A 111609-nucleotide genomic window follows, 5' to 3' on the forward strand; every position below is an offset into this window, starting at 1 on the left:
GGAGGCGGCGCTGCCGGACTGCCGGACCGTGGTGCTGCCGGGACACGAGCACTCGGTGCTGGTGGAGGCGGCCCCGGCGGTGGGTGAGCATCTGCTGGCGCTGGTGCGGGCGGCCGGTGCGGCGGGGGCCGGGGTCCGGTGAGCCGGTTCCTGTTCGTCGTACCGCCGTTGACCGGGCACATCAACCCGGTGGTGGGCGTCGCCGCCGAACTCGCCGCGCGCGGCCACCGGGTGGCGTGGGCATGCCCCGATCCGGCGCTGGTGCGCAGGCTCGCGGGCGAGGGCGCCGACGTGTTCGTGTGCGCCGGGGCCCCCGAGGGCGAGCGGCCGCCGGAGCTGCGCGGGCCCGAGGCGCTGCGGTTCCTGTGGGAGTGGTTCCTGCTGCCGCTGGCCGAGGCGATGGCGCCGGGCGTACGGGCGGCGGTCGACGCGTTCCGGCCCGACGTCGTGGTCGCCGACCAGCAGGCGTTCGCGGGCGCGCTGGTCGCGGAGCGGCTGGGGGTGCCGTGGGTGACCTCGGCGAGCACCTCGGCGGAGTTCACCGACCCCCTCTCCGGGCTGCCGAAGGTGCGGGAGTGGGTGGCAGAGCGGCTGCGGGAGCTGCGGGACGCGATCGGGGACCCGGCGGGCACCGCCGACCCCCGGTTCTCGCCGCTGCTCGTCCTCGCCTTCAGCGTCCCCGAGCTGGCGGGCGAGGCGCAGGGCGTGCACTGGGTGGGGCCGTCCGTGGTGTCCCGCCCGGCGGGCTCGGACTTCCCCTGGGAGTGGCTGGACCCGGACCGCGCCACCGTCCTGGTGTCGCTCGGCACCGCCAACACCGATGTGGGCGGCCGGTTCCTCGACGTGTGCGCGCGGGCGCTGCGGGAGCGGGCCGACCGGGTGCAGGGGGTGATCGTCGATCCGGGCGGCATCCTCGGCACCGGGACCGCGCGCCCGACCGGTACCGACGCCGGAACCAACACGGGCACCGGCACCGGCAGCGACGCAAGCCCCGGCGCGGCCCGCCCCGACGCGACGCCCGTCGCACCGGGCGCACCCGCCGTACCCTCCGCACCCTCCACCCCCGCCGTACGGGCCGCCGCCGACAAGGACCTCCTCGTCCTCCCCCACGTCCCCCAACTCGCCCTCCTGGAGCGGGCGTCGGCGGTGGTGTCGCACGCCGGGCACAACACCGTGTGCGAGGCGCTGTGGCACGGCGTCCCGCTGGTGGTGGCGCCGATCCGCGACGACCAGCCCGTGGTGGCGGGGCAGGTCGCGGACTCCGGCGCCGGGATACGGGTGCGGTTCGGCCGCGTGACGGCCGACCGGCTGGGCGCCGCCCTGGACGCCGTACTCGACGATCCCGCCCATCGCGCGGCGGCGGCCCGCATCCGGTCGGCGCTGCGCGCGGCCGGGGGCGCGGTGGCCGCGGCGGACCGACTCGACCTACTGGCCAGGGAGTTGTCATGAGCGACGAGAGCACGTCCCCCGAGCGGATCGCGGCGCTGCGGCCCGGCTACCTCGCCGACCTGGCGGCCGGGACCGACCGCTTCTTCGAGCCCCGGCGCACCGACTGCCCCTGGTGCGGCTCGGACCGGCTCACCACCCGGCTGCGCACCACGGACCTCCTCCAGCACAAGCCGGGCCGGTTCGTCCTCGACGGCTGCCGGGACTGCGGGCACACCTTCCAGAACCCCCGACTCAGCCCGGACGGGCTGGAGTTCTACTACCGGGACTTCTACGACGGGCTCGGCGAGAAGAAGCTCGGGGACACCTTCGGCGGGCGGACCCGGATGTACCGGGGGCGGGCGGAGTCGATGCTGCCGCACGACCCGGGGCCCAAGTCCTGGCTGGACGTGGGCACCGGGCACGGCCACTTCTGCGCCGCCGCCCGCGAGGTGCTGCCGGACACCGAGTTCGACGGCCTGGACTTCACCGACGGCGTCGAACTCGCCGCGCGCGAGGGGCGGGTGGCGCACGGCTACCGGGGCAGCTTCCCCGACCTCGCGCCCGAACTGGCCGCCCGCTACGACGTGGTGAGCATGTTCCACTACCTGGAGCACAGCACCGACCCCGACCGTGAACTGCGGGCCGCGCGCGAGGCGGTGCGCCCCGGCGGGCATCTGCTGATCGAGGTGCCGGACCCGGAGAGCCGGTACGCGCGGCTGCTGGGCCGCTGGTGGCTGCCCTGGCTCCAGCCGCAGCACCTGCACTTCGTACCGGTGGCCAACCTGCGGCGCCGCCTGGCCGACCTGGGCTTCACGGTGGTCGCGGAGCAGCACGCCGAACCGCACGACCCGGTCGACCTGCTGGCCGCCGTATGGCTGGCGCTGGACCATGCGGCGCCCCGCGACGACGCGCCGTGGCTGCCCGGACGGCCGGGCGCGGCCCGGCGCGCGGGCCGGGCGGCCGTGCTGCTCGCGGGGGTGCCGGTGCTGGTCGTGGCGACCCTGCTGGACCGGTTCGCGGTCCGGCCGCTGTCGCACCGCCTCCGGTTGTCGAACGCGTACCGGGTGGTCGCCCGCCGCGACTGACCCCCGACGACCGCCCGGCCGCCCCCCGGCCCCGGACCCGGCCCGGCCCGGCCCGGCCCCGGAGACAGTAGGCGTGGGCGGTCCGCCGGAGGGGGAGACCCGTACCCCGACGGAGTGTCCCCCTCCGCCCCCGGATAGCGCACACAGTGTCGACACCGGCCCCGGCCCCCCGCTCGCTAGGGTCGCCGCATGACCCACAGCTTCGCGCTCCACATCCCCGACGCCGACCTCGTGCCCGAGCCGCTCGACCCGGCGCAGATCGTCTCCGGCACGCCCGAGGTGACCGGGAAGGTGGTGTGGGAGTCGCCGGACGGCAAGCAGATCCGCGGCATCTGGCAGATCACGCCGGGCGTCGTCACCGACACCGAGGCCGACGAACTCTTCGTGGTGATCAGCGGCTCCGCGACCATCGAGGTCGAGGGCGGCGCCACCCTCACCGTCGGCCCCGGCGACCTGGCCGTCCTGCGCGAGGGCGACCGGACGACGTGGACGGTCCACGAGACCCTGCGGAAGGCGTACGCCATCAACCTGTGACGACAGCCCCCGGCACCGTGCGCCCGGCCTCCCCCTCCTTGCCCGTCCCGCCGCCCCGGCACCGCGCCGCCCCGGACCTTGACAGCCGCGCCCTCCGCGCCCAAAGGTGACCTGGACAGAATGACAGGACATGGATCGGGGCCGGAGGGCTGCTGCCGTGAGTGATGCGTCGCTGGGTGTCGCCGTGATCGGGTTCGGCTGGATGGGCCGGGTGCACACCCAGGCGTACGCGCGGGTCCGCCACCACTACCCGCGGCTCGGGCTGCGGCCGGAGCTGGTGACCGTGGTCGAGGAGGTGCCCGGCCGCGCCGAGGAGGCCGCCGCACGGTACGGCTTCGCCTCGGCGGCCCGCGACTGGCGGGAGGTGGCGGCCGATCCCCGGATCGGCGCGGTGAGCGTCACCGCGCCGAACTTCCTGCACCGCGAGATCGGCGTGGCCATGGCCGCGGCGGGCAAGCACCTGTGGATCGAGAAGCCGGTCGGACTGACCGCGCAGGACGCCCGCGCGGTCGCGGACGCGGTCGCCGCGGCGGACGTGCGGAGCGCCGTCGGCTTCAACTACCGCAACGCGCCCGCCGTCGAGGCCGCCCGCGACCTGATCGCCGCCGGGGACCTCGGCACCGTCACCCACGTCCGCGTCCGTCTGTTCAGCGACTACGCGGCCCATCCGGACGGCGCGCTGACCTGGCGGTACGAGCGGGCGCGCGGCGGCAGCGGGGTCCTCGGCGACCTGGCCTCGCACGGCGTGGACCTGGCCCGGTTCCTGCTCGGCGAGATCACCCGGCTCAGCGCCGACACGGCCGTGTTCGTGCCCGAGCGGGCCCGCCCGTCCGGCGCCACGGAAGGCCACACCCTGGCCACCGGCGGTGTCCTCGGCCCGGTCGAGAACGAGGACTACGTCAGCTGCCTCCTGCGTTTCGCCTCCGGCGCGCGCGGCGTCCTGGAGGCGAGCCGTGTCGCGGTCGGCGAGCAGAACAGCTACGGCTTCGAGGTGCACGGCACGCGCGGCGCGGTCTCCTGGGACTTCCGGCGTATGAACGAGCTGGCGGTGAGCCGCGGGACGACGTACCAGGACCAGCCGGTCAGCACGGTCCATGTCGGCCCCGGCGCGGGCGAGTTCGGCGCCTTCCAGCCCGGCGCGGCCAACGCGATGGGCTACGACGACCTCAAGGTCATCGAGGCGTACCGCTTCCTGCGGTCGATCGAGGAGGGGAAGCCGTACGGCGCGACCGTCGCGGACGCGGTCCGGGCCGCCGCCGTCCTGGACGCGATGACCGTCTCCGCCCGCGAGGGCCGCTGGGTCACCCCGGCCGACTGAGACCGGCCGACCGCCGGGCGCCCCGGACGCACGTACCCGCGGCTCAACCCACCACCGCCGTAGGCATGTTGTACGGCGTGACGACCTGGATCGCGGACGGCAGCACCGGTCCGGCGGGCGGCAGCGCGCCGTGCGCCCGCATCACCACGTGGCAGGCCTCGCGCAGATCCTGCCGCAGGTCGTGGTGGAGGACGGCGGAGAGGCGGTGCTCGCGCAGCAGGCGGGTGTTGTCGTGGTCGAGGTCGTGGGCGACGAACACCTCGCAGGGGCGGCCGAGGTCCTCGAAGGCGCGGAGGGTGGCGATGTTGCCGCCGCCGATGGAGTAAACGGCGCGGATCTCCGGGTCGCGGACGAGGGCGGCGCGGACCAGGTCGTACTGGGTGGCGTCGAGGCCCTGGCCCTCGGCGATCTCGACGAGGGCGCGCCCCGGCTGCCGGGCCCGCATGGCGCCCCGGAAGCCCATCTCGCGCTCCTCCTCGTTGCGGAAGAAGCCGCTGCTCAGGCTGGTGAGGACGTTGCCGGGCCGGTCGCCCAGCCACTGGCCCATGAGGTAGGCGGCGGTGGCCCCGGCGGCGCGGTCGTCGATGCCGACGTAGCCGAGGCGGGCGCTGGCGGGGAGGTCGGTGACGAGGGTGACGACCGGGATGCCGGCCGCGACGAGGCGGCCGACGGCCGCGGTGACCTCGGGGACGTCCGGCGCCTTCAGCAGGACGCCCTGGGAGCCGCGCCGGGCGATCCGGTCCAGGACGGCCGTCAGCTCGGCGGCCGGGCCGGTCTCGCGGAAGTGGAACCGGGAGCGCAGCACCGCCGGACGCAGGGAGGGCAGTTCGGCCTCCAGGGCGGCCCGGACGGCGGTGGTGAACCGTTCGGGGGCCTGCGCGACGACGTCGATCATGAAGGTACGGCCGACGAGGCGGACCTGGGTGCGCTGCCGGTCGAGGTCGGCGATGGCCCGCCGCACCTCCTGCTCGGTGGAGGCGCGCACCCCGCCGCGGCCGTTGAGGACACGGTCCACGGTGGCCTCGCTGAGGCCCGCCTGACGTGCGATCTCACGGATCGGGAAGGGGTGGCCCACCGCGCGCTCCTGAAGGGTCGTCCCCGGTCGGGCCGGGGCTGTCGTTGAGGGGTTTTTGATGGATCGCTGCTGGTTGTTCGACGGGTTTGTACTGACAAGAATGGCAGAACCACCGGCCCCGTCGGAGCCGTACGGCCTCAGTCACCGAAGGGACGACGATGTCCTCGACCTCCGCCACCCCCGCGGCCCCCGCCACCCCCACCGCCTCTGCCTCCGCCTCCGCCTCCGCGGTCCCCGCCCCCCTGCCCGCCGCCCGCTACACCGGGCGCGACTGCGATCTCGCCGCCTTCCGGGACCTCGTGGAGCGCCCGGCGGACGGCTCGGGCCTGCCCGGACTTCCGGGTCTCTCCGGCTTCCCGCACGCCACCGCCGTCGAGGCGGGCGTCCTGCTGTACGACGGCGACCGGCTGCGGGCCGCCGACCCGTGGGAGGTCCGCGCCGAGCTGGTCCGCGCCCTGACCGACGGCCCCGGCGTCGTCGTCCTGCGGGGCGCCTACCCGGACCCGGCGGTCGTCGACCGGATGACCGCCGTCTTCGAGGCGCTGATCGCGGAGCAGCGGAGGGCCGGTGCGACGGCGGGCGACCACTTCGCTCCGCCGGGCGCCAACGACCGGGTGTGGAACGCCCTGGAGAAGGCGGCCCTCCACGACCCCGAGGCGTTCGCGGACTACTACGCCAACGATCTGCTCGCCCTGGTGTCGACGGCCTGGCTGGGCCCCGGCTACCAGGTGACCTCGCAGGTGAACGTGGTCAATCCGGGCGGATCCGCGCAGACCGCGCACCGCGACTACCACCTCGGTTTCCTCTCCGACGAGGCCGCGGCCGCCTATCCGGCGCACGTGCACCGCCTCTCCCCCGTGCTCACGCTCCAGGGCGCGGTCGCGCACTGCGACATGCCGGTGGAGTCGGGCCCGACGCTGTACCTGCCGCACTCGCAGAAGTACGGGCCCGGCTACCTCGCCTGGCGGCGGCCGGAGTTCCGGGCGTACTTCGAGGAGCGGCACGTCCAACTCCCCCTGGCCAAGGGCGACGCCGCGTTCTTCAACCCGGCGCTGTTCCACGCGGCGGGCGCCAACCGCTCGGCCGGCGTCCGGCGCACGGCCAATCTGCTCCAGGTGTCCTCCGCGTTCGGGCGGGCGATGGAGACCGTCGACCGGGAGGCGGTGGCGAACGCCGTGTACCCGGTGCTGCTGCGGCGGGCCGCCGACGGCGCGGACCCGGCCTGGCTGGACCGGGTGGTCGCGGCGAGCGCCGAGGGCTACCCGTTCCCCACCAACCTCGACAGCGACCCGCCGGTCGACGGCCTCGCCCCGCCCGCGCAGGCCGACACCGTACGGCGGGCGCTGCGCGAGGCGTGGACGCCGTCGGCGCTGCGCGAGGCCCTGCGGGCGGGCGCCGAACGGCGCGCGAGCTGACCGTCCCGCACCGAGACGGGCGGGCCGGCCGGCGACCGGGCCGACCGGCGCCGGCGGAGAACAGGAAGTCGGCGGAGAACAGGAAGAGGACAGGCGACACATGGGACTTCTCGACGACAAGGTCGTCCTCGTCAACGGCGGCAGCCAGGGCGTCGGCGCGGCCGTCGCGCGGGCCGCGGTCCGCGCGGGCGCGGCCGTGGCGGTGACCGGCCGCCGTGCGGAGCCGGGCGAGGCGCTGGTGGCGGAGCTGACGGCGGCGGGCGGCACGGCCGTGTTCGTCCGGGCCGATCTCGCCGACGCCGAGCAGGCACGGGACTCCGTGGCCCGGACGGTGGCGGTGTACGGCCGGGTGGACTGTCTGGTGAACTCCGCCGGGCTGACCGACCGGGGCACGCTCCTCGACACCACGCCCGAGCTGTTCGACCGGCACATCGCGATCAACCTGAGGGCGCCGTTCTTCGCCATGCAGGCCGCGGTGGCCGACATGACGGGCCGGGGCGCGCCGGGCACGGTCGTCAACGTCATCACCAGTTCGGCCCACGGCGGGCAGCCGTTCCTGGCGCCGTACGTCGCCGCCAAGGCCGGGCTGATCGGCCTGACCCGCAACGCGGCGCACGCCCACCGCTTCGACCGGGTCCGGATCAACGGCCTGAACATCGGCTGGACGGCGACCGAGGGCGAGGACGCCACCCAGCGGGCCTTCCACGGCGCCGGGGACGACTGGCGCGACCAGGCGGCGGCCCGGCTGCCGATGGGGCGGCTCGGGCAGCCGGACGAGATCGCCGACTTCGTGGTGTTCCTGCTGTCCGACCGGTCCGGGGTGGTCACCGGCTCGGTGATCGACTGGGACCAGAACGTCCTCGGCGCCCTCGACTGACCTCCCGTTCTCCGCGCAAGCCCTCCCGCTCATCCCCGTACGACCTCAAGGAGCTGCACCCCATGCGTATCGGCATCCTCGGCCTCGGCCGTATCGGCGCGTTCCACGCCGAGACCCTTTCCGGACTCGACGCCGTCGGGTCGCTCGTCGTCGCCGACCCGTTCGCGGAGGCCGCGAAGGCCGCCGCCGAGCGGTTCGGCGCCGAGGTCGCCGACTCGCCCGAGGCGGTGCTCGCCGCCGGGGTGGACGGGGTGGTGATCGCCGCGGCGACCGACGCCCACCCGGAGCTGATCCGGGCCGCGGTCGCGGCGGGCGTCCCCGTGTTCTGCGAGAAGCCCGTCGCCCGCACCATGCCGGAGGGCCTGGCCGTGCTGGCGGCGGTACGGGACGCGGGGGTGCCGATCCAGATCGGCTACAACCGGCGTTTCGACACCGGGTTCGTCGCCGCGCGGGCGGCGGTCGCCTCGGGCGAGCTGGGCACCCTGCACACCGTACGGTCGACGACGCTGGACCCGGCGCCGCCGCCCGCCGCGTACGTCGCCGCCTCGGGCGGCATCTTCCGGGACTGCTCGGTGCACGACTTCGACATCATCCGCTGGGTGACCGGCCGCGAGGTGGCCGAGGTGTACGCGGCGGGCGGCAACCGGGGGGCCGAGTACATCCGGGAGGCGGGCGACGCCGACACGGTCGGCGCGGTCCTCGTCCTGGACGACGGCACCCTCGCGGTGGTGTCCAACTCCCGCCACAACGGACGCGGTTACGACGTCCGTATGGAGATCCACGGCTTCCGGGACTCCATCGCGGTGGGCCTGGAGGACCAGTTGCCGCTGCGCTCGGTGGAGCCGGGGGTGACGTTCCCGGCGGGCACCCCGCACGACTTCTTCATGGACCGCTTCACCGCCGCCTACCGCGCCGAACTCACCGCGTTCACCGAGGTGGTGGCCGGTACCCGCACCTCGCCCTGCACGGTGGAGGACGCCCTGGAGGCGGGCTGGATCGCGGAGGCCTGCACGCTGTCGCTGCGTGAGCACCGGCCGGTGACGGTCGCGGAGGTCCGCGCCGGGTGACCCGGCCGGGGGCGGCTCCGGCCGCCCCCGGCTCCGTACGCGCACGAAGGAGCGGCCCGCCGGGAGCAGATCCCCGCGGGCCGCGCTCAGGTGTCCGGCCGAGGGCCGAACCCGGTTCCTACGGTGCCTTCTTGACCCCCGTCGTGCCGCCCGCCGTGCCGTCGCCGCCCGGAGCGGACGCCGCACCGAGGTCGGCCTCCTCCGGGAGGCCCCCGGTGTCCACTCCGCGCACCTGCGACAACTCGTGCTTGAGGGCGGCGAGTTCGGCGCCGCCCGCCATGTGGTTGGTGAGTTCCTCCAGGCTGACCCGGCTGCGGTCGGCGGAGAGTTCGAGGGTGCCGAGCCGCAGCACGCTGAAGTGGTCGCCGACCATGTAGGCGTGGTGGGGGTTGTGGGTGATGAAGATGACGCCGAGGCCGCGGTCGCGGGCGGCGGCGATGTACTTCAGCACCACCCCGGACTGCTTGACGCCGAGGGCGGCGGTGGGCTCGTCGAGGATGAGGACGCGGGCGCCGAAGTGCACGGCGCGCGCGATGGCGACACACTGGCGCTGGCCGCCGGAGAGCGTGCCGATGGGCTGTTCGAGGTCGTCGAGGACGATGCCCATGTTGCGGAGTTCCTCGTCGGCGGTCCGCTTCATCCGGTCGATGTCGAGCCGCCGGACGGGCCAGGGGCCCTTGGTGAGTTCGGAGCCGAGGAAGAAGTTCCGCCAGACCGGCATCAGGGGCACCGTGGCGAGGTCCTGGTACACGGTGGCGATGCCTCGGTCGAGGGCCTCGCGCGGGGTGCTGAAGCGGACGGGCTCGCCGTCCACCAGGAACTCGCCCTCGGTGTGCTGGTGCAGCCCGGAGACGATCTTGATGAGGGTGGACTTGCCCGCGCCGTTGTCGCCGAGCACGCAGGTGACCCGGCCGGGCCGGACCGCGAGGTCGACGCCGTGCAGGGCGCGGACGTTGCCGTACGCCTTGCCCGCGCCGCGGAGTTCGACGAGCGGGCGCCCGCCGTCCGCGCCGGGGTCGGCGGGGGTGTCGGGGAGGACGGCGCCATGGGTGCCGTCGGTCGAGTTCGTCACGGGGGTCACCTCCGGGTCGCCGTGCGCTGGACCCACAGATTGATGAGGACGGCGCCGAGGAGCATCACGCCGAGGAAGGCCTTGAACCAGTCGGGGTTCCAGCCCGCGTAGACGATGCCCTGCTGCACCATGCCGAACATGAAGGCGCCGAAGACGGGGCCGATCGCGGAGCCGTAGCCGCCGGTGAGGAGGCAGCCGCCGATGACGGCGGCGGCGATGTAGATCAGTTCCTGGCCGACGCCCTCGCCGGACTGCACGGTGTTGAACGTGAACAGCTGGTGCATGCCGACGAACCAGGCGCCGAAGCCGACCAGCATGAACAGGGAGATCTTGGTGAAGGCGACCGGTACGCCGACCGCCCGCGCGGAGTCCTTGTTGCCGCCGACGGCGAAGATCCAGTTGCCGTACTTGGTGCGCAGCAGCACCCAGGTGGCGAGGGCGGCGAACACCAGCCACCACACGATGGTGATCTTCACCTGGACGCCGCCGACCTCGAAGGAGGACGCGAAGACCTTCTTGGCCTGGGAGAAGCCGTCCATGTCGCTGATGTCGTCGGTGGCGACGTTCCCGGTGACCAGTTTGGTGACCGCCAGGTTGACGCCCTGGAGGATCAGGAAGGTGCCGAGGGTGACCAGGAAGCTGGGCAGCCCGGTCCGCATCAGCATCCAGCCGTTGAACGCGCCGATCGCCAGCGAGGCGATCAGGGCGACGATCACACCGACCCAGACGTTCATGCTGAGTTGGTAGCTGATCATGCTGGCGGTGAGCGCCGAGGTGATGACGGCGACACCGGCCGACAGGTCGAACTCGCCGCCGATCATCAGCAGGGCGACGGGCAGCGCCATGATCCCGATGGTCGAGGACTGGTACAGGATGTTCGCCATCGAGCTGCCGTCGCGCACCGGGGGCGCGGCGATCAGGAAGAACACGTACACGGCGGCGGCGCCGAGGAAGACGCCCACTTCGGGGCGGGCCAGCAGCCTGCGCGCCAGCGGGCGGGCGGTGGTGCGCCCGTCCGCGGGCTGCGGGCCGGGGACCGGCGGCGCGGTGGCCGCCGGTCCGTCCTGCCGGGTGGTACTCATCACCGGGTGCCCTTCGCGGCGTAGGCGGCGACGGCCTCGACGTTGGACTTGTCGACGAAGGCCGGGCCGGTCAGGACGGGCTGTTCGCCGCCGCCCATGTAGTTGCCGTTGTTCTTGTAGAGCCACAGCGAGTCGACCGCGAGGTAGCCCTGGAGGTAGGGCTGCTGGTCGACGGCGAACTGGATGGTGCCCTTCTGGATGGCGCCGGTCAGTTCCTTGTTGAGGTCGAAGGTGGCGATCTTCGCCTTGCTGCCGGTCTCCGACACCGACTGCACCGCGGTCAGCGCGAAGGGGGCGCCGAGGGCGACGACGTAGTCGATGGAGCTGTCCGTCTTGAGCTTGGCGGAGATCGTCGACTTCACGGACGGCATGTCGGTGCCGTTGACGAAGAGGGTCTCGGTGGTGCCGGAGAAGGTCTTCTTGACGCCGTCGCAGCGCTGGGTGAGGCCGATGTTGCCCTGTTCCTGGACGATGCAGACGACCTTCTTGGCGCCCTCGGTGTTGAGGCGGTTGCCGAGGGCCACGCCGGCGACGGTCTCGTCCTGCCCGAAGAACTCCGTGAGGCCGAGCTTCTTCCAGTCGCTGACCCCGGAGTTGAGGCCGACGACGGGGATCTTCGCGGCCGTCGCCTTGGCCACGACCTCCTTGAGGGCGTCGGGCTTGGCGAGGGTGACGGCGATGCCGTCGACCTTCTGGTCGATGGCGTTCTGCACCAGGTTGGCCTGGTTGCCCGCGTTGGGGTCGGCCGAGTAGACGAGCTTGACGTTGTCCTTGGCGGCGGCCGCCTCGGCGCCCTTGCGGACGATGTCCCAGAAGGTGTCGCCGGGCGCCTGGTGGGTGACCAGGGCGACGGTCATCCGGGGCGTGGTGGCCTTGCCCGCGGAGGCCCCGCCCCCTCCTTCCTCGGCCTTCTTGCCGCCGGAGCTGCTGGAGCAGCCCGCGACGGTCAGGGCGACCGCCGCGGCCAGGGCCACGGCCGGGGCGATTCTGCGGGAGCGGGAGGGAGAGCTGTCCATCTTTCCTGCACCTCACTGTGCGACAGGTGAACGACGGCGAGAGGCGTCGATCGGGTGAATCCGGGCCCGGGACCTGCCAGGCGTCGGGGAACTGCGTCAGCGCTGTTGGGACGCGATCCAATCCCGCGCCGCGCCCCCTGTCAATACTTTGTTAAGACATCATTTCACAAGCAGGTCCGAATGTAAGAACAAACCATTGACAGGGCGGTCCCGCGGCTCTACACCTGAGAGGGCCCGTCCACCCCGCGACCTCTACCCCGCGCCCCCGGACGTCACCCGCGGCCCGCGCGTCACGTGCGTCACCCGCCACCCCCAGGAGATGCCGATGCCGAAGACCGGCGACCGCTCCCGCGCCGCGACCGCCTCCCCGCTGGACACGCTGCCCTTCGCCCTCGACCGCGCCAGCCCGGTCCCGCTCTACCACCAGCTGGCGCAGCAGCTGGAGGCGGCGATCGAACAGGGGGCCCTGGCGCCCGGCAACCTGCTGGGCAACGAGATCGACCTGTCGACCCGGCTCGGCCTGTCCCGCCCCACGGTCCGGCAGGCCATCCAGTCCCTGGTCGACAAGGGCCTGCTGGTGCGCCGTCGCGGCGTCGGCACCCAGGTGGTGCACAGCCAGGTCCGGCGACCGCTCGAACTCAGCAGCCTCTACGACGACCTGGAGACCGCGGGGCAGCGCCCCACCACCCAGGTCGTCCGCGACGAGCAGGTCCCCGCGACCGCCGAGATCGCCGCCGCCCTGGGCGTCCCCGAGGGCACCGGGGTGACGCTCCTGGAGCGGCTGCGCCGCACGCACGGCCAGCCGGTGGCGTTCCTGCGCAACTACCTGCCCCCGACCCTGCCGGAACTGGACACCGCGCGACTGGAGTCGACGGGCCTGTACCGGCTGCTGCGCGCGGCGGGCGTCACCCTGCACAGCGCCCACCAGACCGTCGGCGCCCGCTCCGCCACGGCCGACGAGGCGGTCCTGCTGACGGAACGGACGGGGGCGGCCCTGCTGACGATGCGGCGCACGGCGTACGACGACACGGGCCGTCCGGTCGAGTACGGGACGCACATCTACCGCGCGTCCCGCTACTCCTTCGACTTCCAGCTCCTGGTCCGGAGTTGACGGCGCCCCCGCTCGACACACCGGGCGCCGTCCGTCGCTGACGGTCCGTCACTCCCGGTTCAGCGCGGGGCCATCCGCAGCGCGCCGTCCATGCGGATCGTCTCGCCGTTGAGGTAGTCGTGGTCGACGATCGAGAGGACGAGCTTGGCGTACTCCTCGGGCCGGGCGAGGCGGCGCGGGAAGGGGACGCCCGCGGCGAGCCCGGCGCGGAACTCCTCGGACACGGTGGCCAGCATCGGGGTCTCCACGATGCCGGGGGCGATGGTGCACACACGGATGCCGTACTGGGCGAGGTCGCGGGCGGCGGGCAGGGTGAGGCCGACGACGCCGCCCTTGGAGGAGGAGTAGGCGGCCTGCCCGACCTGGCCGTCGTAGGCCGCGATGGAGGCGGTGTTGACGACGACGCCGCGCTGCCCGTTCTCGTCGGCCTCGGTCTCGGCGATGACCTCGGAGGCGAGCGCGAGGACGGTGAAGGTGCCGACCAGGTTGATCTGGATCACCTTGGCGTACAGGGCCAGGTCGTGGACGCCCTTCTTGCCGAGGATCCGCATGGAGGGTCCGATGCCGGCGCAGTTGACGACCGTGCGCAGCGGCACGCCCGATCCGGCGGCGGTGGCGACGGCGGCCCGCACCTGCTCGGGGTCGGTGACGTCGGCGGCGACGTAGGTGACACCGGGCACCTCGGGTGCCTGGTCGACGCCGTCCTTGAGGTCGAGGGCGAAGACCCGGGCGCCGGACTCGGCGAGCGCCTTCGCGGTGGCGGCGCCGAGACCGGACGCACCGCCGGTGACGAGGGCGGCGGTGTGGTCGAGCTGCATCATCACTCCTTGCCGAGGACGGTGAGCGCACCGCCCTCGTTCCGGTCCAGCGCACGGGAGATGATCATGCGCTGGATCTGATTGGTTCCTTCGAAGATCTGCATGACCTTCGCCTCGCGCATGTAGCGCTCGACGGGGAAGTCACGGGTGTATCCGTACCCGCCGAGCACCTGCACGGCGTCGGTCGTCACCTTCATGGCGTTGTCGGTGGCGACCAGTTTGGCGATGGAGGCCTCGCGGGTGAAGGGCAGGTCCAGGTCCTTGAGGCGGGCGGCGGCGAGCGCGGTGGCGCGCGCCGACTCGATCGCCGCGCCCATGTCGGCGAGGACGAACGCCAGCCCCTGGTGCTCGATGATCGGCTTGCCGAAGGTCTCCCGCTCGCGCGCGTAGCGCACCGCGTGGTCGAGGGCGCCCTGGGCGAGGCCGGTGGCGACGGCGGAGATGCCGAGGCGGCCGCAGTCCAGCGAGGCGAGCGCGATCTTCAGGCCCTGCCCCTCCTCTCCGATCCGCCGGTCGGCCGGCACCCGGACGTCGTCCAGGCGCATGGTGGCGGTGGCCGACCCGGTCAGCCCCATCTTGCGCTCCGGCGGGTCGGCGCTGAGACCCGGCGTGTCGGCCGGGACCAGGAAGCAGGAGATGCCGTGGGCGCGGTCGTCGGAGGTGCGGGCCATGACCGTGTAGAAGTCGGCGTACCCGCCGTGCGTGGTCCAGGCCTTCGCGCCGTTGAGGACGTACTCGTCGCCGTCGCGGACCGCGCGGGTGAGCATGGCCGCCGGGTCGGACCCGGCGTGCGGCTCGGAGAGGCAGTACGCGCCGAGCAGTTCCCCGCCCAGCAGGTCGGGGAGCCACCGCGCGCGCTGCTCGTCGGTGCCGAAGCGGGCGAGCGGGAAGCAGGAGAGCGCGTGCACCGAGATCCCGACCGCGACGCTCGACCAGACGGCGGCGACCTCCTCGATGACCTGGAGATACACCTCGTACGGCTGGCCCGCGCCGCCGTACGCCTCGTCGAACGGCAGTCCGAGCAGGCCGCTGCGGCCGAGGGTGCGGAAGACGTCCCGCGGGAACGTCCCGTCGGCCTCCGCGTCGGCGACCCGGGGTGCCAGCTCCTTGGCGGCGAGGGTGCGCGTCAGCTGGATCAGCTCGACGGCCTCCTCGGTCGGCAGCGCGCGTGTGGCGGGCATCGGGACCTCCCCGGAGTGGCACCGGTACGGAATGATACGGAGAACGGTACGAACGTATCATCCAGCGTACGCCTCGGGGGTGCACGCGGACAGGCGCATCGGGGTGCGGAAACGGGTTTCTCCGGGCCTGCGGACCTCCCGGCCTCCCGGCCTGCCGGTCTCCTGGTCTCCTGGTCTCCTGGTCAGGAGGAGACGGCGTGGACGATCAGGGAGGCGAGCTGCTCGTAGGCCTCCGCGTCGGAGAGCCCGGTGCGGGTCTTCAGCTCGCCCTGCTGGATCTGGCGCATGGTGGCCGCGGCGACCTCGCCGACGAAGGCGGTGTGGACCTCGCGGAAGGCGCCGCCGGAGACGCCCTCGGCGATCAGACCGCGCACCCGCTCCGCGGCCATCCGGGTGTTCGCCTCGTACACCTCGCCCGCGGGCGGGAACGCGGCCACGTCGTCGAGGAAGCGGCGGGAGAGCGGGCGCAGCTGTTCGGCCACGGCCGTGAGGTAGACGCGGACGCGGTCGGAGGGGTCGGCGGTCTGCGCCACGCGCTTCTCCACCGCCTCGGTCGCCTGCCGGAAGTAGTGCTTGACCGCCTCCACCACCAGGCCCTGCTTGCTGCGCGCGAGCTGGTAGAGGGTGGTCTTGGAGCAGCGCAGCCGGACGGCGAGGTCGTCCAGGGTCAGCTCCGCGAACCCTTCCGCAGTGAGCAGCGCGACGAGTCGTTCCAGGAGGTCGGCCTGTCGGGCGGTGCGGCGGGGGGACGGCATGATCCCAGCCTAGCGGCGCCGTCGACCGGCCCCGCCGGGCCCTCGGCGGCCTTGACGCACAGGGCGGTCTCCCCCATCGCGTGGGTGCGCCACCTGTCCGGATCGGCGAGGTCGTCGGTGACGGCGCGCTCGGGGCCGAGGATCAGGTTGCCGACGACGAGGGTCCCGCCGGGCCGCAGCAGGGCGTGCAGTCGTCGTACGACGTCGGCGGTGGGCGTGAACCCGTCGAAGAAGGCGAGGTCGTAGGCGCCGGGCGGGAGGGTGCCGAGGACGGTCTCGGCGGTGCCGTGCAGGACCTCGACCCGGTCGGCGAGCCCGTGGTCCGCGATCTGCTGCCGGGCCAGTCCCACGTGGGTGCCGTCCCGCTCGACCGTCTCCACGCGTGCGCCCGGCGCGGCGTGCGCCATGGACAGGGCGGTGTAGCCGAGCGCGGTGCCCACCTCGACGACCCGCCGGGCGCCGACGGCGGCGGCGAGGGTCGCCGGGAGCGTGCCGTCGCCGTAGGCGAAGGCCCCGCACCGGTGCCGCCGCCGGTGCCGCCGGGTCGCGGCCAGCACGTCGGCGAACGGGTCGGCCACGTCGAGGGGGTGCCGCAGCGCGGCGAGGGCCGCCACGGCGACCGGACGGAACCTGCGGATCACGAGCACTCCTCACACCCGGCGACGGCACCGCGTCGGGCCGCCGCGCCCTGCGGCTACGGTGGCACTTGAACCGGACTTCAAGTCAACGCGCCGCCGGGAGGCCCCCGTTGCCGGACCGCCCGCCCGACCTTCTCGACATCGGCGAACTGGCCGCGCGCACCGGAGTCGCCCCCTCGGCGCTGCGCTATTACGAACGCCTGGGCCTGCTCACCCCGTACGGCCGCGACGGACTGCGCCGCACCTACCGCCCCGAGGCCCTCGACCGGGTGGCCCTGATCCTCGGGGCCCGCGCCACCGGCTTCTCCCTCGCCGAGGTGGCCGCGGTCCTCGCCGCCGGACGCGCCGAGGTACGGGACCTGCTGGCCGCCCAGTGCGCCGACCTGGACACCCGCATCGCCGCCCTCACCGCCGCCCGCACCCGCCTCGCCCACGCCCTGACCTGCCGCGCCCCGTCCCTCCTCGACTGCCCGACGTTCCGGGAGGCGGTACGGGAAGGGCTGCCGGGGGGTGGGGGCGGAGGAGGGACAGGGCGGCGCGGGGGGTGACCGTCGGCCGGGGGCCCGGATAGGGGGCCTCCACGCCCGAAAGGGGGCCCTTGCGGGCCCCCTTGTCGTGTACTGCCGGCCGTCAGGCTGGGCGGCCGTTCGTGCGCGCTCCGGTCGCGGCGGCGCCGCTGCCGGTCACCAGCGGTACCAGCGGCCCTTGCGGCCACCGCTTCCGGCGGGCCGGACGACGAAGCCCAGCACCCACAGCACCAGCACGATGACCGCGATCCACCACAGTGCCTTCAGGGCGAAACCCGCACCGAAGAGGACCAGGGCCAGCAGAAGAACGAGCAAAAGGGGAACCATATGTATCAACCTCCTGACCATCGATTGCCCCCGCACTCACCGAACACGCCCTCATATTCGATCGTTTCTCCGAGGAACTGACGGGCATTCGCATTGGTCGCCCGAGGCGGGCGGCGGCGTCCCCGCCCAGGACTCATGCGGGGCCGCGCGGGCACCAGGACCCACGACGACGAAGAAAGGCAGTACGCACCGTGCCCCTCGACGCGACCCCGCCCGCCCCGGCCACCCCACCGGCCCCGGCGGCCCCCGCGGTCCCACCGACCGCGCCCACCCCGCCCCTGCGGCCCGCCCGCTACGACCCCGCCGACTACGCGCCGTGCGTGCGGGAGAGCGCCGCCGAGGCCGGGGTCTCACCGGTGCTGGTGATGGCCGTCCTGCACAACGAGGCCTACAAGCCGCACCACCCGCTGATGGAGCGGCTGTGGCAGTGGTGGAAGCCGGGGGCGTCGTTCGGGGTCGGCAACATGCACCGGGCCGCCTTCGAGGAGGTGCGGCGCGCGCACGGACTGGCGGCGCGCTGGCAGGACCTGCGCGACGACCCCGCGTTCGCGATCCGGGTCGTCGCCCTCCACCTCGCCGACCTCGACCGGCGGCTGCCCGAACGGCACACCCGCCGCTGCACGCGCGACGAACTCCTCGCTCTCGGCTACAACGCGGGCGAGCGCAACATGCGCGCCTTCGCGCGCGGCGTGCCGCCGGGGCCGATGGCGCGCTCGTACCTGCGACGCCTGCGCGCCCACCGGCGGCACGCGGAGGAGGCCCTCGCCGGTGCCCCGTCCGCGCACGCCGATACGTCGTCCCCTCCGTCGGCCGACGCCCCGGCCGCCCCGCACGTCCCACCCGCACCGCACGCCACCTGAGCCCCACCCGGAGCGACGGGATCGCGCCGATCGGGGGTGCGCCCGCGGCCGGAACTCGCCCCCTCCTCCCGCGGCCCGTCCGGCGGCGCGGTGCGGGCCGGTGCGGCGGGCGGGCGCGTCACCAGGGACGACGCGCCGGTTCGCGGGCGGCACACGCCCCCTCGGCGGGGGCGCGCGGGGAGCGGGGGGCGCGCGGGAGAGTCGGGGGCGCGCCACTGCCGGGTGGCGTACGTGGTTCCGCGCCGACCACCTTGGGAAGCCGGATGGGTGACCATACGGATACCCGGCGTGTTCGGTCCGGGGTCCGCCAACGGGAGGGGACGGCCATGACCACGGTGCTCGTGCTGCACAGTGTCAGCCTGATGCGATCGGCGCTGGAGGCGCTGCTGCGGACGGAGACCTCGTTCGACGTGAGAGCGACCGGCTGGCGGTCGGTCCGGGAGCACGCGGAGTACACGGGGCACGCCGGGCACGCGGAGTACGCCGGGTACCCGTGGTATCCGGCGCACACCGGCGGGAGCGGTCCGGACGTCTGTCTGGTGGACCTCGACTGTCCGGACGCGCGGCTGCTGTTAGAGGACGGTGCGGGTGCCGGGAGGGCGCCCGGGGAGGCCGTGGTGCCGGGCGCGGGGCTCGTGGTCCTGGCGTCGGCGCGACGGCCGGGGGCGCTGCGCCGGGCCTTCGAGGCGCGGGCGCTGGGCTTCGTGGACAAGTACGGCTCGGCGCAGCGGCTGATCAAGGGCATCACGGAGGTCGCGGCGGGCGGGCGGTTCGTGGACGACTCGCTCGCCTACGGCTTCCTGGAGGCGTCCCGGATGCCGCTGACGGCACGGGAGCTGAGCGTCCTCTCGCGGGCCGCCGAAGGGGAGTCGGTGGCGGAGATAGCGCGCGGGCTGCACCTGTCCAACGGCACGGTGCGCAACTACATGGCCTCCGCGACGCGGAAGGTCGGGGCCCGCAACCGCATAGACGCGATACGCATCACGCGCGGCGCGGGCTGGGTCTGACGTTCCTTCCCCGGACCGGTCCGCCCTGTAGGCGGATCGTTCCGGCACCGCCCGGGACGGGCCGTCAGGACCGGGCGGCCGGGCGGGTGTCCGCCCCACCCGCATCCGCGCCCGCGTCGGCGGCCTCGGCACCGGCCCCCATGTCCGTCTCCGCGTCCCAGCGGCCGACCAGGTCCCGGTACAGCTCCGACCGCCCCAGCAGGACGTCGTGCGGGGCGCACAGGGCGCGGTCGCCGTCGAGGACGAGGACGCGGTCGGCGCGTACGGCCGAGCTGATGCGGTGGGCGACCAGCACCAGGGTGCCGGGGCGGGCGGCCAGCGCCCGTTCGGCGCGTTCCTCGGTGTCCGGGTCGAGATGGCAGGTGGCCTCGTCCAGGAGGAGGAGGGGCGCGGGAGAGAGGTGGGCGCGGCCGAGGGCCAGGTGCTGGCGCTCCCCCGGTGAGAGACGGCGCGGGTCCACCACGCCGTCCAGGCCGCCGAGGCGCCGTACGAGGCCGTCCAGGTCCAGGGCGCGGACGGTGCGGTCGAGGTCGGCGCGGGTGGCGTCGGGACGGAGGTACGCCAGGTTCTCGGCGACCGTGCCGGTGAGGACGTACGCCTGCTGGGGCAGGAGCGTGCGGCGCAGGAGCCGGTCGGGCGGGCCGCCGGGGCCCACCGGGGCGCCCGCGACCCGGATCGAGCCGGTGGCGGGGGTGAGGGTCCCGGCGAGCAGCGCGGTGAGGGTGGACTTGCCGATGCCGCTCGGTCCGACGACCACCAGGTGCTCGCCCGGCGCCACGGTGAGGTCCAGGTCGCGCAGGACGGGGCGGGCGGCGGGTCCGTACGCGAAGGTGACCCCGCGCAGTTCGGCGGCGGGCGCCCGACGGGGCGGCCGGGACGGGGCGCCGGGCGGCGGGGCCGGTCGCGGGCTCGGTGGGGTGTCGGGGCGGGTGGTGAAGCGGTCGAGGACGATCAGGAGGCGCGTGCCGGCCGTGCCGAAGGCGGTCATCAGCTCGTGCAGCGCGGGCAGCAGGGCCTGCACCAGGTAGGTGAGGGCGCCGAGGAGGGCGCCCGCGGTGAGCCCGCCGTCGAGCAGCCAGGGGGTGGCCGCGAGCAGCGCCACCACGGGCAGGCGGCCCGCCGCGCCGAGGGCGAGCGTCCGTACGGCCGCCCACCGGGCGAGGGCGCGCGCGAGCCGTTCCTGGGCGGCGATCAGGCGGCCGGTGTCGGCGGCCGTGCGGGGCCCGGCGCCGCAGGCCGCGATGTCGCGGAGTCCGGCGCCGATCCGTCCCGCCCGCGCGGCCAGCGCCTCGTCGGCGTCCAGGCAGGCCCGCTGGGCGGCGGCCATGGGGGGAAAGGTGGCGGCGAACAGGAGCAGCCCGGCCAGCAGCGGGGGGACGACGACGAGGAGCAGCGCGGGGGCGAGCGCGGCCAGGCCGAGCAGCGCGCCTGCGGCGGTGAAGACGAACGAGCGGGCGGTCAGGACGAGTCCGGCGAAGCTGTCGCGGGCCATCTCGGTCTGGTGGGTGAGCCGGGACACCGCGGCGGTCGGGTCGGCGCGGGCGGGGTCGGCGAGGGCGGCGCCGAGCGCCTGGTCCACCGCCCGCCGCACCAGGCCGTCCCGGAACGGCTCGACCAGCCCGGCGAGCGCGCCGAAGACGCCCCGGACCGCGAGGCCGCCGAGGAACGTGGCGCCCGCGGCGACGGCGAGCCAGAGCAGGCCGGTGCCGGTGCGTCCGGCGAGGAAGCCGTCGTCGAGGGCGCGGGCGACGCCGTATCCGGAAAGGAAGGTCTGCGCGGCCTCCAGCAGGGACCACCCGGCGAGGGCGAGGAGGACCCGCCCGCGCCCGCGCAGGAACCTCCGCCCCTCGGGCAGTACCCGGCGCAGGGCGCCCCGCTCGCTGTCGCGCCCCCGGCGGACGCGGCGGAGCCCCCTGCGCGGAGCGGCGTCTTCGAGCGTGGTCACCGGGCCTCCTCGGGGGGTGCGGGAGGTGCCGTGGTCGGCGGTCGCCCGCCGGGTGCCGCGTGTCCGGGGTCCGGGCCCGTTGGGTGCCCGCCCGCCGCGAACAGCGCGCGGTAGGCGGGGTTGCGCCACAGGTCGTGGTGGGGGCCGGTGGCGCGGACGCGGCCGGTGTCCAGCCAGACGACCAGGTCGGCGGCGGCCGCGGTCGACAGGCGGTGGGCGACGAGGATGCGGGTGCCGGGGCGGACGTCGCGGGCGAGGGCGCGTTCCACCTCGCGCTGGGTGACCGTGTCGAGGCCGGACATCGCGTCGTCCAGCACGAGCAGCCGCCCGGCGTGCGCGAACGCCCGTGCCAGGCCGAGGCGTTGGCGTTCGCCGCCGGACAGGGGCGCGTCGTCGAGGAGGGTGTCGTAGCCGTGCGGGAGGCGGGTGACGAACGGGTCGGCGCCCGCCGCGCGCGCCGCGGCCCGCACCTCGTCCGGTGTCGGGGTCACGGCGCCGAAGGCGACGGCGTCGGCGACGGTGGCTCCGAGGAGGGCGGGCCGTGCGAAGGCGTGTCCGACCGCGCGGCGCAACTCCCCCTCGTCCAGCCGGTCCAGGGGCACGCCGTCGAGCAGGACGCGGCCCTCGTCGGGGTCGGTGAGCCGCCCCGCGACGGCGGCGAACGCCGACTTGCCCGCTCCGGAGCGGCCGACGACGGCGACGGTTGTCCCGCCGGGCAGGGTGAGGGTGACGTCGTCCAGGACGCGCACCCCGTCCTGCCCGTTACCGACGCCCCGGAGTTCGAGCGTGCCGGGGCCGTCGGCGGGCAGGGTGAGCGGTCCGTGGGCGACCGGGGGCAGCACGGTCGGCGCGGCGCTGCGGCGGGCCGCCGCGCGGCCCCTGACCAGGGTGGCGAGCACCCCGGCCACCGCGCCCGCGCCCGCCGCCAGCGCCGCGTACCGGGAGGCCGCGACCAGGTCGCCGACGTCCAGGTGCCCGGCGGCGAGCCGGACCCCGCCGACGGCCAGGACGAGGCAGACGAGGAGCGGCATCAGCACCCCGCCGCGGGCGACGGCACGGCCGTAGACCCGCCACATCGCGCGGCCCTCGGCGCCGAGGAGGGGCAACCCGGCGAGGACGCGCCGCCGTTCACGGTCGGCGGTGCCCGCGGCGGCGACGGTGTGGGCGCCCGCCAGCACCTCGGCGAGCCGGTCGGCCATGTCGGCCTGGACGCGCTGGTAGCGGCCCACGGCGAGGGACGACGAGCGGGCGAACGCCCGCAGCAGGAGCACCAGCAGCGGGACGCCGAGCAGGAACGCGGCGGCCGTCCACCCGTCGATGAGGGCCAGCGCGGCCAGGGCGCCCAGCGGGGGCAGTACGGCGGCCAGGGCGCCCGCGGCGGCGGCCGGGACGGTGCCCGCCTCGGCGGCGTTGGCGGTGAGCCGGGTGGCGAGGTCGCCAGGGGCGAAGCGGGCCCCGGCCCGGTGGGGGTCGGCCCGCAGCAGCCCGTCGAGCGCGCGCAGGCGCAGCCAGGCAGCGGAGCGGGCGTCGACCGTACCGGCGAGGACGGCGGTCGCGGCGTCGAGGACGATCTCCGCGACGACGAGCCCCGCGCACAGCACGACCCAGGGGCGCGCGCCGGGGTCGTGGGCGAGGAGCAGGTCCAGGGCGTGGCCGAGGACGGCGGGTTCGGCGAGGGTGACCAGCGCCGAGGCGAGGGAGCAGAGGAGGACCGCGAGGGCGTGCCCGCGGCTGTGCCGGAGGGCGCCGCGCAGGGCGCGGTCGCGGGCGGCGAGGGTGGCGGGGGTGTCGTCGGGGTCCGTGGCCGGGGCGGCGTCCGTGGCGGTGGACGGGGTCGCCCGCGGTGCCGTGGCGGAGGGCGCCTCCGGGTCCTCGTCGCGGGCGCCGTCCGGGGCGGGCGGGGCGGGGGCCGGGTCCTGGGCCGGGGCGTCCGGGACGGAGGTCATCGCGGAGGTGTCCTCCCCCTGAGGAGCGGCGGGAGCGGCGGGAGCGCGTCCTTGCGGGCCGCCCGCGGGGGCGGCGGCCGAAGGCCGGCCCGCGCGGCACAGGGCCGCGCGGAACCGGCCGACGGATCTAGTTGCAGGTCGTGATGGAGAGGCTGCTGTCGCCGCAGAGCAGCAGGCTGGCGCGGCTGCCGGTGGCGACGTCGCCGGTGGCCTCTTCCTTCGGGGTGTCCATCGACTGGAGGTCGAGCAGCGTCATGGTCGTTTCCTTTCGGTGATGGGGACGGTGAGCGGTCCGCACGGACGTGTGCGGGGTGGTGCGGGTGGTGCTGTTCACGGTCCCTGGGTGGGACCGGCCTGGGGCCGCCGCCGGAGCGGCGGGAGGAACGGCAGGTGCACGTCTCCGTCGGAGGCGGCGCTGCCGAGGGCGAGGAGGCAGCCGGCGGTGCCGGTCGCGAGGTCCATGGAGAGCCGCATCATCTGCTCGCCGGGGAAGGCGAGTTCACCCCGGTAGGGCACGGCGTGCCGGGCGAGGGCGTCGATCTGGCGGCGTACGTCGTGCGGGGCGGTGCCGGGGCCGGGCGCGGTGGTGCGGCTGAGGTGCAGCACCATGCCGGCGGCGCCCCGGAAGAGTCCGGGCTGGGCGTAGAAGGTGGCCTGCGCGGCCTGGACGATCTCCCGCCGGGACACGTCGAGTTCGGGGCCGGGGCGGTGGGCGGCGTAGTCGTCGAGCACCATGCCGATGCCGACACTGCCCGCGCCGAGGTACGGCATGGTCCGCCAGCCCTCGTCGACCTGGAGGGTGCCGTAGGCGCCGTGCACGCAGTGGGCGAGGTCGCGCCGCAGGGCGTCGCCCGCCAGGTCCAGGAGGGCGGTGTCGCCGGTGCGTTCGTGGAGGCGGAGGAAGAGCAGGGCCGCTCCGGACGCCCCGTACAGCAGTCCGGCGCGGGTGATCCGGGGGACGGCGTCGGCGACCAGCTCGGCGCACCGCAGGGCGGCGTCGTGGAGGGCGGGGGTGCCGGTGGTGGCGGCGAGGGAGTCCAGGGCGAGTCCGATGCCCGCGAGCCCGCCGTGCAGGTCGGGGGCGATGCCCTCCAGGGCCCGGCCCCGCATCAAGTCGGCGAGTTCCAGGGCTTGTTCGGGGTGGCCGAGGCGGTCGAGGGTCCAGGCGATCCCGGCGAGGCCGTCGTAGAAGCCGAAGGGGGTGCCGGACTCCGGTTCCTTGGTGCGGCGCAGCAGCCACTCCTCGGCCTGGGGGTGCGGGGGCGCGCCGGTCTCGGCGAGGACGTGGAGGACGCCCGCGGTGCCGTAGCCGAAGGTGGCGCCGCCGCTCGCGGTGGCGAACTGGGCGATGTCGCCGGGGAAGCAGCGGTCCTCGCGGTCGGGGGTGGCGGAGGAGAGCACGGCGCGGACCAGGGAGTCGCGGCTGCGCGGCCAGTCGCCGGGCGGGACCGGCAGGTACGGTCCGGGCGGCGGGGGCTCGGTGCCGCGGGTGATCTCGGCGACCGCCTCGTCCAGGAACGCCCGGTCGACGGGGAACTGTTCGGCGGCGATGTCGGCGAGGTGGCGGGCCTTGCCGGGGTCGAGCGGGAGGAGGCTGGTCAGCGGCAGGAAGAGGGCGAGGCGCAGACAGGCCAGGGCGTAGGTGTCGACGTCGAAGCCGCGCCGGTCGGCGGGGGCGACGAAGCCGGGGTTGGCGACGGTCTGGCGGCGGCCCTCGTCGATGTGCGCGGCGGCCTCGAAGTCGAGCAGGGCGACGGTCTGTTCGTCCTCGGAGACCATGATGTTGAAGAGGTGGAGGTCGTTGAAGACGACCCCGCGGGCGTGCACGGCGCGCACCGCGTCCTCGACGAGTCCGTGGATGCGCAGCGCCCAGGCGGTGTAGTCGGCGAGGGCCTGCGGGCTCGGGTCGGCGTCGATGAGCGGGTGGCGGCGGGCGAAGAAGGTGTTGAGGGGCTTGCCCTCCAGGAACTCCATCGCCAGGAAGTGGTGGTCGCCGACGGTGAAGGTGCCGAGCGGTTCGGGGGTGCAGCCGAGCCCCGACAGCCGTTCCAGCGCGGCCTGTTCGCGGCGCAGCCGGGTCACCGCGTCGGCGCCGTCGGCGGCGAGCCCGGCGTGCGGGCGGGCCTCCTTGAGGACGACCTTCGCACCGGTGGCCCGGTCGCGGCCGAGGTACACGCCGCCGCCGTTGGAGAAGTGCAGCGCGCTCTCGACGGTGCAGGGCAGCTCGGCCACGGTGACCGCGGCGCGGGCGGCGAGGTGCGGCGCGAGGAAGGCGGGGGGCTCGATCCAGTCGGGCAGTTGGAAGACGGGGCCGCGCACGTCGGGAACGAGCCGCCCGTCGGGGCGGGCGACGGCGGGCCGCAGTTCGCCGTCGGCGTCGTAGCAGTGGCGCAGCGTGAAGCTGCCGTAGCGGACGTGCACGGGGCCGGCGCCCCAGCGCAGGTCGCTGAGGATGTACGGTCCGGGCTCGCCGTCGAGGAGGGCGGCGAGGTCGTCCGCGGTGCGGGCGCAGTGGGCGTCGTCGGACGGGTACACGGTGATGAACTTGCCGCTCGCGGCGCGGTCGGCGTACTTGGCGTTGCGCTGGTGCAGCAGGTAGCGGCTGGGCACGAACTTGTACGCGATGCCGTGCTGTTGGCAGTAGGCGGCGACGCGGTCGAGGACCGGCTCGGCGTTGCCGAGGCAGGCGGAGACGTGGATCTTCCAGCCCTGCGCGGGGAGTTCGTGGTCGACGGGGCGCAACGCCAGCCAGTCGCCGCTGCGGTGGCGCCGCCAGCCGTCGGGGACGGGGGCGAGGGCGGCGGCGTACTGCGCCGACCTGCGGTCGGCCGTGCCGTCCGGGTCCGTGGTGAGCCGGTGGGGCGCGTCGTAGAAGTGGCGGTCGGCGTCGCAGAAGACGGCGTATCCCTTGTTCACGTCCACTCCCTCGCTTCCCCTGCTCGCGGTGGCCGGTACCGGCGTGCTGCCGGACCGACGAGGAAGACGGTGTCATCCGCCGGGGAGGCCCGGACAGTCACACACGTCAGCAACCGGCCGTGCGAAACGCACAAGAAACGGGCCCGCGACGCGAGCGCCATGTTCCGTCCGGCGGACGGCTGTTCGAGATCCGGCCGAGGGCCTGACCGGGGACGTCGCAATTCGGTCGGTGGCCGATCGGCAAGCGTTCAACTTCGGCCAGGACTGGCCTGTATGAGTCCCCGGAAGATCAATAGCCTGACAAGGAAGCAGGACCTCACACCTTTTAGGAGTTCCGTGTCGACCGCGCAGCAGGCACCCGACATCCTCTCGCCCGAGTTCGCCGAAGATCCCTACCCCGCCTATGCGGTGATGCGGGAGAAGAACCCGCTCATCTGGCACGAGGCCATGCAGAGTTGGATCATCTCCCGCTACGAGGACGTGGAGCGGGTCTTCAAGGACAAGAAGTCCGAGTTCACCACCGACAACTACGACTGGCAGATCGAGCCGGTGCACGGCAAGACGATCCTGCAACTGAGCGGGCGGGAGCACGCGGTGCGCCGGGCGCTGGTCGCCCCGGCCTTCCGCGGCAGCGACCTCCAGGAGAAGTTCCTGCCGGTGATCGAGCGCAACTCCCGCGAACTCGTGGACGGTTTCCGGCACACGGGGTCGGCCGACATCGTGGCCGACTACGCGACGCGCTTTCCGGTCAACGTCATCGCCGACATGCTGGGCCTCGACAAGGGCGACCACGACCGGTTCCACGGCTGGTACACCACCGTGATCGCCTTCCTCGGCAACCTCTCCGGCGACCCCGAGGTGGCCGCCGCCGGGGAACGCACCCGGACCGAGTTCGCCGAGTACATGATTCCGGTCATCCGGGAACGGCGCGACAACCTGGGCGACGACCTGCTGTCCACGCTGTGCGCGGCGGAGGTCGACGGCGTCCGGATGAGCGACGAGGACATCAAGGCGTTCTGCAGTCTGCTGCTCGCCGCGGGCGGGGAGACCACCGACAAGGCGATCGCGGGCATCCTCGCCAATCTACTGACGCATCCCGACCAGTTGGCGGCGGTCCGGGCCGACCGGAGCCTGATACCCGCGGCCTTCGCCGAGACCCTGCGCTACACCCCGCCGGTGCACATGATCATGCGGCAGTCGGCGACCGACGTGGAGGTGACCGGCGGCACCATTCCGGCCGGGGCGACGGTGACCTGCCTGATCGGCGCCGCCAACCGGGACGAGCGCCGGTTCCGCGAGCCCGACCGGTTCGACATCTTCCGCGACGACCTCACCACGACGTCCGCGTTCTCGGCCGCCGCCGACCATCTGGCCTTCGCGCTCGGCCGGCACTTCTGCGTCGGCGCGCTCCTCGCGAAGGCGGAGGTGGAGATCGGGGTGAACCAGCTCCTGGACGCCATGCCCGACCTGCGGCTCGCCGACGGCTTCGACCCGGTCGAGCGGGGCGTGTTCACCCGCGGCCCCCAGACCCTCCCGGTCCGCTTCACCCCGGTCGCCCCGGCCCGGCCGTAGCCCGGCAGGACCACGGCGCGGCCCCGACGAAGCCCCGCACGGCCTCGTACGCCCCGCACGGCCCCTGCGCCCCGCACGACCTCGCACCACCCGTACGGCCTACGCCGATGCCACGCGGCGCCGGTACGACCGTACGGCCGACCGCATGTGACGACCGACCGCATGCGGCGACCGACCTGTGACGGCCGAGGGCCGCTCGGACGGGACGGCGGGCCTCCCCCGCCGCACCGCTCCGCGCGGCCTGCGCGTGGCTCAGCGCGGCGTGAACCGCACCGGGAGCGCGCTCAGTCCGCGCATCCAGATGGACGGACGCCACTCCAGCGTGTCCGCGTCGACGGCGAGCACCAGGTCGGGCAGGTTCTCCTGGAGCGTCTCGACGGCCGTGCGCGCCATCACGTCGGCCAGCAGCGGCGCCGGGTAGGGGCAGCGGTGCTCGCCGTTGCTGAAGGACAGGTGCGCGGAGTTCTCCGCGCCGACGTGCCCCTCGGGCCAGATCTGCGGGTCGGTGTTGGCGGCGGCGAGCCCGAGGACGACGCAGTCGCCCTCGCGGATCAGGCGTCCGCCGAGCTGGGTGTCCCGCACGGCCCAGCGGCCGATGAAGTTCTGTGTCGGGGTGTCCAGCCACAGCACCTCGTTGAGCGCGTCGCCGACGCTGACCCGGCCGCCGGAGACGTTGACCGCGAACCGCTCGTCGGTCAGCAGCAGCCGCAGGGTGTTGCAGATCCAGTTCGCGGTGGGCTGCTGGGCGGCGGCGATCACCGAGATCAGGTCCTGCACGATCTCCTCGTCCGCGAGCCGCGCCGGGTGGTGGATCATCCGCGAGGTGACGTCGGGGCCGGGCCGCTCCCGCTTCTCCTTCACCAGCTGCATGATCCGCGCGCCGACCCTGCCGTACGCGGCCACCGGGTCGTCGCCCTCACCGGCGTCCAGGGACATCCGCAGGTCCTCGACGAGGCGGTCGGTGTCCTCGCTGTCCTGCGGCATCCCGCACATCCACAGCACGCCGCGGGCGGGCAGGGCGTGCGCGTACCGGCTCATCAGCTCGGCCTCGCCGCGCCCGGCGAACGCGGCGATCAGCTGCTCGGCGATCCGCTGGCACTCGCGGGCCAGCTCGAACTGGTCGACGCCCTCCAGCGCCTGGGTGATGACCCCGGCCCGCCGCTGGTGCTCGGGCCCCTCGGTGAACAGCACCGACGGCTGGTGGCCGACGTAGGGCAGGAGGGGCCAGTCCTGCGGGATGTGCGGCCACTGGTTCCAGCGGCGGGAGTCCCGGGCGAACAGCTCGTCGTGGCCGGTGACGTAGCAGACCTCGGGGTAGCCGAGCACCAGCCAGGCCGGGATGCCGCCGTCGAGCAGGACGGGCGCGACCGGCCCGTGCCTGCGCTGCATGGACCGGTAGAGCTGGGCGGGCGTCTGCTGGTACTCCGGGCCCGCGAGCGGCGCCGCGTCGGCGAACGCGGACGGGGGCCCGGAGGCGTGGGCGGGACAACCGGGCGGCGGCGTGCTCACGGCGGGGGGTCCGCTGGTCTCGGTCAAGGTGTCCTCTCTTGGGAGAGTGCCATTGCGTAGAGGTGGTCCACCAGACTGATCAGGACCTCCTTGCCCGAGGACCGCACGCGCGCGTCGCAGTTGATCATCGGTACGTGGTCGCCCAGCGCCAGGGCGCGGCGGATCTCGTCGAGGGGGAAACGGCGTTCGTCGTCGTCGAAGCGGTTGACGGCCACCACGAACGGGGTGCGGTGGTGCTCCAGCCGGTCGATCGCGTACCAGCAGTCCTGGAGGCGGCGGGTGTCGACGAGGACGACCGCGCCGAGGGTCCCGGAGAACAGCCGGTCCCACAGGAACCAGAACCGCTCCTGGCCGGGCGCGCCGAACAGGTACAGCACCATGCGCTGGTTGAGGGAGATACGGCCGAAGTCGAAGGCGACGGTGGTGGTGCTCTTGCGCTCCACCCCGGTGGTCTCGTCGATGCCCTCGCCCGCCTGCGTCATCACCTCCTCGGTGTTCAGCGGGCGGATCTCGCTCACCGAACGCACCAGGGTGGTCTTGCCGACGCCGAAGCCGCCCACGACCACGATCTTCAGTCCGGTCTCGGCGGCGTCGGCCAGCGGCGTGCGCGAGCCGGGCAGCTCAGAGGTTGCGGAGCCCAACGAGCACCTCCTGGAGCAGGGCGGTTTCGGGAAGCGAGGCGACGGACGCCGCCGCGCGCGGGTGCCGGGCACTGATCTTGCCCATGGCGTGGAGGTCGCCGAGGAGAATCCGTACGACCGTGATGGGCAGGCGGAGTTCGGCGGAGACCTCGACCACGGCCGTCGGGTGGCGGCACAGGTCGAGGATGCGGCGGTGCTCCGACTGCATTCCGGCGGTCGGCGCGCTCTCGCTGACGATGAGCGTGACGACGTCGAAGGGTTCGTCGGCCTCGCTGCGCCCACCGGTGATCATGTAGAGCCGGTCGGGATCACCGATGTCGACGGGTTCCCGGTTCATGCGGTGGCCCCGCGAGGGGCCGTGGCCCTGGGCTCGGCCCTCAGCCGCTCCCCGATCTGCTCCACCAGTTCGGTCATCTGGTGGCCGACGACGCCGGGGTCGGCGTCCTCCTGCGCGACGACGGCGAGATGGGCGCCCTCGCCCGCCTCGACGATGCAGAGCAGCCCGCCGTGGAACTCGGTCATGGAGTGGCGGACGCCGCCGGTGCCGTCGCCGAACTCGACGGAGGCGCCCTGGGCGAGGGCCTGCATGCCGGAGCAGATCGCCGCCATCTGGTCGGCCTGGTCGAGCGTGAGGTGCTCGGTCCAGCAGAGCTTGAGTCCGTCCCGCGAGAGGACGAGCGCGTGGCGGGTGCCCGGGGTGCGCTCCAGCAGGTTCGCGAGGAGCCAGGTGAGGCTGTTGTCAGTGGTGTCCATGGTGGGTGGGGCGGGTGTGGACCGGTCGGCGGTCACCCGTCCCGTTCCTCCAATTCAGCGAGATGCGGCGATCGGTGGGGGCGGGCCGCGGCACCCTCGGGGTGGGTGCGCGGGCCGGGAGGTGGCGGAGGTCCGGGGTGCGGACGCCCGGCGCTAGGAGGCGTCGCCCGGGTCCCCGGGGGTGTCGTCGCGGCCGGGTGCGCGGGAGGCGCCGCCCAAGGTGCGGCCCCGGTGGAACGCGCCGAAGCTGGCGCCCGCGTCCCGGACGGGCCGCGGCGCGCGGGGGGTGTCCGGGCCGCCCACGGCGTCGGGGGCGCCCGGAGCGGGCTCGGGTGCGGGCCTGCGGCGGCCCTGCTCGGCCTCGGCCATGGTGCGGCCGGGCGCCCGGACCGGCAGTCCGAGGGGTGTGGCCTCCCCGGAGCCCACGGCGGCGGGTTCGCCGTCCGCGGGGACGCCGGGGTCCCGGGGCTCGGGCGTCCGCGCGCCGGGCAGCAGCGGTTGCGGGGCGGGCGGCGCGGTGACGGGCGCGGGGTCGGCCGGGGCGGCGGCCGGGGCGACCCGCCCCTGCTCCGGTACGGCGACCCGCTGCTGGGACACCAGCTGGGGCGGCAGCAGGACGACGACGCCGGTGCCGCCGCGGGAGGAGGGCCGGTAGTTGACGCTGATGCCGTACTTGACGGCGAGGCGTCCCACGACGCTGAGGCCGAGCCGGGTGCCCTGGAGCGAGGCGAGGTCGGTGTGCCGGCCGGAGACGGACTCGGCGGCGCGGCGCATGGCCGCGTCGGACATCTTCAGGCCGCTGTCCTCGATCGTGACGACGAGTCCGGCGCTGCGCTCCTCCACGTACACGTGGACCTCGTCGATGGGCGGCGAGAAGTTGGCCGCGTTGTCGAGGAGTTCGGCCAGCAGGTGCATGACGCCCTCGGCGGCGAAGCCGCTGATCGCGGCCCGGCTGGAGGAGTGCAGCCGCACCCGGCGGTAGGCGGCGATCCGGCCGACGGCGCCGCGCAGGATGCTCTCCACACCGATCGGCTTGTTCCAGACGCGGCTGGAGCGGCCGCCCATCAGCAGGGCGAGCCGGTCGGTCATCAGGCCGAGCTGGGAGGTGCTGTGGTCGAGGCGGAGCAGGTCTCCGAAGACCTCGCCGCTGTGCCGGTCCTGCATGTCCCGCAGGTCGGCGAGCATGCTGACGGACTTGGCCTGGACGCGGCTGAGCGCCTTCGCGGAGGCGGCCTGGGCGGCGGCCGAGCGGCGTTCGCTGTAGGCGAGTTCGCGGACGAACGCCTCGGAGGTGGCGCGCAGCAGCGGGTTCTGCGGCCAGGTGAAGGCGGCGAGGACGGTGTCGGCGGAGCCGCCCTCCCGGAGCAGGGCGACCGCGGCGGGCAGCGTCTCGTTGGAGAGGTGCTCCAGCTCGGCGGTGATCTTGCCGCGGTCGCCGCGCAGCCGTTCCAGCTCGTCCTGGACGACGAGGGTCCGCTGGGCGGCGGCGGCGAACTCGGTGGTGAAGACCTCCAGCAGCCGGCGCAGATGGGGGTCGACGGGGAGCCCGGTCCCGGCGAGCAGCGCCTCGGCGGAGAGTCCGTCCTGGGCGCGCTTGGCGATCTCGGGCAGGGTCACGTTGACCAGGCGGGCGGTCTCGACGCTCTGCTCCATCCGGCCCTTGGCGGCCGTCTGCATCTCCCCGGCGGAGGCGTCGGCCGTCCGCCGGGCCCGTCCGACCAGGGACGAGGCGAGCGCCGAGACGGCCAGGAGACACACCCAGGATCCCGCCGCGGCGCCCAGCACCCAGGTGCGGGCCCCGTCCGGCGCGGCCGCGGTGACGGCACCGGCGCCGACGGCCGCCGCGAGGAGGATCACCGCGAACAACACCCGGGGGGAGCGCGCGCCCTTCCCTGACGGGCGCTGGCGGGGGCGAGCTAGCTGTGGCATTCCGCGTTCCCTCGGTCCATGACGGCGGTGAGGCGCGTGGAGGACGGCTGGTCGCCCACGCACCGGAAGGACGGCTGACCGGAGAGGGACGCCCCCGTCGACCGTCCTTCCGGATCAAGCAGCCCGCTCATGCTAGTCAGGTTGCCGACGCTTGGTGTGCCGCCAACGGACCGGACGCCCACACGAGTTCACTTCGTCGCAAAAGGGCCGCCGTACCTTTCCCGTGTGGTAAATCAGTTCGACCTGTTCGAGCCGGTAGCCGAAGGCTGCGCACTCCCCGGCCGGGGCGACATGCCATGTCCGGGGGGCTTTCTGATCTCATATCAGGAGAGGGGACGGATCAATTCCGGCCACAGGGCGGCTGCGCGGCGGACGTGGACGACCGCGGCGGGCGTCAGCATCGCATTGACCTCCGGTCAACTCCACAGCACATAAACATGGTTCACAAAATTCTGACGATCAATCATCCGAACATCACAAGCCGGGGTATGGTCGGATTGTGCGCCTTGGGCCGATCAAGTCGCGTGTGTTACCCGGAAGCAGCATTCGGGTGCGCATGCACGCGGGGGAATGCTTTGAAGGAACGCTTGCCGAGATCGACGAGGACTGCCTCGTCATCCGTACCTCGGACGCGGAGATCATCCTGGAGGCGGAGGCCATCCAGATGGTCGAGCGTCGCTCGCTCGGACCGCCGCCCGCCGGGGACGGCCGGACCGGCGGAGCGGACGGCTCGCCCGCTCCCGTGGCGGAGGCCGCGCCCCAGCCGCCGCCCGCCGAGTTCCGCCTGCCGTCCGCCGCGCAGCACGCCCTGACGGATCTCGGCCTCCGGGTCCGCGCCCTCCCGTGGCGGATCGCCGAGCCGGACTTCTCCGTGTACACGGACGACCTGGACGACGCCACCCGCGACCTTCTGGTCCGGGAGCTGCTCAGCATCAGCAACAGCTACGGCTACGCCCTGAAGGTCAGGGACACGGCGAAGATCCGTCACTGCGCGGGCCGGCTGCGCTGGGTCGCCGAGCACTACAACGCGCCCGACTGTCTCCAGATCGCGGGACGCATGGTCTGGCTGCTCGGTGACCGCGCCAAGGCCCTCGACCTCTTCGCCGACGCCGCCGACGCCCTCAACGACAGCTCGTCCTGCTTCGACCTGGCCGTGGCCCAGCGGCATGCCGGAGAGCTGACGTACGCCACCAGCCTGCGCAACTGCCTGCGCGACGACGACCCCGCGGACGACCCGGCGCTCCTCGCGCTCCTCGCCGCCGTCCTCGTCGACGGCGTCGGCGCCGCCGAACTCGCGGGCCTCGTACAGGACGCCGCCGTCTGGGAGCCCGGCCCGGCCCGGCTGACCGTTCTGCACGGCGGCCTGCTGTGCGCGCCCCGCGAGGCGCTGACCGGTTTCCCGGCCGGCGCCTGGGACGACCCCGGCGCGCCCGGCCGGGCGTTCGACGTCCTGGCCACCGCGGTGCACCCCGAGCCCGCGCCCGCCGCACCCGTACGGGTCACGCCACCGGCGCCGATGCCCCCGCCGCCGTTCCCGCGTCCTGTGCCCCGCGCCGCCCCGCCCGCTCAGGTCGCCGTGCGGACGTCACCCGCCGTGCAGGCGGCGCCGGTGCCCGTGACACCGGCACGGCGGACGCCGCCGACAGTCGTCTCCGCTCCGGCGCCCGCCTCCACTGCCGGGCCCCTCGCCCCGGCCGCGCAGGCGCCCCGCCCGGCGGCCCCGCCGCCCGCCCCCACTCCCCCGGCCCCGGCCCCGGCGTCCGCGGACGACGCGCACGTACGGTCCCTCGCCGAGGAGGTCCGCGTCCGCGCCGGCCAGGGGGACCTGACGGCCGCCCGGCAGGCCCTGCGCACGCTCAAGTCCCTGGCCCCCCTACACTCGTTGACCTGGGGCGCGGAGAAGCACCTCTCCCAGGTGGTGGGCGCCCGCGCCGTCGCGGCGAGCGGGTCGGTCCGCGCCACCGCGGGCACCGCCCGGCCGAACCAGGAGGCCTCCGACAACTCCGCACAGGACAAGGGGCCGTACGCCCGCGCCGAGGCCGCGCAGCGCCGCAAGGACTACCAGGCCGCGCAGCGCTTCTTCGAGCAGGCGATCGAGCAGGGCGACCAACGGGCGCGCGCCGTACGCCGACTGGTGAACCTGCTGTCGACCCGTATGCGCCGCCGGGACGAGGCCCTGACCCTCCTCCAGGAACACCGGCACCTGTTCGTCACCGACGCCGAGCTGTGGCACTGGTCCCAGCAGCGCAGCACCATCCTGGAACACGCCGGACGCTGGCAGGAGGCCCTCACCGAGCTGCGCGGCATGCTCGACCGGGGCCCCACCGGCGACGAACGGGTCCGGCTGGTGGGCCGGACCGCGATGGCCCTGCTCAAGACGTTCCAGCCGCAGGAGGCCCGCAAGCTCCTGGAGTCGGAACTCGCCCGCGACCCCCGGCAGCAACCGCTGCGCGCCGCCCTGGACCAGCTCATCCAGGCGATGGAGACCAACGTCTACTCCAAGGTCGACGCCGTCCTGCAACTCCAGTACGCGGCGACGTCCCACCTCAGTCCCCTGCTCACCTTCCATCTCGACCGGTGCGAGTACCGGGGCGTGCGCGCGGAGAAGGTCGCGAAGCGGAACTTCACGGAAGACGACATCAAACGACTGGACGACCTCGTCTCGGGCCGGGTCAAGGGCCGTCTGGGCAGCAACTTCCCCCGGGAGCGCGCCGACTACAACCTGTCGGCCGCCCGCATCATGCGCGACCTCGGCAACACCGACGACCGGTTCCGCAGCCGACTGCGGTACTTCGCGGCGGCGATGGGAGACGCCTGCGCCATCGAGGCGAAGGGCAACCCGGACGTCATCCGCACCTACTACCTGGAGTCGGTGAGCGTCAAGAGCGACTGGGACGACCTGGTCGACGTCAAACTCCGCCAGCTGGTCATGTCGTTCACGCACAGCGGTGTCCAACTCCTCGACATGCGGCGGCTGCCGTCCCTGGAGAAGGCGCTGGCCCTGGTGATGGCCGAGAGACACCTCACCCGGATGGTCCTGGTGACGCTGCTCTCACTGCCCACGATCGGGGAGACGGTGACCCGCCTGATCCGCCGGGTCTGGGCGGACCGCACCACCCGCGAGCTGTTCCAGAAGGCCCTCACCGACCACCTCGACGACGAGGACGTCACGGTCGCGGACGAGTCGAGCTTCACCGAGGCCTGGCTGCGGGCGGCGAAGCAGGACGTCCAACGGCGCGACGTCTACCACCAGATCACCGTCCTGGCCGAGACGGGCCCGGCGCTCACCGCCCTGGACCGGCACACCGCCGAACTGGAGCGCATCGCCGAGGAGGTCATCGGCCTGGCCTCGGCCACCGACCGCGCCCGCGTCGAACACTGCCGGTCGGTCGTCACGGAACTGCGGCAGTACGTACGGCAGAGCGTCTACGTCGAGCGCGAGCGCCTCTTCGGCGGTACCAGCCGTACGATCCGCGCCCACCTCCAGGAGTACGAAAGCGCTCCGACGGCGCTGTCGTTGCAGATCCTGCACCCCTATCTGGTCCTGCTCGACGCCGAGTTGAAGAAGCACTTCGAGCTGTACCAGAAGAGCGTGGAGCCGGAGAACCTGAAGGTGGAGCTGGTCGTCGACCGCTATCTGCCCAGCGGAGGCCGGGTGGACGTCCAGCTGGAAGTGTCCAACGAGCCGGGCGCGAGCCCGGTCAGCAACGTCGTGCTGACGGTCCCGCCCAGCGACGACTACACGGCCACGGAGGCCACGGTCGCGGTGGCCGAGTCGATCGCGGCGGGCGAGTCGAAGACCTGCCAGATCTCCCTGGTGGCGGGCAGACCGGCCATCGAGCAGGAACTGATCACGCTGGTCAGCCGGATCGGGTTCACCCTGCGCTCGCAGGAGCGGGTCGAGGCCGAGGTGGAGCCAAAGTCGATCCGGTTGCACACCGACACCGAGTGGACCGAGATCCCCAATCCGTACAGCGCGGGCCTGCCGGTGGAGAACCCGGACATGTTCATGGGCCGCGACCCCCTCATCGCGAACCTGGCGGAGACGGTGTCCGGCCCGCACCGCGGCAGCGTCATCGTCTACGGCCAGAAGCGCGCCGGGAAGTCGTCGGTGCTCTTCCACCTCCGTGAGAAACTCACCCTGCCCAGCCTGGCGGTGAGTTTCAGCATCCAGGACCTGGCCGGGGACATCTCCCTCGCGGACTTCCTCTACCGGATCGGCGACGAGTTCCACTGGTCGATCAGCAACGTGGTCGCGGAGCAGCACTGGGACATCGACCCGCCTCCGGAGCCGGACCTGGAGCAGATCCGGGTCGCCCCGCAGCAGCGCTTCACCGAGTACATGCGGCGTCTGCTGACCTGGCTCAAGGCGACCCCGCCGCTCGCCGACAGCCATCTCGTGCTCCTCATCGACGAGTTCAGCATGGTCCACAAGGAGATCCGCGGCGGCAACCTGCGCGAGAGCTTCATGAAGGGCTGGAAGGCGATGCTCGAACGCGGCTTCTTCCGCTGCGTCCTGGTCGGCAACGACCTGATGCCGAGGTTCATCCAGGAGTTCCCCAACGAGTTCCAGGTGGCCACGGAAGCCCGGGTCTCGTATCTGGAGCGCACCTACGCCAAGGACCTCATCGAGAACCCGATCCGACTGCCCGAGGGCGGCAGCCGGTACCGGGGCAACGCCGTGGACCGCATCCTCGAACTCACCGGACAGAGCCCCTACTACATCCAGCTGTTCTGCCATGAACTCGTCCTCTACATGAACAGCGAGGACGTCCGCGGTCCGGCCATCGGCCCCGCCGACGTGGAGGCCGTGGCGGACCGCCTCATGGCCACCCTCGGCGAGAACGAGTTCGACAACCTGCTCACCCCGGGGGACAGCGAGGTCACCGACATCAGCGGCGCCCTCGTCATGGAGGTCCTCCGCGCGACCCGGCGGGAGGTGGGCCGCGCCATGTACCACGAGGGTGACGGCCAGGGCCACCCGGAGGCGGCGCGGGTCATCCAGGACCTGGAACGCCGCGAGGTGCTCCAGCGCCTCTCCGGGAACCGTTACCGCATCCGGGTGGGTCTCTTCAGCCAGTGGTTGCAGCACCGATGGGCGTGAACCCGACGGAACCGGACCGCCCCGCGCACCTGTTCACCAATCCCTACGCCGGATACGGCTCCCCCGTCGCCGGAGAGGAGTTCGTCGGCCGGGCGAGCGCGATCAGCTCGATCAGGAACCGCACGTTCACCTCGCTGGAGACGGCGTCGGTGTCGATCGTCGGGCCGCCCCGAGTGGGAAAGTCGAGCCTCGCCCGGCAGGTGCAGGAGCAGTTGGCCATCGGCCGCAGCGTGCGGGGCCGGACCTTCGTGCCCGTGTGGATCACCGTCAGCGGCTGCGACTCTGAGCAGTCGCTCTTCCGCGAACTCGCCTACGCCGTCCACGGCTGGATCTCCGACCGCGATCTGCTCACCGACCGGCTGGAGTCCCAGTACGTGTCGTTCACGGCGGCCGTCACCTGGGACGAGATGAAGATGCGGCTGCGCACCTATCTGCGCCGGCTGCGCCACATCGGGTTCCAAGTGGTCGCCGTCCTGGACGAGTTCGACGCCGCGCGCACCGTCTTCCGGCGGTCGGCGCCGTACGAGTACCTGCGCTCCCTCGCCTACGAGCCCGACGTACGGGTGGCCCTGATCACCACCTCCCGGCGGGCCCTGGCGGACATCGTCGTGAAGTCGACCCCCGAACTCTCCACCTTCCCGCAGATCTTCGGACTGCCGGTGACGCTGGGCTGCTTCGACGCCCGTGAACTCACCGCGCTCCTCGAGCGGTCCCCGCACGTCGGTGCCGCGCTGCGGCCGCCGGTCCTGTCCTGGCTGGGCCGGGAGACGGGAGGGCAGCCCTTCCTGGCGTCCGCGCTGCTGTCGGTGCTGCACGACCGGTGGGCGGCCCACGGGGTCCCGCTCCCGGCCGACCTCGCGCCCCAGCTCGGCGAGGCAGTCGCGGCGTCCAGCGGTCTCACCGTCCGGCACCACGAGCAGATGCTGGAGCTGCTCCGCGAGGAGGACCGCCTGACCACCCTGTTGGAGGTGCTCTTCGGACCGCAGATCACGGCGAAGCCTCAGGATGCCGAACGGCTCGCCGAGGAGGGGATCATCCGAGCGGCCGACGACGGGTGGGTGGGGTTCTCGGAGAACTTCCAGGAGTACCTCGGACTGCTCGAAGGCAGCTCGGACGACTGGTCGTTGTGGCACCGGACGGAGACCGGGCTGCGGGCCGGGCTGATCACCGCGCTGCACGGCGCCTACGGCGATCTGTGGCCGCTGCGGCTGCGGGAGTCCCAGAAGCGCCTGATGGACCGGTGCGAGGACCGCCGGCAGCGGATGCGCCAGGGCTTCAAGGAGCTGGCCCCCGACGAGAGCCCGCTCGACTACGCCTACCCGCAGGACCTCTTGGCGATCATCATGCTGCACTGGGAACAGGTCCGCCCCGTCCTGGGCCGGTCCAGGGACGAGTGGCGGGAGCGGCTGGAACTGATGGCCCGGGTGCGCACACCGATGGCGCACAACCGCAGCTCCGGCACCTCCCCCCTCCTCATGGAGCAGTTCCGCAAGTACTGCGAGGACGTGCTGCGCTGGCTGCCGCGGCCGGTCGCCGCGGGGACGCCCCGGGTGCCGTCAGGACGCCGGGCCCCGGTCGGTGACGTGGACGCGGGGCCGGTCGGTCACGGCGCGGTAGACGTCGGCGTCCAGCCGTAGCTCCCTGGTGCCGGGCACGGCCCGGTGTTCGTGCTCGGGGCGGTCGCAGACGGGGAACGCGGAGTACAGCTCGTACCGGCGGCCCTGGGCGCGGTGGACCTGCTTGACCTCCTGGACCATCGGGCCGTAGTCGGAGTCCTGGGACAGGATGACGAGCGCGGAGTACTCCTGCTGCCAGGCGCCGCGCAGGGCGAGGGTGGCGAGCCTGATGTCGGCGCCCTTCTCCTTGCGACGGCCCGCCGGGGTGTTCGTGGCGCCGCAGTTCACGCAGGTCACCCGCCGGTCCAGAGTGGTCCGGCACTGGTCGCAGGACGGCTGGTGATAGCTGAACCGCGCGTGTTCGTGGCGTACGCCGTAGTTGCGCAGGGCGCGCATCCGTTTGCGCCAGGCGTGGAACTGGGGTTCCTCGCCGGGGTGGTTGCGGTCCGGCAGCGCCATGACCACGGCGGCGTCGTGCACGGTGTCCGTGCCCGTCGCGGCGGCCAGGTGGAGGGCCAGCCGGTCGACGGGGAACTTGGTCGCGGCCCCGTATCCGAAGCACCGCACCGCCGCGACGTAGTGGTTCCATCCGTCGACCAGGACCAGGCAGCCCGAGCCCATCCTCCGCCCCCCTCCGAGAAGAATCACGAGCGGGAACAGACCCTGCGGACCGGGCGTCCGGCACACCCTGGACAGGGGGAACCGGCATGAGAAAACCCCGCTGGGGGCCACGGGTCTGTTTCCAGAAGCGACGCTAGCAGCGGGGGCACTACTCAGTGTAGCGATTCGATCAGAAGGCTTCAACTTCAACCGGGCGGCCCGGGAGCGGAGTTCGTCGTCGTGACTCCGCTCCCGGACTGTCCGGCGTGCTCAGTTCAGGCCGCCTCCTCCTCTCCCGGTTCCTCGATCTCCTCGGCCAGCCCGCCCTTCTCGTTCGCCGCGACCTTGAAGCTCAGCAGCGCGCCCGACGGAAACCGCTGGACCGCCGAGCGGGGCGTGAAGACGTGGTGGCTGTTGCCGAGGGGGTCCTGGACGCGCAGCCAGCCGTGGGCCTTGCCCTCGGGCAGCTTGAGGGTGCCCTCCGCGTAGTGGTCGACGAGGAGGAGGCCCACGGCGTGCCGGTTGCGCTCGCCGTCCACCCGTCCGGTCGCCACGAACACGACGGGGCTGCCGACGCGCAGCGACTCGCGGGCGTCCTCCGGGTAGACGACGTGGTCGGTGCGGAAGTAGAAGTCCTCGCCGGAGCGGGCCGCGCGCACGAACCCGAAGCCCGCGTCGGGCTTCCAGCAGGTCACCTCCCCCGAGAGCCGTTCCTCCAGCGGGGCCTTGCGGCGGTCCTGGACCGGCCGGTGGGGGCCCTGGGCCGGTGGGCGCGGTCCCGCGTGCCGTTCGACGGGGAGCCGGGTCGTGCCGGGAGGTGCGGCCGGGGCCTGGCGCATGCGGTCGGTGTTGCGGGTCACCGCCTCGGACTTGAGCCCGTACAACTGCTGGTCCCAGAGGATCTCGTAGTACTCGACGGGCTGGTCGAAGCCCTTCAGCGGGGCCCGTTGCACGTCCCCCTGGTACTGCTCGGGGGTTCGGCCGAGCGCGAGTCCGAGACGGCTGGCGATCTTCATGACGTTGGCGGCGGACGCCGTGGCCCGGTCGACGAAGACGGCCTTCGGGGAGGCGGCGTCGCACAGGCGCTTGGCCTTGTCGACCACGGTGCCGACGTAGTCGTGGCCGCCGGTCGGTGTGGTGAACGCGACGACCGAGCCGGTGCTGACGCCGATGCTGCACGTGAAGTCGATGGCGCCCTTGGCTCCCGTGCGGCCCTGGTTGGCGTCGTGGACGGCCTCCTGCACGGACACGGCCACGTTGACGGCGTCGGTCGCCCGGTCGCTGTCGAACGTGATCATGATGCCGTCGCCGAGGTACTTGATCTCCGCGCCGGGGTCGGCCCGTACGGCGAGCGCGGTGACCGTGTCGTAGAGCCAGCCGAGCGCGGGCAGCCAACCGGCCTCCGGCTGCTGCTCCTTCATGGCGGTCGAGCCGACCTGGTCGATGAAGAGAACGGTGCGCGCCTCCCGGGACTGGGGGTCGGCGAACGCCTCACGAAGCTGAGCGGCCATGACTGTCACCCTTCGGTTCGATGCGATCGACGCGATGTGCGATGTGATGCGGTGCGGTGCGGAGCGGAGCGAGGTCCGGTCGGCCTCCGTCCCCTCCTAACGGACAGGCCGTTCGAACAGCGCGCCCGGGACGCACCGTTGACCCTCCGGTGACGGCTCGTCATACTGGCCGGACCGCCTCGGTGCGGCCGGGCATTGCGCCCCCACTGTGCTCTGCGCAGGACACGTCGACCCCACGGGTCGATCCCACGCTGTGGGTCACCCACGTCCCAGGGACCGTGTCATGACGCATGCACCGCACTCCGTCACTTCCTCCTCCACCGCCTTCGCCGCTCCCTCAACTCCCCTCGTCGTCCGCGCGGTTCACGCCGCGCCGCGCACGCCGGCGCCGTTCTGCACCTCTCCCGGCACCTGCCTGCCGCGCAGCGCCCGCATCGCCTGGGCCGTGACCCGCCCGGCGCGCCGGATGCTGCACGAGGCCTGCCGGTCGGGGCCGTGCCGTCGCACCGCCCCGTTCGGGCAGCCGGACCCGGCCGCCCACGAGTACGCGGTGTGCGAGAACGTCGGCTGCGTGGACCTCTTCATGGAGGTGTGGATCCCGGCCCACGCGGCGGCCCACGCCCGGTTCCGCACGGACGGTCCGCTGCCCGAGGCCGCGTACGCCTACCTCACCAGCGCCGCGCGCACCCGGCTCGCGGAGGTGAACCGCCAGGGCCGGGTGGCGCGGGGCGGGGTGGCCCGGCCGCAGCGACGGGACGGCACCGTCGGCCGGATCGTGAGGTCGTACGAAGACCCGTGGTCGGCCGACGTATTCCGCTTCCTCCTCGGCTGGGTGGCGTCCCCCGGTGCCGGTTCGGGGAGCTGGCCGCTGGACGCGCTCACCTGCCGCAAGAACCTGTGGGACGGCGGCGACCGGGTGCCGGGGAGCCGGGCGGCGCGGGAGGAGCTGCGGGCCGACGTCGAGAGCTGCCTGACGGTGGTGCGGCGGGTCGCGGGAAGCGGGTGGCTGTACGACTGCCTGGTGCTGCCGCTGGCCAACCGGGGCGGCAGCCTCCCCGTGCCGCCGGACGACGCCGCCGGGCCGGTCCACGGCGGCGGGGCACGGGACGACGGAGAGCGGGACGACGGGCTGGACGCCGGTGCGGCCGTCGTCCTGCGGGACCTGCTGGCCCGGACCGCCGCCGGAGCCGGGGCCGGTGCCGCCCTGCGCGCCGCCGTCGAGGACTGGCTCGGGGACGGCCCCCGCCCGGCGGCCTGGTCGGCGACCCGTGACGACGACCTCGCGCTGCGCCGCCTGGCGAAGCGCCTGGTGCTGGACCTGACCCGACGGGAGGAGGCGGCATGAGCACCACGACCCGGCGCCGGGTGCGCGCGGTACCGGTGACACCGGCCCAGTTGGACGCGCTGATCGAGACGACCCGGCAGGAGAACGCGCGGGCCGACACCAAGTCGGCCGCGCTCCTCACCGTTGTGGGCATCGGCTTCACCGCGTTCTCGGTCGCCGCCGCGTCCGCCGTGGCGGCCCCGCTGCACGGACCGGCCCGCTGGCTCTGCGTGGCGGCGCTGGCCGGGGTGTGCGCGGTGGCGGAGCTGCTGCTGCTCGTGCTGCGGCCGGTGCTGGGCAGGGGTGACGTGGGGCAGCGGTACTTCGCGACCTGGCACCGCTACGCCTCGGCGCCCGACCGGCTGGCGCGGGAGCTGTCCGTGGACGAGGAGGCGTGCCGCACCCTGGTCGAGCTGAGCGGCATCGTGTGGCGGAAGTACCGGCTCATCAGGTGGGCGGTCGACCTGATGATCGCGGTTCTGCCCCTGACGGCCGTGGCCCTGTCCGTCGCGCTGCTGAGCAGGGGGTGACCCTGGCGGAAAGGGCGGAGAGGGGTGACCCGGAGGCGGGACGCGAGGCGGGCGCCGCAGGCCACGCCTCGCGCCCCGCCCGCCCCACGTCAGCCGTCAGCCGTCAGCCGTCGACTCTCCCGAGCCCCCTGAAGCGTCACGCGTACCCGATCGCCCCCGCCGGAGGCGCCGTCACCGGTCCCTCGGACCAGGGTTCGCCGCGGACCGCCCTGGCGGCGAGGTCCAGCATGCGCTGCTGGTCGGCGAGTTCGGCGGTGCGGCTGCTGGTCTCGTGGCCGCCGCTGAACCATTCCACGGTGACGTCGCCGCCCGCCTTCTCCAGGGCCTGCGCGTAGAGGTGGACCTGGCGGGGCGGGGTCCGGGTGTCGTGGGTGCCGGTGGAGATCCAGACGGGGGCGCGGACCTGGTCGACGTAGGTGATCGGGGAGGCGCGTCGGAAGGCCTCGGGGTCGTCGTCGGGGCCCGCGTGGAAGAAGGCGCGCCAGGCGCTGCGCAGCGCGGGGTTCATGTCGGCGTAGGCGGCGCTCCAGTCCGCCATGGGCACGAAGGCGAGCGCTCCGGCGAAGAGGTCGGGCAGGCGGCCGAGGGAGAGCAGGGAGAGGTAACCGCCGTAGGAGGCGCCGGAGATGAGGATGCGGTCGGGGTCGGCGATGCCCTCGTGGACGAGCCAGCGCACCGACGCCTCGATGTCCTCCAGCTCGCGGTCGCCGATCGAGTGCCAGAACCCCTCGCGGAAGCGGCGGCCGAAGGTCTGTGAGCCGCGGTAGTTGACGGCGGCGTAGGCGAAGCCCTCCGCGAGCCAGGCCTGTGCCTCGGGGGTGTAGCGGTCGACGGTGACGAGCTGGGGGCCGCCGTGGACGCTGAGCAGGGTCGGCGCGGGCCCGTCCGTGCCCGGCGGGCGGCCCGCCCACAGCTGGACGGGGGTGCCGTCGACGGAGCGGACGGTGTACGAGGTGAGGGCGACCCCGGCCGGGCGCAGCGCCGGGGTCCGTACGGGGGTGACGGTGCCGGTGGCGCGGTCCGCGCGCAGGACGGTGAGGGGGAGGTCGAAGCGCTGGTGGAGCAGGCGGGGCAGGCCGTCGGCGCCGTAGTGGGAGGCCCAGTAGTCGGGGTGGGCGTCGGCGATGTCGGCCTCGAAGAAGGCGCCCGCGGGGTGGTCGACGGCGTGCAGCCTCCCGTTGCCGGGTTCCCACTCCAGGACACGGTGCACGCCGTGGTCGACGTGGACCAGCAGAACGTGGGAGGCGTCGTCGGACCAGTCGAGCGGCACGATGTCGCCGTCGAGGTGGTCGGCGTCGAGGTCGGTGCGGGTGCCGTCGGTGAAGGACCAGACGCAGGGGCGCTGGTGGCCGGTGCGCTCGGTGGAGACGAGGAGCCGGTCGTCGCCGGTCACGGGTGAGAAGCGGATGCCGCGGACGGGCGCCTCGGGTCCGTCGGAGAAGGTGCGGGCGGTGTCGGCGGGGCTGTCGGCGGTGGTGTCGAGGACGGTCGCGGCGAAGCGGCGCAGGCCGGGGTTGTGGTCGGTGGTGTCGACGCTCGCCCAGCGGCGGTCGGCGGAGATCCGGGAGTTCCAGGCCTCGGCCGTGGAGTGGAACAGGCGGCGGGGCGGGGCGGTCCCGTCGGTGGCGATCAGCCAGAGCGTGAACCCGTCCTCGGCGACCGCGGACACCACGGCGCGGGCGCCGGTGCGGGCCACGTCGATGCCCCGCAGGGTGTACGGCGGGAGGTCGGGCGTGAGGTCGGTGCCGGGGGTGCCGTCGACCGGGAGGGACCACAGGTGGCCCATCTCGGAGCCGTTGTCGTCGAGGAGGTTGAGGACGGCGCGGCCGTCGGCGGACAGCACCGCGTTGCGGGCGTCGCCGTAGGCGCCCTCGACGGGCCGCTCGGTGTCCCGGGCGACGTCCCAGACGGTCAGGTAGGCGCCGTCGGGGCCGTCGTGGGCGAGGAGTTCGAGGTCGTCTCCGGTGCCGCGTCCCCGCCGGGAGGAGACGCACTGCCGGGCGTCGAAGAACCGCTGCCAGTCGCTGGTCACTGCCGGACTCCTTCTGGGGGTGGAGGTCGTACGGGGCCCGCGACCCGCGAACGCCGTACGGGTCGCACGGGGTCGTACGGGTCGTACGGGTACGCGTGCGGACGCGGGTCGGGGTTGAGGGCTGCAGGTCGTAGGGCTACGGGTCGTAGGGGTGGGGGTAGGGGTCGTAGGGGTAGGGGTGTGCGGGGTTCAGGGGGACGGTGGGCCGCCTACCGGGGTCGCGGGCTCGGGGAAGTGGCAGGCGACCCGGTGCCCTTCGGCGGTGGCCCTCAGGGCGGGTGTCTCGCTGGCGCAGACGTCCTGGGCCTTCCAGCAGCGGGTGCGGAACCGGCAGCCGGAGGGCGGGTTCTGCGGGCTGGGCGCGTCGCCCTGGAGGACGATGCGGCGGCGGGCGCGTTCGGCGCGCGGGTCGGGGATCGGGACCGCCGACAGCAGCGCCTGGGTGTAGGGGTGCTGCGGGGCGTCGTACAGCGTGTCGGCGGGGCCGCTCTCGGCGATGCGGCCGAGGTACATCACGGCGACGTCGTCGCTGATCTGGCGGACCACCGACAGGTCGTGCGCGATGAACAGGTAGGTGAGGCCCAGGTCGCGCTGGAGGTCCTGGAGGAGGTTGATGACGCCCGCCTGCACGCTGACGTCGAGGGCGCTGACCGGCTCGTCGAGGACGAGGACGTCCGGTTCGACGGCGAGGGCGCGGGCGATCCCGATGCGCTGGCGCTGCCCGCCGGAGAACTGGCTCGGGTAGCGGCGGGCGTGGTCGGGGTCGAGGCCGACCTGGGCGAGGAGTTCACGGACCCGTTCGGCCCGCCGGTCGCGGTGCAGGCGGTGGATGCGCAGCGGCTCCACCAGGATCTGTTCGACCGTCATCCGGGGGTCGAGCGAGGAGTAGGGGTCCTGGAAGACGAGCTGGATGCGCTTGCGCAGCCGGGCGATGTCGTCGCCCTTGGCGCGGGTCACGTCGAGGCCGCCGACGAGGGCCCGGCCGCCGACCGGCTGGACGAGGCGGACCAGGCAGCGGCCGAGGGTGCTCTTGCCGCAGCCGGTCTCCCCCACCAGGCCGAGGGTGCGGCCCCGGCCGATGGCGAGGTCGACCCCGGACACGGCCTGGACGGCGGTGGTGCCCGCGCCGGTACGGCGGCCGGTGCGGTACTCGGCGACCAGGTCCTCGACGTGCACGGCGGGCGCGTCCGGGCCGGACGCGTCGGTGACGTCCCGGTCGGGTGCGGCGGCCGGGGCGGGTTTGGTCCTCGTCCTCATCGGGGGTCCCCTTCGCTCTCGGCGGCCCGGTCCCCGGCGGCCGGCCCCTGCGCGGCGGGCGCGGTGTCCCGTGCGGGGGCGGGCGCGATCTCGTGGGTGCGGACGCAGGCGGTGGTGTGCAGGTCGGTCAGCGGGAGCGGGGCGGCGGGCTCGGCGGCGCAGACCTCGGGTACGGCGTGCGCGCAGCGCGGCTGGAACGGACACCCTCGCGGCCTGCGGCCGGGCGGGTCGGGGCGGCCGGGGATCTGGGTGAGCCGGGGGACGCGCCGGTCGATGCGCGGCAGGGCGTCCAGGAGGGCGCGGGTGTAGGGGTGGGCGGGCCGGTAGAAGACCGACTCGGCGTCGCCGCACTCCAGATCGCGGCCGCCGTACATGACGAGGACGCGGTCGGCGACGCCCGCGACGACGCCGAGGTCGTGGGTGATGAGCAGGATCGCGGTGCCGGTGCGTTCCTGGACGTGCCGCAGGACGTCGAGGATCTGCGCCTGCACGGTGACGTCGAGGGCGGTGGTGGGTTCGTCGGCGATGAGCAGGTCGGGTTCGTTGGCCATGCCGATGGCGATCATGACGCGCTGGCGCATGCCGCCGGAGAACTCGTGCGGGTAGGCGTGCAGCCGGGCGCGGGGCGCGGGGATGCCGACGAGGGCGAGCAGGTCGGCGGCGCGCTCGGTGAGGGCGTCGCGGCCGAGGCAGGGGTCGTGGACGGCGACGGCCTCGGTGATCTGGTCGCCGACGGTCATCATCGGGTTCAGCGCGGCCAGGGCGTCCTGGAAGATGATGCCGATACGGCGCCCCCGCACCGCGCGCAGCTCCCGCTCGGGCAGGCCGATGAGTTCCCGGCCGCGCAGCCGGAGCGAGCCGCCGACGCGCGCGGACGGCGGGAGCAGGCCCATGAGGGCCATGGCCGCCGCGCTCTTGCCGGAGCCGGACTCGCCGACGAGGGCGAGGGTCTCCCCCTCGCGGACGTCGAACGAGAGCCGTTCGACGGCGGCGGCGTGACCGGAGTCGGTGCGGTACTCGACCGTCAGGTCACGGACGGAGAGCAGGGCGTCGGCGGAGTCCGGCGTCTCGGTGCCGGTGCCCGGCCCGGTGCCGGTGCCGGGGGTGCCCGACGGGCCGGTGGGGCCCGTGGGACCCGTAGGACCCGAGGAGTACGGGGTGAGGGAGGTCATGACTGCCTGCTCTGCTGGTCGAAGGCGTCGCGGAGTCCGTCGCCGAGGAAGTTGACCGCGAGGACGGTCAGGAGGATGGCCACGCCGGGCGCGTACAGCAGGTAGTCCTTGGGCGTGCCGACGAGTCCGGCGGCCTGGTTGAGGAGGTTGCCCCAGCTGGACTGGGGCGGCTGGATGCCGAAGCCGAGGAAGCTGAGGGTGGACTCCAGGATGATCGCGGCGGCGACCGCGAGGGAGGCGTTGACGATGATCACGCCGGTCAGGTTGGGCAGCAGGTGGCGCAGGACGATCTGGGTGCGGGAGGCGCCGAGGACCTGCGCGGCCTGCACGAACTCCTTCTCGCGGAGGCTGATGACCTGGGAGCGCACGACGCGGGCGATCACGGTCCAGCCGAGGCCGGCGAGGACGAGCACCATCGTCAGCGGCGAGGGGCTGAGCGTCTGCATGGCGAGGGCCAGCAGCGCGATGGCGGGCACGACCAGGAAGAGGTCGGTGATCCGCATGATCAGTTCGTCGATCCAGCCGCCGAGGAGTCCGGAGACCGCGCCGACGAGGGTGCCGACGGCGGTGGACAGGAAGGCGACGCCGAGGCCGACGGTGAGGGAGATCTGGCCCGCGAAGAGGAGTTCGGTGAGGTAGTCGCGGCCGAGGTCGTCGGTGCCGAGCCAGTGCTCCCCCGAGGGCGGCAGGGCGCCGGTGAGGATGTCCTGGGCGTTGCGCGGGTGCGGGGCGACCCAGTCGGCGCCGTAGCAGCAGACCATGAGGCCGAGCAGGACGACCAGGCCGATCACGGCCAGCCGGTGGCGCAGGAACCGTTCGGTGACGATCCGCCGTCGGCTCTTGTCGGCGGGCGGCGCGGGCGGGGCCGGGGACCCCGGCGGGAGCGGGGACTCGGGGGGCGGGTGGGACGCGGGGTGCGGGGTGGGCAGGGTCATCGCAGGGTCACTCTCGGGTCGAGCAGCGCGTATCCGAGGTCGGCGGCCAGGTTGAACAGGACCATCGCGAGCGCCACGATCAGCATCCACGGCAGGAGCACGTAGACGTCCCCGGCGAGCAGGGAGTCCAGGAAGAGGCGGCCCATGCCCGAGATGGCGAAGATCTGCTCGGTGACGACGAGGCCGCCGATGAGCAGGGCCGTGTCGGCGGCGACGACGGTGACGAACGGCGCGAGGGAGTTGCGCAGCGCGTGCCGGAAGAAGATCCGGCGCGGGGGCACGCCCTTGGCGCGGGCGGTGCGGACGTAGTCGCTGTGCAGGGCTTCGAGCATGGAGGCCCGGCTGAAGCGGGACCAGCTGGCGATCAGGCCGATGGTGAGGGTCATGACGGGCAGGACCAGATGCCGGAAGTAGTCGGCGTTGATCCCGCTCGCGCCGGGTGAGTGCAGGCCGACGAAGTACAGCGGGGGCTGGCCGAGTCCGAACTGTTCGCGCGGCCAGACCGCGAACACCTGGATGAGCATGAGGCCGAGCCAGAAGGCGGGCATGGCCACGCCCAGGTAGGAGAGTCCGGTGAGGAGGTGGTCGCCCGCCGAGTACTGGCGGGCCGCGGAGTAGGTGCCGATCAGCAGGGCGACGATCACCGCGAACAGGACGGCCCAGACGACGAGTTGGAGGGTGGTGCCGAGGGCGGAGCCGATCATGCCCTCGGCGCGGTCGCCCGTACGGGTGCTGACGCCCCAGTCGCCGGTGACGAAGGCCTTCATCCACAGGAGGTACTGCTCGACGACCGGCCGGTCGAGGCCGAGGCGGGCGGTCTCCCGGGCGAGGACGCCCGGGTCGCGGGCCTGGCGCAGCTTGGTCAGCGGGTCGAAGGTGGAGCGGACCGCCCAGAAGAAGACGAACGAGGCGACGAGGACCACCGGCACGGAGTACGCCAGGCGGCGGCCCGCGTAGCGGAGCATCTGCCGGGAGCGGCCCGCCCGGCCGCGACCGCGGGCGGTGGACTCCGCCGGATCGCGGCCCCCGGGTGCCTCGGGCGCGGGGGCGGCGCCCAGTGCCGCGGTCACTTCGCCAGCCCCCATTCGGCGAGGTTCCACCAGGGGCCCTCGCTCGGGTTGTTGGCGAGGGGGCCGCCGACGCGGTCGCTCCACAGGAGGATGTTGGGGACGGTGCCGATCGGGATCGCGGGCACGGCGTCGGCGAGGATCTTGTCCGCCTGGCGGGAGGCCTCGACGCGCTTCTTCACGTCGGTCTCGCGGTCGACGGTGGCGAGCAGCGGGTCGAGTCCGTCGATCCGGGAGCGGACGAAGTTGATGCCGGAGCGGTCGTTGGCCTCGGTGGGGATGGAGGTGCTGCTGAAGCTGCTGCTCAGCGCCGGGTCGGGGAAGGTGTCGACGAGGGTCCACAGCCCCATCTGGAAGTCCCCGGCGGGTGCCTTCTTGCCGAACAGGTCGGCCGGGGTGGTGTTCTTGATGGTCATCCGGAACCCGGCCTGCTTGAGCTGGGTCTGGAGGATCTGCTCGGTGAGTTCGCGCCGCTTGTTCCCGGCGAGGGAGACGATGCTGAACTCGGCGCGGCGGCCGTCCTTGGCCCAGATGCCGTCGCCGCCCTTGGCCCAGCCGTCGGCCTTCATTGCCTTGTCGACGGCCTTGAGGTCCTGGGTGTAGCGGGAGAAGTCGGTGCCCGCGTAGGCGGAGAGGATCGGGGTCAGGAAGCTCTGCGCGGGCTTGTCGACGCCGAGGGAGCCGTAGAGCTTCTGGACGATGGCGGGGCGGTCGATGGCGTAGGCGACGGCGCGGCGGACGTCGACGGAGTCGAAGGGGAACTTCTCGTTGTTCATCCAGATCGCCTCCAGGTTGCCGGTCTCGGCGTCGATCTGGCGCCGGGCGCCCGAGGCGGTCTGGTTGAGCTGTTCGACCACGTCGAGCTGGGGCGTCGGGTAGAGCGAGTCGAGCTGGCCGCTCTTGAAGGCCTGGAAGGCGGCCGCGGTGTCGGTGGTGAACTGGAAGGTGACCTTGTCCAGCTTCGGCTTCTCGCCCCAGTAGCGGTCGTTGGGGACGAGGGTGACGGAGGTGCCCTTCTTCCAGGACTGGATCTTCCAGGGGCCGCCGCTGAAGGAGTAGCCGTCCTTCATGAGCGCGTTGCGGTTCTTGCCCTTGAGCAGGTGCTCGGGCAGGACGCCGTAGGCGGAGCTGAAGAGGGTGCGCCAGCCGCCGTAGTTCTCCTTGAGGGTGACCACGGCGGTCTTCGCGTCGGGGGTGTCGATCGTGGCGATCTTGTCGTAGCCGGTCTTGTCCAGGACGTCCTTGCCGTCGCGGATCTCCAGCGCGGTGTACTTGAGGTCGGCCGAGGTGATCGGCTTCCCGTCGGACCAGACGGCGTCGGGCGCGATGCGGTACGTGATCCGCTGCTTCCCGCCGGACGTGGTGGTCGTGGGTTCCGCGGCCATCAGGGAGGAGGCGGCCGGCGCCCAGGTGTCGCCCGAGCGCCGGACGTCGAACACCTTCGGGATCGTGGTCGTCCGCATCAGGTAGTCGCCCCAGATGGAGCCGCTGCACACGGAGATCCAGTCGGCGCAGTCCGGTTCCTGCTCGGCGCCGATGACCAGGCTCCCGCCCTCCTTGACCGGCACCACGGGGTTCGTCGTGGTGCCGGCCTGCCCGCCGCCCGAGGTCGTGCATCCCGCGAGCACGACCCCCAACGACAGGGCGGCTGCGGCGGTGGCCCTCCGGGGCCTCACGGATGTCCGCGTGCGGCCGCTTCTCTGCTGGTCCATCGCCATCACCTTCCCTTCACACGGCCCTGTTGGGCGCGATGCGGCCTCATCGTAGGGAGCAGAACCAGCCATAGCAAGAGGTATCGACAATCATATAGTCAATGGCGATGACTTGCTTCGTGAGTCGCGGTTCGGGCAGAGTCGTTCCAGCTGGTCGTTCCAGCAGGGGACGCGCCGGGAGCCACCGGAGCACCGACGGGACCCGCCCGGGGGTTCCATTGTCCCGCCGGACGGAGAGAGGGCCTTGATGAGCACGAGCCAGGACGGGAAGCGCTCGACGGCGAAGAAGCCGGGGCCGGGGCGGCGGGCCCGTCACAGCCTGAGCCGGGAGTCGATCCTGGCGGCAGCGGAGACCATCGCCGTACGGGACGGTCTCGACGGTCTGACCTTCCAGGCCCTGGGCAAGGAGCTGGCGGCGCACCCGACCTCGATCTACCGGCACTTCCGCGACAAGGACGAGCTGGTCCTCGAACTCATCGACAGCCTGCGCTCGCGTTCCTACGGCGACCAGTTGCAGGCCACCGACTCCTGGCGCGAGGACATGCGCGTCCTGGCCCGGCACATCCACGACCACTACCTGCGCTATCCGCAGTTCGCGCTCCAGATGGCGGCGCGCACGACGCGCCGCCCCGCGGAGTTCCGCAACGTGGAGTTCGCGCTCGACGCGCTGATCCGGGCCGGGCTGCCGCCGGAGGAGGCCACGTCGACGATGCGGGTCTTCGGCAACGTCATCCGGGCCCTGTCGAGCATGGAGTCGGGCCTGCACGCCCTGGACGCGGAGACGCGCCGCGGGGACGCGCTGGCCTGGGAGGTCGAGTACCGCAGCCTCTCCCCCGAGGCGTATCCGCGGATCGCCTCGATGAGCGACCACCTGACCTCCATCGGCGACCCGCACGTCTTCGACCAGGCCGTGGAGATGCTCCTCGACGCCGTCGAGACCCGCGTGGCGGCCCTGTCCGCACGGACCCCCTGAGCCGGGGCGCGTGAGGGCCGAGCCGGGGCGCGTCAGGCCGGGGCACGGCTGCCGTACGTACGCGGGTGGCCGGTTCCGGTCGTACGGCGGCGGGCGCACGGCCCGCGGCGGGGCACCCGCCGTCCCCCGGACGGGCACCCACGCGCCGCCGGTCCGGGGACGGCCGGCCCGCCGCTCGCCGCCGGGCACGGCTACGCCGGGCCGCCGTGGGCGCGGATCAGCGCGGCGACCAGCGCGATCCGTTCCGGGACGGAGGCCGCGTCCACCCACTCGCCGCGGCCGTGCGCGGCGCCGCCGCCCGGACCGAGGCCGTCGAGGGTGGGGATGCCGAGGGCCGCGGTGAAGTTGCCGTCGGACGCGCCGCCCACGCGGGCCTCCGTCACCGGCGCCAGCCCCTCCGCCCGCGCGAGGGTCCGCGCCAGGTCGAGCAGGTCGGCGGACATACGGTGTTCGAGGGGGAAGCGGTTGATGCCGCCCGCGAGTTCGAGCCGGGAGCCGCGCGTGCGGGACCGCAGCGTCCGCAGGTCCTTCTCCACCCGCACCAGCTCGTCGCGGTGCCAGGCCCGTACGTCGATCTCGACCGTCGCGTTCTCCGGGATGGTGTTCCTGGTGCTCCCGGACCTGCTGACCGTCGGGGTGACCGTGGTCCCCCGGTCGGGGTCGCCCAGGGCGTCGATGGCCAGCACCTGGTGGGAGAGCTCGACCAGGGCGTTCACCCCGCGCTCGGGCTCCAGGCCCGCGTGGGCGGCGCGCCCCTTCACCGTGACCTCGAACATGGCGCCGCCCTTGCGCGCGGTCTTCACCGCCCCGTCCAGGCTCGGCTCCAGCACGAGCACGGCGGCGCAGTCGCGGGCCACCTCCTCGATCAGGGCGCGTGAGGTGAGCGAGCCGCGCTCCTCGTCGCCGGTCACGAGCAGCCGGACGTGCCCGGTGCCGTGGCCCGCGACCCCGAGGGCTTCGAGCGCCTCCAGGCCGAGGACGAGGCCGGACTTCATGTCGAACACCCCGGGCCCGGTGATCCGGTCGCCGTCCACGGCGAAGGGCCAGCCCGCGAGGGTGCCGAGCGGCCACACCGTGTCGGCGTGCCCGAGAAGCAGGACCGGCGGGACGCCGGACGGCTCCCGCTCCTCGCGGTAGAGGTGCGGCACGCCGTCGCAGACCTCGTAGTGGAGCGTGCCGAGCAGGTCCTCGGACCACTCCGCCAGCAGGTCGTACGTCGCGTGCAGTCCCGGCGAGTGGCCGGTGGGGGTCTCGATGCCGACGAGCCGGCGCAGGCGGGTGAGGAACCGCTCGGGCGGCTGTCCGGAGCCGAGGGGGCGACCGGCGGTCGCGTTCCGGCGGGGGCCTGGGGTCTGTCCGGTGGCCGGGTTCTGTCCGACGGCCGGGGTCTGTCCGACGGCCGGGGTCTGTCCGGTGCCTGGATTCACAGCACATCCTTCGCGCGGGGGGCCTGGGGGCGAGGCGGTGCCCCGCGGGAGGGAGCTGGGCGGGGTCGCGGTCCGCTCGGACGGAGCCCTCCCCGGGAAGCGCGCCTCACGCTTTTAGTCTATGGCATTGACTACAGACATGGCCATGCCCCGGCCGCGCCCGGCCCACCGCCCCGCCGCGTGCGGCCCACCGCCCCGTCTCCCCCGACCGCCGCCAGGTGTCCCCGCGCCCCCGCACCCGCGCCTCACAGAAAGGCGAGCAGCGCCTCGGTGAACTCGTCGGTGGTGGCGGTGCCGCCCAGGTCAGGGGTGCGGACGCGCGTCTCGGCGAGGACGGCCGCGATCGCCCCGGTGATCCGGTCGGCGGCCTCCGCGTGCCCCAGGTGCTCCAGCATCATCGCGGCGGACCAGATGGCGCCCAGCGGGTTGGCGATCCCCCGCCCGGCGATGTCGGGCGCGGAGCCGTGGACCGGCTCGAACATGGACGGGAACGCGCCCTCGGGGTTGAGGTTGGCCGCCGGGGCGATCCCGATGCTCCCGGCGAGCGCGGCGGCGAGGTCGCTGAGGATGTCGCCGAAGAGGTTGGAGGCGACGACGACGTCGAAGCGGTCGGGGGCGAGGACGAGCTTGGCGGCGAGCGCGTCGATGTGTTCCTGGTCCCAGCGCACGCCGGGGTGCCGGGCGGCCAGCTCGGCGACCCGCTCGTCCCAGAACGGCATGGTGTGGACGATGCCGTTGGACTTGGTGGCCGAGGTGAGCACGCCCCTCCGCGAGGCGGCGAGCCCGAAGGCGTAGTCGACGACGCGGTCCACGCCCTTGCGGGTGAAGACGGCCTCCTGGACCGCCATCTCCTCCGGCAGCCCCCGGTTGAGGCGTCCGCCGATCTCGCTGTACTCGCCCTCGACGTTCTCCCGGACGATCGCGAAGTCGACCGCGCCCGCCGCCGCGTCGCGCAGCGGACTCGGGACGCCGTCGAAGACACGGATCGGCCGCAGGTTGACGTACTGCTGGAACGTGCGCCGGATGGGGATGAGCAGGCCCCACAGGGAGACGTGGTCGGGCACGCCGGGGTAGCCGACCGCGCCGAGCAGGATGGCGTCGTAGGCGCGCAGGGTGTCGAGGCCGTCGGCGGGCATCATCGCGCCCTCGGCGAGGTAGCGCTCGCAGGACCAGTCGAAGGAGTCGTAGGCGAGCCCGATGCCGTGCCGGGGGGCGACGCGGTCGAGGACGCGGCGGGCCGCCGGGAGGACCTCGGTGCCGATGCCGTCGCCGGGGACGAGGGCGATGCGATGGTTCTTCATGCCCCGGATTCCAGCAACGGCACGCGGCCCGCGTCCAAGTCCTTCTGTTCATACGTCTTATAGGCCGGGCCTATCTGTGGCGCGGGCCCACGAGCACGGGTCCACGGGCGCGGGTCCGCGAGCACCGGTCCACGCGCGCCGGTCCACGCGCGCCGGTCTACGAGTGCGGTGCGGCGTCCTCCGGTACGGCGTCGAGGAAGGCGCGGGCCGCCGGGGTGAGCGCGGCGGGGCGGCTGACGAGGGCGACGTGCAGGAGGGTGCGGGGTTCCAGGTCGAGGACGCGGGCGCCCGCCCGTTCCGCGAGGTCGCGCCAGGCCTCGGTGACGACGGCCAGGCCGACGCCGCCCAGCACGAGCGGCAGGATCGCGGTCCGGTGCTCGGTCTCGACGGCGACGGTGAGGCCGACGCCCTCGGCGCGCAGCGTGTCGACGTACGTGCGCATGCCGGTGCCGCGCTGGCCGACGACCAGCCGGTGCCCGGCGAGCTGCTCGCGCCGGACGGGGACCCCGGCCGGGAAGGGGCCGTCGGGCGGGGTGAGCAGGACGAAGCGCTGTCCGCGCAGGGGGTGGACGCGGAGCAGGTGGTGGGAGACGGGGGCGGGTGCGGCGAGGAGGCCGAGTTCGCAGACGCCGGTGCGGACCATGCGGGTGACGTCCTCGGGCGTGAAGGCGGCCCGCAGGGTGACCGACACGGCGGGGTGGGCCGCGGTGAAGCGGCGGACCAGGCCGGTCAGCGGTTCGATCGACTGGGAGGGCATGGTCGCGATCTCCACCCGCCCGCCGCGCAGCCCGTGCACCGACTCGACGCTCGCGCGGGCCAGTTCGAGGCTCCGTACGGCGGCGCGCGCGGGTTCGATGAGGGCGGTGCCCGCGTCGGTGAGGACGGCGCGGCGCCCGATGCGGTGGAAGAGGTCGCTGCCGAGGTCGCGCTCCAGGGAGCGGATGGACTGGGAGAGGGACGGCTGGGAGAGGTAGAGGGCGCTCGCGGCGCGGTTGAAGCCGCCGTGGTCCACGACGGCGAGGAAGTACTCCAGCTGCCGGACGTCCACCGCACCCCTTCCCCTGGGCCGCCGGTGGCCGGCGGGACCCGCGCGGCACCACTGATAGGTGCCGCCTATCTAGATTGTCACCAAGAGGTCTTGGACGGGCGCGGGGGCGGCCTGCTGGGATCGCGGCATGAACGGACTTCTGCCCGAAGGGTTCACCCGCGGCCGTGTCGACGCCGACGGCGTGCGCATCAACGTCCGCACGGCCGGGGAGGGTCCGCCGGTGCTGCTGCTGCACGGTTATCCGCAGACGCACGCGATCTGGCACCTCGTCGCGCCGCGGCTGGCCGAGACGCACACGGTGGTCCTGACCGACCTGCGGGGTTACGGGGACAGCGACAAGCCGCCGTCGGACGCGGGGCACGGCCCGTACGCCAAGCGGGCGATGGCGGGCGACCAGCTCGCGGTGATGCGGGCCCTCGGGTTCGACCGGTTCGCGGTGGTCGGCCACGACCGGGGCGGCCGGGTCGGGCACCGGCTGGCGCTGGATCATCCGGAGGCGGTGTCGGCGCTGGCGGTGCTGGACATCGTCCCGACCCGCCATGCCTACCGGCACGCGGACGCCGCGTTCGGCACCGGCTACTACCACTGGTTCTTCCTGGCGGCGGGCAACGGCATCCCCGAGCGCCTGATCGGCGGGGACCCCGAGTTCTGGATCCGCGCCCGGATGGAGGCCCGGCACCACGGCGGGACGCCGTTCAGTCCGGCGGCGATGGCCGAGTACGTCCGCTGCTTCTCCGACCCGGCGGCGATCCACGCGTCCTGCGAGGACTACCGGGCGGCGGCCACGGTCGACCTGGTCCACGACGACGCCGACGCGGCGGCCGGGCGGCGGGTGGCCTGTCCGGTCCTCGCCCTGTGGGGCGGGCACAGCTTCGTCGGCCGCCACTACGACGTGCTCTCCGCGTGGCGCGGCTACGCCGACGACGTCCGGGGCGAGGCCCTGGACTGCGACCACTACCTCCCCGAGGAGGCGCCCGACCGGACGACGGCCCTCCTGCGGGAGTTCCTCGGCGGCGGTACGGCGGCCCGCTGAGCCTGCCAGCCCGCTGAGCCTGCCCGGCCCCCGCTGAGCCTGCCCGGCTCCCGCTCCCGCTGAGCGTGCCCGGCGCGCCGATGCCTGCCGGGCGCGCGGCAGCGGCGCCCCCGGACGGCCGAGGACGGCTGCGGACGGCCGCGGATGGCCGCGGGGAGACGACGCTCAGGCGGGCTGCCACAGTTCGACGCGGTTGCCCTCGGGGTCGGTGACCCAGCCGAACCGGCCGACCCCGGCCATGTCCTGCGTCTCCTCGGCCACGTCGGCGCCCGCGGCGCGGAGTTGGGCGAGCATGGCGTCGAGGTCGCGGACCCGGAAGTTGAGCATGGTCTGCTGGGTGCGGGAGCCGAAGTAGTCGGTCCCGGCCTCGAACGCGGCGAACACGGTCGGCCCGGCCGTGGGCCGCCACAGCCCGTGCTCGTCGGCGTCGAGCCCCAGCCGGTCGCGGTACCAGGCGCTCAGCGCCACCGGGTCGGCCGCCCGCAGGAAGTACCCGCCGATTCCCTCCACACGTTCCATGGTCCCAGCGTGCCACCGGGTGGGGGCGGCACACGACTCGGGGACCACAGGGGCGATATCGCGCCACGGGGGCATCGGTTTTCACTCCATCGGCGGAACTTGTGGCGGTCCGGTCCCCGCCCGCGCACCCCGGCAGTATGTTTTGCGTCTCTTCGCCCGCCGCCGTGCCGGTCGCCCCTCAAGGGGCCCGTCGGCGTGCGCGGGCGGGGCGGACGACGGACCTCAGGGGGAGATGCGTGTCTGGCGTGAACCTTCCGGACCACCGCTACAGCGGTACGGAGTCCACCCGGCTGCTGTGCGCGGGGGTGTACCAGGACGCGGCGTTCCGGCGGCGGGTCGTGGAGGAGCTGGTCGACCACCGGGAGCGGCCCGTGGCGCCGCCGAACGGGATCGACGTCCTGCCGGTCCTCTCGCACGCGTTACGGGTGACCCGCCAGGAGGCGCGGGCCGCGCTGATGCTGCTCGGGGTGTGGGCGGGCTTCTTCGCCTCCGACGTGATCATGTTCTGGGACAGCCTGTCCGACCGCGCGGGCCCCGACGCGGACATCGACTTCGACATGGTGCTGACCGCCTTCTCCGAGGGCGACGACCGCCTCACCGGCGGCATGCCGATCCCGTGGTCGTTCCTGTACGCGCTGGTCTGCCTGGCCCTGTGGTTCGCCCACCGGTCGCGCGGGGGCGGCAGGGCGGCCCGTGCAGTGGGCCTTCCCGACCCCGTCGCCAAGGCCGCCGACCGGGCCGGCTCCCTGGTCTCCTTCGGCGCCTGGGCCCTCGCCCTCTTCTACTGGGTCCGCTACGTCACCGGGGTCCTCGGCGGCGACGTGCAGACCCCGTACCCGCTGATCTTCCCGCTCGCCATGGCGCTGGTCGTGTGGTGGTACCAGACGTGGCAGCGCAGGCAGGTGTGCCACTCGCTGGCCCGCTGGACGTTCCGCGGCACCCCGCAGCCGGACCTGCCCGGCGGCCCGCTGTACGAGACGCTCCGCGACGACATCCGCCGGGAGCAGGAGGCCTCGCTCACCCTCTACGACCCCGACAGCCCGTTCGTCGGGCTCGGTGAGCAGGGGACGCCCTGGTCGTTCGTGATGGAGCTGCGCAGACGCCCTGGCGAGGAGGGCAAGGCCGGTGCGGGGCGCGGGGTGCCGAAGCAGGGCGGTGCCGGGCCGCTGACCGCCGACGCCGCCCTCGACATGATCGAGCCGCAGCTGACGGGGCTGCGCGAGTCCGTCGCGCTGACCGGCAAGGACCGGCTGCGGGACCTGGAGACGGACCGTTTCGTGTTCCTCCCGGGCGGTGTCGCGCGGGACGAGCGGCTGGAGGTCGGCGGGACCGCGGACCCGGCCGCCACGCCGCGCGGCGACGCCTCCCGGCGCGGCCTGCCCGTGTACGACCCCGCGCAGGTCCTCGCGCACCGGCGTGAGGCGGTCGACGAGGGCGGCGAGGGCCGCCGGGTGTTCCTGCGGGTGCGGGTCGGCGCCTGGCACGAGCAGGTCGTGGTGACGGTGCTGGTCCGGGTGCACACCCAGGGCAGGATGCTCTTCCTGGAGGTGCTGCCCTTCATGCTGGGCCCGATCCGCAAGGACTTCCGCGCGGTGGACCGGTTCGTGGAGCGGCTGCCGGAGAGCTGGGGCAAGGGCGCCGTACGCGCCCTGCGGGACGGCCCGGCGATCGGGGTCGACGCGGGCATCGGCGGTTTCGCCACCGCGCGCGACGCCGTCACCGTCGGCTGGTCCGACCGCACCGACCAGCCGGACGTGCCGAGGGTGTCGCTCCGTGAACTCGTCAGCACCGACGGCCTGTCGGGGTTCCAGCGGATGGACGCCTCCCGCTATGTGAAGACGATCCAGGAACGCATCGTCAACGGCGTCCGCGAGGCCCTCAAGAGCCACGGCTACCGCACGGAGGAGTTCGAGCAGCACGTCTACCACCTCAGCGGGGGCAGCGTGTTCATCAAGGACATGTCCGGCGGCGCCGTCGCCACGGGCAGCCACGGCAGCGCCACCCACCACACCGCGCCACCGCCGCCGCCCGACCCGGCTCCCACCCTTCCCGACGACGTCGACCCGGACACTCCGTGAGCCAACCACCCCAGGGGGACAACGACATGAGCACCGACGGACAGCACCCGCGCGACCCCAGCACCCCCGAGGAGGTGCCCGACAGCCGGGACGGCGGAGGCGTGACCATCGGCAACATGTCCGGCGGTTCCATCGCCACGGGCCGCCACGGCACGGCGACCTCCTACAACACGACGGGCACCGCGGCGGACCCCCGCTACACCGAACTGCTGCGCGCGGTAAGGGTGTTGCGTGAGGCGCTGCCCCCGGCGGCGGACCGCAGCGCCGACGACGCGGCCCTCGACGGTGAACTCGCCGACGCCGAGGCCGAGATCGCGGGTTCGGGCACGGCGGACACCGGCCGCCTCACCCGGCTGCTCGGCGGCGTACGGACCTGGCTCGCCTCCCAGGGAGCGGCGGTCGGCGCGATGGCCTCGGCGACCGCCGTGATCCAGGGCGCGGCCCAACTCCTGGGCTGACCGGCCCCGCCGACCGTGACCACGCACAACACCCCGCTCCCCCAAGGAGGTTGACGATGAGAGTGTTCGACACCGAGCGGCAGGAGTGGGCCGACTCGCACCGCGAGCGCCTCTTCGACGCCGAGCGGTCGCTCGACCTGCGCCGCCAGCGGATCGTGCTCCAGCGCACGGCGATCGTCCTGGCGGTGTGCGGGGTGGCCTTCGGCACGTGGGCGCTCGGCTGGAAGGACGAGCCGAAGCCGTATCGCCCCCCGGCGGAGGAGGCCCCGGTCGCCTCGGGCACACCGGACACCCCGGACGACGGCGCGCCCCCCTCCGACGGCACGGACCCGGAGACCGACCCCTCCCCGTCGGCGACCCCGCCCGCCGGATTCGAGGTCCTCATCGACACGGAGGGGTTCCGCATCGCGGTCCCGGAGGACTGGACCCGCGACAGCACCAGCTCGCAGTACGGCATCGACATCGTCGAGTACCGGGGCCCCGACGACGTCTCCCGCGTGCAGGTCTTCCAGGTCATGGAGTCCTCCCCGTACGCGTCGGTGGAGGAGGCGCAGAAGGCGGGGAGCCGCCTCGACGGGTACCGGAAGATCGGCCTGGACTACGTGGCGAACCCCGACGGCGGCGAGGCGGCCGAGCACGAGTACACCGCCGACGAACTCAACGGCGAACCCACGACCACCTCGGGCTACCACGCCATCGACCTCCGCTTCACGGCCGCCGACGGCAACAACTACGCGGTCATCGCCTACGGTTCGGAGTCCGACGGCACGGACGACGAACGCGCCCTCCTGGACACGGCCCGCGCCTGGTTCTGCCCGCCCGCCACCGAGTGCGCGGCACCGGGGTCGACGTCGTAGGCGGTCGCCACGTGCAGCCGTCCGTCCGCGCCGAACATCTCGATCAACTGGGACAGATGAGCGCGCGCCGCACTGCGACGGCGGTTCTCGTACCGGGTCACGCGCGCCCCGCCACCTCGGCCCACACCCGCTTGCCCCACGGCAGCGGTTCGGTGCCCCAGTCCGCGGCGAGGGCGGCGACGAGCGTGAGGCCGCGCCCGCCCTCGTCCCACGGACCCGGGTCCGTGGCGACGGGGGGCCGCGGGGAGAAGTCGACGACGGCGACGCGCACCCGGCGGGCGGCGGGCCGGTCGACACTGACCCGGACGGAGTCCCGCCGCGCGTGCAGGACGGCGTTCGCCACCAGCTCGGAGACGATCAGCGCCCCGTCGTCGGCCAGTTCCTCCAGCCCCCAGCCGACCAGAGCACCCCGCACGAGCCGCCGCGCGGCACACACACTGGCGGGTTCGCGCGGCAGGGTCTGGCTGTAGCCGGGGTGCCCGGTCCGGCGGGACCGGGTTAAGGGGTGCGGCATGTCGGCCTGCTTCCTTCAGATCGGCGGGCCCCCGGACCGGGAGCGGTCGCCGGGACGTCGTGCGATCTATGCAATCGACTCGCCACGCTCAGTCACAGGGACGGAACGTCCTAGTCTCACGACGCTATTCGCACACGCCCAGGAACTCCGCCAACGGCCGCAGGCCGGGCGGGTGGTGAGGGAGGGACCAGAGGTCGCGGACGATGGCCACGGCCAGGGTGTGGTGCTGCAACCAGGTGGGCGCCACGCGGCGCAGCGACTCCAGCGTCTTGACGGCTGCCGCCGCGTCCCCGAGGTCCGTGTGCGCGCGCGCCACGTCCAGGAGCAGCCACGTACGCCACGACGGTGGGGTGTCCTTGCTGAGCCGCATGCCCTTGGCGAGCGTCAGCGCGTCCTCCGGGTGGCCGTACTGGACGGCGAGACGCACCCGTTCGATGCGCACCGAGGACGGGCTGAAGACGCTGACCATGCGGCTGTCGCTTCCCGCCGGGAGCTTCGACACGCGGGCGGCCTGGCTCTCCGCGCCGCCCATGAGTTCGGCGGCCCGTTCGTAGTCGCCGCTGCGGGCGGCCGACGTGGCGGCGCTCATGGTGAGGGCGCCCCACACCTTCAGACCGTCGGCGGTGTCGGTGTGCTGGGCGTCCCTGACGGTCGCGGCGGCCCGCAGGGCCACGTGCAGTGCGTCGTGCAGCCGTCCTTGCCGCTGGTAGGCCCAGGCGACCGAGTTCACGATCATGGCCGGGAGCAGCGGGTCGGCGGACTGTTCGGCGGCTTCTATGGCCCGCTCCAGGGACGTCAGGGCAAGGTCCGTCTTGCCCATGCGCACGGCGACGTGGCCGGCGAGCTGAAGCGCCTTGGCCAGGGCCGCGTACCCGGCCCTGCGGTCGTCCCCGTCGGGTGCGGCCGTGGCCGCGCGGGCGTCGGTGATCAGGTCGGGGAGCGCCTTCATCACGGTGTCGAACTCGGCCGCGTGGTACTGGGTCCACCCGTCCGCGATCTGCTCCCGCAGACCGTCCAACGTGAAGTCGGGCCCTGGCGCCTCGGGTTGCGGCGCTCCCAGCGCGGGCATGATGGCCCGCCTCACCGCGACGAAGCGGGGGCCGTCGTTCTCTCCGGAGGCGGACACGGCGGGCGGGTCCCCGAGCAGCGTGGTCAGCTCCACACCGAGGCCGTTCGCCAGGGAGTGCAGCGTGGGAAGACGTGCTGAGTGCTTCCGTCGCTGTTCGAGCTGACGGATCACGTCGACGGACACACCGGACCGCTCAGCCAGCTCCTCCTGCGTGAGCGAGGCCAGGCGGCGCAACCGGCGCAGGTTCTTCCCCAGTTCATCTTTTGCCACGCTGTCACCGTACGCCGGGCGTCCGCTCACGGGACGACCCGCGTCCCCTCCGGCCGGGCGCCGGGGTCGTCGAAGTACCTGGTGCGGCGGTGCTTCAGGTGGAGGTCGAAGAAGGCGGCCACGTACGCCCGTTGGGCCGTGACGGACCGCCGGGGATCGGCCGTTCCGATGAGGTCGGCGGTGACGGCCGGGTCCGTGTGTCCGCCGAGTTGGGGCAGGATCGCCTGGAGGTCGCTGAACGAACCGTGCTGCGCGTCGGCGAACCGTACTTCCCGCCTCCAGCCCGTGGAGGCCGCCCAGAACGTCGTCCAGGTGGGTTCGTTGTCCCGGTGGTGCTCCTCGCGGTCGAGGAGCAGGAACGGCTTGGCGAGGCCGGTGCGGGCGACGGTGCCGAAGAGCCCGCCGTCGAGGTCGACGGCCGCGCCGACACGCTCGTCGTCGTGGGCGAGTTGGGCCGCGACGGACCCGCCGAGGGACTGGCCGAGCAGGCCGATCGCGGAGAGGTCCAGCGCTCCGCGCAGGCCGTCCGGCAGCGGGGTGCCGTCCGCGGCGGGGCTGTCGCCCCGGTCGAGGCGGCCGAGCAGGCCGAGGACGTACGTCATGTCGGCGACGCGGGCCCGCTGGTGGGCGACGAGGAGGTCGGCGATGACCTGAGGGGTCAGCTCGTCGGGGAGGGGCAGGGCCCGCTCGACGCGGCCGCCCGGGAACTCGACCTGGTCGGCCTCGTAGGTGTGGTCGACGGTGAGGACGAGGTGGCCGCGGCTCGCGAGGTCCTCGACGAGGGTGGTGCCGAGGCTGCGCGTGCCGCCGTCGCCGGGGGCGAAGAGGACGATCGGCAGCTGTCCGGCGTCGCGGGCGACCGGTGCCGCGCTGCGGGCGTGGGTGGGGATGCCCGCCCAGTCCACCGTGCCCGGGTCGACACCGAGGGTGGGCGCGGAGTGCCGGTCCCAGTCGGCCGCGGCGCGGGGGGACATCCACGGGGCGACGGCGTGGCGGCCTCGGCGGACGGCCGGGTACCACAGGCTGATCATCAGCTCGCGGTAAGGCTTCGACGGCACCAGCGGGTCCGGACGGCTCCGGTCCACCAGGTGCAGGTCCACCGTGCCGACCGGGTGGCTCCCGGCGGGGGCGGGCAGTGACACCGTGCGGCCGGAGGAGGCGCTAGGCCGTCGGGCGGGGCCCGGCGGGGTCGTGGCCCGGCCGCAGCCGGCCCCGGCGACCGCCCCGGTGACGGTGGCCGCCGCAAGGCCGAGGAGGGCCCTGCGGGTGGGGCGCGAACGCTGGGCGGGGGAACGGTGGGTTGGGGCGTCGGCAGTCATCGATCCGTTTCTCCGGTCGTCCGCTCGTAGGCTCGTCAGCTCGTCGTTTCATCGACTCGTCGCTTCGTCTGTTCATCGGTTCTTCGTCGGGGTGGCGTCCACAAGTCGGCGGTGTCCACGAGTTGGTGGTGTCCACAAGCCTTCCGGCGGCGGTACGGCCCGGACCAGCGACCGGGAGACGATCCGGCCGTGGACCGCGGACGGGAAGTCCGGTGTTTCTCCTCCGCGAGGAGGAGGGGCCGTTGCACTACGGGTGGAACGGCGCGCGGGGGCGGGCGCGTGTCCGTCCTGGGGAGGAGGGCGCTCCTCCTCACGGTGCAGGCCTTCGCGCGGGGTTCGGTCGGTGGTCTCACGTGCCGGCCGGGGTCCAGCACCTAGCGTGGTGGGGCGGCGCGGGCTCCACCACGCCGCCGTGACGCTTCGACGACGGGACGGGTGATGGAGGCGACGGCACCTGCCGGACGCTGGCGGCGGACGGACGGCGCCGACGGTCTCGCCGTCCCGCTGCGCGCGCCCGTGCTCGCCCTGGGGCGGTGGGCGGCGGGACTCCCGCCCACCGCCGGGGACGCGCTGCTGGCGGCGGTCCTCTTCGGCGTGGTCCTGGGGCCGGGCCGCATGGAGGGCGCCCGCGGTCTGCTCATCCAGGCGGCGCTCCTGCTGCCGCTCGTGTGGCGACGCCGGGCGCCGTTCACGGTGTTCTGCGCCGTCGCCGCCGTCGCGTTCGGGCAGTGGCTGCTCGGCGTCCAACTGCCCGCCGACATCGCGCTGCTGGTCGCGCTGTACACAGTCGTCGCGTACGGGGACCGGCGGCGCGTGGCGGCGGCCGCCGCCGTGACGGCCACCGCCGTCCTGCTGGCGGCCGCACGATGGGCGCCCGAGGGCCGGTTCGTCTCCTCGGCCGCCGCGATGGGCGCCTTCGCGCTCGCCGCCGCGGCTTTCGGCAGCACGCTGCGCGCCAGGCGGGCGTACGTGGCACAGCTGAGGGAGAGGGCGCTGAACCTGGAGCGGGCGAACCTCCAGGAGGCCCGGCTGGCCGCGGCCGAGGAGCGGTCCCGCATCACCCGTGAGATGCACGACATCGTCACCCACAACCTGTCCGTGATCGTCGCGCTCGCCGACGCCGCGGTGTACGCGCGGCGCGGCTCCCCCGGTGACGCGGTCATGGAACGGATCTCGGAGACCGGCCGCCAGGCCCTGACCGACATGCGGCGCACGCTCGGCGTCCTCCGCCCGGACGAACCCGACGCCCACCGCCATCCCGCCCCCGGCGTGGCCCAGTTGGAGCCCCTGGCCCAGCACATGCGTGCCGCGGGGCTGCCGACCCGGCTGCTCCTGGAGGGCGACCCCGCGGACCTGCCCGCCGCCGCGCAGCTCACCGTGTACCGCCTGGTGCAGGAGGCCCTGACCAACACCCTCAAGCACGCGCCCCACGCCACCGGCGCCCGGGTCCGCGTGACCCGCACCCCGTACGCCGTCACCGTCGACGTCACCGACGACGGCCCCGCCGCCGTACCCGCCCCGGCCGCGCCCTCCTCGCCCACCGTGCCGTCCGGGCCGTCCGGGCCGTCCGGGCCGTCCGGACACGGGATCGTCGGTATGCGGGCCCGCGCGGCGGCCTACGGCGGTGTCCTGGAGGCGGGTCCGGCACCCGGCGGCGGCTGGCGCGTCTCGACCCGTCTGGACGTCCGCGCCGTCGAGGACGGTGCCGTATGACGACCGGTGCGAGCGGTGCGACCCGTGTCCTGCTCGTCGACGACGAGTCCCTGCTGCGGCTGGCGTTCCGCATGGTCCTCGACGCCGAGCCCGACATGGACCCGGTCGGCGAGGCCGCGGACGGCGCCCAAGCGCTGGAGCTGGCGCGCCGCCTGCGGCCGGACGTCGTCCTGATGGACGTCCGCATGCCCGGCACCGACGGCATCGAGGCGACCCGCCGGATCGTCCAGGAGGTCCCGGACACCCGCGTCCTCATCCTCACCACCTTCGATCTGGACGCGTACGCCTTCGCGGCGCTGCGCGCGGGCGCGTCCGGCTTCCTGCTGAAGAACGCGCGGCCCGAGGAACTGCTCGCCGCGATCCGCAGCGTGGCCGTCGGCGACGCCGTGGTCGCCCCGCGCGTCACCCGGAGCCTCCTCCAGACCTTCGCCCACCAACTCCCGCCCAGCGGACCACCGGACGGCGACGAGCGGCTGCACGGCCTCACCGCGCGCGAACGCGAAGTGCTCGTCCACATCGCCCTGGGCAGGTCCAACGCGGAGATCGCCGCGGTCCTCCACCTGGCGGAGACCACCGTCAAGACCCACCTCGGCCGCGTCCTGGCCAAGCTCGACCTGCGCGACCGCGTCCAAGCGGTCATCTTCGCCTACGAGACCCGCCTCGTCCGGCCCCCGTGAGCCCCACCGACGCCGACGCCGAACGCGCTACCGGCACCGCCATCGATTCCGCTGCCGGTCAAGGCCCCCGGTCCCCGATCGGTTCTCCCCCGAGAACGATCGAGGGCCGGTCTCGGATTTCTCCGATACCGGCCCTGACCTGCGACTGTCTCCAGTCGGGACGACAGGATTTGAACCTGCGACCCCTTGACCCCCAGTCAAGTGCGCTACCAAGCTGCGCCACGTCCCGTTCACGCCGCACACGGAACTCCGTGTGATCGCGCGAACAGAACCCTACCCCACACCGGACCCCCCGCCGAAAACGACGGCGCCGCGGGACAATCGGGGCGTGGACAGTGGACGAGGCGACGGCGGGGCGGCGCGGGACCGGGACGGAGAGGGGCGGGCGCGGAACGCGCGGCCCCGGGACGGGCTCGGTCGGCCGCTGCCGTACGGGGCGGCCGGGGTGGAGCGGCAGCCCGAGGGGGTGGTGCGGGCGCCGGAGGAGAGCGTCGGGGAGGCGCAGGCGCTGCTGGACGCGGGGCGGCCGTTCCACGCGCACGAGGTGTTCGAGGACGCCTGGAAGTCGGGTCCGGCGGCGGAGCGGGCCCTGTGGCGCGGGCTGGCGCAGCTCGCGGTGGGGCTCACGCACGCGGCCCGCGGGAACCCGACGGGCGGGGTGCGGCTGCTGCGGCGCGGTGCGGGGGTGCTGGCGGAGTGGCGGCGCGACGGCGGCGGCCCGCGGCCGTACGGGATGGATCTCGTGGCGGTCGAGGGGTGGGCGCTCGGGCTGGCCGGGGAGGTCGAGGCGAACGGCCGACCGGTGGACCCGGCACGCCGGGCGCCCCGCCTGAGCTGACCCCCGGTGCGGCCGGGACCGGGCTCCCGGCGAGCCCGTCGCGCACCCCGGCTCCGCCGCGCCGCACCCCCGTACGGCAGACTCGGCCCGTGCGAACCATCCATGTCATCGGTATCGGCGCGGGCGACCCCGAGCAGCTCACCCTCCAGGCGGTCAAGGCGCTGCGCGCCACCGACGTGTTCTTCGTCCTGGACAAGGGCCAGGTGAAGAGCGACCTCACGGACCTGCGGCACCAGCTGCTGGAGACGCACGTCCCGGCGGGGACGTACCGCGTGGTGGAGGCGCGGGACCCGGAGCGGGACCGGCGGACGGACGGCGCGGGGTACGCGCCCGCCGTCGGGGACTGGCGCAGCGCCCGCGCCGGGATCTACGAGCGGCTGATCGCCGAGGAGCTGGGCGAGGACGGCACCGGGGCGTTCCTGGTGTGGGGCGACCCAGCGCTGTACGACAGCACGCTCGCCATCCTGGAGGAGGTGCTGGCGCGCGGGGCGGTGGAGTTCGCGTACGACGTCGTGCCGGGCATCAGCAGTGTCTCGACGCTCGCCGCGCGGCACCGGATCGGGCTGAACCGGGTGGCGGGCGCGGTGCAGATCACCACCGGGCGGCGGCTCGCCGAGGGGTTCCCGGAGGGCGTGGACGACGTCGTGGTGATGCTCGACGCGCACCAGGCGTTCACCCGGTACGCCGACGCGGCAGCCGGGGGTGAGGCGGACATGGAGCTGTACTGGGGGGCCTATCTCGGCACCCCGGACGAGATCCTCGTCTCCGGCCCGCTCGCCGAGGCCGGGCCGCGTGTGGAGCGGCTGCGGGCCGAGGCGCGGGAGCGCAAGGGCTGGATCATGGACACGTACCTGCTGCGCCGCAACCCGGGCACGGCGTAGGGGCGTACGGCTCCACCCGGGTGGCGGGTCCCCGCGTGCGGGGGCCGCGGCCCGGTGTGATCGTGACCCCGTGACCGTCACCCAGGAAGCGGCGGGGTCCGCGGGGCCCGCACCGTCCGCCACGCAGCCGCCGGTGCTCGATCCCCGGCGCCGGAACATCGTCTTCGCCACCATCGTGCTGGGCATGCTGCTGGCGGCACTGGACCAGACCATCGTGGGCACCGCGCTGCCGACGATCGTGTCGGACCTGGGCGGCGCCGAGCACATGTCGTGGGTGGTGACCTCGTACCTGCTCGCGGAGACCGTGGCGACGGTCCTGGTGGGCAAGTTCGGTGACCTGTTCGGCCGCAAGGTCGTGTTCCAGGTGTCGGCGATCGTGTTCATCACCGGTTCGTTCCTGTGCGGTCTGGCGACGAACATGTCGCTGCTGATCTCGTGGCGGGCGATGCAGGGCATCGGCGCGGGCGGCCTGATGGTGACCGCGATGGCGCTGATCGCGGACGTCATCCCGCTGCGCGAGCGCGGCAAGTACCAGGGCGCGATCGGCGCGGTGTTCGGCGTGGCCACGGTGATCGGGCCGCTGCTGGGCGGCCTGTTCACCGACCATCTGTCGTGGCGGTGGGCGTTCTACGTCAACGTGCCCATCGCGATCGCCGTCGTGATCGCCGCCGCCCGCACCATCCCCGTCGTGAAGTCGGCGGTCCGGCCGGTCATCGACTATCTCGGGATCGCGCTGGTCGCGGTCGGCGCGAGCGCCCTCATCCTGGCGACGAGCTGGGGCGGCAACGAGTACGCGTGGGGCTCGGGCGTCATCATCGGCCTGTTCGTGGGCGGCGCGGTGGCGCTGGCCGGGTTCTGCTGGGTGGAGACCCGGGCGAAGGAACCGATGCTGCCGATGCGGCTGTTCGCCAACCCGGTGTTCACGGTCTGCTCGGTCCTCAGTTTCATCGTCGGCTTCGCGATGCTCGGCGCGATGACGTACCTGCCGACCTATCTCCAGTACGTCGACGGCGACTCGGCGACGATCTCGGGCGTACGGACGCTGCCGCTGGTGATCGGGCTGCTGATCGCGTCGATCTTCAGCGGCAACGTGGTCAGCAAGACGGGCCGCTACCGGCTGTTCCCGATCGTCGGCTCGCTGGTGATGGGCGTCGGGCTGTACCTGATGTCGCTGATGGGGCCCGGCACCGGGGTGTGGCTGGAGTCGCTGTACATGTTCGTGCTGGGCACCGGCATCGGACTGAGCATGCAGGTGCTGACGATCGCCGTGCAGAACACCGTGGACTACGCCGACCTGGGCACCGCCACCTCCGGCGTGACGTTCTTCCGCACCCTGGGCAGTTCCTTCGGCACCGCCGTCTTCGGCACCATCTACACCAACGCGCTCACCCCGAACCTGCGGGACGGCGTCGCCGCCGCGACCGCCGCCGGGGACGTCGACGCGGCGACCGTGACCCGGGCCGCGACCAGTCCGGACGGCCTGCACGACCTGCCCTCGACGGCCGCCGGGCCGATCATCCAGGCGTACGCCGACACCATCCACACGGTGTTCCTGTGGACGGTGCCGGTGGCCGCCCTCGGCTTTGTCGTCGCCCTGTTCCTCAAGCAGGTGCAGCTGCGCGACAGCGCCCGGATGACCTCCACCGACATGGGCGAGGGTTTCGGCTCGCCCGCCGACGCCAACTCCCGGCGCGTGCTGGAGACGGCCGTCGCCCGCATCATCGGCGGGACCGATCCGGCGACCGCCCGCCGGATCGTCGACGAGTCCGACACCCGGCTCGACCCGGCGGGCGCCTGGGCGGTGATGCAGGTGGAGCTGTACACGCGGATGGTCGGCCACGCGAGCCTCGGTCTGATCGCGAGCCGCCGCCACATGCCGCCCGAGGTGCTGCTCCCCGTGTTCGAGCGGATGGTCGAGGAGGGCTACCTCACCCGGCACGGGTCGCTGGTGTCGCACACCGAGGCCGGGGCCCGCGAGGCCGCCGTCATCACGACGGCGTGGGGCCGCTGGCTGGAGGCGCGGGTGCAGCAGGACATCGGCCGGCCGCCCGGCGACGAGCTGCGGGCCGTCGTGGACACCATCGCGAAGCGGCTCCTGGTCGAGGACCTCGACACGGACCTGCCCCGGCGGCTCGCCCCCCGCTCCCCGGCCCCCGCGCCCGCGCTGAAATCCGGGTGACCCCCCGCCGCCCGGTGCCCATACTGGACGGCATGTCCCCGGCGCCCGTCCGCTTCCACGACCCCGGCGCCGACGCGCACGACTTCACCGCGTCGGTCCTGGTCCGCTGCCCGCGCTGCGCGCGCCTCGCCCGCCTCGAACGCCGTACGGGCGCACCCGACGCGCAGGGCCGGACCCGCCCGGAGCACCGGGTGGTGTGCCGCTCCTGCGGCCTGTGCCGCACGCCCCGCCCCTGGCCCGAGCTGTGGTTGCAGACCCGGACCCGGCGCGGTGAGATCTGGGCGTACAACCTGGAACACCTCGACCTGCTGCGGCGGTTCGTCGCCGCCGACCTGCGCGAGCGGGCCCCCTGGTACGAGCACGGCCGGAAGATGACGTACGTCGCCCGGCTGCCCGCCTGGATCAAGAGCGCCCGCCACCGCGCGGAGGTGCTGCGCGCGATCGACCGCCTCCGCGCCTCGGTCACCGCCCGCTGAGCCGGAACCGCGCCACCGGGTCCCCGGTCGCCGGGGTCGACGGGGTCGCCGCCACCCTGCTCCATGCCATACGTCATAATCGGTCGGGTCGGACGGCGGACCGACCGGACGGTCAGCGCGGTCCGGGCGGCACGGCGGGCGACACGCCCGGCGCGCCCGGCGCCCGGTGCCCCGGTCCCCGAAAGGAACCGCCGTGACCACGACCGACCTCCCCGCCCCGTCCCCCTTCCCCTCCCCCAGCGGCCCCGCCGCGGCCTCCGGCCTGGACCTCATACGGCAGGTGCAGGCGGGCGCGCTCGACGACGTGCCGTCGATCCTGAGCCTGCTCGGCATGCGCTTCGACGAGGTGGAGGAGGGCCGTGTGGTCGTCTCCCTCGACACCCGGCCGGACTTCGCCAACCCGCTGGGCACGGTCCACGGCGGCATCGCGGCCACGCTGCTCGACTCGGCGCTGGGCTGCGCGATCCACACCACCCTGCCCGCCGGGACCAGCTACACCACGCTGGAGCTGAAGGTGAACTACATCCGGGCGGCCCGTACCGAGGGGCAGCGGCTGACCGCCGAGGGCACGGTGATCCACACGGGCCGCCGCACGGCGACCGCCGAGGGCCGGGTCCTGGACGAGCGGGGCCGCCTCATCGCGCACGCCACGACGACCTGCCTGGTCATGCCGGTCGAGAGCTGAGCGCCACGCGCCCCGCCCGAGAGGCGGGCGGGGGCCGCTACGGCAGCAGGAGGTAGAGCCCGCCCGCCACCGTCGCCACGATCACGATCTGCTCGAACAGCCGCTGGTTGATGCGTTCCACGGCCCACCGGCCGAGCACCGCCCCGGGGACGACGAAGGCGACGAGCGCCGCGTCCAGCAGGAGCGAGTTCCCGTCGATCAGGCCGAGGCCGACGCTGAACGGCACCTTCGACACGTTGACGATCAGGAAGAAGAACGCCGAGGTGCCGAGGAAGCCGAGCTTGCGGAACCCGGCCGACAGCAGGTACATCGACATGACCGGGCCGCCCGCGTTGGCGACCATCGTGGTGAAGCCGCCGAGGACGCCGTAGGAGCGGGCCTTGAGGCGTCCGGAGCGGGTGAGGACCGCGTCGGGGCCGTCGGAGGCACCGGCCGCGCGGCGCCGCCACACCGTGACCGCCGTCATCAGCAGCAGGATCGCGCCGATCGAGGTCCGCACCGCGCCGTCACCGGCCCACGCGAGGAACACCGTCCCCACGACGACCCCGGCCGCCACCGCGGGGAACAGCCGCACCAGGGTGGGCCAGTGGGCGTGCCGCCGGTAGGTGAGGACGGCGAGGACGTCCCCGGCGATGAGGATGGGCAGCAGCACGCCGGTCGAGGCGCGGGCGGGCAGCACGGCGGCGAAGACCGCCAGGCTGACCGTGTTGGCGCCGCTGACGGCGGTCTTGGAGAAACCGACCAGCAGGGCGGCGGCGGCCAGGGCGGCGAACTCCCAGCCGGATATGTGCCAGAGCGTCATCGTGTCCATGCGGGGACCGATGCTACGCACACCTAACGGTCCGCCGGTGACCGGGTCCACCCCCTGACACGGCCGCCCCGCCTGCGGTGTTTGTGCCGTTCGGGCCGGGGCACCCGCGCTGCATGGAGCGGTGGCACGGCCCCGCCCCCGGCACGGTCCGGGGCGGGCCGCCGCGCTCCGTGGAGCACCCGGCCCGGTGCGACGCCGAGGCCGCGTGTGGGCCACGCAGACCACGTGAGAAGGAGAACCTCGGTATGACTGTCGTGAAGAGCCCGCTGCCCGAACCGGCCCGTCAGGTCACCTTCGAAGCGTTGCAGAGCACGCTCGTCGACCTCCTGGGGCTCTCCCTGATCGGGAAGCAGGCCCACTGGAACATCGTGGGACCGCGGTTCCGCTCGATCCACCTCCAGCTCGACGAGGTCGTCGCCTCGGCGCGCGGCTACGCGGACACCGTCGCCGAGCGGGCCGCCGCCCTGGGCCTGCCGCCGGACGGCCGCCCGGAGACGGTCGCCACGGCGTTCACGCTGCCGTCGCCGAAGGACGGCTGGCTGCGCGACGAGGACGTCGTCCGGGTGATCGCGGAGACGCTGGGCGCGGCCATCACCCGGCTGCGCGAGCGGATCGAGGCCACCGAGACGGCCGACCCGGTCACCCAGGACCTGCTGATCTCCATCACCGCCGACCTGGAGAAGCAGCGCTGGATGTTCGAGGCCGAGAACTGGCCGCGCGAGGCCTGACGGGCGAGGGGAACCGGCATCCGATGACCGACGCCCTGGAACGGGACACCCTCTGGGAGGAGTTCCACCGCGTGGTGAACATGACCTCGCAGGAACTCGCCGCCTGGCTTCAGGTGAGGGAGGCCGACGAGGAGGCCGCGCCGCTGCCGCGCGAGGCGGGTGGCGCGACCGGCGACCTCGTGCTGGCGATCCTCCAGAAGCGCCGCGCCGACCTCACCGACGACGACGTCCGTGTGATGTACGGCGTCGTCGACACGGTGACGGAGGAGACCGACCGGGCGGGGCGCGACGCCGGGCACCCGCCCGTCGACGAGGACACCGGCCTGCGGCACCGCCTGATGGCCCTCGGCCACGACCCGCTGCGGACCTGACGGCCCCGGCGTTCCTGCCTCCCGTCCCCCGGCCCTGAGCCCCGTGCTCGGGGCCGTCGCCGTGTCCGCGCTCAGCGCGCGGCGCGGGCCGGCGCCACCGGCAGTCCGAGCAGGCGGACGACCGTGCGGAGCACACCGTCCTCGTTGTTGGAGGGCGCCAGGTGCCGGGCCCGGCGGACCACCTCGGGGTGGGCGTTGGCCATGGCGAAGGACCAGTCGGCGGCGTCCAGCATCTCCAGGTCGTTGAGGTAGTCGCCGAAGACCAGCGTCTCGGCGGGGGTGATGCCCAGCTCGCGCTGGAGGCGGCGCAGGGCGGCGCCCTTGTTGGCGGTGCGGTTCATCACGTCGACCCAGTGCGCGCCGGAGACCACCACCTGGTGGGTGGCGGCGAACGGGGCGAGGGCGGGCGCCGTGGTCTCCTCGACCGGCCCGAAGTCGAACAGGGCGACCTTGAGGATCTCGTCGTCCACGGCGGTGGCGTCCGGGACGACCTCGTGGCGGACGTAGTAGCGGGCGACCTCGGCCAGGAACGCGGGGTCGGAGCGCTCGACGTACGCGGACCGCTTGCCGCAGACCACCGCACCGAGGTCGGCGCCGTCGGCCGCGAGGCGCCGCACGGTCGCCACCAGGCGGGCGACGGTGGCCCGGTCGAGAGGGTCGGAGCTGAGCTCGCGGCCGTCGCGGACGACGTAGGTGCCGTTCTCCGCGATGAAGACCATGCCGTCGCAGACGTCGGCGAACTCCTGGGCGAGCGTGGCGTACTGGCGGCCGCTCGCCGGGCTGAACAGCACCCCGCGCTCGCGCAGCAGGCCGAGGACCTCGCGCAGTCCCTCGGGGGGCCGCTTGTCGTCGTCGAGGAGCGTGCCGTCCATGTCGGTGACGATCAGGCGTATCCCGGCGGGCGCGGCGGGCGCCTCGGGGGCGGCCGGGAGGGGGGCGTGCGAGGAGGGCATGTCCAGCTTCCTGTACGGGGACGACCGGATCGTCACCCTACCGGGGGACGGCGGGCGGGCCGTCGGGCGTGAGGGGCCGCCGGAGCCGCTGCCGTCGTGGCACGCTGACCGGCGTCCGACCGACGACCGTACGGCGGCCGGTCCACCGGCGGCGAGGACCCGCCCGGGGGCCGTGCCGCGCACGTCCCAGCCGTGGAGGCCGTATGAGCACGCTCGCCGATCCCGTCCCCGGTGGCCGGCCCGGAGAGGTCGACCGGGCCCGCGCCCTCAGCGGGGAGCTGGCCGGGCGCGGGGTGCACGGGGTGGTGCTGGCGTACGTCGACACCGCGGGCGTCACCCGCGTCAAGACGGTGCCGACGGCCGGGCTGGCGTCCGCGGCGGCCTGGGGCGTCGGGATGTCCCCGGTGTTCGACACCTTCCTCGCCGACGACCGGATCGTCACCACCGACGTCCTGGGCTCCCCGGACGGCGACCTGCGGCTCTACCCCGACCTGGACGCGCTGGTGGTGCTGGCCGCGCAGCCGGGCTGGGCGTGGGCGCCCGTCGACCGGATCACCCAGGACGGCGCACCGCACCCCGCCTGCTCCCGCACCTTCCTGCGCCGCACCGTCGCCGCGGCCGGGGCGCGCGGGCTGTCGTTCCGGGCGGGCATCGAGATCGAGTGGTCGCTCGGCCTGGACTCGGCGCCGCCCGGCGAGTTCGTCCCCGCGACGGCGGGACCGGCGTACGGCGCGATCCGGCAGGTGGAGCTGAGCGCCTGCACCGCCGACCTGCTGGCGGCCTGCGCGGCGCAGGAGGTGCGGGTGGAGCAGGTCCACCCCGAGTACGCGCCGGGCCAGTTCGAGATCTCCACCGCCGCGCTGGACCCGGTGGGGGCCGCCGACGTCAGCGTGCTGGTGCGGCAGACGATCCGCGCGGTGGCCCGGCGGCACGGGCTGCGGGTGTCGTTCTCCCCCGCCGTCGTCGCCCGGGGTGTCGGCAACGGCGGGCACGTCCACCTCTCCGCCTGGCGCGACGGCGCCAACCTGCACACCGGCGGCGACGGCCCGTACGGCATGACGGGCGACGCTGAGGCCTTCACCGCCGGGGTGCTGGCCCGGCTGCCCGCCCTCACGGCGGTCACCGCGCCGAGCCCGGCGAGCCGGCTGCGGTTGCGACCCTCGCAGTGGGCGGGCGTGTTCACCGCCTGGGGGCTGGAGACCCGTGAGGCCGCGCTGCGGCTGGTGCGCGGCACGGCGGGCCGCCGGACCGAGGGCGCCAACCTGGAGGTGAAACCCGTCGACCTGGCCGCCAACCCGTACCTCGCCCTCGGCTCCCTGATCGCGGCGGGCCTCGACGGTGTCGCGTCCGGCGCGCGGCTGCCCGAGGAGACCCGCGGCGACCCCGCCGCGCTGGACCCCGCGACGGCGGCGGCGCGGGGCGTGCGACGGCTGCCGGAGTCGCTGGCGGACGCAGTGACGGAGTTCACGGCCGACGAGGTGCTGCGGGCGGCGCTCGGTCCGGTCCTCGCCGACGCGGTGACCGCCGTACGGCGCGGGGAGATCGAGGGCGTCGCCGGGCTGGACGACGAACGGATCGCGGCGGCCTACCGGTGGGTGTACTGAGGTGCCCGGCACCGGGCGGGCCGAGGGGCCCGTGCACGAGGCGCTGGGCGCGCTGGAGCTGGTCGACCACCACTGCCACGGCGTGGCCGAAGGACCTTTGCCCGCCGCGGAGTTCGAGGCGCTGCTCACCGAGGGCGACCGCTGGCCGGACGTCTCCCCCTTCGACACCCCGGCGGGTGTGGCCGTCCGGCGCCACTGCGCGCCCCTGCTCGGCCTGGAGCGGCACGCGCCGCCCGCCGACTACCTGGCCCGGCGGGCCGAGCTGGGACCCGAGGAGGTCAACCGGCGCTTCCTGACGGCCTCCCGGACGGGCGTGCTGTGCGTGGACACCGGGTTCGGGGCGGAGCGGCTCACCCCGCCCGCCGCGCTGGCCGGGACGGCGGGCGCGCGAGCGTACGAGGTGGTGCGGCTGGAGGGTGTCGCCGAGGCGGTGGCCGCGCGGGGCGTCGACGCGGGCGGGTACGGGGACGCCTTCCGGGCGGCGGCGCTGGACGCGGTGCGCGCGCCGGGCGTGGTCGGCGTGAAGTCGGTGGCCGCCTACCGCACCGGCTTCGACCTGGACCCGGCCCGCCCCACGGACGCCGAGGTGGTCCGGGCCGCCCGCCGCTGGCTGGCCCGCGGCGGACGGCTGGACGAGCCGGTCCTCGTACGGCATCTGCTGTGGACGGCCGTCGACCTCGGGCTGCCGCTCCAGCTGCACACCGGCTTCGGCGACGCCGACCTCCGGCTGCACCGCGCCGATCCGTCGCTCCTCACGGACTGGCTGCACCGGATCGCGGGCACGATCCCGGTGCTGCTCCTGCACTGCTGGCCCTACCAGCGGCAGGCCGCCTACCTGGCGGCCGTGTTCGAGCAGGTGCATCTCGACGTGGGGCTGACCCTGCACCACGTCGGGCCGGTACGCGCGCGGGCGGTCCTGGAGGAGGCGCTGGAGATCACACCCTTCCGCAAGCTGCTGTACAGCTCCGACGCCTACGGTGTCGCCGAGTTCTACACGCTCGGCGCACTGGCGTTCCGCCGGGGACTGGGGGATCTTCTCCAGGACCGGGTGGACGCCGACGAACTCGCCCTGTCCGACGCGCTGCGGCTGGCGCGCTGGGCCGGGGCGGACAACGCCCACCGGGTCTACCGGCTTCCCGACGGACACTGAAAGTATGATCAAGCAATGTCTGACCTGACCGAGACCACGCCCGGCTGGCTGAGCCAGGACGAACTCGAATCCGCCCGCGAACGCATGCCGATCCTGTACGTCGAGGCCGTGCCCGTGCGCGTCGACGACAGCGGCGAAGTGACCCGCATCGGCCTGCTGCTGCGCATCGGACCGGACGGCAACGTCAGCCGGACCCTGGTGTCGGGCCGGGTCCTGCACCACGAACGGGTCCGTGACGCGCTGCTGCGGCACCTGGAGAAGGACCTCGGCCCGGTGGCGCTGCCGCGGGTGCCGACCTCGCTCCAGCCGTTCACGGTGGCGGAGTACTTCCCGACCCAGGGCGTCACGCCGTACCACGACCCGCGGCAGCACGCGGTGTCGCTGGCGTACATCGTGCCGGTGACCGGTGACTGCCGGCCCCGCCAGGACGCGCTGGACCTGGTGTGGTTCGACCCGCAGGAGGCGGCGTCGCTCGCGGTGCAGAGCGAGATGCCGGGCGGGCACGGCTTCCTGCTGCGGCAGGCGCTGGCCCACGTCGGCCTCTCGGCCTCCTGACCGGGGTGGCACCGGGTCCCTCCCGGCCGGGCCCCGCCGTGGCGGGTGCGTCGCGGCCGGGCTCCGCCCTGCCCGGGACGTCGCAGGCCGGTACGTCGCCGCCCGGTGCGTCGCTGCCGGGTCCGCGTACGGCACGGATCGGGGTCGCCGCGTCCCGGCCGTGCACGGTCGTGGTCTGCCGGGGCTGCTGCTGCGGCGACGCCCGCAAGCACCCCGGTTTCGACCACGCCTGGCAGCTGGCCCGGCTGCGCGCGGGCGCCGCCGCGTCGGCGGGCGCCTTCCAGGTCCGTACGACGGACTGCCTGGGCCCCTGCGACCAGGCGAACGTCCTCGTCGTCCAGCCCTCGGCGGCCGGGCGGCGGGCGGGCGGGAAGGCCACCTGGGTGGGGTTCGCGATGGACGAGGACTGCACCGAGGAGGTGCTGTCCTGGGCCGCGGCGGGCGGTCCGGGGGTGGCCGCGCCGCCGCCCGCGCTGGAGCTACAGTTCGTCGCCCCGCCGCGCCCGGCCCGGCGGGGCCGCTGACCCGGACGCCCGCAGGGGGTCCGGCGGCCGGGCGGGGTCAGCCGAGCCCGGCGGCCGGTGCGACGTCGTCGGGCCGTTCGGCGCCGGGCCGTTCGGGATCGGGCGGGGCGCCGTCGTCGAGGAAGCCGCCCGACTGGTGCTGCCACAGGCGGGCGTAGGTGCCGTCCGCCGTGAGGAGTTCCTGGTGGGTGCCCTGTTCGACGATGCGGCCCCGGTCCAGGACGACGAGGCGGTCCATCCCGGCGACCGTGCTCAGCCGGTGGGCGACGACCAGCGCGGTGCGGCCCTCCATGAGCCGCCACAGGGCTTCCTGGACGAGGAGTTCGCTCTCGGAGTCGAGGGCGCTGGTCGCCTCGTCGAGGAGGAGGATCGGCGCGTCGCGCAGGACGGCGCGGGCGAGCGCGACCCGCTGGCGCTGCCCGCCGGAGAGCTTGATGCCGCGCTCGCCGACCATGGTGTCGAAGCCGTCGGGCAGCAGGTCGGCGAACTCGGTGACGTGGGCCGCGTCGGCGGCGCGGTGGATCTCGGTCTCGGTGGCGCCGGGCCGGGCGAAGGCGATGTTGTCGCGGAGGGTGCGGTGGAACATGGCCGGGTCCTGCGGGACGTAGCCGATGAGGCCGCGCAGGTCGGCCTGGCGGAGGCGGCTGATGTCCTGGCCGCCGACGAGGATGCGGCCGCCGTCGATGTCCGTCATCCGCAGCAGCAGCCGGGTCAGGGTGGTCTTGCCGCCGCCGGAGCGCCCGACGAGGCCGATCCTGGCGCCGCCCGGGACGTCGAGGTCGAGGCCGCGGAAGAGCGGTTCGGCGCCGCCGTGGGTGAAGACGACCCGTTCGAAGCGGACGTCGGCCGACTTCACGGGCCGCAGCGGTTCCGGGGACGGCGGGTCGAGGACGGTGGGCGGTGACGCGAGGAGTTCCGTGAACTGGGCGGCCTCCGTCATGGAGGACTCCAGCCGCCGGTAGATCTGGTTGAACTCGAACATGATGCGGGTGGCGTTGCCGTAGTAGGTGAAGGCGACGACGACCGCCTCGACGCCGTGGCCGCCCCCGGCGAGGGTCACCGCGAGGAGCAGTCCGAGCGCGTTGGTCAGGACGGACAGCGGCGCGACGAGGGTGTCGATGCGGAGGTTGCCGTAGTCCCAGGACTTGAGGGTGAGGCGGCGGGAGGCGGCGACGCGGGAGCGGTGCTCGGCGGCCTCACGGTCCTCGGCGGCGAAGGCGCGGACGGTGTCCATGTTCATCAGGCTGTCCGCGACATGGCCGGAGACCCGGGCGATGGCCTCCTCCCGCCGGTCGACGAGGGCCTGGCGGCGGCGGATCAGCGGGACCACGCACAGCGCGGTGAGGGCGAGCATCAGCAGCAGGCCGACGACGAGGAGGGGTTCGTAGCGCCACAGGACCACGGAGCCGAAGAGCAGGGGCACCAGGCTGCCGACGATCTGGAAGGTCGTCGTGTCGACGACCTCCTCGAAGCGGGAGGCGAAGCTGAGGACCCGTTTGGTGAGCGATCCGGCGAAGTTGTCGTGGAAGAACGCGGCGTCCTTGGCGAACAGCTCGTCCATGCCGATCACGTACAGGTGCTCGATGCCGAGGGCGTCGAGCCGGTTCAGGCAGTGCAGGCCCAGCCGCCACAGCGCCTCGGCGCACAGCAGCACCCCGGCGAAGCCGAGGACGTACGGCAGGGCGTCGCCGAGGTCGGGGGCGCGGCCGTCGGCGATGCGGCCGACGAGGCGGGCCACGATGAGCGGGGCGACGTAGGCGATGCCGATGTTGCCCAGGGCGGGCAGCAGCATCGCGGGGAGCGCCAGCCACCGCAGGCGGCGCACCTCCCGTGCGTAGTACCGCAGCGCGAGCAGCACCGCTCCCTTGCGCGGCGCGCCGCCGCGTTCCTCCGACGCTCCCATCCCCCACCCCGTACGGTCGTCCGGTGGCCGGCCCCCCGCCGGCTCTGGCAGTCTGCCGCGACGGTGGGCGCGCGGTCCAAGGGATTACCGGCCAGGAGCGCGGGATGCCTCCGTGCGCCCCCACTTCACCTCGGGCGCCCGTGGGGTGGGCGACACGGGTGGCTCCGGTGGCCGCGGGCATGAAGAAGGCCATCCTTCCCGGTGAGGAAGAACGGCCTGCGACCGGCGGCCATCGCCGCCCTGGGAGCGGTCGGCTCGGGTTCACCGGGCGGCCCTCCGGGCCAGGAACGGGAGGACGGCGATCACCGCGGCGGGCAGGTCCAGGTGGAGGGAGCGTGTCAGGGCCAGCGCGGCGCCCACCCCGGGCACCACCAGCAGCAGGTACCGGGCACCCACACCGTTCCCGCCTGCCCTGATCCCGTCGGCGGCAGGTGACCGGGACGCGCAGCGGCCCCGCAGGACAGGAGGTGCAGGGTTCCACTGCGGGTCCGCGGGGCCGGTGCATGACTCGGCTACCCGGCGGAGCGTCCGATAAGCCCGTTCCCTCCCGACCGGTCGCGCGAGGCCGGAGCCCCCCGCACGGAACGCGAGGGGGCCCGGCCGTGTCCGGCCGGGCCCCCTCGCGTCCTGCGTGGTGCGCCTCATGTACGGGCTGCCGCCTCTACCAGCGGTACCAGCGCCCCTTACGGCCCGAGCCGTCTGCGGAACGGACCACGAAGCCCAGCACCCACAGGACCAGCACGATCACCGCGATCCACCACAGCGCCTTGAGGGCGAAGCCCGCGCCGAACAGGACCAGAGCCAGAAGAAGAACCAGAAGCAAGGGAACCATTGTTGTCGACCTCCTGACCAGCAGATGCCCTTACATCGGTCCTACAAGCGCACAAAATATGAGTTATTTTCTCGGCGGACGGGGCACATGCGAACGCCCCTCCGCCCTCTTCCCCGGGGGTCCGCCGACATGCTCCGCCGCCGCCCCCCTCCCCCACTCCCCCCGGCTCCGGCTCCGGCTGCTCACCCCTTGCCGTGCTGCCCGCAGCCGCACGCGTCGTGGCGGCCGTGCACGCCCGCGATCCGGGCGGGACGCGCCGTCGCCGCGGACCTCGCCAGCCGGGGCGCGGCGGAGGACGACGCCTCGTGCACCACGCGCCCGCCGACCAGCGTCAGCCGCACCTCGGTGTCGCTGATCTCCCGCACCGGTATCCGGGTGACGTCCCGGTCCAGCAGGACCAGGTCGGCCGCCCGCCCCTCGGTCAGGGTGCCGATGACGCGCTCCATCCGGAGCTGGTAGGCGGACCCGGCGGTGTGCATCCGCAGCGCGGCGGTGCGGCTGAGGGATTCCGTCTCCGGGTACAGGGCCCCTTCCTCGGCGAAGGCGCCCTCCCGGTCGACGGCGGTGCGGATCTGGTTCCAGGACTGCAACGGGTCGACCGGCCAGTCCGACCCGCCCGACAGTGTCGCCCCGTGCCGCCGCAGGCTCCCGGCGGGGTAGAGGCGGCGGTGGCGCCTCTCGCCGATGTAGGGCAGCAGGGAGCCCATCGTCCACTCGTCGCGCATGGCCCACTGGAGCTGCATGCAGGCGATCACCCCCAGGGAGGCGAACCTGCGGTAGTCGGAAGGGTCGACCAGTTCCAGGTGGGCGATCGTGTGGCGGTTGCCGCGCCGTCCGTTGGCGCGCCGGGCGGCCTCGTAGCCGTCGAGGGCCGTGCGCACCGCCCGGTCGCCGATGGCGTGGGCGTGCAGCTGCCAGCCGGCCCGGTCGAGCAGCGTGGCGAGCCGGCCGTACTGCGCCGACGTCGCGTACAGGTCGCCGTGGTCCTTGGTCGGCCTGCCGTTCCTGTCGAGGTAGGGCGAGAGCAGCGCCGCCGTCTGCGCCGGGTACTCGATGACGCCGTCCAGGTAGACCTTGGCGGTGCCGAAGCACAGCCCCCGCACCTCGCCGTAGGTCTTCCGCAGGGTCCGCAGGTGGGCGAGGGCGCCCCGTGGGTCCTTGACCTGGTCCAGGCTCAGCCGCAGTGCGGGGGCGACCCGTTGGAGCAGTGTGCCGCGCCCCGCGAGCGCCGCGTAGGTCTCCAGCTGGGAGGTGCTGACCGAGGCGTCGAGGTAGGTGGTGATGCCGGCCGCGGCGGCCTGTGCCAGCGCCCGTTCGCTCGCCTTCAGCAGCGCGTCCCGGTCGGGGCCGGGGATCAGCGGGCGGACGAGGTCCTGGGCCCGGTCCTTGAGCAGGCCGGTGGCCGAGCCGTCGGCCCCGCGCACGATCCTGCCGCCGGTCGGGTCGGGGGTGCTCGCGGTGATCCCGGCCAGTTCGAGGGCGCGCCGGTTGACCCAGGAGTTGTGCCCGTCACTGGCCTGGAGGTGCACGGGCCGGCGGGTCGGCAGCGCGTCCAGCATGCTGTGGTGCGGCGCGGTCCCGGCGGGCAGCAGTCCCGCGAAGTTCCAGCCCTCGACGGTGAGCCAGCCGTCCGGCTCCGCCGACGCGGTGTCCTCCAGCATCTTCTTCAGCGCCGCCTGGAGCTGCGGGACCGTGAACTTCTCGTCGTCCAGGCTCTTCTGCAGCGAACGGGAGGCGGCGCCCAGCGGGTGGGTGTGCCCGTCGACGAGGCCGCTCATCACCGTGTGCCCGCGGGCGTCGACGACGTCGGTGTCCCGGCCCAGCAGGCGCCGTACGTCGGCGGAGCGCCCCACGGCGAGGAGGGTCCCGTCGCGGCCGACGGCGACGGCCTCCTGGATCCGGGCGCCGGGCAGGCCGGTGAAGACGCGGGCGTTGTGGATGATCAGCGCGGCCGAGCGGCGCCCGGTGCGGGACCCGGCGTCGGATGCGGCGGCGGCCCGCGGTCCGGGCAGTGCGGTCACGGCGGCACCGGCACCGGCCGCCGCCAGAAGGCCGCGTCGTGAGAGGTCGGAACTCATGGGTACGTCTCCCGGTGGTGAGGGCATCACGAATGGCGAAGTACGGCACACCCTGAGCGATTAAATCCATAACCACCAGACACGGATACGATCGATATCGTCCGTCCACTGTCCAGAAAACGACGAATTCCGTACGATACGGGGATGTCCAGAGTGACCATCGCCGATGTGGCCCGCGCCGCCGAGGTGTCCACCGCGACTGTCTCGAACGCTCTCAACGGCACCGGCCGGCTCAGCGCCGCGACCCGCTCCCGGGTGCGCGCGGTCGCGGCGGACCTCGGCTACGGCAGCCTCGCCGCCGCCCCGGCGCTGGCCGTGGCCGCGGCCGGCTCGGCCGTCGGACATACCGGTGCCGCCGCCTACTTCTCCCGGCTCGCCGCCGCGGCCACCGAGGCCGCCCACCGCCGCGGTTACGCCCTCTTCGTCATGCCCGCCGACGCCGCCGCCGCGCACTGGCGGACCCTGCCCGTGGCGGGGGCGCTCTTCCTGGACGCGTCCGGACGGAATCCGGCCGTCGGCGTCCTGCGCACCCGCGGTCTCCCGCTGGTCTTCGACGGGCGGCCTGCCGAGCAGCACCGCGGCGAGAGCTGGGTCGACAACGACTACGCCGCCGCCACCCGGTCGGCACTGGATCACCTGGCCGCCCGCGGCGCCCGCAGCGTCGCGCTGGGCGGCTGCCCCAGGGGCGATTCCTACACCCGCCTCTGCCGGGAGACCTACCGGGCCTGGTGCGCGGACCGGCGCGTGGAGCCGCGCGTCCTCCGCATGGACGCCCGCGACCCCGAGGGCCGGCTGCTGGACTCCCTGCTCGCCCCGCCGTCACGCCCGGACGCGGTGCACGGCCTGTGCGACGCCTGCGGTCACCGCTTGGTGGCCTCCGCCCGACGCGTCGGCGTCCCGGTCCCGGACCGCCTGCTGCTCTCCTGCCTCAGCACCGGCCCCGGCCCCGTACCGCTTCCTCCCACCGTCACCCGGGTCACCCTCACGCCGGACCGGCTCGGCCGGGCCGCGATCGACGCGCTGACCGCCCTCGTCGAGGACCCCCGCACGGCCCGCCCGGCGCGGCTGCTGCCCACCCGGCTGCATCCGTCGGGCCGCGGGTGACGGTCGCCGCGGACGGGACGTCACTCGGGGCTCGTCCTGAGACCTCATGGCTGACGTGCCGTCAGATGGTGCGGGTGGCCGGATCGTTGGTGCTCGCCGCTCCGTTCTCCACGTGCGCGGCCAGACGGCGGACGTAGTTGCGGTCGGTGGGCGAGGTGACCGTGATGTCGTACCAGTGGTTGCCGGCCGGGACACCCCAGGCGGGCACGGTGCGCGACGAACCCGGCTGCACGGTATAGGTGTAGTGGTCGTCGGGCGCGTAGGCGTCGGTGGCCTCGAAGGTGAAGGGCGCCGAACCCGGGTTGCTGAACGTCAGCGTGACCTGGGCGGTGGCGGGTGTGTGCCGGGCGACCACCTCGGGGCCGACCTGACCGGTGGTGCCGGCCATGCGACGCAGAAAGCCGTGGGGACCGTGGACGGAGAAGTCGTAGCGGACGGACGCGGCAGGCATTCCCCAGGTGTCGGACAGTGCCTTTCCTGCCTCCACGGTGTACGGCCAGGGGCCGTCGGAGCGGTGCGCGGCGGTGACGAGGAAGGCGGCGCCCGCCCTGCCGAAGCTGCTGAACGAGAACCTCATGCGGCCGTCGACCGCGGCGGAGTCCACGGCGAGGTCGTACGGGAGAGCACGGGCGTTGCGCAGGCCACGCTCCTGCTTGGGTACGGCACCGGTCGCGGGCGGGGCGGGAACGTAACTTCCGGGATTGTCGTGGTGGGGCGGCCGAAAGGCGCCGGTGCCGGGCAGCGCGGGCGCGGTGGCGTCGGCGCGGGTGAAGTCGAAGGCCGAGGTGAGGTCGCCGCAGACGGCCCGCCGCCAGGGCGTCACATGAGGGACGTGCACACCGAATCGCTTCTCGATGAACTGCACGATCGACGTGTGATCGAAGGTCTGTGAGCAGACCCAGCCTCCGGTGGACCACGGGGAGATCACCAGCATGGGCACGCGCGGCCCGAGCCCGTACGGCCCGGCCGCGTAGCCGGGGACGTTGCCGATGTACAGGTCCCTGGTGACGTCCGCGGTGGACAGGCCGCGCGCGGCCGAGGCGGGCGGGAAGGGCGGCACGACGTGGTCGAAGAAGCCGTCGTTCTCGTCGTAGGTGAGCAGGAGGGCGGTGCGGCTCCACACGGCGGGGTCTGCCGTGAGGGCGTCCAGCACCTGCGAGACGTACCAGGCGCCGTAGTTGGCAGGCCAGTTGGGATGCTCGCAGAACGCCTCGGGCGCCGCTATCCAGGACACCTGCGGCAGTTTCCCGGTCAGCACGTCCGATCTGAGCCGGTCGAAGTAGCCCTCGCCGCGGCGGGCCTCGGTTCCGGTGCGGGCCCGGTCGTACAGCGGGCTGCCGGCCGTCGCGTTCCGGTACTGCGTGAAGTACAGCAGGGAGTTGTCGCCGTAGTTGCCGATGAAGGGGTCGCTGCGGGTGTAGCCCCAGGAGCCGGCGGCGTTCAGGCCGGTGCCGATGTCCTGGTAGACCTTCCAGGAGATGCCCGCCCGCTCAAGAATCTCGGGCAGGGTCGTCCAGCCGTATCCGGCTTCCTCGTTGCCGAGGACCGGGCCACCGCCCCTGCCGTCGTTGCCCGCCCAACCGGTGTACATGTAATAGCGGTTGGGGTCGGTCGCGGAGAGCATCGAGCAGTGGTACGCGTCGCAGATCGTGAAGGCGTCGGCGAGCGCGTAGTGGTAGGGGATGTCCCGCCGGGTCAGATAGGCCATCGTCGTGGTGGTCTTGGCGGGTATCCAGCGGTCGTAGTGACCGCCGTCGAACGCCGCGTGGGTGCCGGACCAGCTGTGGTCGAGGTCCTGGATGAACTGCATGCCCAGGTTGTCGGCGTCCGGACGGAAGGGCAGGGTCTCGCGGCCGGTGGAGTCGGCCTGATGGAACACGGACTTGCCGCTTGGCAACGTTGTCGGACGGGGGTCGCCGAAGCCGCGAACCCCGCGCAGGGCGCCGAAGTAGTGGTCGAAGGAGCGGTTCTCCTGCATCAGCACGACGATGTGCTCGACGTCCTGGAGGGTGCCGGTCCCGGCGGCGGCCGGGATGGCGGCGGCCTTGGCGATACCGCCGGTGAGGACGGACGCGGCTGCGCCTGCTCCGGCGAGCTGGAGGAATCTGCGGCGGTCGACGTTCGGCACGACGGCTTCTCCTGGCGTCCGGCAGCGGGGGCGTGCCACGCGACGGAGAGCGCTGGGACGCCTCGGAGACATGACCCGTCACGTATGGCATGTCCATGATGCTGAGGGACCACGTGGGGTGTCAACGACGGCACAGGCTCATGTGCCGCGTTCCGTGAGCCCGGTGCGCCATGCCCAAGCCGCGATCTCCACGCGGTTTCTGGCGGTGAGCTTGGTCTGGACGTTGGCGAGGTGGGTCTTGACCGTGCCCACGGTGATGGACAGGGCGGTGGCGATCTCGGCGTTGGTCATTCCCTCCGCCAGCAGCATGACGACCTCCTCCTCGCGTGGGGACAGCCGGGTGGCGGGCTTGGGCCGGGAGGAGGAGGTACGGAGCCGTTTCAAGAGCCGCACGGTGATCGATGGGCTGACCATAGCGTCGCCGGCCGCGGCCGCGCGCACCGCTTCGGCGAGCAGGCGGGGCCCGGAGTCCTTGAGGATGAAACCGCAGGCACCCGCCTCCACCGCACGGGTCAGGTACTCCTCGTCGTCGAACGTGGTCACCATGACGACTTGTGGCCGGTGCGCGGCGTAGGGCCGGGTGAGCTGACGCAGGGCGTCCAGGCCGTCCAGGCGCGGCATCCGGATGTCCATGAGGACGACGTCCGGCCGGTGCAGCGCGGTCATCTCCAGGGCTTGGAGTCCGTCCTGGGCGTGGGCGACGACGTCGATGTCGTTCTCGGCGGAGAGGATCATCGCCAGGCCGGTGCGGACGATCTCCTGGTCGTCGGCGAGAAGCACCCGGATCACGGAAGGTCCCTCCACACACCGCCGAAGGGAATGCGGGCACTCACCCGCCACCGTCCCTGGTCGTCAGGGCCCGTGCGGAAGGTGCCGCCCTCGGCTGTGACGCGTTCTTCGAGGCCGACGAGACCGTACCCTGCCGTGTCCCCGCCCGGACCGGGCCGGTCGTTGACGATGTCGAGTTCGGCGGTCCCCGAAACGACACGGAGCGTCACGGACACGTTCCGGGAATCCGGTGCGTGCTTGCGCACATTGGTCAGCGACTCCATGACGACCCGGTGTATCACCGACATGGCCGCCGCGGGCAGGCTGCCCACAGGCCCCTCCTGGACCAGCCCGGCCCGCCCACCGCCGGGCAGGGCGAAATCCGCCACGAGTGCGCGCAGTTGCTGCACGTCTCCCGCCGGCAGGAACCCGGCCTCGGTACGAAGCCCGCTGACCATGTGCCGCAGGGCCCGGAGAGCCTCCACCGCAGTCCGTTCGATCTGCCCGAGCGACGATGCGATCGTCTCCGGCCTCGACGCCGCGACCGCCTGGGCCCCCTGCGCCTGTACGACGATGCCCGTCACATGGTGGGCGACGAAGTCGTGCAGGTCCCGGGCGAAAGCGAGCCGCTGCTCGAGACGCACCTGCTCGGTGTGACGCCGTCGTTCGACGGCGATCAGCCGGGCCACGAGCGCCGCGACGAGTGCGGCACACACGGCGAACGTGCAGAACAGCGCTACGAGAAGGCTGTTCTCGCTCACCTCCACGGCCACCGGCCGCACGATCACCGCCGTGCCCAGCACGACGGCCGCCACCGCGGCCGGCCAGGCGGCACCGTACCGGACGGCAAGAACCAGGACCACGATGAGCGCGCTGATCTCGAACAGGGTGTAGGCGTCGGCACGATGGGCCGGCGATCCCTGGCGTCCGGCCACGACGTGCATCCACGCACTGCACCCCAGGGACACGGCGCCCGCGATCCCCCCGGCCACCGCCGACAGCCACGGCCCCCCTCGCGTCCGGCGCAGCATCCAGGCCGGTACCCCCAGAAGCGGCGCCGCGGCCGAGAGCCGTGCCTGCGGCGCGAGAGCAGTCCCGTAGACACCGGTGTGGTGATCGGCGGCGAGTGCCAGGACGAGAACGGTGCCCACGGCGGCGACGCCGAGGCAGACCAGCACGGCACGGACCCAGGACGAGCGGCGGCCGGAGAGCTCGGAGTGCATTCCCGCAGCCTACGGACTCGGCCACCCCTGGCCCCTCTGCCGAAAGTCGTAGGGTCGCCGGCCGGTCTCCCTCCTTCGACCGATCCACGGCGGCACCCCGCCCGGACACGATCGCTCAAGCGATCCGCACAAGCCCGCCGCAGGAGTACGACGTGAACTTCCAGACCCAGATCCCCACCACCGCCGTCCTCGGTCCGGCGCTCGCGGCCTTCGCGCTGCTCGCCCTCGCACGCCGACGAGGCGACGTCCCCGGGTGGCGCGGCGGCCCGCTGGTACTCCGGGCCCTTACCGCGCTCTACGCGGCAGGGCTCCTCTCCATCACGATCTTCCCGCTGTGGATTTACGGCGGCGAATACCGCAACACGGCATCCTGGACCAGCCAGATCCAGCCGATCCCGCTGCTCACGGCGGACATCTCCATGATCCCCAACGTCGTCATGTTCGTCCCCCTCGGCTTCCTCCTGCCCCTGCTCGCCCACCGCCTCACCGGTGGTCGCACCGTCGCGATCTGCGCCCTCGCCAGCCTCGGAATCGAGCTGACACAACTGCTCCAGTACGTCACCCTGGGCAACGGACGTGTCACCGACGTCAACGACCTGATCGCCAACACCTTCGGCGGCCTCCTCGGCTACGCCGCCCTGCGCACGGCGCGGCGCACCGCCGCCACGCGCGCCGTACTGAACAAGTTGTCCCCGTCGCCCAGCACCGTCTGACCGGATGTCACGGTCTTCGCCCCTCCGGACCGGTCCCCGAACAATGAGTGAGGGGCGGTTCCGGATTGCTCCGGAACCGCCCCTCATCTGCGACTGTCTCCAGTCGGGACGACAGGATTTGAACCTGCGACCCCTTGACCCCCAGTCAAGTGCGCTACCAAGCTGCGCCACGTCCCGTTGCCCGTCTGACCTGGGGTTTCCCCGGGCCGAACGTGCAGGGAAACAATACCGCACTCGGGTCCGTGGTCGCGCCCCGGTTTCCGGTGGCCGGACCGGGGGCTCAGGCCTCCGGGGGGACGCCGAGGCCGGGGTGGAGGTCGAGGAGGCGGGGCGGGGCGGCCTGGCGCCAGGAGTCGGCGAGGACGGCGCGCAGTTCGTCCTCGTCCTCCAGGGCGGCGAGCCGGACCCGGACCCAGGCGAACTGGGCCTCGTGGTCGGCGATCCAGAACTTGCCGGGCTCGGCGAGGGCCAGTTCGTCGCGCTCCTCCTTGGGGCAGCGCACGGCGAGGGAGGTCTCGTCCTCGGGGAGGGTGGCGAACATCTTCCCGGCGACCCGGAAGGTGGGCATGTTCCAGGCGGTCTTCTCCGTGGTGTCCGGCAGGGACAGGGCGATACGGCGTACGTCGTCGGCGTGCGGCATGTGGGGCACCGTAGCGCCCCGCACTGACACTCACCCGGTGGGCAGCCGCCGGTAGTAGAGGGTGGTGGGCCGCAGGACGCCGGTGGGGTCGGCGGCGTAGTCGGGGATCGTCCCGGCGCGCGTCCAGCCCGCGGCCGTGTAGAGGCGTTCGGCGGGGCTGCCGGTCTCGGTGTCGAGGTGGAGGAGGGTGAGACCGGACTCGGCGGCGGCCCGTTCGGCGGTGGCCAGCAGGAGGCGGCCGAGGCCCCGGCCGCGGGCCTCGCGGCGCACCATCAGCTTGACGAGTTCGGCGCGGTGGCGGCTGTTGGGCTTGTCGGGGAGGGCGAGGGTGACCGTGCCGACGATCCGGCCGGTGCCGTCGGCCCGGACCACCCACACGGCGAGGTGTCCGGCGGCGGCGAGGGCGGCCCGCTCCCGCCACCAGGCGAGGGCGTCGGCGCGGGCCAGCGGGGCGAGGAAACCGACGGAGGCGCCGCCGTCCACGGTGTCGACCAGGAGGTCCGCCAGATCGGCCAGGTCTGCCAGGGCTGCGAGGGCGGCCGCGTCGTCGGTCTTGTCGTCGGTCTTGTCGTCGGCCTTGCCGGAGACGCGTTGCGCGTCGAGGCGTTCCGGGGTCATGGCAGCACCACCGCCAGCAGGTAGCGCGCGCCCCGGTCGGCGGGGCAGCGGAAGCGGGTCGGGCCCCAGACCCGCAGGCGCAGGCAGTCGCCGGGGGCGAGGGGGTGGTCGAGGTCGGCGACGGTGACGGTGAGGGCGCCGTCCAGGAGCCAGATGTGCTGTTCCAGGCCGGGGACGGGCGGGCGGTCGTAGGCGAGGTCGGCGCCCGCGGCGAGGCGGGCCTCGACGAGTTCGCCGCGCAGGGCGGGGTGCGGCGGGGACACCGAGCGGCGGACGAAGCCGGACGCCCGGTCCTCCCACACGGACTGCGCGTCGGCCGGGACCAGCGGCGCCGGTTCGGACTCGACCTCGCCGAGAAGGCGGGACATGGTCCGGCCGTAGACGTGGCAGAGGCGGTTGAGGAGGGCGGCGGTGGGGCTGATCTCGCCGCGTTCGGCGCGCGAGAGGGTGGAGCGGCTGACGCCGCTGCGCTCGGCCAGCTCCCCCAGCGACCAGCCGCGCTCGGCCCGCAGCTCCCCCAGCCGGGCGGCGAGGCGGGCGTCCACGGGGTCGGGGCCGGGGTCGGCATCGACAGGTTGTCTCACATCCAGGAATCTATCCCGGATGTGAGACACAGGGAAGGGCTCCCGGCGCTCAGGCGGCCGGGGTCGCCCCGCCCAGCGCGTCCAGCACCGGGCGGATCAGCGGGTGCTCCTCGGCGCCGCGCCGTACGGCGGCGAAGACGCGGCGGGTCGGGGCCGCCCCGTCCACCGGGCGGACGACGACCCCGGTGAGGTCCATGCCGCGCAGCGCCGAGCGGGGCACGAGAGCGACGCCCGCGTCGGCGGAGGCCAGCGCGACCACCGCGCGGAAGTCGTCGGAGGAGTGCTCCAGGCGAGGCTGGAACCCGGCGTGCTCGCAGGCCAGGACGACCACGTCGTGGCAGGGGTTGCCGGGGTACGGGCCGATCCACGGGTCCTTGGCCAGCTCCGCCAGCGGCACCTCGGCGGTGTCCGCGAGGCGGTGGGTGACGGGGACGACCGCGTCGAAGGGCTCGGCGTAGAGCGGGACGTGGGTGAGGCGGGGGTCGTCGGCGGCGGGCGCGCCCCGGTACTCGACGGCCACCGCGATGTCGATCTGCCGGTCGAGGACCATCGGCAGGCTGGCGTCGCCCTCGGCGTCCTGGACGCGCAGCCGGATGCCGGGCGCGGTGGCCGCGAGCCGGGCCAGGGCGGGGGCGACGACGAGGGTGATGCCGGTGGCGAAGGCCGCGACCGTGACGGTCCCGGCGGCGCCGGAGCCGTAGGCGGCGAGTTCGGCCTCCGCGCGCTCCAGCTGGGCGAGGACGGCGTGGGTGTGGGCGAGCAGGATCTCGCCCGCGGGGGTGAGGCGTACGCCCCTGGCGCCACGCTCGACCAGGCGGTGGCCGGTCTCCTGCTCCAGGGCGGTGAGCTGCTGCGACACGGCGGAGGGGGTGAGGTAGAGGGCGGCAGCGGCCGCCGTCACGGTGCGGTGGTCGGCCACCGCACGGAGGATGTGGAGCCGCCGTGCCTCGATCATGAGCCCATTGTCGCAAGCGGCGACGGGCACCCGGACCGGCCCGTTCCGACGGGCCGGTCCGGGGTGGAGCAGGGGGGCGGAGGGCGGGTGCCCCGTTCGGGCCGCGCCCCCGGCGTCCTCAGGCGTCCAGTTCCGCGCGGGCCGCGACGAACGCGTCGACCGCGCGGTTCACATCGTCCGTGGAGTGGGCGGCGGAGAGCTGGACGCGGATGCGGGCCTGGCCCTGCGGGACGACCGGATAGGAGAAGCCGATCACGTACACGCCGCGTTCCAGGAGGAGTTCGGCGAGGCGGGCCGCGCGGGCGGCGTCGCCGATCATGACGGGGGCGATGGCGTGGTCGCCGGGCAGGATCTCGAAGCCCGCCTCGGTCATCCGGCGGCGGAACAGGGCGGTGTTCTCGGCGAGCCGCACCCGCAGGTCGTCGGCGGACTCCAGCAGGTCGAGGACCGTGAGGGAGGCGGCGGCGATCACCGGGGCGAGGGTGTTGGAGAACAGGTAGGGGCGCGAGCGCTGGCGGAGCAGGGCGACGATCTCGGCGCGGGCGGCGACGTAGCCGCCGGAGGCGCCGCCGAGGGCCTTGCCGAGGGTGCCGGTGATGATGTCGACGCGGTCCATCACGCCGTGCAGCTCGGGGGTGCCGCGCCCGCCGGGGCCGACGAAGCCGACGGCGTGCGAGTCGTCGACCATGACCATCGCGTCGTAGCGGTCGGCGAGATCGCAGATCTCGGCGAGGGGCGCCACGTAGCCGTCCATGGAGAAGACGCCGTCGGTGACGATCAGGCGGCGGCGCGCGTCGGAGGCGTCCTTCAACTGGCGTTCCAGGTCGGCCAGGTCGCGGTTGGCGTACCGGAAGCGGCGGGCCTTGGACAGGCGGATGCCGTCGATGATGGAGGCGTGGTTGAGGGCGTCGGAGATGACGGCGTCCTCGGGGCCGAGCAGGGTCTCGAAAACACCGCCGTTGGCGTCGAAGCAGGAGGAGTAGAGGATCGTGTCCTCCTGGCCGAGGAACGCCGACAGCCGCGCCTCCAGCTCCTTGTGGACCTCCTGGGTGCCGCAGATGAAACGCACGGACGCCATGCCGTAGCCCCAGCGGTCCAGGGCGGCGTGGGCGGCGGCGACGACCTCCGGGTGGTCGGCGAGGCCGAGGTAGTTGTTGGCGCAGAAGTTGAGCACCTCGCCGGGACGGCCGCCCGCGGTGACGGCGACGGTCGCGGACTGCGGGGTGCCGATGACGCGCTCGGGCTTGTGCAGTCCGGCGGCGCGGATCTCGTCGAGGGTGACGCGCAGGTCGTCGCGCACGGAGTCGAACATCGGGAAGGCTCCTCGGGTGGCGCGCGGAGGGCGGTCCGCGCGGCGGGTGTCTGCGGCGGGTGTCTGGCGGGCGCGGCCGGGTCTCCCGGCCGCGCGGGCGACGGGCGTGCTACGCGGTCCAGTCCAGGATGACCTTGCCGCCCCGGCCGCCGGCGGCGTCGGCGAAGGCGGCTTCGAAGTCGCGGTGGGAGTAGCGGCCGGTGATCACCGGGGAGAGGTCGAGGCCGCCCTCCAGCAGCACCGACATCGCGTACCAGGTCTCGAACATCTCCCGGCCGTAGATGCCCTTGAGGGTGATCATCGAGGTGACGATCCGGGCCCAGTCGACCGGGAACTCCTCGGCGGGCAGGCCGAGCATGGCGATCCGGCCGCCGTGCGTCATGTTGGCGATCATGTCGCGCAGCGCCTCGGCACGCCCGGACATCTCCAGGCCGATGTCGAAGCCCTCGCGCAGGCCCAGCTCGCGCTGCCCGTCCGCGATCGTGGCGGTGGAGACGTTCAGGGCGAGGCTCGCGCCGATCTTGCGGGCGAGGTCGAGACGCTCCTCGCTGACGTCGGTGACGACGACGTTGCGGGCGCCCGCGTGCCGGGCGACGGCGGCGGCCATCAGGCCGATCGGCCCGGCGCCGGTGATCAGCACGTCCTCGCCGACCAGCGGGAAGGAGAGGGCGGTGTGGACGGCGTTGCCGAACGGGTCGAAGATCGCGGCCACGTCGAGGTCGACGGCGACGCGGTGCACCCACACGTTGGTGGCGGGCAGCGCGACGTACTCGGCGAACGCGCCGTCGCGGCCGACGCCGAGGCCGACGGTGGCGCGGCAGAGGTGGCGGCGGCCCGCGAGGCAGTTGCGGCACTTGCCGCACACGAGGTGGCCCTCGCCGCTGACCCGGTCGCCGACGGCGATGTCCGCGACGTCGCGGCCGGTCTCGACGACCTCGCCGACGAACTCGTGGCCGAGGACGAGGGGGGTGCGGATGGTCTGCTGCGCCCACCCGTCCCAGGACCGGATGTGCAGGTCGGTGCCGCAGATCCCGGTCCGCAGGACCTTGATCAGGACGTCGCCGGGTCCGATGACGGGCTCGGGGACGTCCACGAGCCACAGTCCGGGCTCCGCCTTCTCCTTGACCAGCGCCTTCAAGCTGCGGCTCCTTGCTGAGACCCACGGGGCCGGGCATGCCGAAGGAGCCCGGACCGGGGGAAGGGGTGGATTCTGCCTGCAATCTGCCGTACGCCGCCGCCCCGGTCCATCGAGACTTTCTTAAGCGGCTCCACAGCTCCGCTTCACGCCGCGCGCCGACGTGTCACCCTGGACGAAGATCTAGGTTGGGGAGCCGCTCATGAGTACAGCACAGGACCTGCTGATCGTCTCGCTGGACGTGACGCCCACCCGCTCCTTGGAACAGGGCGAACTGGCCCTCGCCCTCGCGGGGGCCGAGCTGATCGACCTGCTGGCGTCGGGGGCGGTCGCCCTGGACGACGAGCGGATCGTGCCGGGCCCGGTGACGGCCGAACCGGACGCCCTGCTCGCGGAGGCGGAGAGAGCACTCGTCCGGGTGGAGCCGTTCGAGTCGGTCGAGGACTGGCTGTGGCGCCGGGGCCGGGGCCTGTCGGCGGCGTACACGTCCCGGCTGGAGGCGGACGGGGCGGTGACCCGGCCGCGCGGCAGGCTGCTCGGGACGAACCCCGCCCCCACCGTGCGGTCGGACTCCCCCGCCGCCGTCCACGCGGCCGAGCGCTGGTCGTCGGCCGAGCCGGTGCTGACCGCGCTGGCCACCGAGGCCGGTCTGCGCGAGGAGCCCGACGGCGGCTACCCGGACTCCCTCCCCGACCCCGTCGCCACCGTGCTGGCCGCCGTCGGCGAGGCGGTCACCGAACTGGCGGCGGTGCAGCAGCGCCGGTCGGTGGAGGACGCGGCGTTCGACAACGTGTGGCGCGGCTTCTGAACGGACCGGACGGCGCGGGGGCGGAAAACCGGACGACCGGGTCACCGGATCAACGGGTCACTGGATGACCGGTTCGCCCGACGACCGGATCACCGGACGACCGGATCACCGGCTGATCGGCTCGCCGGACGAGGCCGCCCCCGCGCACGCGGTCAGGGCGGGAACCCGCCCGTCTCCCGTCTCTCCAGTCGTTCCGCCAGTTGCGCCGCCGTCGTCTTGATGGTCTCCAGGCCGGCCTTGCCCCACGGCCGGGGGGCGAGGTCGGCGACGCAGACCGTGCCGAGGACCATGCCGGAGGCGTCGATCAGCGGCGCGCCCAGGTAGGAGCGGATGCCGTACTCGTCGACGAGGGGGTTCCCGGCGAAGCGCGGGTAGTCGCCGACGTCCTCCAGGACGAGCGCCTTGCGGCGGGCGACGACGTACGGGCACCAGCCGTACTCGCGGGCGAGGCGGCGCCCCACCTCCGGCTTGCCGCCGCGGGCCTCCCGGCCGCCCGGCGGGGTGCGCAGCCCGGCGTAGAACTGCCGTTCCCGGTCGGGGAAGTTGACCATGGCGTAGGGCGCGCCGGTCACCTCGGCGAGCTGCCCGGCGAAGGCGTCGAGGTCGGGTTCCGGCCGGTCCCCGAGGCCGAGTCGGCGCAGCCTCCGGGCGCGGGCGGGCGCCTCCTCGTCGTCGGGGGTGAGCAGCAGTCGACCGGCCGGGCGCGGCGGGTCGTAGCTCATGGGCGGCCTCCGTCGGCGGTGGTCGGGAGGTCGGTCACGGGCGGGCTCCGTCGGGACGGCGGCGGGGGGTCGGGGTCACGGGCGGGCTCCCTGGCGGGGGACTCGGGTCATGTGCGGCTCCGGTTCGGGGTGGTGGGCGGTCACATGTGGGCGCCCCGGCTCGGCTGGGGTGCGGCCGGGGCGTGGGCGATGAGGTGGCGTACGAGGGTGAGGAGGGTCTGCACGCTGGAGGCGGAGATCCGGGCGTCGCAGGGCACGACGGGGATGTCCGGGTGGAGGTCGAGGGCGGCGCGGACCTCCTCGGGGTCGTAGCGGTGGGCGCCGTCGAACTCGTTGACGGCGACGATGAAGCCGAGGCCGCGCTGTTCGAAGAAGTCGATGGCGGCGAAGCACTCCACGAGGCGCCGGGTGTCGGCGAGGACGACCGCGCCGAGGGCGCCTTCGGAGAGTTCGTCCCACATGAACCAGAACCGTTCCTGCCCGGGGGTGCCGAACAGGTAGAGGACGTGTTCCGCGTCGAGGGTGATGCGCCCGAAGTCCATGGCCACGGTCGTCTCGACCTTGTTCTCGATGCCCTCCAGGCTGTCGGTCGCGGCGCTGACGGTGGTCAGCAGTTCCTCGGTGCTGAGCGGCGCGATCTCGCTGACCGCGCCGACGAAGGTGGTCTTGCCGACGCCGAACCCGCCCGCCACGAGGATCTTCAGGGCAGTGGGGAACGGGTCGGCGTCCGGGCCGGGGTAGTGGCCGTCGCGCTCAGAGCTGTCGTCGTAGTCCATCGAGCACTGCCTCCAGTAGGGCCCGGTCGGTGGGGTTGTGGTGGAACTCCGGGGGCTTGGTGGTGAGCACCCCGCAGTCGACGAGGTCCGCCAGCAGCACCTTGGTGACGGCCGCGGGCAGTTTCAGGTGGGCCGCCACCTCGGCGACCGGGACGGGCGCGCGGCAGAGGTCGAGCGCCTGCGCGTGTTCGGGGCCGAGGTGGCCGAGGGGGGTCGCCCCGGTGGCCATGACCTGGGACATGAGGTCGAGGGAGACGGTCGGTCTGGTGCGGCCGTTGCTGACGGTGAAGGGGCGCACCAGCCGTCCGGCCGCGTCGTCGAGCCAGGGCCCGTCGCCGGCCGCCGTCACGCTCAAGGCCCCATCACCGAGGGTTCGACGGCGTGCTGCCGGGGCGCGGTGACGAGGTAGGGCCGGACGCTCTTGACGAGCATCGCCATCTCGTAGCCGAGGACCGCGGCGTCGGCCTCGCGTCCGGCCAGGACGGCGAGACAGGTGCCGGAACCGGCGGTGGTGACGAAGAGCAGCGTCGAGTCGAGTTCGACGACGACCTGGCGGACGTCGCCGCCGTCCCCGAAGCGGGCGCCCGCGCTGCGGCCGAGGGAGTACAGGCCGGAGGCCAGGGCGGCCATGTGGTCGGCGCTGTCGTGGTCGAGCCCGTGGACGGACCGGACGAGGCCGTCGCAGGAGAGGAGGACCGCGCTGGTGGTGTGCGGTACGCGCTGCACGAGGCCGCTCATCAGCCAGTCGAGATCGGTTGCCTGGCTGGTCGGCGCGTCGCTCGCCATGGTGGATCGACTCCTTGGGGTACGAAGGTCGGCGGGAGGACCGGTGGGGGTGGTCGGGGCGGTGGGGGGTGCGGGATCGCCGCGATGACCGCGGGTGGGGGTGGGTGTGGGGGTGGTCGGGGGCGCGCTCATCCGGCGGGTGTGCTCCCGTCGTGCCGGGGGTGGGGCGGGTGGTCGAGGTGACCGGGGTGCGAGGGCTGAGGGGACTGTGGGGGCTGCTCCGGCCGGTCCGGGTGCTCGGTGCGGGCGGTGCCGGCGGCCTCGGTGCCCTGGGGGGCCGGGGACGGCTGCGAGGCGTGCGAGGGCTGCGAGGGGAATCCGTAGGTGCCGAGGGTGTCCGTGGCGTGGGGGGTGGGGGTGAGCGGGGCGGGGGCGTCGGCGCCGTACGGGGGTGCGGTGCGTGCGCGGACGGGCAGCGGGGGCGGTTCCGGGGCGGGGGCGCGGAGCGGGTCGGGGTCGTGGGCGTGCAAGGGACCGGGGGCGGTGGCCAGGGTGTCCAGCGGGTCCGTCTCCAGGCTCTGCTGGGTCTCGGCGAGGCCGACGCCCCGCCGGAAGGCCGCCATCAGACCGGGGTCGTGGCCGACGGTCTGCCCGGCGTCGGGGCGGGGCGCGGGGCCGCCGCGCAACTGGGGCGCGATGTGCTCCTGGGCCCGGCGGCGCGGCAGCACGGGCCTGGCCGCGGTGTCGCGGGCCGCTCCGACGCGCGGGACGGGTACGACGCCCTCGTTCCCGTCCACGACGGGGCGGTCCTCCGGGCGGACGCCGGGCACCGCCTCGGCGGGCGTGGGCCGCTCGTCCCGCGCGCCCCGCACGGGCAGCGGGGCGGGACCCCCGGCACCGCCGGTCCACGGGGCGTCGGCCCGCGGCGCGTCCTCCCAGGGGGTGGCGGTCCGCCCTGTGTCGTAGCCCGGCAGGCCGTACGGGTCCGTGTCCGTGTCCCTGTCCCTGTGCGTGGACAGCGGGAGCGGGTCGGTCAGGGGGTCGGGCAGCGGGGCCGCCGGGGTGGCGGGGAGCGGGTCGGTGAGGGGGTCGCCGAACGCCTGTACGCGCTCGGGCCTCTGCTCCGGTCCCGGCTGGGGCCGCCGGTCGGGCCGGTGCGAGCCGGGCTCGGCGGCGGGGGCGGGCGGCGTCCCCCGGCGGTGCGGCGCGTGGGCGGCGTCCGGGGCGGAGCGACCGGTTACGGCCTGACCGGGTCCGGCGTGCCGCGGGACGGCGTGACCGGGTGCGGTCTGGGCGGGCATGGGCTGGGTGGGCAGCGCGGGCCGGGGCGCGCCGTGCGGGTCCGGTGCGGCCGGGCCCCCGGTCGGGGCGGCTCCCGCGCCGGTCCGTTCGCCGGGCGGCAGGGCGAGCCCCGTCGCGCTGCCGAGCAGGGCCTGCGGGACGACGAGGACGGCCTGGACCCCGCCGTAGATGTTGCCCTGGAGGCGGACGCGGATGCCGTGGCGGCGGGCGAGCTGGGAGACGACGTAGAGGCCGATGCGGCCGTCGGAGAGGAGGCGGCCGACGTTGACCTGGTCGGGGTCGGCGAGGAGGGCGTTCATGCGGCCCTGCTCCTCCAGGGGCATGCCGAGGCCGCGGTCCTCGACCTCGACGGCGAGGCCGGAGGTGACGAGGTTGACACGGAGCAGCACCTGGGTGTGCGGGGCGGAGAACACGGTGGCGTTCTCGACGAGTTCGGCGACGAGGTGGATGACGTCGGCGACGGCGTGGCCGCGCAGGTCGCCGTCGATCGGCGGGACGAGCTTGACCCGCGAGTACTGCTCGACCTCGGCGATCGCGGAGCGCAGCACCTCGGTCATGGAGACGGGGTTGCTCCACTGCCGCCGGGAGACGGCCCCGCCGAGGACGGCGAGGTTCTCGGCGTGGCGGCGGATGCGGGTGGCGAGGTGGTCGACGTGGAAGAGGCCCTTGAGGAGGTCGGGGTCCTCGATCTCGTTCTCCAGCTCGTCGAGCAGGGAGATCTCGCGGTGCACGAGGGACTGCAGGCGCCGCGCCAGGTTGACGAAGACCTCCAGCTTCTGTTCGCTGCCGGTCCGCCCGGACAGGCGGGCGGCCTGGACGACGGCGGTGACGGCGCCGTCGTGGGCGCGGGAGAGGTCGGCGGCGAGCAGTTCGAACTCGTCGGCGTCGTCGGGCGGGCCGCCGCGCGCGGTGCGCCGGGGCGGGGCCTCGCCCGCCCGTACGGCGTCGAGGACCGACCGCAGCTCCGCCTCGCCGCGCCCGCTGGCGCGGCGCAGCGCGGCGACGCGGTCGCTGACGGAGCGGGCGGCGCGGTCGGCGGCGACGGCCGCGACGAGGATGCCGACGCAGGTCACGGCGACGGCGCCGCACAGGACCGCCCAGAGCATGGGGCCGGGCCGGGCTCCGCCGGTGCGGACGGTGAAGAGCACGGCCGCCGAGGCGCTGAGCGCGACCGCCGTCGGGGGCAGCACGGCCAGGCGGAGCAGCTGGGGCCGTATCTGCGTGTCGGCCGCCGCGGGCGCGGTCCGGGCCGGGGCCGCCGGGCGGTCGGAGGCCGGGCGGGCGGGGGTGGTGCGGGTGACGGGCCGTCCGTGCCGTCCGCCCTCACGGCGGTCTGCGCGTGCGGCGGGTGCGCGGAGGTGAGACATCGGGGTCCTCGTACTGTCCGTCGGGCCGGGTGCTCGCGTGGGGCGAGCCGCCCGGCGTGCGCCATCGCGGTGTCGGTCGCGGGAGACGGAGGAGCGGGGACCTGGATCGGTCCGCCGCCGCCTGTCGTTCTTCTGCCACCCGACGGCGACTCACAGTAGTTGCGAACGCATCTGATGCGATGGGCAGTTGGCAAAGTCCCCCGGTGAGCGTCCCGCGATGGTATGAGGACTCGCACGTTCGACCGATAAACCCGCAAACGTGCTGTTCGCAAGCGGCTGCGAATACGCCAGCGAATGATCTGACCCGATCGGAAGCGATCACCGTCCGTGAGGAGCGTCGACCGTCGTCCACTGACCGCCGTGGGCGGACCCCCTCCTTCGCGGCGCGGCGGAGGGCGAACTCCGTCCGTCGATGACGGAGACGGGCCGGGTCGGCGACGCCGGGTGGACGGCGGTCGCACGAGGACGACAGGGAAACGACGGGGGGCGGGTACGTGCTCACGCCCCGCCCGCCCCGGCCGGTCAGCGGACGTACGTGTCGCAGAGGGCGCGCACCGACGGCGGCACCACCGACTCGCCCGACCAGCCGCAGACCGTCCGCAGGTCGCCGGTCCCGGCGTCGCGCGGCCCGGCGCCCCGCGCGCGGGGTGCCGCCGGAGGGTGCTGCCGGGTGCGCGGGGGCGACGCGGGCCGGGCCGGGGCGGGCCGCTCGGCGGTCCGGGGCCGCGCGATCGGGGCGGGGCGGTCGGGGAGCCGACGCGGCGCCGTGACCGGCCGCCGCTCCCCCTCCGCGCGGCGCCGCCGCTCGGACCCGTCGGCGACCCGCACCAGCGCCGTGAACGCCTCGGGCTGCCGGGGAGACGGTGCGGGCACGGAACTCGTGGGCCTCGCCGGGCTGTCGGGGGTGGCCGGGCCCGTGACGGCGGCCGTCGTCGGACGCGGAGGTGCCGGGGGCGCGTCGTGCGGCACGGAGACGCAGCCCCCGAGGAACAGGACGGCGGACACGGCAGCCACGGTGGACACGGCGGCGGCGAGCGGGGAGCGCATGCCGTCCAGGGTGTCCCCGGCGGGGCGCCCGGCGCCGCCCGCCCCGCCGACGCTCACCGGCACGGGTGAGCGCCCGGACCCGCCGGGCCGCCCACCGCGTCACGGGGGGGGCGGAAGGTACGGGGCCGCGCCCGGCGCTCATCCCTCCCGTACGGACCCCGTCGCGTCGGGCGCGGTCGGCCGGTCGGGGCCGGTCCAAGTGGCGAGCAGGCGCAGGCGGTCGGCGGAGGGCGAGCCGGGTTCGACCGTGGAGATCCCGAGGGTCTGCTCCGGGTCGTCGGCGGGGGTGAACGCCTCGTAGCCGAGGACGAGTTCGCCGACGAGGGGGTGGTGGTAGCGCTTGGTGCCGTGGGTGCGGCGGAAGACGTCGTGGTCGGCCCACCAGCCGCGGAAGTCGGGGTCGCGGACGGAGAGTTCACCGACGAGTTCGGCGAGGGCCGGGTCGTGGGGGTGGCGTCCGGCGTACTCGCGGAGGGAGGAGACGATGCCGCGGGCGGAGCCCTCCCAGTCGGGGTAGAGCGACCGGAAGTGGTCGTCGAGGAAGATCAGCCGGGCCATGTTGCGGTCACGGGCGGGCAGCGCCTCGAAATCCGTGTAGAGGGCCCGGCCCAGGTGGTTGGCGGCCAGGACGTCCATGCGTCGGCCCAGCACGAGGGCGGGGACGTCGGTCAGGCTGTCGAGCAGGAGCCGCAGTCCGGGGCGGACGCGCTGCGGCGGCAGGGGACGCGCCCGGCCGCGGGTCGGCCGGGCGAGGCGGAACAGGTGCGCCCGCTCCAGGTCGCTGAGCCGCAGGGCGCGCGCGAGGGCGTCCAGGACGGACTCGGAGACGTTGGCGCGGGTGCCGCGCTCCAGCCGGACGTAGTAGTCGACGCTGACCCCGGCGAGCTGGGCGACCTCTTCGCGTCGCAGGCCCGGGACGCGCCGGGCACCGGGGTGCGGGGTGAGGCCCGCCTCCCGCGGGGTGATCTTCGCGCGGCGGCTGCGCAGGAAATCCCGCAGCTCGGTGTTGGCTTCCTTGCCCATGGCTCCACGGTAGACCGGCCGGTCGGGGGGACGGGTGGGCCGGAGGGGGCCTGTCGGACCCCCGGTCCGGCCGGGCCTCCCCCCTCCGCCGGGAACGGTGCTTGGCTGCTTGAGCAGGCCATCGAGCACAGGAGGCACCGGATGAAGCACAGGATTCTCGGCGGGACGGGTCTGTCGGTGAGCGAGTACGCGCTCGGCGCGATGATGTTCGGCGCGATGGGCGACACCGGCCACGACGAGTCGATCCGCATGATCCACACGGCGCTCGACGCCGGGATCAACCTCGTCGACACCGCCGACGTGTACTCCGGCGGCGAGTCGGAGGTGATCGTGGGCAAGGCCCTCAAGGGCCGCCGGGACGACGTCGTGCTGGCGACCAAGGGAGGTCTGCCGATGGGCGACGACCCCAACCGCCGCGGCGGCTCGGCGCGGTGGCTGCACCGCGCGGTCGAGGACAGTCTGCGCCGCCTGGACACCGACCGCATCGACCTCTACCAGCTCCACCGGCCGGACCCGTACACGGACGTCGACGAGACCCTCGGCGCCCTCTCCGACCTGGTCCGGGCCGGGAAGATCCGCGCCGTGGGCGGCTCCTTCTTCGCGCCGGAGGAGATCGTGGAGGCGCAGTGGACGGCCGAGCGGCGCGGCCACCACCGCTTCCGCAGCGAGCAGCCGCCGTACTCGATCCTCACCCGCGGGGTGGAGAACCGGGTGCTGCCCACCGCGCAGCGGTACGGCCTGGGCGTCCTGACCTTCGGGCCGCTCAACTCCGGCTGGCTGTCCGGCCGCGCCGACCCCACCGCGGGGCACCGCAACGCCGGTGCGGGGGCGAAGATGTTCGACCTGACGCGGCCGGGCGTACGGGCCAAGGCCGACGCCGTGCGGAAGCTGACCGCGCTGGCGGCCGAGGCCGGGCTGCCGCTCTCCCACCTGGCGACCGCCTTCGTCCGCGCCCACCCCGCGGTCACCGCGGTGCTGATCGGCCCGCGACGCCCCGAGCACCTCGCCGACCTTCTCGCCGGGGCGGACGTGGAACTCGGCGACGACGTCCTGGACCGCATCGACGCCATCGTGCCGCCCGGTGTCGACGTCAACCCGGACGACTTCTACATCGACCCCACCCCCGCCCTCACGGACAAGCGGCTGCGCCGCCGTTGAACGGACGGCCCCCGCGCGGGGCCGTGTTCACCTGTGGAGGGGCACCGGCGTCTCGGGCGCCGTCCCCGCGAGGTCGGGCGGCGGCAGCGGGGCACGGCCGAGATCGCGTTCGAGCTGGTCCAGGGCCTGGCGGGCGGCTCCGATACGGGCCAGCAGCAGGTGGTGGCCCTCCGGGTCGGGTTCCGGCGGGCGCGGCACCCCGTCCCCTTCCCCGTCCTGCCGCTCCGTCTCGCGGGCCTCGTCGAGGGAGGTGATGACCACGCCGATGAGGACGTTGACGAGGACGAACGAGGCCAGCAGGACGTACGAGGCGTAGTAGAGGAGGCTCCAGCGGGAGATCTCCAGGCCCGCGTGGACGGCGTCGCCGATGCCGTCGAGGGTCATGAGGAGGAACAGCGTCAGGACCGCGCGGCCGATCGAGCCGTAGTGCGCGGGGTCGCGCTGGCCGAAGAAGACCCAGCCGACCATCGCGTACACGTACAGCAGCAGGGCGCCCACGAGAAGGAAGCTCAGTGTGCCGGGGAGGCTGCGGGCGACCGCGGCGAGCACGATCCGGAGCTGGGGCAGGAAGCGGGCGGTGCGCAGCACGCGGGCGAGGCGCAGCAGCCGGAGCACGGTGGTGTTCTCGCGGACCACGGGGAGGAAGGCGCAGAGGACGACGGCGAGGTCGAAGACGTTCCACGGGTCCTTGAAGAAGCCCGAGGGGCGGTCGGCGTGGGCGCCGAGGCGCAGAAGGATCTCGACGGTGAACACGGCCAGGCAGCCGTGTTCGGCGAGCCGTAACCAGAAACGCCACGCGTCGACCAGCCCGGAGTACGTCTCGGCGCCCAGCAGTGCCGCGTTGAGGAGGATCACGGCGAGGACCGCCAGGGCGAACCACCTGGCCTCCGTGACCTCCCGGCACCGGCGGGCCAGTTCCCCGGCGGCCGACCCGGAGACGGCGGCGTCCGTCTGGTTGTGCTGCTCCAGCATGCTGCTGTCCTGCCTCCGTACGACGGGGACGCCTTCCGGCCGGTGCGGCCGGAAGAACACCCTTGTTGGGCGATCATCTGCCGGGAGACACTTCTACAGCACTGTAGATCGAATGCGGAGGGCGGACCTGATGTTCGGCTTGAGCGAACTGGCCTTGGTCCTCTTGGTGATCGTCGTGGTCCTCGGGATCAGGAAACTACCCGAGCTGACCCGGTCCGCGGGCAAGGCGGCCCGGATCTTCAAGAGCGAGGCGAAGGCGCTCAGGGAGCAGGACCCGCCGGAGGGGGCGCCGCGGTCCTGACCGGACGCTCCGTGCCTCCCGCCGCCCCGCCGCCCCGCCGCCCCGCTGTCCGGCGGCGCCCGTCAGGTCACGGGGTCCGCCCCGCCGAGCGGGGGCGTGCGCGGCGGCGCGGTCCGCCTGCCGCCCGTCGCCTCGAAGGCCGCGGCGAGCCGGAGGAGCCTGGTGTCGTCGTGGGCCCGTCCGGCGAAGGTGAGGCCGACCGGCATGCCGATGTCGTGCATCGTGCCCATGGGCACGGTGACGGTGGGGATGCCGAGGTGGCGTGGGACGAGGTTGCCGTTGGCCACCCACACCCCGTTCCGCCAGCCCAGTTCGGCCGACGCCGGGTCGACGTCCATGTCGGCGGGGGCGACGTCCGCGACGGCCGGGAACACGACCGCGTCCAGGCCCCGGTCGTCCATCCACGCGTCGAGGTCGACGCGCCGGGTCTCCTCCAGCCCGCGCAGGCCCGCCTCCAGCTCGGGAATGTCCGTGAGCGCGGCGTACGGGTGTTCCCGCACCTGCCGGGGATACGTGGCGATGTCGTCGTCGAAGCCGGTGTAGCGGTCGGGCAGGGCGCCCGGAGGGTGCGGGAAGATCGTCGCGCCGTCGACGTCGGCGAGGGTCGACAGCGCGGGATCGCCGTTGAGCCGCAGAAAGTCGTCCCACGCCCACGCCGAGAGGTCGACGATCTCGCGGTGGAGGTAGGCGGGGCTGACGAGTCCGCGGCTCCGTACGTCGGGGGCGCCGGGCCGGTCGCCCTCGTAACGGGAGACGACGGGGAAGTCGGTCTCGACCACCTCCGCCCCGGCCTCCTCCAGATCGCGGCGCGCGGCGTTCCACAGGGCGATGACCGACGCGCGGGTGTGGATGCGCTGCCCGGTGGGGCCTCCGATGCCTCCGCCGGGGTTCGTGCCGGCCTCGGGGTCGGCGTTGATGTACATCCTCGGGACGCCGAGGCGGATTCCGGCGAGGGTGCGCCGCGCGGCGGCCTGGTCCGCGGGCGCGAGCGACGGGTAGGCCGCGGGACGCACCTCGGAGGCGGCGGGCAGCGGGATCCAGGGCTGCGCGCGCCAGAAGTCGCCGCGGCTGTCCTCGTCGTCGCCCACGACGACGTCCAGCACCTCCAGCAGGTCGGCCATGGTGCGGGTGTGCGGGACGACGACGTCCATCGTGGGCACGAGCGGCCAGTTGCCGCGCACCGAGATCACCCCGCGCGACGGCGTGTAGGCGCACAGCGCGTTGTGGGAGGCGGGTGCCCGGCCCGAGGACCAGGTCTCCTCGGCCAGGCCGAACGCCGCGAACGAGGCGGCCGTGGCGGTGCCCGACCCGTTGGACGACCCCGAGCCGAAGGCGCTCGTCAGCCGGTCGGCCCGGTACGGGCTCTCCGCGCGACCGTAGAGACCCCGCTGCATACCGCCGTTGGCCATCGGGGGCATGTTCGTGAGACCGAGGCAGATCGCGCCCCCGGCGCGCAGCCGCTCGATGGTGTACGCGTCGCGCCGCGCCACGAGGTCGGCGAACGCCGGGCTGCCGCACGCCGCGGTCAGGCCGCGGACGAGGAAGCTGTCCTTCGCCGTGTACGGGATTCCGTCCAGCGGCCCCCGGACCTCGCCGCGCGCCCGGCGCTCGTCGGAGGCGCGGGCCTCGTCGAGGGCGTCGGGATTCATGACGACCATGGCGTTGAGCGCCGTCGCGCTCTCCGGGCGGTCGTAGGCCGCGATGCGGGCGAGGTAGGCGTTCACGAGATCGACGGACCGCGTGGCCCCGGACGCGAGGGCTCGTCGCAGCTGCGCGATGGATGCCTCGTGGACCTCGAATGTCATCGGGCGATCCCCTTCGGGGTGAGAGCGGGCTGTTGCTGGGTGATGCAGTGGATGCCGCCGCCGCGGGCGAAGACCGCTCGGGAGTCGACGGTGACGACCCGCCGTCCGGGATAGACGGAGCGAAGGATGTCGCGCGCGGCGCCGTCCGCGCGTGCGTCGCCGAAGCCGCACGCGATGACGCCGTCGTTGACGACGAGGTGGTTGACGTAGGAGTAGTCCACGAATCCGTCCTGGTCGCGGAGGATCGCGGGGGCCGGGAGGTCGACGATCCGGAAGGGGCGCCCGGCGGCGTCCGTCTCCCGCGCGAGGAGGGCGCGCAGGTCGCGGGTCACGGGGAAGTCCGGGTGGGCGGGGTCGGTCTGGGTGTGGAGCAGGAGCACTCCGGGTGAGGGGATCGTCGCGACCATGTCGACGTGGCCCTTCGTCCCGAACAGTTCGTAGTCGCGGGTCAGTCCGCGCGGCAGCCACACCGTCCTGGTCGCGCCGAGGGTGCGCCGCAGTTCGGCCTCGACGTGGTGCTCCTCGGCGAACGGGTTGCGCCGGGGGTCGAGTTGGACGGTCCTCGTGGCCAGCACCGTGCCCTCGCCGTCGACGTGGATGCCGCCGCCCTCGTTCACCAGCAGCGACGGGACCGCTTCGGCGCCGACGAGGCCGGTGACGTGTCGGGCGATGCCGGCGGCGAGCCGCCACTCGGACCAGTCGGGGTCGCCCCAGCCGTTGAAGATCCAGTCCACGGCGCCGAGCACCCCCGGTCGTTCGTCGTCGACGACGAACGTGGGGCCGAAGTCGCGCATCCAGAACTCGTCGAGCGGGGCTTCGACGAGGTCGATGTGTCCGCCGAGCATGCGCCGCGCGCGGTCGCGCTCGGTCGGGTCGACGACCATGGTCACCGGTTCGAACTCGGCGACGGCGTGCGCGACGGCGGCCCAGGCGTCGTATCCCGTCTGCTTGTACGCGTCGCCCTCTCCGAGGTTGCGGCCCTCACGGGGGAAGGCCATCCAGGTGCGGGTGTGCGGGGCGGTCTCGGACGGCATGCGCCAGGTCATCGTGGATCTCCGGTGGAATCGGGGAAGGGCGGTGCGGGGGGCGAGGCCCCGTGCGTGCCGTCACCAGCCCTCGGTGAGGACGCGGTCGAGGGTGGCGACCACGAAGTCGGCGCTCTCCGCCGTGATGCACAGGGGCGGTTTGACCTTCAGGACGTTGGAGCGTTCCGAGGTGGTGAGCACGATCACCCCGAGTTCCCGCATCCGTTCGCAGATCGCGGCGGCCTCCCGCGCGGCCGGTTCCAGGGTGTCCCGGTCGCGGACGAGTTCCACGCCGAGGTAGAGGCCCTCGCCGTGGACCGGTCCGATGATCCGGTGCTTCGCCGCGAGCGCCCGGAAGCCGTCCGCGAGCCGGCGCCCGACGTCGCGCGCGTTGCGCTGGGTGCCCTCGGCCGCCATCGCGTCGAGGACCGCGATCCCGACGCGGCAGGAGAGCGGGTTCCCGCCCGTGGAGGAGAAGAACTGCCCCTGGGAGGCGAGGGCGTCGGCGACGGCCCGGGAGGTGATGACTCCCCCGACGGGAAATCCGTTGCCCATCGGCTTCGCGACGGCGATGAGGTCCGGCACGACCCCGGACCGTTCGAAGCCCCAGAAGCCCGATCCCGTGCGGCCGAAGCCGACCTGCACCTCGTCGGCGACGCACAGTCCGCCCGCGGCGCGCACGCGCGCGTACACGTCCGCCAGGTATCCCTCCGGGAGGAGGACGCCACCGGCGTTGCCGAGGACCGACTCGCACAGGAACGCGGCGGCCGGGCGGCCCTCGCGGGCGAGCCGGTCGAGGTCCGCGCCGAGATCCGCGGCGTAGCGGGCGCCGACCGAGCGGTCGTCCGCCGCGCCCCGGTGGGTGCCGCGGAAACGGTTCGGGACGTCCGCGACGTGGACCCAGTCGGGCCGCGTCCCCAGGGCGTACGGGTTGTCGTAGGCGCTGGTGGTGACGGCGTCGCCGGCCATCGTCCACCCGTGGTAGGCCTCGCGCAGGGCGACGACGGTCCGGCGGCCGGTGGCCGCGTGCGCGAGGCGCAGGGCGAGGTCGACGGCCTCGGAACCGGAGTTGACCAGCAGCACGGTGTCGAGCGGGGAGCCCGGCGGGAGCAGTGCGAGGAGGCGCTCGCTGTATTCGGCCAGCGACCGGTAGAGGAAGCGTGAGTTGGTGGTGAGGAGGCGGATCTGCCGGTCGACCGCGTCGGCGATGCCGGGATGCCCGTGCCCGAGTCCCGTCACGTTGTTGACGAGGTCGACGTAGGCGCGGCCGGTCGTGTCGACGAGGTGGTGCCGCCAGCCGCGCTCGATCTGCATCGGGTTCTCGTAGTAGCGCTCCTGGACGTCGGAGAAGACCCGCTCGCGGCGTCGCCGCTCGTCGGCCGACTCGTCCCGCTCCGCCCGTGCGGGAAGGCCGAGCAGGTCGGCCGGGTCGTCGGTGAGGACCGACCACGCCCGCACCCGCTCCGGCGTGACCAGCGCCGAGCGCCCGGCGGCCGGTGCGACCGCGTCGAGGGGCGGCGCGGCCCCTTCGACGGCGTCGGCGCGCAGGAGGGTGACGGAGAGGGGGCGGGACTCCGCGGCGGCCGGGAGCACGCCCAGGCGGGCCCCCGCGGCGAGGACGCCGTGCGGCTCGGCGGTGGCGGAGAACCCGTCGAGGACGAGATACCGGCCGTCGGGGAGGCGGAGCCGGACGCCGTGCTCGCCGACGGCCGTCACGGTCGCGTCGACGGGTGTCGTCACCACGAGCGGCGGTCCGGCGGCGACGTGCAGCTCCGTGCCGATGGGCCAGGTCGCGGCGGCGTCCGGGGAGTTGATCCGCGTACGCGGGAGGCGGTACACGCCGTGGGGAAGGACCACGACGGCGGCTCCCGCGGTGAGGGCGTCCGCGACGAGGCCGTCCTCCGCGTCGGCGTCGAGCCACCGCCCGGCGTCCCACGCCGGGCTCTCCACCCCGACGTCCGCCACGGTCACCTGACCGGCGAGGTCCGGCAGCAGGGAGCGCACGGGCGGGCGCCCGGCAGGTTCCTCCCCGGTACCCGTGGCGGTCGCGTCGGGGCGTTCCGGGGCGGCGGGCGGCTCGGCGCCGTGGAGCAGGGCGGTCGTGTGCGCGACGGCTTCCGCGAGCGGCAGCGACGTCGCCGCTTCGAAGATGGCCCGCTCGACGGCGATCCGGTCGCGCGCGTACGTGTGGTCGCCGTCGATCTCCACCTGCCGCCATCCGCCGGCGACGAGGACGGCGGCGCGCAGGACGACGAGCGGCCACAGGGCGCGCGTCTCGGCGTCGGACAGCGGCGCACGGGCGTGGAACTCCTCGGCCGCCTCCAGCACGCGCAACGGGCGCCCCGGTTCGTGGTGCAGCAACGACGACACGGTGACGGCCAGTTCGGAGACGCGCCAGCCGTGCGCGAGGTCACCGAGGTCGAGGACGACGCGGGGGTGCAGACGGCCGTCCTCCCCGCGGACGCCCATGACGTTGTCGTCGGTGAGGTCCCCGTGGATCGCCTGGACCGGCAGACGGTGCGCGACGGTGTCGAAGGCGGACCGGGCCTCGTCGGCGGCGGCGAGGACGCGACGGCGGAGCGCGCGGTCGCGGATCGCGGGGGCGAGCCTGCCGACCTCGTGGTGCGCGTTCGCCATCACCCACATGTGCGCGCGGTCGAGTCCCGGGTGCGTCAGCGGCGCGAGGGCGTGCACGGACGCGGCGGCGAGCGCGCCGAACTCCCGCAGCACCACGGGGGCGAGCCAGCCCGCGCCGAGCATCGGTTCACCGTCGGCGAACTCGCTGCGCCGTACGGCGAGCCCGTCCCGGCCGTACTGGGTCAGCTGCCCGTCCGGACCGGCCAGGACGGCGGGGGCGGGGACGCCCGCGGCGCGGTAGGCGGCCAGGGCGGCGTGCTGGGCGTCGCGGGCCTCGTCCCCGAGGGCGGGGTTGTCGATGCGGAGCACACTGCGGGTTCCGTCGGGCTCCCGGAGGAGGAAGTTGCGGTCCTGGTTGCTGCCCAGCTCACGCGCCACGGCCTCGATCCCGTACAGGTCGCGCGCGAGGGTCTCGGCGTCCGTCTCGGAGACGTCGGGTCGTACCGACGCGCGGTGTCCGTCGTTCACGCGGCCCACGTCCCTCGGCCGTCGGGGATGCCCGCGAGGAAGGCGAGGTGATCGGTGTCGGCGGTCTCCAGGACGCGCAGGACGTTGCCGTGGGCGAGGCGGTGGAGGTCGGGTCCGCTCCAGCCGCGGCGGCGGAGTTCGCGCAGGAGTTCCTGGTAGCGGGAGACGTCCCCGAGCCCGGTCGGCATGCGGTCGGTCCCGTCGTAGTCGGCGCCGATGCCCACCGCGTGGACGCCCGCGACGTGGCGTACGTGCTCGATGTGGTCGGCGACGTCGGCGACGCCCACCGGGGGCATCTCGCCCCGTTCCCCGGCCTGTTCCCACGCGTGGCAGGCGGGGGTGAGGAACGCCGGGACGAAGGCGACCATGACGACGCCGTCGGCGGCGCCGATCGCGGCCAGGACGTCGTCGGGGACGTTGCGGGGGTGGTCGCAGAGCGTGCGGGCGCCCGAGTGGCTCACGATGACGGGGCGGGTGCTCACGTCCAGGGCGTCGCGCATCGTCGCGGGAGAGACGTGGGCGAGGTCGGCCAGGACGCCGATCCGGTTCAGCTCCCGGACGACGTCCCGGCCGAAGTCGGTGAGGCCGCCGTGGCGTGCGTCGTCCGTCGCGGAGTCCGCCCACGCGGTGGTCCGCGACCAGGTGAGGGTGAGGTAGCGCGCGCCGAGCCGGGCGTACTGGCGCAGGACGGCGAGCGAGCCTCCCAGTTGCGCCCCGCCCTCGACGCCGATCAGGGAGGCGACGCGTCCCTCGTCGAAGGCGGCGCGGACGTCCGCCGCGGTCCGCGCGAACCGGAGCCGGTCGGGATAGGCGTCGACGAGGCGGTGCACGAAGTCGATCTGCTCCAGGGTCGCCGTCACCTGGTCCGCGCCCACGAGGTCGGGGTCGGCCCACACCGACCAGAACTGTCCGCCGACGCCGCCGGCCGTCAGCCGCGGGAGGTCGGTGTGCAGGTCCGGTACGGGGGCGTCGAGTCCTGCCGTGGTGCGGCCGTGGCGTGCGCGACGCGCCCACGGGAGGTCGTTGTGCCCGTCGATGACCTGGATCACGCGAGAGACACCTTTCTGTGGTGGTGGCGTCGTCCCGGTGCGCGGCGGGTGCGGAGGGCCGCGCGCGGGCGACGTGCGGGGGCGGCGGGCCGTCGGCCCGGTGGGCGGGGCGGACGGGACGTCACGGGGTGAACGTGCGGTACAGCGGGTAGCCG

Annotated in this window: 101 protein-coding genes and 2 tRNA genes (2 of these 103 cut by a window edge); 40 read left to right on the top strand and 63 right to left on the bottom strand. The window is 74.0% G+C overall.

The features are described from left to right. The 5 genes from ACIQPQ_RS15355 to ACIQPQ_RS15375 form a co-directional block, all read left to right on the top strand. Positions 1 to 142 carry the 3' portion of an alpha/beta fold hydrolase gene (locus ACIQPQ_RS15355; RefSeq protein WP_401304530.1) on the top strand. It extends 665 nt beyond the left edge of the window, so 142 of the gene's 807 nt are visible here — the last part of the coding sequence; the start codon falls outside the window, past its left edge; the stop codon is at positions 140 to 142. After that, entirely contained in the window at positions 139 to 1449 is a 1311-nt protein-coding gene (locus tag ACIQPQ_RS15360; RefSeq protein ID WP_401303844.1) for a nucleotide disphospho-sugar-binding domain-containing protein, read from the top strand. The genes ACIQPQ_RS15355 and ACIQPQ_RS15360 overlap by 4 nt, the downstream gene beginning before the upstream one ends. Beyond that, complete coding sequence (locus tag ACIQPQ_RS15365; RefSeq protein ID WP_401303846.1) at positions 1446 to 2513, top strand: class I SAM-dependent methyltransferase; 1068 nt, start codon at positions 1446 to 1448, stop codon at positions 2511 to 2513. Before ACIQPQ_RS15360 ends, ACIQPQ_RS15365 begins: the two co-directional genes overlap by 4 nt. A 189-nt stretch (positions 2514 to 2702) precedes the next feature. Beyond that, positions 2703 to 3047, top strand: a complete 345-nt coding sequence (locus ACIQPQ_RS15370; RefSeq protein WP_401303848.1) for a cupin domain-containing protein — start codon at positions 2703 to 2705, stop codon at positions 3045 to 3047. Positions 3048 to 3204: 157 nt separating this feature from the next. Next, positions 3205 to 4365: a Gfo/Idh/MocA family protein gene (locus ACIQPQ_RS15375; protein WP_401303851.1), complete on the top strand. Its 1161-nt coding sequence runs from the start codon at positions 3205 to 3207 to the stop codon at positions 4363 to 4365. Positions 4366 to 4408: 43 nt separating this feature from the next. Here the strand turns inward: ACIQPQ_RS15375 and ACIQPQ_RS15380 are convergent, their stop codons facing one another. Then, entirely contained in the window at positions 4409 to 5440 is a 1032-nt protein-coding gene (locus ACIQPQ_RS15380; RefSeq protein ID WP_401303854.1) for a LacI family DNA-binding transcriptional regulator, read from the bottom strand. A 158-nt stretch (positions 5441 to 5598) separates the two neighbouring features. On the opposite strand from ACIQPQ_RS15380, the gene ACIQPQ_RS15385 reads away from it, so the two are divergent. The 3 genes from ACIQPQ_RS15385 (at position 5599) to ACIQPQ_RS15395 (ending at position 8799) form a co-directional block, all read left to right on the top strand. After that, complete coding sequence (locus ACIQPQ_RS15385; protein WP_401303857.1) at positions 5599 to 6855, top strand: phytanoyl-CoA dioxygenase family protein; 1257 nt, start codon at positions 5599 to 5601, stop codon at positions 6853 to 6855. A gap of 100 nt (positions 6856 to 6955) precedes the next feature. Next, positions 6956 to 7732, top strand: coding sequence for an SDR family oxidoreductase (locus tag ACIQPQ_RS15390; protein ID WP_401303860.1), 777 nt, complete (start codon positions 6956 to 6958; stop codon positions 7730 to 7732). 62 nt (positions 7733 to 7794) lie between these two features. Next, complete coding sequence (locus ACIQPQ_RS15395; RefSeq protein ID WP_401303862.1) at positions 7795 to 8799, top strand: Gfo/Idh/MocA family oxidoreductase; 1005 nt, start codon at positions 7795 to 7797, stop codon at positions 8797 to 8799. A gap of 118 nt (positions 8800 to 8917) precedes the next feature. Here ACIQPQ_RS15395 and ACIQPQ_RS15400 read toward each other — a convergent pair whose 3' ends face one another. From ACIQPQ_RS15400 to ACIQPQ_RS15410, 3 genes are read right to left on the bottom strand one after another with little or no spacing between them, the layout of a single operon-like run. Next, on the bottom strand, positions 8918 to 9871 hold the full coding sequence (locus ACIQPQ_RS15400; protein ID WP_383766389.1) for an ATP-binding cassette domain-containing protein: 954 nt from the start codon (positions 9869 to 9871) through the stop codon (positions 8918 to 8920). A 5-nt stretch (positions 9872 to 9876) separates the two neighbouring features. Next, a complete protein-coding gene (locus ACIQPQ_RS15405; RefSeq protein ID WP_401303865.1) occupies positions 9877 to 10953 on the bottom strand; it encodes an ABC transporter permease in 1077 nt (358 codons plus the stop codon). After that, on the bottom strand, positions 10953 to 11969 hold the full coding sequence (locus tag ACIQPQ_RS15410; RefSeq protein ID WP_383766395.1) for a sugar ABC transporter substrate-binding protein: 1017 nt from the start codon (positions 11967 to 11969) through the stop codon (positions 10953 to 10955). Before ACIQPQ_RS15410 ends, ACIQPQ_RS15405 begins: the two co-directional genes overlap by 1 nt. Before the next feature lie 325 nt (positions 11970 to 12294). Between ACIQPQ_RS15410 and ACIQPQ_RS15415 the strand changes: the two genes are divergently transcribed. Then, positions 12295 to 13080, top strand: a complete 786-nt coding sequence (locus ACIQPQ_RS15415; protein WP_401303868.1) for a GntR family transcriptional regulator — start codon at positions 12295 to 12297, stop codon at positions 13078 to 13080. A 59-nt stretch (positions 13081 to 13139) separates the two neighbouring features. On the opposite strand, the gene ACIQPQ_RS15420 is transcribed toward ACIQPQ_RS15415, so the two are convergent. From ACIQPQ_RS15420 to ACIQPQ_RS15435, 4 genes are all read right to left on the bottom strand, one after another. Beyond that, on the bottom strand, positions 13140 to 13898 hold the full coding sequence (locus tag ACIQPQ_RS15420; protein ID WP_401303870.1) for an SDR family NAD(P)-dependent oxidoreductase: 759 nt from the start codon (positions 13896 to 13898) through the stop codon (positions 13140 to 13142). 2 nt (positions 13899 to 13900) lie between these two features. Next, positions 13901 to 15079, bottom strand: a complete 1179-nt coding sequence (locus ACIQPQ_RS15425) for an acyl-CoA dehydrogenase family protein (protein WP_401303873.1) — start codon at positions 15077 to 15079, stop codon at positions 13901 to 13903. Positions 15080 to 15261: 182 nt separating this feature from the next. Continuing rightward, positions 15262 to 15834, bottom strand: a complete 573-nt coding sequence (locus ACIQPQ_RS15430) for a TetR/AcrR family transcriptional regulator (protein WP_401303875.1) — start codon at positions 15832 to 15834, stop codon at positions 15262 to 15264. Beyond that, a complete protein-coding gene (locus ACIQPQ_RS15435; protein ID WP_401303878.1) occupies positions 15747 to 16475 on the bottom strand; it encodes an O-methyltransferase in 729 nt (242 codons plus the stop codon). The genes ACIQPQ_RS15430 and ACIQPQ_RS15435 overlap by 88 nt, the downstream gene beginning before the upstream one ends. A gap of 107 nt (positions 16476 to 16582) precedes the next feature. On the opposite strand from ACIQPQ_RS15435, the gene ACIQPQ_RS15440 reads away from it, so the two are divergent. Continuing rightward, positions 16583 to 17020, top strand: a complete 438-nt coding sequence (locus ACIQPQ_RS15440) for a MerR family transcriptional regulator (RefSeq protein WP_401303880.1) — start codon at positions 16583 to 16585, stop codon at positions 17018 to 17020. A 135-nt stretch (positions 17021 to 17155) separates the two neighbouring features. Here the strand turns inward: ACIQPQ_RS15440 and ACIQPQ_RS15445 are convergent, their stop codons facing one another. Beyond that, entirely contained in the window at positions 17156 to 17326 is a 171-nt protein-coding gene (locus ACIQPQ_RS15445; protein ID WP_383766414.1) for a hydrophobic protein, read from the bottom strand. Positions 17327 to 17517: 191 nt separating this feature from the next. Here ACIQPQ_RS15445 and ACIQPQ_RS15450 point away from each other — a divergent pair, with 191 nt between their 5' ends. Further along, positions 17518 to 18186 carry a lytic transglycosylase domain-containing protein gene (locus tag ACIQPQ_RS15450; protein WP_401303881.1) on the top strand — a complete coding sequence of 223 codons (669 nt, stop codon included), beginning with the start codon at positions 17518 to 17520 and terminating at the stop codon, positions 18184 to 18186. A gap of 326 nt (positions 18187 to 18512) precedes the next feature. Further along, the gene (locus ACIQPQ_RS15455; protein ID WP_401303884.1) at positions 18513 to 19193 is read left to right on the top strand and encodes a LuxR C-terminal-related transcriptional regulator; all 681 of its coding nucleotides are present in this window, start codon (positions 18513 to 18515) and stop codon (positions 19191 to 19193) included. A 64-nt stretch (positions 19194 to 19257) separates the two neighbouring features. Here ACIQPQ_RS15455 and ACIQPQ_RS15460 read toward each other — a convergent pair whose 3' ends face one another. From ACIQPQ_RS15460 to lanKC, 4 genes are all read right to left on the bottom strand, one after another. Then, complete coding sequence (locus ACIQPQ_RS15460) at positions 19258 to 21138, bottom strand: ATP-binding cassette domain-containing protein (RefSeq protein WP_401303887.1); 1881 nt, start codon at positions 21136 to 21138, stop codon at positions 19258 to 19260. Then, positions 21135 to 23084 (bottom strand): ATP-binding cassette domain-containing protein, encoded by a 1950-nt coding sequence (locus ACIQPQ_RS15465; RefSeq protein WP_401303889.1) that lies wholly within the window; start codon positions 23082 to 23084, stop codon positions 21135 to 21137. The genes ACIQPQ_RS15460 and ACIQPQ_RS15465 overlap by 4 nt, the downstream gene beginning before the upstream one ends. Before the next feature lie 127 nt (positions 23085 to 23211). Next, positions 23212 to 23340, bottom strand: coding sequence for a SapB/AmfS family lanthipeptide (locus ACIQPQ_RS15470; protein WP_383766428.1), 129 nt, complete (start codon positions 23338 to 23340; stop codon positions 23212 to 23214). A 74-nt stretch (positions 23341 to 23414) separates the two neighbouring features. Further along, positions 23415 to 26000, bottom strand: coding sequence for a class III lanthionine synthetase LanKC (gene lanKC / locus ACIQPQ_RS15475; protein ID WP_401303893.1), 2586 nt, complete (start codon positions 25998 to 26000; stop codon positions 23415 to 23417). Positions 26001 to 26336: 336 nt separating this feature from the next. On the opposite strand from lanKC, the gene ACIQPQ_RS15480 reads away from it, so the two are divergent. Beyond that, positions 26337 to 27572 carry a cytochrome P450 gene (locus tag ACIQPQ_RS15480; RefSeq protein ID WP_401303895.1) on the top strand — a complete coding sequence of 412 codons (1236 nt, stop codon included), beginning with the start codon at positions 26337 to 26339 and terminating at the stop codon, positions 27570 to 27572. Positions 27573 to 27824: 252 nt separating this feature from the next. Here ACIQPQ_RS15480 and ACIQPQ_RS15485 read toward each other — a convergent pair whose 3' ends face one another. The 5 genes from ACIQPQ_RS15485 to ACIQPQ_RS15505 all read right to left on the bottom strand — a co-directional run bounded on the left by ACIQPQ_RS15485 (position 27825) and on the right by ACIQPQ_RS15505 (position 32404). Beyond that, positions 27825 to 29108, bottom strand: a complete 1284-nt coding sequence (locus tag ACIQPQ_RS15485) for a cytochrome P450 (protein WP_401303897.1) — start codon at positions 29106 to 29108, stop codon at positions 27825 to 27827. After that, the gene (locus ACIQPQ_RS15490; RefSeq protein WP_401303899.1) at positions 29105 to 29722 is read right to left on the bottom strand and encodes a GTP-binding protein; all 618 of its coding nucleotides are present in this window, start codon (positions 29720 to 29722) and stop codon (positions 29105 to 29107) included. The genes ACIQPQ_RS15485 and ACIQPQ_RS15490 overlap by 4 nt, the downstream gene beginning before the upstream one ends. Beyond that, complete coding sequence (locus ACIQPQ_RS15495) at positions 29703 to 30059, bottom strand: DUF742 domain-containing protein (protein WP_383766441.1); 357 nt, start codon at positions 30057 to 30059, stop codon at positions 29703 to 29705. Before ACIQPQ_RS15495 ends, ACIQPQ_RS15490 begins: the two co-directional genes overlap by 20 nt. Next, positions 30056 to 30475 carry a roadblock/LC7 domain-containing protein gene (locus ACIQPQ_RS15500; protein ID WP_383767167.1) on the bottom strand — a complete coding sequence of 140 codons (420 nt, stop codon included), beginning with the start codon at positions 30473 to 30475 and terminating at the stop codon, positions 30056 to 30058. Before ACIQPQ_RS15500 ends, ACIQPQ_RS15495 begins: the two co-directional genes overlap by 4 nt. A 153-nt stretch (positions 30476 to 30628) precedes the next feature. Then, entirely contained in the window at positions 30629 to 32404 is a 1776-nt protein-coding gene (locus tag ACIQPQ_RS15505) for a sensor histidine kinase (protein ID WP_401303903.1), read from the bottom strand. A gap of 556 nt (positions 32405 to 32960) precedes the next feature. On the opposite strand from ACIQPQ_RS15505, the gene ACIQPQ_RS15510 reads away from it, so the two are divergent. Both ACIQPQ_RS15510 and ACIQPQ_RS15515 read left to right on the top strand, forming a co-directional pair. Continuing rightward, complete coding sequence (locus tag ACIQPQ_RS15510; RefSeq protein ID WP_401303906.1) at positions 32961 to 37508, top strand: hypothetical protein; 4548 nt, start codon at positions 32961 to 32963, stop codon at positions 37506 to 37508. Further along, complete coding sequence (locus tag ACIQPQ_RS15515; protein WP_401303909.1) at positions 37484 to 39145, top strand: AAA family ATPase; 1662 nt, start codon at positions 37484 to 37486, stop codon at positions 39143 to 39145. Before ACIQPQ_RS15510 ends, ACIQPQ_RS15515 begins: the two co-directional genes overlap by 25 nt. On the opposite strand, the gene ACIQPQ_RS15520 is transcribed toward ACIQPQ_RS15515, so the two are convergent. Beyond that, complete coding sequence (locus ACIQPQ_RS15520; protein ID WP_401303911.1) at positions 39065 to 39745, bottom strand: NYN domain-containing protein; 681 nt, start codon at positions 39743 to 39745, stop codon at positions 39065 to 39067. The genes ACIQPQ_RS15515 and ACIQPQ_RS15520 overlap by 81 nt on opposite strands. Positions 39746 to 39999: 254 nt before the next feature. Beyond that, complete coding sequence (locus ACIQPQ_RS15525; RefSeq protein ID WP_401303914.1) at positions 40000 to 41235, bottom strand: adenylate/guanylate cyclase domain-containing protein; 1236 nt, start codon at positions 41233 to 41235, stop codon at positions 40000 to 40002. A 283-nt stretch (positions 41236 to 41518) separates the two neighbouring features. Between ACIQPQ_RS15525 and ACIQPQ_RS15530 the strand changes: the two genes are divergently transcribed. Both ACIQPQ_RS15530 and ACIQPQ_RS15535 read left to right on the top strand, forming a co-directional pair. After that, positions 41519 to 42580, top strand: coding sequence for a hypothetical protein (locus ACIQPQ_RS15530; protein WP_401303917.1), 1062 nt, complete (start codon positions 41519 to 41521; stop codon positions 42578 to 42580). Further along, positions 42577 to 43089: a Pycsar system effector family protein gene (locus tag ACIQPQ_RS15535; protein ID WP_401303919.1), complete on the top strand. Its 513-nt coding sequence runs from the start codon at positions 42577 to 42579 to the stop codon at positions 43087 to 43089. The genes ACIQPQ_RS15530 and ACIQPQ_RS15535 overlap by 4 nt, the downstream gene beginning before the upstream one ends. Before the next feature lie 136 nt (positions 43090 to 43225). Here ACIQPQ_RS15535 and ACIQPQ_RS15540 read toward each other — a convergent pair whose 3' ends face one another. The 6 genes from ACIQPQ_RS15540 to ACIQPQ_RS15565 form a co-directional block, all read right to left on the bottom strand. Further along, entirely contained in the window at positions 43226 to 45121 is a 1896-nt protein-coding gene (locus tag ACIQPQ_RS15540) for an alpha/beta hydrolase family protein (RefSeq protein WP_401303921.1), read from the bottom strand. Between the two features lie 189 nt (positions 45122 to 45310). Further along, positions 45311 to 46378 carry an ABC transporter ATP-binding protein gene (locus ACIQPQ_RS15545; protein WP_401303924.1) on the bottom strand — a complete coding sequence of 356 codons (1068 nt, stop codon included), beginning with the start codon at positions 46376 to 46378 and terminating at the stop codon, positions 45311 to 45313. Next, complete coding sequence (locus ACIQPQ_RS15550; RefSeq protein ID WP_401303927.1) at positions 46375 to 47550, bottom strand: ABC transporter ATP-binding protein; 1176 nt, start codon at positions 47548 to 47550, stop codon at positions 46375 to 46377. Before ACIQPQ_RS15550 ends, ACIQPQ_RS15545 begins: the two co-directional genes overlap by 4 nt. Further along, positions 47547 to 48485, bottom strand: coding sequence for an ABC transporter permease (locus ACIQPQ_RS15555; RefSeq protein WP_401303930.1), 939 nt, complete (start codon positions 48483 to 48485; stop codon positions 47547 to 47549). The genes ACIQPQ_RS15550 and ACIQPQ_RS15555 overlap by 4 nt, the downstream gene beginning before the upstream one ends. After that, positions 48482 to 49555 (bottom strand): ABC transporter permease, encoded by a 1074-nt coding sequence (locus ACIQPQ_RS15560; RefSeq protein WP_401303932.1) that lies wholly within the window; start codon positions 49553 to 49555, stop codon positions 48482 to 48484. Before ACIQPQ_RS15560 ends, ACIQPQ_RS15555 begins: the two co-directional genes overlap by 4 nt. Then, positions 49552 to 51264 (bottom strand): peptide ABC transporter substrate-binding protein, encoded by a 1713-nt coding sequence (locus tag ACIQPQ_RS15565; RefSeq protein WP_401303935.1) that lies wholly within the window; start codon positions 51262 to 51264, stop codon positions 49552 to 49554. Before ACIQPQ_RS15565 ends, ACIQPQ_RS15560 begins: the two co-directional genes overlap by 4 nt. A 247-nt stretch (positions 51265 to 51511) precedes the next feature. Here ACIQPQ_RS15565 and ACIQPQ_RS15570 point away from each other — a divergent pair, with 247 nt between their 5' ends. Continuing rightward, on the top strand, positions 51512 to 52237 hold the full coding sequence (locus tag ACIQPQ_RS15570; protein WP_401303937.1) for a TetR/AcrR family transcriptional regulator: 726 nt from the start codon (positions 51512 to 51514) through the stop codon (positions 52235 to 52237). A 191-nt stretch (positions 52238 to 52428) separates the two neighbouring features. Here ACIQPQ_RS15570 and ACIQPQ_RS15575 read toward each other — a convergent pair whose 3' ends face one another. The 3 genes from ACIQPQ_RS15575 to ACIQPQ_RS15585 form a co-directional block, all read right to left on the bottom strand. Further along, positions 52429 to 53664 carry a M20 family metallopeptidase gene (locus ACIQPQ_RS15575; protein ID WP_401303939.1) on the bottom strand — a complete coding sequence of 412 codons (1236 nt, stop codon included), beginning with the start codon at positions 53662 to 53664 and terminating at the stop codon, positions 52429 to 52431. 245 nt (positions 53665 to 53909) lie between these two features. Continuing rightward, a complete protein-coding gene (locus tag ACIQPQ_RS15580; RefSeq protein ID WP_401303941.1) occupies positions 53910 to 54965 on the bottom strand; it encodes a tartrate dehydrogenase in 1056 nt (351 codons plus the stop codon). A gap of 157 nt (positions 54966 to 55122) precedes the next feature. Then, positions 55123 to 56013, bottom strand: coding sequence for a LysR family transcriptional regulator (locus tag ACIQPQ_RS15585; RefSeq protein WP_401303944.1), 891 nt, complete (start codon positions 56011 to 56013; stop codon positions 55123 to 55125). A 127-nt stretch (positions 56014 to 56140) separates the two neighbouring features. On the opposite strand from ACIQPQ_RS15585, the gene ACIQPQ_RS15590 reads away from it, so the two are divergent. After that, positions 56141 to 57046 (top strand): alpha/beta fold hydrolase, encoded by a 906-nt coding sequence (locus ACIQPQ_RS15590; RefSeq protein ID WP_401303947.1) that lies wholly within the window; start codon positions 56141 to 56143, stop codon positions 57044 to 57046. A 165-nt stretch (positions 57047 to 57211) separates the two neighbouring features. Here ACIQPQ_RS15590 and ACIQPQ_RS15595 read toward each other — a convergent pair whose 3' ends face one another. Further along, positions 57212 to 57565, bottom strand: coding sequence for a VOC family protein (locus ACIQPQ_RS15595; protein ID WP_401303950.1), 354 nt, complete (start codon positions 57563 to 57565; stop codon positions 57212 to 57214). Positions 57566 to 57810: 245 nt separating this feature from the next. Here ACIQPQ_RS15595 and ACIQPQ_RS15600 point away from each other — a divergent pair, with 245 nt between their 5' ends. The 3 genes from ACIQPQ_RS15600 to ACIQPQ_RS15610 are packed head-to-tail and all read left to right on the top strand — an operon-like array spanning position 57811 to position 60958. Further along, complete coding sequence (locus tag ACIQPQ_RS15600; RefSeq protein WP_401303951.1) at positions 57811 to 59643, top strand: hypothetical protein; 1833 nt, start codon at positions 57811 to 57813, stop codon at positions 59641 to 59643. Between the two features lie 26 nt (positions 59644 to 59669). After that, positions 59670 to 60101 (top strand): hypothetical protein, encoded by a 432-nt coding sequence (locus tag ACIQPQ_RS15605; protein ID WP_401303954.1) that lies wholly within the window; start codon positions 59670 to 59672, stop codon positions 60099 to 60101. 56 nt (positions 60102 to 60157) lie between these two features. After that, complete coding sequence (locus ACIQPQ_RS15610) at positions 60158 to 60958, top strand: hypothetical protein (RefSeq protein WP_401303955.1); 801 nt, start codon at positions 60158 to 60160, stop codon at positions 60956 to 60958. 97 nt (positions 60959 to 61055) lie between these two features. Here ACIQPQ_RS15610 and ACIQPQ_RS15615 read toward each other — a convergent pair whose 3' ends face one another. From ACIQPQ_RS15615 to ACIQPQ_RS15625, 3 genes are all read right to left on the bottom strand, one after another. Continuing rightward, positions 61056 to 61472 carry an ATP-binding protein gene (locus ACIQPQ_RS15615; RefSeq protein WP_401303958.1) on the bottom strand — a complete coding sequence of 139 codons (417 nt, stop codon included), beginning with the start codon at positions 61470 to 61472 and terminating at the stop codon, positions 61056 to 61058. Positions 61473 to 61596: 124 nt separating this feature from the next. After that, positions 61597 to 62811 (bottom strand): helix-turn-helix domain-containing protein, encoded by a 1215-nt coding sequence (locus ACIQPQ_RS15620; RefSeq protein ID WP_401303961.1) that lies wholly within the window; start codon positions 62809 to 62811, stop codon positions 61597 to 61599. 26 nt (positions 62812 to 62837) lie between these two features. After that, positions 62838 to 64130 (bottom strand): alpha/beta hydrolase family protein, encoded by a 1293-nt coding sequence (locus ACIQPQ_RS15625; protein ID WP_401303964.1) that lies wholly within the window; start codon positions 64128 to 64130, stop codon positions 62838 to 62840. Between the two features lie 438 nt (positions 64131 to 64568). Here ACIQPQ_RS15625 and ACIQPQ_RS15630 point away from each other — a divergent pair, with 438 nt between their 5' ends. Together ACIQPQ_RS15630 and ACIQPQ_RS15635 are read left to right on the top strand one after the other, a co-directional pair. Further along, positions 64569 to 65843 carry a sensor histidine kinase gene (locus ACIQPQ_RS15630; RefSeq protein WP_401303967.1) on the top strand — a complete coding sequence of 425 codons (1275 nt, stop codon included), beginning with the start codon at positions 64569 to 64571 and terminating at the stop codon, positions 65841 to 65843. Beyond that, positions 65840 to 66520 (top strand): response regulator, encoded by a 681-nt coding sequence (locus ACIQPQ_RS15635; RefSeq protein ID WP_401303970.1) that lies wholly within the window; start codon positions 65840 to 65842, stop codon positions 66518 to 66520. Before ACIQPQ_RS15630 ends, ACIQPQ_RS15635 begins: the two co-directional genes overlap by 4 nt. Before the next feature lie 155 nt (positions 66521 to 66675). On the opposite strand, the gene ACIQPQ_RS15640 is transcribed toward ACIQPQ_RS15635, so the two are convergent. Further along, positions 66676 to 66749 (bottom strand) — tRNA-Pro (locus tag ACIQPQ_RS15640). Between the two features lie 99 nt (positions 66750 to 66848). Here ACIQPQ_RS15640 and ACIQPQ_RS15645 point away from each other — a divergent pair. The 5 genes from ACIQPQ_RS15645 (at position 66849) to ACIQPQ_RS15665 (ending at position 71579) form a co-directional block, all read left to right on the top strand. After that, positions 66849 to 67358, top strand: coding sequence for a DUF309 domain-containing protein (locus ACIQPQ_RS15645; protein ID WP_401303973.1), 510 nt, complete (start codon positions 66849 to 66851; stop codon positions 67356 to 67358). A gap of 89 nt (positions 67359 to 67447) precedes the next feature. Then, positions 67448 to 68239 carry a precorrin-6A synthase (deacetylating) gene (cobF, locus tag ACIQPQ_RS15650; protein ID WP_401303976.1) on the top strand — a complete coding sequence of 264 codons (792 nt, stop codon included), beginning with the start codon at positions 67448 to 67450 and terminating at the stop codon, positions 68237 to 68239. Between the two features lie 70 nt (positions 68240 to 68309). Then, positions 68310 to 70418 (top strand): MDR family MFS transporter, encoded by a 2109-nt coding sequence (locus ACIQPQ_RS15655; RefSeq protein WP_401303979.1) that lies wholly within the window; start codon positions 68310 to 68312, stop codon positions 70416 to 70418. Positions 70419 to 70450: 32 nt separating this feature from the next. Further along, positions 70451 to 70894, top strand: coding sequence for a hypothetical protein (locus ACIQPQ_RS15660; RefSeq protein ID WP_401303981.1), 444 nt, complete (start codon positions 70451 to 70453; stop codon positions 70892 to 70894). Between the two features lie 193 nt (positions 70895 to 71087). Then, positions 71088 to 71579, top strand: coding sequence for a PaaI family thioesterase (locus ACIQPQ_RS15665; RefSeq protein WP_383766512.1), 492 nt, complete (start codon positions 71088 to 71090; stop codon positions 71577 to 71579). Between the two features lie 37 nt (positions 71580 to 71616). Here ACIQPQ_RS15665 and ACIQPQ_RS15670 read toward each other — a convergent pair whose 3' ends face one another. After that, on the bottom strand, positions 71617 to 72390 hold the full coding sequence (locus tag ACIQPQ_RS15670) for a sulfite exporter TauE/SafE family protein (protein WP_401303984.1): 774 nt from the start codon (positions 72388 to 72390) through the stop codon (positions 71617 to 71619). Positions 72391 to 72635: 245 nt separating this feature from the next. On the opposite strand from ACIQPQ_RS15670, the gene ACIQPQ_RS15675 reads away from it, so the two are divergent. Both ACIQPQ_RS15675 and ACIQPQ_RS15680 read left to right on the top strand, forming a co-directional pair. Next, positions 72636 to 73118 carry a Dps family protein gene (locus ACIQPQ_RS15675; RefSeq protein ID WP_401303987.1) on the top strand — a complete coding sequence of 161 codons (483 nt, stop codon included), beginning with the start codon at positions 72636 to 72638 and terminating at the stop codon, positions 73116 to 73118. A 23-nt stretch (positions 73119 to 73141) separates the two neighbouring features. Further along, positions 73142 to 73489, top strand: a complete 348-nt coding sequence (locus ACIQPQ_RS15680; protein WP_401303990.1) for a DUF3140 domain-containing protein — start codon at positions 73142 to 73144, stop codon at positions 73487 to 73489. Between the two features lie 71 nt (positions 73490 to 73560). Here the strand turns inward: ACIQPQ_RS15680 and ACIQPQ_RS15685 are convergent, their stop codons facing one another. Further along, a complete protein-coding gene (locus ACIQPQ_RS15685; RefSeq protein ID WP_401303992.1) occupies positions 73561 to 74442 on the bottom strand; it encodes a Cof-type HAD-IIB family hydrolase in 882 nt (293 codons plus the stop codon). Positions 74443 to 74645: 203 nt separating this feature from the next. On the opposite strand from ACIQPQ_RS15685, the gene ACIQPQ_RS15690 reads away from it, so the two are divergent. From ACIQPQ_RS15690 to ACIQPQ_RS15705, 4 genes are all read left to right on the top strand, one after another. Further along, positions 74646 to 76046: a glutamine synthetase gene (locus ACIQPQ_RS15690; protein WP_401303995.1), complete on the top strand. Its 1401-nt coding sequence runs from the start codon at positions 74646 to 74648 to the stop codon at positions 76044 to 76046. 1 nt (position 76047) lies between these two features. Then, positions 76048 to 77196 carry an amidohydrolase family protein gene (locus tag ACIQPQ_RS15695; protein WP_401303998.1) on the top strand — a complete coding sequence of 383 codons (1149 nt, stop codon included), beginning with the start codon at positions 76048 to 76050 and terminating at the stop codon, positions 77194 to 77196. Positions 77197 to 77211: 15 nt separating this feature from the next. After that, positions 77212 to 77751 carry an NUDIX hydrolase family protein gene (locus ACIQPQ_RS15700; protein ID WP_383766531.1) on the top strand — a complete coding sequence of 180 codons (540 nt, stop codon included), beginning with the start codon at positions 77212 to 77214 and terminating at the stop codon, positions 77749 to 77751. 137 nt (positions 77752 to 77888) lie between these two features. Continuing rightward, positions 77889 to 78275, top strand: a complete 387-nt coding sequence (locus ACIQPQ_RS15705; RefSeq protein ID WP_383767170.1) for a (2Fe-2S) ferredoxin domain-containing protein — start codon at positions 77889 to 77891, stop codon at positions 78273 to 78275. A gap of 37 nt (positions 78276 to 78312) precedes the next feature. Here the strand turns inward: ACIQPQ_RS15705 and ACIQPQ_RS15710 are convergent, their stop codons facing one another. From ACIQPQ_RS15710 to ACIQPQ_RS15725, 4 genes are all read right to left on the bottom strand, one after another. After that, a complete protein-coding gene (locus ACIQPQ_RS15710) occupies positions 78313 to 80178 on the bottom strand; it encodes an ABC transporter ATP-binding protein (RefSeq protein ID WP_401304001.1) in 1866 nt (621 codons plus the stop codon). Positions 80179 to 80439: 261 nt separating this feature from the next. After that, a complete protein-coding gene (locus ACIQPQ_RS15715; RefSeq protein ID WP_401304004.1) occupies positions 80440 to 80574 on the bottom strand; it encodes a hypothetical protein in 135 nt (44 codons plus the stop codon). A gap of 265 nt (positions 80575 to 80839) precedes the next feature. Then, positions 80840 to 81010 (bottom strand): DUF5670 family protein, encoded by a 171-nt coding sequence (locus tag ACIQPQ_RS15720; protein ID WP_383782087.1) that lies wholly within the window; start codon positions 81008 to 81010, stop codon positions 80840 to 80842. A 182-nt stretch (positions 81011 to 81192) separates the two neighbouring features. Beyond that, positions 81193 to 83088: an amidohydrolase gene (locus ACIQPQ_RS15725; RefSeq protein ID WP_401304007.1), complete on the bottom strand. Its 1896-nt coding sequence runs from the start codon at positions 83086 to 83088 to the stop codon at positions 81193 to 81195. A gap of 144 nt (positions 83089 to 83232) precedes the next feature. Between ACIQPQ_RS15725 and ACIQPQ_RS15730 the strand changes: the two genes are divergently transcribed. Beyond that, positions 83233 to 84192 (top strand): LacI family DNA-binding transcriptional regulator, encoded by a 960-nt coding sequence (locus ACIQPQ_RS15730; RefSeq protein WP_401304010.1) that lies wholly within the window; start codon positions 83233 to 83235, stop codon positions 84190 to 84192. A 61-nt stretch (positions 84193 to 84253) separates the two neighbouring features. On the opposite strand, the gene ACIQPQ_RS15735 is transcribed toward ACIQPQ_RS15730, so the two are convergent. From ACIQPQ_RS15735 to ACIQPQ_RS15745, 3 genes are all read right to left on the bottom strand, one after another. Next, positions 84254 to 86320: a phosphocholine-specific phospholipase C gene (locus tag ACIQPQ_RS15735; protein ID WP_401304012.1), complete on the bottom strand. Its 2067-nt coding sequence runs from the start codon at positions 86318 to 86320 to the stop codon at positions 84254 to 84256. Positions 86321 to 86458: 138 nt separating this feature from the next. Next, on the bottom strand, positions 86459 to 87109 hold the full coding sequence (locus tag ACIQPQ_RS15740) for a response regulator (RefSeq protein WP_401304015.1): 651 nt from the start codon (positions 87107 to 87109) through the stop codon (positions 86459 to 86461). After that, on the bottom strand, positions 87106 to 88311 hold the full coding sequence (locus tag ACIQPQ_RS15745) for a sensor histidine kinase (protein ID WP_401304017.1): 1206 nt from the start codon (positions 88309 to 88311) through the stop codon (positions 87106 to 87108). The genes ACIQPQ_RS15740 and ACIQPQ_RS15745 overlap by 4 nt, the downstream gene beginning before the upstream one ends. Positions 88312 to 88463: 152 nt before the next feature. On the opposite strand from ACIQPQ_RS15745, the gene ACIQPQ_RS15750 reads away from it, so the two are divergent. Next, a complete protein-coding gene (locus ACIQPQ_RS15750) occupies positions 88464 to 89024 on the top strand; it encodes a VanZ family protein (RefSeq protein WP_401304020.1) in 561 nt (186 codons plus the stop codon). 103 nt (positions 89025 to 89127) lie between these two features. On the opposite strand, the gene ACIQPQ_RS15755 is transcribed toward ACIQPQ_RS15750, so the two are convergent. From ACIQPQ_RS15755 to tdh, 7 genes are all read right to left on the bottom strand, one after another. After that, positions 89128 to 89201 (bottom strand) — tRNA-Pro (locus tag ACIQPQ_RS15755). Positions 89202 to 89304: 103 nt separating this feature from the next. After that, positions 89305 to 89664 (bottom strand): MmcQ/YjbR family DNA-binding protein, encoded by a 360-nt coding sequence (locus tag ACIQPQ_RS15760; protein WP_383766535.1) that lies wholly within the window; start codon positions 89662 to 89664, stop codon positions 89305 to 89307. A 30-nt stretch (positions 89665 to 89694) separates the two neighbouring features. Continuing rightward, complete coding sequence (locus ACIQPQ_RS15765) at positions 89695 to 90282, bottom strand: GNAT family N-acetyltransferase (RefSeq protein WP_401304024.1); 588 nt, start codon at positions 90280 to 90282, stop codon at positions 89695 to 89697. Further along, entirely contained in the window at positions 90279 to 90866 is a 588-nt protein-coding gene (locus ACIQPQ_RS15770) for a helix-turn-helix domain-containing protein (RefSeq protein ID WP_401304026.1), read from the bottom strand. Before ACIQPQ_RS15770 ends, ACIQPQ_RS15765 begins: the two co-directional genes overlap by 4 nt. A 49-nt stretch (positions 90867 to 90915) precedes the next feature. Then, complete coding sequence (locus ACIQPQ_RS15775; protein WP_401304029.1) at positions 90916 to 91821, bottom strand: LysR family transcriptional regulator; 906 nt, start codon at positions 91819 to 91821, stop codon at positions 90916 to 90918. A gap of 118 nt (positions 91822 to 91939) precedes the next feature. After that, entirely contained in the window at positions 91940 to 93133 is a 1194-nt protein-coding gene (locus tag ACIQPQ_RS15780; RefSeq protein ID WP_401304030.1) for a glycine C-acetyltransferase, read from the bottom strand. A gap of 109 nt (positions 93134 to 93242) precedes the next feature. After that, complete coding sequence (tdh, locus tag ACIQPQ_RS15785) at positions 93243 to 94271, bottom strand: L-threonine 3-dehydrogenase (RefSeq protein WP_383766548.1); 1029 nt, start codon at positions 94269 to 94271, stop codon at positions 93243 to 93245. Positions 94272 to 94470: 199 nt separating this feature from the next. On the opposite strand from tdh, the gene ACIQPQ_RS15790 reads away from it, so the two are divergent. Next, the gene (locus ACIQPQ_RS15790) at positions 94471 to 95076 is read left to right on the top strand and encodes a GPP34 family phosphoprotein (protein WP_401304032.1); all 606 of its coding nucleotides are present in this window, start codon (positions 94471 to 94473) and stop codon (positions 95074 to 95076) included. Between the two features lie 152 nt (positions 95077 to 95228). On the opposite strand, the gene ACIQPQ_RS15795 is transcribed toward ACIQPQ_RS15790, so the two are convergent. From ACIQPQ_RS15795 to ACIQPQ_RS15825, 7 genes are all read right to left on the bottom strand, one after another. Continuing rightward, positions 95229 to 95798, bottom strand: coding sequence for a GAF domain-containing protein (locus tag ACIQPQ_RS15795; RefSeq protein WP_401304034.1), 570 nt, complete (start codon positions 95796 to 95798; stop codon positions 95229 to 95231). A 140-nt stretch (positions 95799 to 95938) separates the two neighbouring features. Continuing rightward, on the bottom strand, positions 95939 to 96574 hold the full coding sequence (locus tag ACIQPQ_RS15800; RefSeq protein ID WP_383766556.1) for an ATP/GTP-binding protein: 636 nt from the start codon (positions 96572 to 96574) through the stop codon (positions 95939 to 95941). Then, on the bottom strand, positions 96552 to 96923 hold the full coding sequence (locus tag ACIQPQ_RS15805; protein ID WP_383766558.1) for a DUF742 domain-containing protein: 372 nt from the start codon (positions 96921 to 96923) through the stop codon (positions 96552 to 96554). Before ACIQPQ_RS15805 ends, ACIQPQ_RS15800 begins: the two co-directional genes overlap by 23 nt. Positions 96924 to 96925: 2 nt before the next feature. Next, entirely contained in the window at positions 96926 to 97360 is a 435-nt protein-coding gene (locus ACIQPQ_RS15810) for a roadblock/LC7 domain-containing protein (RefSeq protein WP_383766560.1), read from the bottom strand. A 128-nt stretch (positions 97361 to 97488) separates the two neighbouring features. Beyond that, on the bottom strand, positions 97489 to 99969 hold the full coding sequence (locus ACIQPQ_RS15815) for an ATP-binding protein (RefSeq protein ID WP_401304037.1): 2481 nt from the start codon (positions 99967 to 99969) through the stop codon (positions 97489 to 97491). 522 nt (positions 99970 to 100491) lie between these two features. Beyond that, positions 100492 to 101079: a hypothetical protein gene (locus ACIQPQ_RS15820; protein ID WP_401304039.1), complete on the bottom strand. Its 588-nt coding sequence runs from the start codon at positions 101077 to 101079 to the stop codon at positions 100492 to 100494. A gap of 75 nt (positions 101080 to 101154) precedes the next feature. Then, the gene (locus tag ACIQPQ_RS15825) at positions 101155 to 102039 is read right to left on the bottom strand and encodes a helix-turn-helix domain-containing protein (protein WP_401304042.1); all 885 of its coding nucleotides are present in this window, start codon (positions 102037 to 102039) and stop codon (positions 101155 to 101157) included. 141 nt (positions 102040 to 102180) lie between these two features. Between ACIQPQ_RS15825 and ACIQPQ_RS15830 the strand changes: the two genes are divergently transcribed. Beyond that, complete coding sequence (locus ACIQPQ_RS15830) at positions 102181 to 103197, top strand: aldo/keto reductase (protein WP_401304043.1); 1017 nt, start codon at positions 102181 to 102183, stop codon at positions 103195 to 103197. 27 nt (positions 103198 to 103224) lie between these two features. Here ACIQPQ_RS15830 and ACIQPQ_RS15835 read toward each other — a convergent pair whose 3' ends face one another. Continuing rightward, a complete protein-coding gene (locus ACIQPQ_RS15835; RefSeq protein WP_401304046.1) occupies positions 103225 to 104169 on the bottom strand; it encodes an ion transporter in 945 nt (314 codons plus the stop codon). A gap of 130 nt (positions 104170 to 104299) precedes the next feature. Here ACIQPQ_RS15835 and ACIQPQ_RS15840 point away from each other — a divergent pair, with 130 nt between their 5' ends. Beyond that, a complete protein-coding gene (locus ACIQPQ_RS15840) occupies positions 104300 to 104470 on the top strand; it encodes a twin-arginine translocase TatA/TatE family subunit (protein ID WP_401304049.1) in 171 nt (56 codons plus the stop codon). Positions 104471 to 104532: 62 nt separating this feature from the next. Here the strand turns inward: ACIQPQ_RS15840 and ACIQPQ_RS15845 are convergent, their stop codons facing one another. The 5 genes from ACIQPQ_RS15845 to ACIQPQ_RS15865 all read right to left on the bottom strand — a co-directional run. Further along, positions 104533 to 106275, bottom strand: coding sequence for an amidase (locus ACIQPQ_RS15845; protein ID WP_401304052.1), 1743 nt, complete (start codon positions 106273 to 106275; stop codon positions 104533 to 104535). After that, on the bottom strand, positions 106272 to 107321 hold the full coding sequence (locus ACIQPQ_RS15850; protein ID WP_401304055.1) for an agmatine/peptidylarginine deiminase: 1050 nt from the start codon (positions 107319 to 107321) through the stop codon (positions 106272 to 106274). Before ACIQPQ_RS15850 ends, ACIQPQ_RS15845 begins: the two co-directional genes overlap by 4 nt. A 60-nt stretch (positions 107322 to 107381) precedes the next feature. Then, positions 107382 to 110405, bottom strand: coding sequence for an aminotransferase (locus ACIQPQ_RS15855; protein ID WP_401304056.1), 3024 nt, complete (start codon positions 110403 to 110405; stop codon positions 107382 to 107384). Then, complete coding sequence (locus tag ACIQPQ_RS15860; protein WP_401304059.1) at positions 110402 to 111454, bottom strand: dipeptidase; 1053 nt, start codon at positions 111452 to 111454, stop codon at positions 110402 to 110404. The genes ACIQPQ_RS15855 and ACIQPQ_RS15860 overlap by 4 nt, the downstream gene beginning before the upstream one ends. A gap of 121 nt (positions 111455 to 111575) precedes the next feature. Then, positions 111576 to 111609, bottom strand: partial view of a serine hydrolase domain-containing protein gene (locus ACIQPQ_RS15865; protein ID WP_401304062.1) — the final stretch only. Its footprint extends 1352 nt past the window's final position; only the last 34 of its 1386 coding nucleotides appear in the window; its start codon lies beyond the right edge, outside the window — the gene reads right to left on this strand; the stop codon is at positions 111576 to 111578.

Origin of the sequence: Streptomyces sp. NPDC091281 (assembly GCF_044757425.1) — a bacterium.
Lineage (GTDB): Bacteria > Actinomycetota > Actinomycetes > Streptomycetales > Streptomycetaceae > Streptomyces.

What these genes read in the sequence shown, in the direction of transcription:
- ACIQPQ_RS15365 (WP_401303846.1), top strand. Translation starts at nt 1,446, where the DNA reads ATGAGCGACGAGAGCACGTCCCCCGAGCGGATCGCGGCGCTGCGGCCC.
- ACIQPQ_RS15370 (WP_401303848.1), top strand. Translation starts at nt 2,703, where the DNA reads ATGACCCACAGCTTCGCGCTCCACATCCCCGACGCCGACCTCGTGCCC.
- ACIQPQ_RS15385 (WP_401303857.1), top strand. Translation starts at nt 5,599, where the DNA reads ATGTCCTCGACCTCCGCCACCCCCGCGGCCCCCGCCACCCCCACCGCC.
- ACIQPQ_RS15390 (WP_401303860.1), top strand. Translation starts at nt 6,956, where the DNA reads ATGGGACTTCTCGACGACAAGGTCGTCCTCGTCAACGGCGGCAGCCAG.
- ACIQPQ_RS15395 (WP_401303862.1), top strand. Translation starts at nt 7,795, where the DNA reads ATGCGTATCGGCATCCTCGGCCTCGGCCGTATCGGCGCGTTCCACGCC.
- ACIQPQ_RS15405 (WP_401303865.1), bottom strand. Translation starts at nt 10,953, where the DNA reads ATGAGTACCACCCGGCAGGACGGACCGGCGGCCACCGCGCCGCCGGTC.
- ACIQPQ_RS15410 (WP_383766395.1), bottom strand. Translation starts at nt 11,969, where the DNA reads ATGGACAGCTCTCCCTCCCGCTCCCGCAGAATCGCCCCGGCCGTGGCC.
- ACIQPQ_RS15415 (WP_401303868.1), top strand. Translation starts at nt 12,295, where the DNA reads ATGCCGAAGACCGGCGACCGCTCCCGCGCCGCGACCGCCTCCCCGCTG.
- ACIQPQ_RS15420 (WP_401303870.1), bottom strand. Translation starts at nt 13,898, where the DNA reads ATGCAGCTCGACCACACCGCCGCCCTCGTCACCGGCGGTGCGTCCGGT.
- ACIQPQ_RS15425 (WP_401303873.1), bottom strand. Translation starts at nt 15,079, where the DNA reads ATGCCCGCCACACGCGCGCTGCCGACCGAGGAGGCCGTCGAGCTGATC.
- ACIQPQ_RS15430 (WP_401303875.1), bottom strand. Translation starts at nt 15,834, where the DNA reads ATGCCGTCCCCCCGCCGCACCGCCCGACAGGCCGACCTCCTGGAACGA.
- ACIQPQ_RS15445 (WP_383766414.1), bottom strand. Translation starts at nt 17,326, where the DNA reads ATGGTTCCCCTTTTGCTCGTTCTTCTGCTGGCCCTGGTCCTCTTCGGT.
- ACIQPQ_RS15455 (WP_401303884.1), top strand. Translation starts at nt 18,513, where the DNA reads ATGACCACGGTGCTCGTGCTGCACAGTGTCAGCCTGATGCGATCGGCG.
- ACIQPQ_RS15465 (WP_401303889.1), bottom strand. Translation starts at nt 23,084, where the DNA reads ATGACCTCCGTCCCGGACGCCCCGGCCCAGGACCCGGCCCCCGCCCCG.
- ACIQPQ_RS15470 (WP_383766428.1), bottom strand. Translation starts at nt 23,340, where the DNA reads ATGACGCTGCTCGACCTCCAGTCGATGGACACCCCGAAGGAAGAGGCC.
- ACIQPQ_RS15495 (WP_383766441.1), bottom strand. Translation starts at nt 30,059, where the DNA reads ATGAACCGGGAACCCGTCGACATCGGTGATCCCGACCGGCTCTACATG.
- ACIQPQ_RS15500 (WP_383767167.1), bottom strand. Translation starts at nt 30,475, where the DNA reads ATGGACACCACTGACAACAGCCTCACCTGGCTCCTCGCGAACCTGCTG.
- ACIQPQ_RS15505 (WP_401303903.1), bottom strand. Translation starts at nt 32,404, where the DNA reads ATGCCACAGCTAGCTCGCCCCCGCCAGCGCCCGTCAGGGAAGGGCGCG.
- ACIQPQ_RS15510 (WP_401303906.1), top strand. Translation starts at nt 32,961, where the DNA reads ATGCACGCGGGGGAATGCTTTGAAGGAACGCTTGCCGAGATCGACGAG.
- ACIQPQ_RS15520 (WP_401303911.1), bottom strand. Translation starts at nt 39,745, where the DNA reads ATGGGCTCGGGCTGCCTGGTCCTGGTCGACGGATGGAACCACTACGTC.
- ACIQPQ_RS15525 (WP_401303914.1), bottom strand. Translation starts at nt 41,235, where the DNA reads ATGGCCGCTCAGCTTCGTGAGGCGTTCGCCGACCCCCAGTCCCGGGAG.
- ACIQPQ_RS15530 (WP_401303917.1), top strand. Translation starts at nt 41,519, where the DNA reads ATGACGCATGCACCGCACTCCGTCACTTCCTCCTCCACCGCCTTCGCC.
- ACIQPQ_RS15535 (WP_401303919.1), top strand. Translation starts at nt 42,577, where the DNA reads ATGAGCACCACGACCCGGCGCCGGGTGCGCGCGGTACCGGTGACACCG.
- ACIQPQ_RS15545 (WP_401303924.1), bottom strand. Translation starts at nt 46,378, where the DNA reads ATGAGGACGAGGACCAAACCCGCCCCGGCCGCCGCACCCGACCGGGAC.
- ACIQPQ_RS15550 (WP_401303927.1), bottom strand. Translation starts at nt 47,550, where the DNA reads ATGACCTCCCTCACCCCGTACTCCTCGGGTCCTACGGGTCCCACGGGC.
- ACIQPQ_RS15555 (WP_401303930.1), bottom strand. Translation starts at nt 48,485, where the DNA reads ATGACCCTGCCCACCCCGCACCCCGCGTCCCACCCGCCCCCCGAGTCC.
- ACIQPQ_RS15565 (WP_401303935.1), bottom strand. Translation starts at nt 51,264, where the DNA reads ATGGACCAGCAGAGAAGCGGCCGCACGCGGACATCCGTGAGGCCCCGG.
- ACIQPQ_RS15570 (WP_401303937.1), top strand. Translation starts at nt 51,512, where the DNA reads ATGAGCACGAGCCAGGACGGGAAGCGCTCGACGGCGAAGAAGCCGGGG.
- ACIQPQ_RS15580 (WP_401303941.1), bottom strand. Translation starts at nt 54,965, where the DNA reads ATGAAGAACCATCGCATCGCCCTCGTCCCCGGCGACGGCATCGGCACC.
- ACIQPQ_RS15590 (WP_401303947.1), top strand. Translation starts at nt 56,141, where the DNA reads ATGAACGGACTTCTGCCCGAAGGGTTCACCCGCGGCCGTGTCGACGCC.
- ACIQPQ_RS15595 (WP_401303950.1), bottom strand. Translation starts at nt 57,565, where the DNA reads ATGGAACGTGTGGAGGGAATCGGCGGGTACTTCCTGCGGGCGGCCGAC.
- ACIQPQ_RS15605 (WP_401303954.1), top strand. Translation starts at nt 59,670, where the DNA reads ATGAGCACCGACGGACAGCACCCGCGCGACCCCAGCACCCCCGAGGAG.
- ACIQPQ_RS15610 (WP_401303955.1), top strand. Translation starts at nt 60,158, where the DNA reads ATGAGAGTGTTCGACACCGAGCGGCAGGAGTGGGCCGACTCGCACCGC.
- ACIQPQ_RS15615 (WP_401303958.1), bottom strand. Translation starts at nt 61,472, where the DNA reads ATGCCGCACCCCTTAACCCGGTCCCGCCGGACCGGGCACCCCGGCTAC.
- ACIQPQ_RS15625 (WP_401303964.1), bottom strand. Translation starts at nt 64,130, where the DNA reads ATGACTGCCGACGCCCCAACCCACCGTTCCCCCGCCCAGCGTTCGCGC.
- ACIQPQ_RS15630 (WP_401303967.1), top strand. Translation starts at nt 64,569, where the DNA reads ATGGAGGCGACGGCACCTGCCGGACGCTGGCGGCGGACGGACGGCGCC.
- ACIQPQ_RS15635 (WP_401303970.1), top strand. Translation starts at nt 65,840, where the DNA reads ATGACGACCGGTGCGAGCGGTGCGACCCGTGTCCTGCTCGTCGACGAC.
- ACIQPQ_RS15660 (WP_401303981.1), top strand. Translation starts at nt 70,451, where the DNA reads ATGTCCCCGGCGCCCGTCCGCTTCCACGACCCCGGCGCCGACGCGCAC.
- ACIQPQ_RS15670 (WP_401303984.1), bottom strand. Translation starts at nt 72,390, where the DNA reads ATGGACACGATGACGCTCTGGCACATATCCGGCTGGGAGTTCGCCGCC.
- ACIQPQ_RS15675 (WP_401303987.1), top strand. Translation starts at nt 72,636, where the DNA reads ATGACTGTCGTGAAGAGCCCGCTGCCCGAACCGGCCCGTCAGGTCACC.
- ACIQPQ_RS15680 (WP_401303990.1), top strand. Translation starts at nt 73,142, where the DNA reads ATGACCGACGCCCTGGAACGGGACACCCTCTGGGAGGAGTTCCACCGC.
- ACIQPQ_RS15685 (WP_401303992.1), bottom strand. Translation starts at nt 74,442, where the DNA reads ATGCCCTCCTCGCACGCCCCCCTCCCGGCCGCCCCCGAGGCGCCCGCC.
- ACIQPQ_RS15690 (WP_401303995.1), top strand. Translation starts at nt 74,646, where the DNA reads ATGAGCACGCTCGCCGATCCCGTCCCCGGTGGCCGGCCCGGAGAGGTC.
- ACIQPQ_RS15700 (WP_383766531.1), top strand. Translation starts at nt 77,212, where the DNA reads ATGTCTGACCTGACCGAGACCACGCCCGGCTGGCTGAGCCAGGACGAA.
- ACIQPQ_RS15710 (WP_401304001.1), bottom strand. Translation starts at nt 80,178, where the DNA reads ATGGGAGCGTCGGAGGAACGCGGCGGCGCGCCGCGCAAGGGAGCGGTG.
- ACIQPQ_RS15720 (WP_383782087.1), bottom strand. Translation starts at nt 81,010, where the DNA reads ATGGTTCCCTTGCTTCTGGTTCTTCTTCTGGCTCTGGTCCTGTTCGGC.
- ACIQPQ_RS15725 (WP_401304007.1), bottom strand. Translation starts at nt 83,088, where the DNA reads ATGAGTTCCGACCTCTCACGACGCGGCCTTCTGGCGGCGGCCGGTGCC.
- ACIQPQ_RS15730 (WP_401304010.1), top strand. Translation starts at nt 83,233, where the DNA reads ATGTCCAGAGTGACCATCGCCGATGTGGCCCGCGCCGCCGAGGTGTCC.
- ACIQPQ_RS15745 (WP_401304017.1), bottom strand. Translation starts at nt 88,311, where the DNA reads ATGCACTCCGAGCTCTCCGGCCGCCGCTCGTCCTGGGTCCGTGCCGTG.
- ACIQPQ_RS15760 (WP_383766535.1), bottom strand. Translation starts at nt 89,664, where the DNA reads ATGCCGCACGCCGACGACGTACGCCGTATCGCCCTGTCCCTGCCGGAC.
- ACIQPQ_RS15765 (WP_401304024.1), bottom strand. Translation starts at nt 90,282, where the DNA reads ATGACCCCGGAACGCCTCGACGCGCAACGCGTCTCCGGCAAGGCCGAC.
- ACIQPQ_RS15775 (WP_401304029.1), bottom strand. Translation starts at nt 91,821, where the DNA reads ATGATCGAGGCACGGCGGCTCCACATCCTCCGTGCGGTGGCCGACCAC.
- ACIQPQ_RS15780 (WP_401304030.1), bottom strand. Translation starts at nt 93,133, where the DNA reads ATGTTCGACTCCGTGCGCGACGACCTGCGCGTCACCCTCGACGAGATC.
- ACIQPQ_RS15790 (WP_401304032.1), top strand. Translation starts at nt 94,471, where the DNA reads ATGAGTACAGCACAGGACCTGCTGATCGTCTCGCTGGACGTGACGCCC.
- ACIQPQ_RS15795 (WP_401304034.1), bottom strand. Translation starts at nt 95,798, where the DNA reads ATGAGCTACGACCCGCCGCGCCCGGCCGGTCGACTGCTGCTCACCCCC.
- ACIQPQ_RS15800 (WP_383766556.1), bottom strand. Translation starts at nt 96,574, where the DNA reads ATGGACTACGACGACAGCTCTGAGCGCGACGGCCACTACCCCGGCCCG.
- ACIQPQ_RS15810 (WP_383766560.1), bottom strand. Translation starts at nt 97,360, where the DNA reads ATGGCGAGCGACGCGCCGACCAGCCAGGCAACCGATCTCGACTGGCTG.
- ACIQPQ_RS15815 (WP_401304037.1), bottom strand. Translation starts at nt 99,969, where the DNA reads ATGTCTCACCTCCGCGCACCCGCCGCACGCGCAGACCGCCGTGAGGGC.
- ACIQPQ_RS15825 (WP_401304042.1), bottom strand. Translation starts at nt 102,039, where the DNA reads ATGGGCAAGGAAGCCAACACCGAGCTGCGGGATTTCCTGCGCAGCCGC.
- ACIQPQ_RS15830 (WP_401304043.1), top strand. Translation starts at nt 102,181, where the DNA reads ATGAAGCACAGGATTCTCGGCGGGACGGGTCTGTCGGTGAGCGAGTAC.
- ACIQPQ_RS15835 (WP_401304046.1), bottom strand. Translation starts at nt 104,169, where the DNA reads ATGCTGGAGCAGCACAACCAGACGGACGCCGCCGTCTCCGGGTCGGCC.
- ACIQPQ_RS15840 (WP_401304049.1), top strand. Translation starts at nt 104,300, where the DNA reads ATGTTCGGCTTGAGCGAACTGGCCTTGGTCCTCTTGGTGATCGTCGTG.
- ACIQPQ_RS15845 (WP_401304052.1), bottom strand. Translation starts at nt 106,275, where the DNA reads ATGACATTCGAGGTCCACGAGGCATCCATCGCGCAGCTGCGACGAGCC.
- ACIQPQ_RS15850 (WP_401304055.1), bottom strand. Translation starts at nt 107,321, where the DNA reads ATGACCTGGCGCATGCCGTCCGAGACCGCCCCGCACACCCGCACCTGG.